We start from the raw sequence: 115,343 nt of genomic DNA, 5'->3' as shown, positions 1-115,343 counted from the left end.
GTACCATTGAAGGGAAAACGGTCGTAGCAATGAAAGGGCGCTTCCATTATTACGAAGGGTATCCGATGGAGAAAGTGACGTTTCCTGTACGTGTGATGAAAGAAATTGGTGTGGAATCGTTGATTGTAACCAACGCTGCTGGAGGGATGAATGAATCCTTTGAAGCAGGAGATTTGATGCTCATTACGGATCATATCAATAATATCGGAGACCATCCATTGATCGGGCCTAACGATGATGCGCTGGGTGTCCGTTTCCCAGATATGTCCGATGCATACTCTGAACATCTTCAAGGCATCGCGAAACATGTGGCTGAGAAATTGAACATATCCATTCAAGAGGGTGTCTACATCGCTAATTCCGGACCATCTTATGAAACTCCAGCTGAAGTTAGGATGCTTCGTATTATGGGTGGAGACGCCGTCGGCATGTCAACAGTGCCTGAGGTGATTGTAGCCCGACACGGCGGTATGGAAGTACTCGGGATCTCCTGCATATCAAATATGGCTGCAGGTATCCTTGATCAACCGCTTACTCATGATGAAGTGATCGAAACGACTGAAAAAGTCAAAGCAAACTTCATGGATCTTGTACAGCAGATTGTAAAGAAGATATAAGGGGAGATGAAGATGTCGGAGCTAGGGTCGAAAATACGGGAGGCCGTCAAGTATATTACAGATCAAACAGAACACAAACCATCGATCGGATTGATTTTAGGGTCCGGTCTTGGAGATTTTGCTGAAGAAATTGAAGAGGCGACAAAAATCAATTACAGTGAAATTCCACATTTCCCTGTTTCAACAGTAGAAGGCCACGCTGGAAAGCTTGTCATTGGAACAATGAGCGGAAAGACAGTCGTAGCGATGCAAGGCCGTTTCCATTTTTATGAGGGGTATTCGTTACAGCAGGTCACTTTTCCAGTCCGGGTCATGAAGGGACTTGGCGTTGGACAGATGATTGTCACGAATGCCTGTGGCGGAATGAATCCAGACTTTGAAGCCGGTGACTTGATGATCATTGAAGATCACTTGAATTTGACTGGAGCCAATCCACTTATCGGACCGAACGAGAATGAACTAGGACCACGATTCCCAGATATGAGCACAGCTTATACACCGGAAATGATCGAATTGGTGAAGTCAGTTGCAAATGAAGAGGGAATCACCCTCCAACAAGGCGTTTACGCTTCCATCAGCGGACCAGCCTATATGACTCGAGCAGAGTTGAAGATGTTACGGACTCTGGGTTCGGATACTGTTGGTATGTCTACAGTACCGGAAGTGATTGTTGCACGACACATGGATATGAAAACGTTAGGGATCTCTTGCATCACTGACATGGCGATTCCTGAGGAACTGGAACCCCTTTCACATGAACAGGTAGTGGAAGTAGCAAACCGCACGAAACCGAAATTCAAGCAATTACTGCGATCAGTAATTGAAAAAGTTTAAAACAAGGACTGATATAGCATGAGAATGGTAGATCTGATTGAAAAGAAACGGAACGGTCTTGAATTGGCGAAAGATGAAATTGAGTTCATCATTGAAGGTTATACAAATGGAAATATCCCAGACTATCAGATGTCTGCTTTAGCAATGGCAATCTATTTTAAAGATATGACGGAAGAAGAACGTGCGAATTTTACGATGGCAATGGTAGACTCTGGAGACAAAATCGATCTCTCAGCTATTGGAGGAATCAAGGTCGATAAACATTCGACCGGGGGTGTAGGTGATACGACGACTCTTGTGCTTGCACCTCTTGTAGCGGCCGTTGGGGTCCCAGTAGCGAAAATGTCTGGTCGCGGTCTTGGACATACAGGGGGAACGATCGATAAGCTCGAAGCAGTACCAGGCTTCCATGTTGAAATCGATAAGGATGAATTCATCGGACTCGTCAATAAAAATAAAATTGCAGTCATCGGTCAGAGTGGAAATTTGACACCCGCGGATAAAAAGCTTTATGGACTGCGTGATGTGACTGCTACAGTAAACTCGATTCCGTTGATTGCAAGCTCCATCATGAGCAAGAAAATAGCTGCAGGCGCTGATGCGATCGTATTGGATGTCAAAACAGGTGCGGGAGCATTTATGACAGAAGTGGAAAAGGCGGAAGAACTTGCTCGGGCGATGGTGAAGATCGGTAAGAATGTCGGCCGTAACACGATGGCGGTCATCTCAGATATGAGCCAGCCACTCGGGTTTGCCATCGGAAATGCACTCGAAGTGAAAGAAGCTGCCGACACGTTACGTGGTGAAGGTCCTGAAGACCTTGAAGAACTGTGCTTGACACTCGGTTCCTTCATGGTCATGCTTGCAAAGAAAGCCGATACGAAGGAAGAAGCTCGGCAATTGCTGCTTGATGTAATGAAGAATGGAAAGGCGATAGATACGTTCAAGACATTCTTGAAGGCGCAGGGTGGAGATGAAACGGTCATTGATGACCTGAGCAAATTACCGACAGCTAAACATGAAATTCCTTTTATTGCTGAGAAAGATGGATATGTATCTGAAATCAAGGCGAATGAAGTCGGGACTGCAGCCATGCTGTTAGGTGCTGGCCGTGCTACCAAAGAATCTGAAATCGATCTTGCAGTGGGCATCGTCCTTCATAAAAAAGTTGGCGATGAAGTGAAATCGGGTGAAACCATTGCAACCTTGCACAGCAACCAAGAAACAGTCGACGAAGTATTGAAGAAATTAGACAGTGCATATACGATTTCTTCTGTAAAAGTGGCAGCTCCCCCTCTTGTTTATAAAGAAATCATGTAAATTCACGAAAGCTGTTCGTAAACCGATTGAAGTTTACGGGCGGCTTTTTTTAGTTGTGATTCTCTAACGATTCTTTTGTTTTGCAAATTTACCATTCCGTTTTGCAAATCAAATTTTTTTCCCCACTTCACCAAATTCTTTCATAAAGTATAAACTGCCCAAAATTGGAAAATATAAGAATACTAAGAATGGAGGGATTATGTCTATGAAACGCTTTTTTTTATCTATGATAGCGGCAGTGATGGGGGTCTCAGTTCTAACACCGGCTGCATTTGCTAATGAAAATCATGTTCCAGTCAATTCTCTAGCAGATAAAGCCTCATCTGCAATTTTGATTGAAAGAGATACAGGAACCGTTTTATTTGATAAAAATGCTGATGAAAAGCTTCCGCCTGCAAGTATGACGAAGATCATGACCATGATTCTCGTAATGGAAGCTTTACATAAGGGCAAAATCAATCTGAAAGATAAAGTAAGAACAAGTGAATATGCAGCATCCATGGGTGGTTCACAGATTTTTCTTGAAGCAGGAGAAGTGATGACTGTCGAAGAGATGCTTAAAGGTGTTGCTTTGGCTTCTGGAAATGATGCCTCAGTGGCTCTTGGCGAATTCATCGCAGGGACGAATGAGGCTTTCGTCAAAATGATGAATGATAAAGCGAAGGAGCTTGGCCTGAAAAACACCAAATTCAAGAATGCGACAGGTCTCCCAGAGAAGGATCATTATAGTACAGCAAGAGATATGGCATTGATGGCAAAGGAACTATTGAAGTATGAGCAGATCACGAAATATACAGGGATGTATGAGGATTATCTACGCCAGAATACCGACAAAAAATTCTGGCTAGTCAATACCAACAAGCTGGTCAAATTCTATCCTGGTGTCGATGGACTCAAAACAGGTTATACGAATGAAGCGAAATATTGTCTGACAGCGACCGCTAAAAAAGACGATATGCGAGTCATTGCTGTCGTTATGGGTGCCCCGACGACAAAAGAACGGAATACCCAAGTGACACAAATGCTTGATTATGCATTTGCGAACTATGAAACTGAACGAATCTACGAAAGACACCAGATGATCGATAAGATCCCGGTCCAAAAAGGTGTATCCAAGACTGTACAAATGGCGACTTCAGAACCAATCTCCCTTTTAATGAAGAAAGGTGAGAAAAAGATGAAGCTGACAACAGAAATCAAAATCAATAAACAGGTGAAAATGCCGATTGAAAAAGGTGAACGTCTTGGAACGCTAGTTGTCAAAAACAACGGAAAAACGGTAACTGAATCTCCATTGGTTGCATCTGAAAATGTAGAAGCAGCAAATTGGTGGGGGCTGTTCAAGCGAACGGTAGGAAAGTTTTCACAAACTCCGTAAATTTTCGCATATTAACAGATTATAAATCGATTCAACACTAGTTTTGTCAGTGAGGAGGATTCCATCATCGCCATATAGAAATGACTCACTACCGAGATGAAGGAGGAGAGGTTAGTGAGTCTTAGCGTGAAACTCGAAGTCAAAGATCGTGTACTGTGTATTCGATTAGCCGGCGAATTGGACCATCATACAGCAGAACAGTTACGTACAGAGGTTGATCAAACGATCAAGGAAAATAATATCCACGATATCGTATTGAATTTGGAAGCTTTGTCATTTATGGATAGTTCGGGGTTAGGCGTAATCCTTGGACGTTATAAATTGATCAAAAGTCAAGATGGAGAAATGGTCGTATGTTCAATCTCCCCTTCTGTCAAAAGACTGTTTGAAATGTCAGGCATGTTCAAGATCATTCGTCTTGAAGATAGTGAACAAAAAGCTTTGCACACGCTGGGGGTGGCGTAATGAAAAATGTCATGAAGATGGAATTCTCTGCACGTAGTGAAAATGAATCATTTGCCAGGGTCACAGTTGCATCCTTCATCGCACAGCTTGATCCGACCGTAGATGAGTTGACTGAAATCAAAACCGTCGTTTCTGAAGCTGTTACGAATGCGATCATTCATGGATACGATAACAATGCAGACGGTATGGTTTACATTGAATGCATCCTTGATGAGGGCTTTGTCGAATTGACGATCCGCGATGAAGGGGTCGGAATCGATGACTTGGACGAAGCGCGACAACCCTTATTCACAACAAAGCCTGAATTAGAAAGATCCGGGATGGGCTTTACAATCATGGAAAATTTCATGGACCAAATTGAAATCGAAACAGAAAAATCCTTCGGCACCACGATTCGCTTGAAGAAGTATTTGACAAATCACAAAGCGCTTTGTAATTAAGGAGCTGAGCCATGGATTTGGACGTCAAACAAGACAAAAAGAATAGGTACCTCAATGACAAGGAAATGAAAGAGTTGATCCAACGTAGTCAAGAAGGCGATCAGACAGCCAGAGATACCATTGTCGAGAAAAATATGAGATTGGTCTGGTCTGTTGTACAACGCTTTTTGAACAGGGGGTACGAGCCGGATGACCTTTTTCAGATCGGCAGTATCGGTCTGCTTAAATCTGTAGATAAATTCGATCTTAGTTATGACGTAAAATTCTCCACCTATGCAGTTCCGATGATCATAGGGGAAATCCAACGGTTCATCCGTGATGATGGCACAGTTAAAGTCAGTCGCTCGCTGAAGGAACTCGGGAATAAAGTCCGTAAGGCCCGAGATGAACTTTCGAAAGACCTCGGTCGCACTCCAACCGTAAATGAAATCGCGACAAAGCTTGGAATCAGTGCTGAGGAAGTGGTGATGGCCCAAGAAGCTGTACGTGCCCCATCATCGATCCACGAAACCGTGTATGAAAATGATGGTGATCCAATTACATTGCTTGATCAAATATCGGATCAAGGTGATTCGAAGTGGTTCGACCAGATCGCATTGAAGGAAGCGATCCAAACTTTGAATGAACGGGAAAGGCTAATTGTCTATCTACGCTATTATAAAGATCAGACACAATCAGAAGTTGCAACCCGGCTCGGCATATCCCAAGTACAGGTTTCAAGGCTTGAAAAGAAAATCCTCCAAGATATGAAAACCCAGATGGACGAATGAATCGTCTATCTGGGTTTTTTATTGAAAGAAAGCCTCCTTGTGGCACTTCCAGTGACCTTCGTGGCTGATCAGGGCGTTTGCGCTTTTCTTGATAAGGTGTCGGGTTTTGCGGAATGTTGACTATAGTCCTCAACAAACTCTTCCTGATTTCTTCGATTTTCTCCTCAAAAATTTATAGTTCATTCAGGAAAGTCTGAAAAATCCTCCTATTTACTCCGTTTTTGTAATCCATTTAATTACGCTAACATCCAATACAAACGTACTAACAACGAGTATTTCACTATGAAGATTACTGGATGAAGGTTTTAAAAACCATTGGGTTGCATCGATTGAACAGGTAATTACTGGATAGATTGCGTTGACAGAATGAGAGAGGTTTGGAAGAAACATACTACACATAAACGAATTGGCATAAGGGAGGACTTTCTTTGGAAGTTGAAGCGGTTTATTTACGTATGCGGCATAGGCTTCTTTGTTCACCTGGACAGACGATACGGATCAAAGACTTAGCTCAACTCGTCGGCCCTGAAGATGTCATTCAAGAAATTGGCCATATGATTGTCCATAAAATAACGGTGCAAGATAAAACAATCGTCATCATAGATCTTATGGAAGTGTTGAAAACGATCAGAAAGAAAATTCCGTTATTGGATATTCAAACGGTCGGTACACCGCAAACAATCATTGAAGTCCAGTACAAGAGACCAAAAATTACTGGTGTTTATTTTGTGATTGTCTGGATCCTCTTATTCATCGGTGCTGCACTTGCGATCATGAATTTTCATGAAGATGTCAGTATGCAGCAGGTCCATCAAAAGATTTATTATTTGGTGACTGGACGAAGAAATGACTATCCGCTCCTTTTACAAGTACCTTATTCTATCGGGCTTGGGTTAGGGATGGTCCTTTTTTTCAACCACATTTTCAAGAAACGTTTCAACGAAGAACCAAGCCCGCTTGAAGTAGAAATGTTCAACTATCAACAAGATTTGGACCAATACGTCATCATGAATGAGAATAAAGAGAACGAGAAGAAAGCTCATGACGATTAAAATCATCACTGTCATGTTAATAGGCTTAGGCGCTGGACTTGCGGTGGGGGCAGGATTCGTTGCTATTTTAACGGTATTTGGCATCATTCCCCGTTTAATGCAGATTACGAAAACCAACTCAAAGATCAGAAGTTATGAAATAAGCATCATTACCGGCGTATTGTTTTCGAGTTGGTACGGATTGAGGGATTACACCATTTCCTCTAGCCAATGGCTGCTTATCCCAATCGGTCTGGCAAGCGGTACTTTCATTGGAATGCTGGCTGCTGCTTTGACAGAAGTACTGAATGTCCTGCCGGTTCTTATGAAGCGTGTTGGTTTCAAAGAACAAGTCCTCATCTTGTTGATGGCAATATTATTTGGAAAAGTGATAGGATCGCTGTTTCACTGGATTTTCTTCGTTCATCTGTAAATTTAGAGGTATAAAGGAGCTGTTACACATGGGTAAGAACGAATTTTCACCCGAACAACAAGCATATAAAGAAAAGATCAAACCACTACAACCGACACCACCTTATTTTGTGAATTGTCTAAAGGCTTTTTTGATCGGAGGATTGATATGTGCGATTGGACAAGGAATCACTAATTTTTACATCACCTTTTTCAATTTCACAGAGAAAACTGCCGGAAACCCAACAGTAGCAACCCTGATCCTTGTCGCCTCTTTGCTCACGGGAATCGGGGTCTACGACAAGCTTGGGCAATTTGCCGGAGCAGGCTCAATCGTCCCTGTAACCGGCTTCGCAAACGCTGTGACGAGTGCTGCGCTTGAACATAAAAGTGAAGGGCTCGTATTGGGAGTCGCAACAAACCTTTTCAAATTGGCAGGAGCAGTAATTGTATTCGGTGCTGTCGCTGCCTATATAATCGGTATGATCCGATATTTGTTCCAGATGGTATTATGACGCATTAGGAGGATCAACAACAATGAAGCTTACAGGTAAACAAACTTGGACATATACAAAACCCTTATACATCAATGCTACAGGAACCGCAGTCGGTCCTGAAGAAGCGGCAGGTCCGCTTGGTGAAACGTATGATATCACATTCGGGGATCTTCATTGTGGACAAGAGAATTGGGAACTCGCTGAACGCCATTTGATGGAGCAAGCAATCGATGCTTGCATGAAAAATGCTGGGAAAACCCCTGATGAGATGGATTTATTTTTATCCGGTGATCTCATCAATCAGACCGTCATTGCAAACTATACAGCACGTAAAAACCAGATTCCTTATTTAGGGATGTTTGGGGCTTGTTCAACATCGATGGAGACGCTGGCATTAGCTTCAGCGCTGGTTGATGGTGATTTTGCAAATACCGTTTTGACTGCTGTGAGCAGCCATAACGCTACAGCTGAAAGGCAATTCCGATACCCGACCGAATATGGGGGACAAAAACCTGACACAGCGACTTACACGGTTACAGGTGCAGGGGCTTCTATCATCAGTTCAAACCCGTCACCATACCAAATCAAAATGGCTACCATTGGCAGGGTGTTGGATCTAGGGATAACCGATCCTTTCGATATGGGTTCAGCGATGGCACCGGCAGCAGCTGACACGATTGCAACCCATTTTGAAGATACAGGCCGTTCGCCTGGTGATTATGATTTGATCGTTACTGGTGATTTGTCAGCTGTAGGTTCGCCGATCCTGCTTGAACTTTTGCGAGAAAAGAACTACGATTTGTCCTCCAATCATCAAGACTGTGGCTTATTAGTCTACCGACCTGATCAGCCAGTTTTTGCTGGAGGCAGCGGTTGTGCGTGTTCAGCCGTCGTTACGTATGGACACCTTTTAAAGGAAATGAAAGAAGGAAAACTGAAACGGATCTTTGTTGTTGCAACAGGAGCTTTGATGAATCCAATGATGGTCCAGCAAAAGGAAACAATCCCTACGATCGCTCATGGGGTCGTAATAGAAGCCGCTGATGGAGGTGGTGTTTGATGGTCGAGTATTTCATAGCGTTTGTAGTCGGAGGTCTCATCTGTGTAGTCGGTCAATTACTGATGGATATTTTTAAACTGACACCAGCCCATGTTACTTCAAGCTTCGTTGTGGCAGGAGCAGCACTGGATGGTTTTGGTTTATACGATAAATTGATCCAGTTTGCAGGAGCGGGTGCTACAGTTCCAATTACAAGCTTCGGACACTCTCTTCTTCATGGTGCGATGGCAGAAGCCGATGAACACGGATTTATCGGAATTGCGATGGGGATCTTCCAGCTGACCTCTGCTGGGATCTCCTCAGCCATACTTTTTGGTTTTATCGTGGCGGTCCTTTTTAAACCTAAAGGATGATTGAATATGAAAAAACGAGTCATCATGATCACTGACGGAGATTTATACGCATTGAAAGCAGTGGAGCAAATCGCAAAGGATATAGGCGGCCGTTGTATTTCCCAATCTTGAGGGAATCCAACCAGGATCACGGGTGATGAAATGGTGGCCATGATCCTATCCACACCCTATGATCCAGTCCTGGTCATGTTTGATGATTGCGGATATCGGGGTGAGGGTCCAGGAGAAAGGGCGATGCGGGTTGTTGCGAATCATCCGGACATCGACGTAATCGGGGCGATTGCCGTCGCATCGAAAACACACCTGGAAGAATGGACCCATGTGGATGTAAGCATCGACCGTTTTGGTGAATTATCCGCTTATGGTGTGGATAAAAGCGGACTTCCAGATATGGAGTTGGGCCGTTTGGATGGTGATACGGTTTATGTTCTAGATGAACTGGATATTCCATTTATCGTCGGTGTGGGGGATATCGGAAAAATGTCAGGCATCGATACTGCTGAAAGAGGAGCTCCGATTACAAGGCAAGCGGTCCAACTCATCTTAGAAAGGAGTGCCCGGAATGCATCCAAAGAAAGAGGAAACACCGATTCATAAAAAAATCGCCGAGAATGAAAAGTTCCTTAAAGATAAGATGGGAATTGGAAAAAGCTTCGATGTAGGTGTTCGCAAAATGAACATCTTAAATAAAGAAGTCCACATCTATTATTGTACAGGTCTATGTGACAGTGAGTTCATCATCATGCTCTTGAAAGAACTGCTTGAAGTAGACCACGAATATCGGACGAGCGCAAAAACGAAAGATGTCATTAAAAATCACCTTGCGCATCAACAAGTTTCTACAGCTAAGAATTTGGACGAAGTAATCGACCGAGTCCTTTCAGGGCTGATTGCCGTATTGATCGATGGCCAAAACGAAGGATTTATCGTTGATGTAAGAAGTTACCCGGGTCGTACCCCACAAGAGCCTGATGTCGAAAAAGTTGTCCGTGGATCCCGTGATGGATATACAGAAAACATCGTGGAAAACACAGCTCTGACACGAAGGCGTCTGAGGGATGGACGTTTACGAAACGAAATCATGCAAGTTGGAGACCGTTCAAAGACAGATGTCTGTATCTCTTTTTTAGAAGATGTAGCAGACCCTGGTTTAATTGAAACAATCCGAGGAGAGCTGAAAGCGATCCGTATCGATGGAATCCCGATGGCTGACAAGACTGTTGAAGAATTTTTAGTGAAGCAAGGTTGGAATCCGTTTCCACTCGTAAGGTATACTGAACGGCCTGACGTTGCTGCAACCCATCTGTTGGAAGGACATGTCCTTGTTTTCGTGGATACGTCCCCAAGTGTCATCATCACACCAACGACATTTTTCCATCACGTCCAGCATGCTGAAGAATATCGCCAGACCCCTATGATCGGTGCTTTTTTAAGGTGGATCCGGTTTGCGGGGATGTTGACGTCGATATTTTTACTGCCACTCTGGCTGCTGTTTGTCCTCCATGGTGAATTACTTCCAGAGAATATTGATTTTATCGGACCGAATAAAAAGTCTAATATCCCGATCTTTCTTCAAATCATTTTTGCTGAAATGGGTATTGATGTCCTAAGGATGGCTGCAATCCATACGCCATCCGCACTTTCGACAGCAATGGGACTGATCGCTGCAGTACTGATCGGGCAGATCGCGATCGATGTTGGATTATTCGTTTCCGAAGTCATTTTATATGTGGCTCTAGCGGCGATCGGCTCATTTTCAACTCCGAGTTATGAGATGAGTATCGCCAATAAGATCGTAAGGCTGATATTGATTACACTCGTATTCCTTTTCGGGGTCCCTGGATTCGTGATAGGTTGTACCGCCGTTTTGTTATACATGTGCAGTATCAAAAATTTGAATACACCATATCTATGGCCTTTCATTCCATTCAATCCACAAGCTATGCTACAAGTGTTGGTGAGGGTCGCTGTCCCTTTATCAAAGGTTAGGCCAAGTATTGTCCATCCACAGCAGCATAAAAAACAATCTGATGCATGAAATTTAGATGTTGATTCAATCGCACATTTATGCTACAGTAGTTCTTAATTTAATAATTGCCTCATTAAAACGTAATGGGGTAGAGGCGCAGAGAGAATGAGTAGTTGTTCGTAGCCAGGGGGGGCGATGAAGAACAATAAAAGGTCAATTTGCCGAAGCATGCTTAATCCCAATTAAGCCTGCTGGGCCGTTGCTGAATAAGTAACGGACTGTCACTACAAAACGTAGTGGAGAGCTATTCCGACTGATGAGGGTACGGGTGAAAAACCAGTTTAATGTACCGTGCATAGGCTGGTTTTTAGTATTTTTATCAGTTAATACGCTTTCTCCAAATAGAGAGGGGAGAATTTGATTAATGGCATTTTTAGGAACCGGAACAATGAACAAACTAGGACATTTAGAAATCGGCGGGGTAGATACGATCGAAATGGCGAAGGAATTCGGCACCCCTCTTTACGTTTATGATGTTGCAAAAATCAGAAAACAGGCGCAGGCATTCTGCACAACTTTCCAAGAGAGGAACGTTGAAGCAAAAGTTGCCTACGCAAGTAAAGCTTTTGCTAGTGTTGCGATGTTTCAATTAGTGGATGAGGAAGGACTTTGTCTTGATGTTGTATCAGGCGGAGAACTTTATACAGCGCTTCATGCAGGATTTCCAACTGAAAAGATTCACTTTCATGGGAATAATAAGAGTTATGAAGAACTTCAGATGGCTGTCCATGAAGGTGTAGGGTGCATTGTAGTCGACAACTTTCATGAGCTTGACCTCATCAAGCAGGTAGGTCAGCAATTGAACAAGGTCACCCCTGTACTTTTGAGGATTACACCTGGAATTGAAGCTCACACACATGATTACATCCTGACAGGTCAAGAAGACTCCAAGTTCGGATTTGATATCGTCAGTAAACAAGCGGATCAAGCGCTGCATGAAAGTTTGTCATCTGAACATATGGAAGTTCTCGGTGTCCATTGTCATATCGGCTCACAAATTTTTGAAGCGGATGGTTTCGTCATGGCTGTCCAGAAGGTTTTCAAGCAGCTGTCAGAATGGAAAAGTTCAAAAGGTTTTGAAGCGGAAGTTGTAAATCTTGGCGGAGGTTTTGGCATTGCACATACTTCTGAAGAAACCTCAATCTCGATTGAGAAGGTAATCAACGTCTTGATCGATGAAGTGGAAAAACAGGTTGATGACCATGATCTCAACATGCCGGAGATTTGGATCGAACCGGGACGATCACTGGTTGGCGAAGCTGGCACAACTCTCTACACGATCGGGTCCGAAAAAAGAATTCCAGGTGTCCGGAATTATGTCTCTGTAGATGGTGGGATGACGGATAATATCCGTCCTGCCCTTTATCAGGCGAAATATGAAGCTGTAATTGCAAACCGCCTGTTGCAAAAAAACATGCAAACAGTATCCATTGCCGGAAGATGCTGTGAATCCGGCGACATGTTGATCCATGACATTCAGCTTCCCAAAACCTCCCAGGGAGATATTTTAGCGATGTTCTGTACGGGAGCTTACGGTTACGCGATGGCGAACAATTATAATCGTCTGCCAAGACCAGCTGTCGTCTTTGTTGAAAATGAAGAGGCCCAATTGGTAGTCGAAAGAGAGTCCTATAAAGATCTGATCCATCTCGACAGACCATTGAAAAAAACACTTGTATCAACAAGTTATTAACCCCTGGAACCCAGGGGTTTTTCCCTTTACTTCACCTTTTAAAAGACATACAATAGAACTACTTGTTCGCAGAGGAGGATGTTAAATGAAAAAAGGAAGCATTGAATTTGAAAATGGCGAAAAAGTCTTGATCGACTTTTATCCTGAGGAAGCACCAAATACCGTAGCAAACTTTGAAAAACTTGCCAATGAAGGTTTTTATAATGGACTTACTTTCCATCGTGTCATCCCTGGATTCGTATCACAGGGTGGATGCCCATCTGGAACAGGGACTGGGGGGCCAGGATACACGATCGATTGTGAAACAGAAGGGAATCCGCATAAACATAAGCCTGGCACACTTTCAATGGCACACGCTGGGAAGAATACAGGCGGAAGCCAATTCTTCATTGTCCATGAAAGCCAGCCACATTTAGACGGTGTACATACCGTTTTCGGCCAGGTGACAGAAGGTCTAGACGCTGTCTTAAGAACGAGAAATGGCGATGTCATGAAAGAAGTCAAAGTCTGGGAAGAATAGAATGTAATCGATCGACTCTGATGAAGGGTCGATCTTTTTTAATGGCTATGAAAATGCAGAAATCTGTCTATGGAAGCATCATACACAATAGAGAGCCTAAAAAGGAATTTTGTGTCCACATAGTAATATATAAAAATGAGGAAAATGCTTCGTATCATTGAAATCTGACCTTTTCCTTGCTAAAGTGTCGAATTAAGAGTAACATGTAAGTACAATAAAAAACATTTCCTTCGGGGCAGGGTGAAATTCCCAACCGGCGGTGATAAAGCATAAGCTTTTCAGTCCGTGACCCGTTGCTTTCGTGACGGTGGATTCGGTGCAAATCCGAAGCCGACAGTATAGTCTGGATGGGAGAAGGAACTAATACATGAAGTAGATGAGATGCTTAAAGTAACCGTGAATGCTCGGCTGCCTGGGCCTGATTTGTTATGGCTTTTTTAAAAAGGCAATTTGTCGTCATACAGGTTTCTTGAACATGGTCGGTCTACTTTTATTCTCACTCGTCTTTTCTGAACAATCGTTCAGTCTTTTGAAGTCGAGGTTTATTTCCAATGCTCTCAAAACCCCGAACATGCTTAAATGCATCTTTGGGGTTTTTTATTTCACTTAAAGAAAGTATAAAATACTTTCTTCAGTATAAGTGCAACTATGACTCAGCTTACGCCTAAGGCTTGGCTTTACCAAGTTTTTCTTTATTGGCTTTATAGAAAATTTCAGCGAAAATCGCTTCACGTATGCAGGGAAAAAACAGGTCATGCGAGGCTTAACAGCTAGGAACGGTGGAGCGGACTTGGATGCTTGCGGATCCTACCTCTTACCGGGAGCTAATTTCGCGAAAATTACAAGTGTTTTTAACCTAGAGAAATATCTTATCGGCAATGGTGAAAAGAGGAGATACGATGGAACACGCTCGCTATATGAATTTAGCTATTGAAATGGCGAAACAGACCCCCGGCCAAACTGCCCCTAATCCTAAGGTTGGCGCTGTCGTCGTAAAGAACGGGGAAATTGTTGGTTTAGGTGCACATTTGAAAGCAGGCGAAGGCCATGCTGAAGTCCATGCGTTGCAAATGGCTGGTGACAACGCAAAAGGGGCAACGATGTATGTCACATTAGAGCCTTGCAGCCACCATGGAAAAACACCCCCATGCGCTGATCTTGTAATCGAACGAGGGATCCAGACCATCTATATTGCAACAACGGATCCGAATCCGTTGGTAGCTGGAAGGGGTATAAAGAGACTTAAACAGGCCGGTCTGGATGTGAATGTCGGATTAAATGAACAGAGCGCGGTTGCTCTGAATCCGATTTTCAATCATTTTATGAGGACGAACCTGCCATTCGTCACATTAAAATCGGCTTCGAGCATGGACGGTAAGATTGCGACGAAAACTGGTCATAGCAAATGGATTACCGGTCCTGAAGCGAGATTGGATGTCCATCGTTATCGACATGAACACGATGCGATTTTGGTCGGGATCGATACGATCATAAAGGATGATCCTTCACTAACAACGCGACTTCCATCAGGAGGGAAAAATCCGATTCGCCTCGTAATGGATACTCATTTACGAATTCCGAAACAATCGAAGGTATTGAATGATCGGGAATCACCCACCTGGATCATAACAGGTAATCAAGTTTCAGGAACAGAGATACAAGCCTTTCAGAATGATCATGTTCGAATTTTAAAGATGCCTGAAGAAAAAATAAGTATACATGCCTTGTTGGAGCGCCTCGCACAAGAAAGGATCACTTCCATCTTTATAGAAGGCGGTGGAACCATCCACGCAAGTTTTATAAAAGAAAAAGCCTTCCAACAAATCGTTACTTATCTCGCACCGATGTTGATCGGTGGGCAATCAAGCCCTTCACTCATAGGGGGAGAAGGGATTGAAAGGATATCAGATGCGATGGAGCTTGAAATGATTTCATATGAAAAAATCGGAAAAGACTTGAAAATCGTTTCAATACCGAAGGGGAGATCTTGATGTTTACAGGAATCATCGAAGAAATTGGAAAAATACAATCGGTTAAAGAATCTGCTGAAGGTTATGTCGTCCGGATCGAAGCTAGGAAAGTCCTTGAGGATGTGAATCTTGGTGATAGTATTTCCGTAAACGGAATTTGCTTGACTGTCACATCATTCGAATCTTCTTCTTTCAGTGTCGATGTAATGCCGGAAACACTACGTCACACCAACTTGAAATCGTTGAGAACAGGGGATGGCGTCAACTTAGAACGTGCGATGGCAGCTGGCGGAAGGTTTGGAGGACATTTCGTATCTGGCCATATTGATGGAGTTGGAGAAATTGTCCGGAAGACCAGGAAACAAAACGCCATCTACTATGAGATCAAAGCACCAAAGGAACTTCAACTTTACTTTATGAACAAAGGTTCTGTTGCAGTTGATGGGACAAGTCTTACAATCTTCGGAGTGACAGATTCTACATTTACCCTATCACTCATTCCTCATACTGTTGAAGAATCAGTCCTAGGTAGTAAAGATGAAGGGGATCATGTCAATATTGAATGTGACATGTTAGTCAAATATATGGATAACTTAATACAAAAAAGGACAAAGGAAACACAATCAAGTCGATTGACTGAAGAATTTCTATCGGAACATGGATTTTGATCAATAGAGGATGGTGATAGCAAATGTTCGATCCAATTGAAGAAGCAATATATGAATTAATGCAAGGAAAAATCGTCATCGTTTGTGATGATGAAGATCGTGAGAATGAAGGTGACTTCATTGCACTGGCAGATCGTGTCACGCCTGAGGTTGTGAATTTCATGGTTACCCATGGACGTGGTCTTGTTTGTACACCGATTACAGAAGAGCTCGCACAAAAACTGGACCTCAACCCGATGGTGAATCATAATACGGATCCTCACAGTACAGCTTTTACCGTAAGTATAGACCATAAGTCAGCTACTACAGGGATTTCAGCCCAAGAACGCGCCGTTACGATGAAAGCATTGTTAGACCCGAATGCTGTCCCAGCTGATTTTAAACGACCTGGGCATGTCTTTCCGTTGATCGCAAAGCAGGGTGGAGTACTAAGAAGGGCGGGACATACAGAAGCTGCCATTGATCTTGCCAGGCTTTCGGGAGCGAAACCAGCCGGTGTCATTTGTGAAATCATGAATGAAGATGGTACGATGGCACGTGTACCCCAGCTGCGTAAAATTGCAGATGAATATCATCTGAAAATGATAACGATCAAGGATCTGATCCAATATCGGAACCGTAAAGATAAATTGGTCAAAAAAGAGATCGAGATAAATTTGCCTACCGGTTTTGGTGAATTCAGAGCAATAGGATATTCGAACATTCTTGATCAAAAAGAACATGTCGCTTTAGTGAAAGGTGAAATCATTCCGGATGAGCCAACCTTGGTACGTGTCCATTCGGAATGTCTGACAGGAGATGTATTCGGTTCGTATCGATGTGACTGCGGTCCGCAACTCCATGCTGCATTGTCCCAAATCGAAGAAGAGGGCAATGGCGTCCTCCTTTACATGAGGCAAGAGGGACGTGGTATCGGCCTCCTAAATAAGATGAAAGCATATAAGCTTCAAGAAGAGGGATTGGATACCGTAGAGGCGAATGAAAAACTCGGCTTCGCCCCGGATCTTCGGGATTATGGTATTGGAGCTCAAATATTAAGAGATCTCGGAATTACAAAAATGAAACTTCTGACGAATAATCCTCGTAAAATCAAAGGACTGAGCGGGTATGGTCTTGAAGTTGTCGATCGCGTGCCGATTCAGATGCCGCATCGGGTTGAAAACGAAAAATATTTGAAAACAAAACATAGTAAGCTTGGGCATATGCTCCACTTTTAACAGTCAAACATTACATTGCTTGAATACAAACACTTTAATTTGGACAAATCAGGAGGCTCTAATTATGGGAACGATTTTTGAAGGGAACTTAATAGGAACAGGATTGAAAGTCGGAATTGTAGTTGGTCGATTCAATGAACTCATTACAGGGAAGCTATTGTCTGGTGCAGAGGATGCTTTGAAGCGGCATGGCATCAAGGAACAAGACATTGATGTGGCCTGGGTCCCGGGGGCATTTGAAATTCCATTGATCGCCAAAAAAATGGTGGAATCAGACAAATATGATGCTGTCATCACGTTGGGGACGGTCATAAGAGGCTCTACACCTCACTTTGACTATGTATGTAGCGAAGTGGCGAAAGGGGTCTCAAGCCTTTCATTGAATTCCGGAACACCTGTGATTTTCGGGGTTTTGACGACGGATTCAATCGAACAGGCAGTTGAACGCGCGGGTACGAAAGCTGGCAATAAAGGTTGGGAAGCAGCTGTATCAGCAATTGAAATGGGCAACCTGTGCCGTTCTTTCGATAAATAAAAAGTAAAACAAACTCCGAATCACCGAATTTATTATCATGACAAAGATAGAGGGATCATTCTAGGATAATGGGCAAAATTCGCAAAGTGGACTTTTATCGACTATAATAGATGTGACTTTGTACATCGCTCGACTTTTCTTTATAATTGGGTTTATCAGTTATAAGGTCTACGACGAGAAGAGGATGAGAAAGTTGACGAATCCAAAGAATAAAAAGCAAGAACAAATTCTTATTATTATATGTATCATCGTTGCTTTCCTCTTGATGTTGTCACTTGTTGGGAAGTTATTTCGATAATGAGGGAGAATTTATGCTAATTCGTTATAAACGAACTTATGAAAAAATTGCAATGGGTCTTCTGTCTTTCATGCCGAACCAGAAAGACGTCAAAAAACTGCAACAAACGGTAAAGCAATATGAAACCGAACCTGAGCATCAATTGTTCCTGTGGAAAGAAGGGGAGGATATCATCGGGATCATCGGTTTGAAGATGAAAGATGGGACAGCTGAACTTCAGCATGTAAGTGTCAATCCTTCACATCGTCATCAAGGTATCGGAAAAAAGATGGTCGATGCTCTGAAAAAAATCCTGAAGGATGACTATCAACTGACTGCAAACGAAGAAACAGGCTCCTTCCTAGGAAAATGCGAAGAGCAATACAAATTGGAAAACGATTAGTCGGAAAACGGGAAGGCTCATCCTTCCCGTTTCTTTTTTCTTAGATTTTTTTGTACTAATCGTTCATTGATGACTTCCTGACGATCTCGAAGGGTATGTTTATGGAGTAGGAAATCATTTGTCAAATCACTGGGAAGACCGTAACTACAACCGACTTTTTCACATTCTTGTTTACAAAGAATGATTAATAATTGATCTTTGATCGGCAGGTTGAAGCTTTCATATGGTTGTTTATTTTCGATTTCTTCGACCCTTTTTTGTAAAATGGCTTGCAGTAGTTTAGCATCTAATCCTAAAGCTTCGATTTCAGCCCGCTCTAATTCGATGATCCGTACAGCGCTCTGCATCATCCGCAAGGCTCCAGGATAATTCTTCCTTCTGTGATGGTAAAGGGATACGGCAATCTGAATGAGACCCACCCAGTGGTTCTTCGGTTCTTTTTTCGGAACCGATTTCCAATGTTCTTCTAGAATTTCATGGCACTCGAAGTAATCACGCAATCCATGAAAATGGACTAAAAAATCTACATAAGGCTTTGGGTACATGAATGATACCTCCATAGTCAGGTAGTTCCAGTTTATCATATAAACTGGGGTTCTTTCATTTAGCTTACGGAAAAAGACAAATTGTGGGGATGCCAGCTGTATGCTATAATATCGTCATATTTCATACTTGGAAACGATTTTGCTTTTAAGTATAATTCATTACCTATTAGATGTGAGAATGGTGAATTCAATGACCCAATATAACGTTCGACTGGATGCATTCGAAGGTCCACTGGATTTATTGCTTCATTTGATCAACAGATATGAAATTGATATTTATGATATTCCAGTTGCTAAGATTACGGAACAATACCTGGAATACATACATACGATGCAGGAATTGCAACTGGATGTCGCTAGTGAGTATCTTGTCATGGCGGCGACACTTATTGCAATCAAGAGCAAAACCTTGCTGCCAAAGCATGAAGATGAGGATTATGTTCATCAGCTTGAAATGGATATGGAGGAAGACCCTCGAGAAGAGCTTGTCCGTCGACTCATCGAGTATCGCAAGTATAAGGAAGCAGCCTCTTATTTAAGAGAACACGAGAGTAAGAGAAGCCTGACATTTTCAAAACCGCCGAGCGATCTTGAGCATATCGAATCGAAACAAGAACCAGTCAATCCAGTTTCGAATATCACAATATATGATATAGTCGGTGCTTTTCAATCCCTCTTTGATAAAAAAAGAACAAAGAAAACACCCCAAACCAAAATCGACCGCCAGGATATTCCGATTGACAAGCGCATGAGGGAAATTGTTTCGGAACTGCGATTCCGAAAGGGGAGACAGACGTTTCAAAACCTCTTTCCATATTCAAGTAAAGACCATATGGTAGTAACCTTTTTGGCGATCCTGGAATTGATGAAAACAAGGCAAATACGTTGTAAACAGAGTGAGAACTTCAATGAAATTGTAATTGATTTGATGGAGGAGGATATTAGTTGACGACAAGAATTGAGCAAAAAGCTGTGATCGAAGGTCTGCTTTTTGTCGTCGGGGATGAAGGATTGGAAGGTAAGCAAGCCGCTGATATTCTTCAAATCGAGACTTTAGAAGCTGAAGAACTTATTCAGGAAATGATGACTGATTACCAGGCTGAAGAGCGCGGGATTGAAATTGTTGAAATTGCAGGCGCTTATCAATTAACGACAAAAGCAAAACATATTTCATATTATGAAAGGTTCGTTGAATCACCTACAACAAGCTCACTGTCCCAAGCGGCTCTTGAAACTCTTGCAATCGTCGCTTATAAACAGCCGATCACAAGAGCTGAAATTGAAGACATCCGTGGAGTGAAGACGGAAAAACCTCTTCAAACATTGTCAGCGAAGCATCTAGTAAAAGAAGTGGGAAGAGCAGAAGGAACAGGGCGAGCAATCCTATATGGTACAACGAAAGAGTTTCTTGAATACTTTGGGTTGAAGTCAAAAGAAGACCTTCCAAAATTACCGGAACAATATGAGGATGACTCCATCGAAGACGAAGCAGATTTGTTTTTCGAGAATTTCGAATCCGTAATGGAACCGAACGACAAGGGGGAATAACCGTGATTATTACTTCAATAGCAGGAAAAGAACTGGAAAAGTCTAAATCGAACTCGCCTGAAGAGTTTTTCAATCGCTCTGAAGTGACCTTCCTGGATGGTAAAATCGAAAAAACCTTAACAGTATTATATGTAAGGTATTTTGATGAAAAGATATCCGAATTTTCGAGTTTTGAAACAGAAGAACTCTTTGAAGTAGAAGGACGGGTCATCCATTTACGCGAGGTTGTGGCGTTGCTAGCGCTCCGAGCTTATCCGGAATTTGCAAAACGTCATCGTGTCTACATAAATGATGAAGGACAGTTCGCATCTTTATTTAAAGTGAAAGAGACAGAAACAGTCAAGAAAATGGTTCAGAACATTATGGTAGAAGGTCGGCTGGAGTTGAATGGACAAAAGGGATAAAAAATCATGATGGTGTTCAGGGACCTCCCAATCCTTCTTTTAACTCAAAGAATGACCTTCTATGGTTACATACATATTAAAAGAGGCTGATCTATGCATCTCCATGCATGGCCCAGCCTCTTTCTTTCCGATGTATAGTTTAGCCGTGATATCCTGAGTAAACGGTAACTCCGATAATCACCAATAACACGAACAAAACAACAAGTAAGATGAATCCCTTACCAAATCCACCTGACATTCCGATGTCCCCCTATTCCTTTATAAGCCATTCACCCATATTATATGCATTCGTCTATTAGGCGGACTAGACGATTGTACCGGTTTCACATATTTTGTTAGGATAAGTACAAACTGATAAAAATAAGCGCTTAGGAAGTGGGGACAAATGCCATACATATTATCTGTTGGAACCTGTGATCCGGAACATACAATGGATCAAGAAGATACAGTCGAATTCGCCAGGGAGTTATTCAGCGATCATTTCACACATATTGACCGGTTATTGCGTGTGTTTGAAAATGGACAGATCGGCACGAGGAATTTTGTAAATGATGTACAGTGGTACAAGGCTACTCATTCCCTACAAGCAAAAAATGATATATATATTGAGAAGTCGGTAGAGTACAGCGTAAAAGCGATTGAAGATTGTCTTGCTAATAGGGAAAAACAATTTCCATACAATGAGATTGAAGCGATCTTTTTTGTTTCAACAACTGGTTTTTCGACTCCGAGCATTGAAGCGAGAATTATGAACGAACTTCCTTTTTCCCCACATACGAAACGGATCCCTATCTGGGGATTAGGCTGTGCTGGTGGAGCTTCAGGACTTGCACGGGCTCATGATTATTGTCTAGCCTATCCTAAAGCGAAGGTTCTGCTTATTTGTGCAGAGCTTTGTAGTTTGACATTCCAAAAGGAAGATTATTCAAAAAGTAATCTGGTCGGGACTTCCCTTTTTGCAGATGGTGTTGCAGTTGTATTGATGGTGGGGGATGAAGTGAAAGAGAAGGAATTGTCACTGGAGAACCCCTTGCCACGCACTTTAGCAAGCCAATCCACTTTAATGCCAGATTCAGAAGAGGTGATGGGATGGGATATCAAGGATGAGGGGCTTTATGTCATCTTTTCGAAAGATATTCCGCACATTGTTGATAGCTGGTTCTATCCGACGATTCATCAATTTTTGATCGATCAAAACCTCGAGTTGGAAGATATTAAACATATCATCGCACACCCTGGTGGAATAAAGGTTTTGAATGCATATATGGAATCGTTGGACCTTCCGCCTTCTATGCTCCAGGACTCTTTTGAAGTATTGAAACATTATGGGAATATGTCATCCGTTACGGTCCTCTATGTATTGAATCGTTTTTTAAAGAAAAAGATACCGGTTGGAGAAAAAGGACTGTTAATTGCATTAGGACCGGGCTTCAGTTCTGAGGTCGTCTTAGTAGAATGGGTAAAATAAATCGAGAGGGGATGAAAGATGATTTTCTTGCTCGTTTTTTCATTCATTATCGGTCAACGTCTTTTTGAGCTGAAGATTGCGAGGCGAAATGAAAAAGAAATGAAAGCTAAAGGAGCAAAGGAGTTCGCTGGGGATCATTACAAGTGGATCGTCCTTTTACATACCGCATTTTTTATTTCATTGGCATCCGAATCCTATGTAAGAGGCTTCGGAGTTTCGTTTTTCTTCCCGCTCTGGTTTGTATTGTTCATAGTCTTACAGTCATTCAGAGTCTGGACGATCCGTTCATTAGGTATGTTCTGGAACACAAAAATCATCATTCTTCCAGAAGCGAAAGTGGTGAAGAGAGGTCCTTTCCGTTATTTAAGACACCCTAACTACGTTGTCGTCACGATGGAAATACTAATCATCCCTCTTATGTTCAATGCTTATTGGACTGCTGTCATTTTTACGGTACTGAATGCATTACTTTTACGATTTGTCCGGATTCCGGCTGAAGAGAAGGCTCTTTCCTTACAATCAGACTACTCCGATCAATTTGCAGATACACCGCGATTTTTCCCCCAAGATGGAAAATATGATGATAACCCCCCTTCCAAGTAACCTATAACATTATTATGTAAACTTATTTTCTTTCATATCCCGCCATTTGCAGCATAAACTTGTACAAACTAGCCAAGGGACGGGATGTTATGATTGTTGCATCAGTTAGAGCTGGAATCCTAATTGGATTAGCCTTAACCATATTGATTAGTATACCGTTACAAAAGATCGTTGTGGCAGAAGGACCTGGTGTGAATGCACAAGGTGCCATATTGATGGAGCAGGACTCAGGACGAGTATTGTACGGAAAAAATGAACATCAGAAAATGAGGATTGCTAGCATTACGAAAATCATGACTGCCATCCTGGCAATCGAGTCTGGCAAAATGGAGGAAACTGTCACAGTGAGTGAGCGTCCTCTTCAAGCCGAAGGTTCGTCCATCTATTTGAGAAAAGGTGAAAAGATCGTTTTGGAAGATCTCGTTTATGGTCTGATGCTGAGGTCTGGAAATGATGCAGCTGTTGCAATAGCCGAACATGTCGGTGGCAGTTTAGAAGGATTCGTTTATATGATGAACGAAAAAGCCACTGAGATCGGGATGAGAAATACATATTTTTCGAACCCGCATGGTCTTGACGATCATGAAAATCATTATTCGACAGCCTATGATATGGCCCTGTTAACGAGATATGCAATGAAAAACGGGCAGTATAGGAAAATTACTGGAACGAAGACGCATAGGGCCCCGCAGGATGGAGAAAAGTGGGATCGGATTTTTAAGAACAAAAACAAAATGTTACAGATGTACGAATATTCCACCGGTGGAAAGACAGGTTATACGAAGCGTGCTAAGAGGACTCTCGTATCAACCGCTAAAAAAGATGACTTCGAATTGATTGCAGTCACCTTGAATGATGGCGACGATTGGAACGACCATATGAACCTTTTCAATTGGGCATTTGATACGTATGATCTAGTGGCCATTGTACAAAAAGGTACAATCGCCGGGTTAGAAAACGAAGCCTATAAGAATAAGGTGGAAGCTGCCAGGACGTTTTATTATCCGTTGACTGAAGAAGAACGTGAACTTGTCAAAAATGAGATATCATTAGTGAAGCCACCTGAAAACGGCGAATGGAAAAAACCTCCGAGTCCCGTCGGACAGCTGACGATTTTTTTAGACGATAAAGCCATTGGCCAACTCCCGTTATTTATTGAAGGAACATACAGGGAATTGGAAGAGGAAACGTTTTGGGGGACGATCAAGAACATCGTTACAAAGTTTTTCATGATAACGGTGCAGTATGGTTAATCTGATTTGGGTGTTCATGTTCGTCTTTGGCATCCTCTATGCTGCAATCAACGGGACGATGGAGGAAGTGAACAAAGTATTATTCAAAAGTGCACAGGAAGCTGTGACGATAAGTTTAGGCTTGATCAGTATCCTGGTCTTCTGGTTAGGGCTGATGAATATTGCAAAAAAAGCGGGGTTGTTGGAAAAACTTTCGGGTTTGTTCCGCCCGGTGGTCAAACGTCTTTTCCCGGAAATCCCGCCTGACCACCCTGCGATGGGATACATTTTGTCAAATATGGTTGCAAACCTATTCGGGCTCGGGAATGCTGCAACCCCTATGGGGATAAAAGCGATGGAACAAATGAAGAAATTGAATGCTGACCGGGATGATGCAAGCAGGTCGATGATTACGTTCCTTGCCATCAATACATCAAGTTTGACCATCATTCCGACGACGGTCATAGCTATACGAATGAATTATGGCTCCATGTCTCCAACTGATATCGTAGGAACAACGCTGGCTGCCACAGCATGTTCAACATTTGCAGCGATCATGATCGACCGCTATTTTTTTCATAGACGCCAAAGAAAGAGGCGATCATAAATGGGGCTTATCACAACAATATCCATTTGGATCCTTCCATGTCTTATCGGGTTTGTCCTTCTATATGCGACTTTCAAAAGAGTTTCCACTTATGAAGAATTTGTAGAGGGTGGTAAAGAAGGCTTTTCGATCGCGGTTTCCATCATCCCTTATTTGGTCGGAATGCTTGTTGCCATCACAGTTTTCCGGGCTTCAGGTGCTCTCGCTTTCATGATCGACACAATCAAACCATTCTTGATCGCGATCGGAGTTCCACCTGAAATCGTACCGTTAGCTTTGATCAGGCCAATTTCTGGGACAGGCGCTCTTGCCATGACAACAGATCTGATTTCCACATATGGGCCTGATTCTTTCATCGGGCGCCTGGCTTCTACCATGCAAGGAAGCACTGATACTACGCTTTATATCCTTACCGTCTACTTTGGCGCCGTAGGGATCAAAAGGATGGGGGATGCCCTGAAGGTCGGCTTATTGGCTGACCTTGTCGGGATCATTGTGGCGATCATCGTTGTTACTATCGTTTTCGGGAGTTCAATCTAACGACTTTGTCAGTTATGCGGTTAAAGTGTCTATATTCATATTTCCAGCCACCATAAAGGACTGAGTCGCAGTCCTTTTCTTATTGGATAAGAAAGTATTACTTTTCAGCGATGCACTGAGCCATAGTTGCACTTACACTTATTTTCGTAAACTTTTCTGCTAATTCGGTTAGCTCTCTTGCGGCAGTCGACACATTGATTAAGTTCGAAGTGTTTGCCCACGCAGAACCGAACTTTGTTTGGTTCAAAAGACCTTTATGGAGCACTTACGACGTGAAAAACTGATCTTAAAGTACTCAAAAGACCTTTATGGAGCACTTACGACGTGAAAAACCGATCTTAAAGTACTCATAAGACCTTTATGGAGCACTTACGACGGGAAAAACTGATCATAAGGTACTCATAAGGTACTAAAAAGACCTTTATAGAGCACTTACGACGTGAAAAACCGATTTTTAGAGCCTCCTCGTCGGATTTCTAGTGACCTTCGTGGCTGATCAGGGCGTTTTCGCTTTTCTTTAATGGAAACACATCCGGCTCTACGGAATCTAGTGTTTAAGGAATGCTGCACATGGAAAAACAGTGTACTACCATTCCGAAACTTGAGAATTCAATTTTCGAAGAGTATGATTGAGGATGAGGTGAAATCATGGAACGATTACAAAAAGTCATTGCGCAAGCCGGCATCACTTCCCGACGTAAAGCCGAGAAGCTGATTTTGGATGGGCAAGTGAAGGTTAACGGTAACATTATTATGGAATTAGGGACGAAAGTGTCTCCCTCTGACGAAATTGAAGTGAACGGGGTACCAATTGATAAAGAAGAACCTGTCTATTTTTTGTTTTATAAACCGACTGGTGTCATTTCTAGCGTAAAGGATGAGAAGGGGCGTAAAGTCGTTACAGATTACTTCCCTGATATCGAACAAAGGATATTCCCTGTAGGTCGCCTTGATTATGACACTTCTGGTTTGCTTGTACTGACGAATGATGGTGACTTTGCAAATGCGTTGATGCACCCGAAATACCATGTTGAAAAAAGATATGTAGCCAAAGTGAAAGGGATCCCTTCAAAACTTGAGCTGCGCAAACTGGCGAATGGGATTATGCTTGACGATGGCAAGACCGCACCTGCAAAAGTCAAAATGAAAAGCTTAGAAAAAAGGAAACAGACGGCAATCATTGAATTGACGATCCACGAAGGCAGGAACCGCCAGGTAAGAAGGATGTTCGAAACCCTTGGATATCCTGTCCAAAAACTGAAACGTGAAGGGTACGGCAACCTTGATCTCAGAGGTTTGAATCCAGGGGACTCCCGTACAATGACGCCTCATGAAGTGAAGCAATTACGGAATCTAGCTGTCACATAAACGTCAAATAAAACCCATGAATACTGGACAAATAAACGTTATAGTAGGAAGGGTAGAAGATTAGATTGGAGCGGTCGCCATTATGAAAAAACGACAACGGTTAATCATGCGTTCTGTCATATTGGTTGTCATTGCCCTAGCCCTCGGATATACACTCTATAACACCGTTTTCAATGATAAAAAGGAACCTGTCAAAGCCGGAGACACTGCTCCGAACTTTGCCCTCGAAGATTTGGAAGGTAATCAAGTAGAGCTTAAGGATTATAAAGGGAAGGGCGTTTTCTTGAATTTCTGGGGTACATATTGTCCACCATGTGAAAAAGAAATGCCTGCCATCCAACGGCAGTATGACAAATATAAAGACCAGGGTGTCGTCGTCCTGGCTGTAGATATCGCTGAGCCGAAGTTTACGGTAGAAAAATTCGTGAAACAAAAGAATCTGACTTTCCCTATCTTATTGGACCAACAACGTGAAGTAGTAGAGGAGTATGGTGTCGGGAACTTGCCAGCAACGTACTTGATCAGCCCGGAAGGCAAAGTGGTCGATAAAATCACGGGAGAGCTGAATGATACGCTAGTGCGTAACTATATGGAAAAAATCAAGCCATAATGGGGTGTTCAAATGGATAAGGTTAAGTGCGATTGCGGCCATCTGAATCCCTACGGTACGATCATTTGTGAAGCTTGTGGTAAGCCGATTCAAGAGGAATCACCGGAAAAGCTTTTGAACATGAGGTATGAAGGGACAGCACGACGTTCGCAAACCTATAATACGAATGTTGTCGACAAGATCTGGAACTTCTTCTCGAGTGTCAAAGTCGGGGTATGGCTTATCGTCATCACCCTGATTGCTTCTGCAATCGGAACGATATTTCCGCAACAGATGTATATACCGCCTACTGCCAATCCGGCAGCATATTATGAAAAAGAGTATGGTATGCTTGGTGAAATCTATTATATATTAGGTTTCCATAACCTTTATAGTTCTTGGTGGTTTGTACTTTTGCTAGGTTTGATCGGCGTTTCGATTACGGTTGCAAGTATCGACCGTGGTGTGCCGCTCTTTCGTTCCCTGCGAAACCAGCGGGTTGCAAAACATGATAACTTTTTAAAAAAGCAACGGATGTTCGCTGTCTCGAAACGACCTGAAGATGAAGAGCAATTCATGGAAGAAATCCTTTTTCGCCTGAAGGAAAAGCGCTATCGTGTCCGTAGAGAGGATAATAGTATCCTGGCAGAGAAAGGGCGTTTTTCCAGATGGGGTCCATATGTAAACCATGTTGGGTTAATCATCTTCTTACTGGGCTCCATGCTTAGAATAGTACCAGGTCTGTATTTGGATGAAGATATGTGGATCCGTGAGGGTGAAACAAAAGCGATCAAAGGCACGGATCAAGAGTATTATTTAAAGCATGATAAATTCACTTTCGAAGTCTACGATAAAAAGGAAGAAAGGTTCTCGGAAGCTTTGAATCGGGTACAGCAGCCGGTACCTAAAAACTATCAAAGTGATGTCACTCTATATAAAGCTGATGAGAAGTTGCCTGGTGCAAAGCCAGATCTTTCTGAAGTAAAAGATTATTCGATCCAGGTCAATAAACCGCTTGAATTTGATGGTTATTCCCTCTATCAAGTAGACTATCGACAGGAAATGAGATATATGCATTTCGAGTTGCAAAACGCTGAAACGGAAGAAGCGGTCGGGTCATTTTCTGTGGATCTATTGAACCCGAAAGATGATTTCGATCTCGGGGATGGCAACCGTGTGGAATTAGAAGGCTATTATCCGGATTTTTACTTTGATAAAGAAACGAAAAAGCCGGCTACGAAAACAAATATACCGAACAATCCGGCTTTCATATTCAAAATGTTCACCCCTGAAACACCGGAAGGAGAAGTTGCTTTCATCGGCATCCGACAAAATCTCGATCCTTCTGGTGATAACCAATACAAAGTCGCTTTCAATGGTATAGATACAGAGTTCATAACCGGGCTGACTGTGAAGAAGGATTACACATTGCCAATCATTTTGATCGGCGGTATCATCTTCATGATTGGAGTCGTTCAAGGGCTGTATTGGAATCATCGCCGTGTATGGGTGAAAGTGAAAGAAGAAGATGTATGGATGGCAGCCCACACGAATAAAAACTGGCACGGTATTCGACGTGAACTAGATGACATAACGGTAAAACTCAATATGAAGCAGCTTGTCGACCAACAGGAAGAGTCGAAAAAAGCTTAGAAGGGAGGAAGACCCATGGCTCAGTTAAGCAGTAGTCTATTATATATCGCATTTTTCATTTACTTTACCGCGACCATCCTTTTTGTCGTTTCCTTGACGGTTAAAGAAAAAGATGGCACGAAATCGAATAAATGGGGAAAATGGGGCTATATCCTATCCATCATCGGATTTATATGCCAGTTGGGATATTTCATCACTCGATGGATTGCGGCTGGTCATGCCCCTGTCAGCAACCTTTTTGAATTCACGACATTTTTCGGCATGATGATGGTATTCGGTTTTATTATCATCTATGCCATCTATCGGTTGAATGTACTGGGTGTATTCGCAATGCCAGTCGCACTTCTTGTGATTGCATATGCGAGTATGTTTCCTAGAGAGATAGAACCATTGATTCCTGCTCTCCAAAGTAATTGGTTGAAAATTCATGTGACGACAGCTGCTTTAGGGGAAGGGATTTTAGCGATAAGTTTCGTAGCCGGTTTGATCTATCTTGTAGCTACGATCGATCAAAGCAAAGGGTCGAAGAAGACAGGCTGGTTGGAATTCGTCCTATACACCTTGCTCAGTACGCTTGGCTTCATTCTCGTCTCCATAGGTTTTGGAACTGCAAATTATCAAGCGAGTTTTGAATGGGTGAACGAGAGTGGTAATCAAGCAGAACTTGTCTACCACATGCCAGCGATTGCTGGTCCGCATGATGGAGTGCAACTGACAGAAGGTACATTCGGGCCCTTGTTTGAAGCACCTGCATGGATGGAAGGTGTAGATGCACCGAAGAAGCTGAACACGTTCATCTGGGCATTATTTTCTGGACTCATTCTCTATCTATTATTAAGGCTTTCCTTAAGAAAGCGCTTAGGAGCAGCATTAAAACCTTTAATGAAAAATATCAATACACAATTGGTTGACGAGATCAGCTATCGCTCCATTGCGATCGGATTTCCGGTCTTTACATTGGGTGCATTGATTTTTGCGATGATATGGGCACAGGCAGCCTGGACAAGGTTCTGGGGATGGGATCCGAAAGAAGTATGGGCTTTGATTACATTTCTCTTTTATGCTGCTTATCTCCACCTGAGGCTTGCTAGGGACTGGCATGGTGAAAAATCAGCATGGTTATGTGTACTAGGCTTCGTCATCATCATGTTCAACTTGATAGCAGTCAATATTGTAATTGTAGGCTTGCATTCCTATGCATAACAGAAAACCTTCACGTTCAGTGGAGGTTTTCTTAAGAGTTGGAAAGAATATGTAGTATGGAAGAAGTAGGAGGTATGAAGACAATGGAAAAAGAACAAAGAGTATTAGTCGTCGATGACGAAGAACGAATTCGAAAATTGCTGAGGATGTATTTAGAGCGTGAAAATTTCGAGGTGGTCGAGGCTGAAGACGGAGAAACTGCTTTACAGGAAGCGAGTGAAGCTGAATTTGATATTATCCTCCTCGATCTGATGCTGCCTGAGATGGACGGAATCGAGGTTTGTGAAAAGCTAAGAAAAGAAAAAGCTACACCCATCATCATGCTGACGGCTAAAGGCGAAGAATCGAATCGTGTACAAGGTTTTGAAGCAGGGGCAGATGACTATGTGGTCAAGCCATTCAGCCCAAGAGAAGTGGTCTTGCGGGTGAAAGCGCTGTTACGGCGTTCTACCACAACGAAGTATCTACATACAGACACTGTCAGCAAAGACGTTATCGTATTTCCTCATTTGACGATCGATAATGATGCCCACCGTGTGACAGCTGATGGAAAAGAGATCAGTCTGACACCGAAAGAATATGAACTGCTCTTATATTTAGCGAAGACACCTGACAAAGTGTATTCCAGAGAGCAATTGTTGAAGGATGTTTGGAACTATGAGTTTTTCGGTGACCTTCGGACGGTTGATACACACGTAAAACGTCTCCGTGAAAAATTAAATAGAGTCTCTCCTGATGCAGCGTCGATGATTTCAACTGTTTGGGGTGTAGGTTATAAATTTGAGGTAGAAGAAAAAGAATGATTTGGAGAAGTGTAGTAGGAAAGCTTTGGGGCACCATCCTTCTGCTTGTTTCCGTGGTCCTCTTCATCTTGACCGTACTGTTGATGCAATTCTTTGAGAATTTTATTGTCGATAATGCGAAGAAACAACTTTCCCAATTGGAAGATTCACTAGTGGAAATCATCCAAAGTGATCAACGATTTGATGAGGCAAAGGACACGGTATCCAGCCTGGTCGATGCACATTCAAGTAACATTGTCATCCTCAGTGATCGTACTCAGTATTCCCATTCTTCTGAGCAAACAGATCTATCCCAACTCCCTTACTCGCTGTTCCGTGAAGACCCGGAGTTATCCAAAGTGCTTGAAAATGGTGAAACAGTGAGTGTCCAAGGGGATTTTCCGATTCAAAAAGAGGATCAGACAGAACACAATGAAATCCTGATTGTCGGTAAACCTGTTCAACTTTCCGATAATGAACGAGGTGCGGTGTTTATCTATCAATCATTGGAGTTAATCGAAGAGACAAATCAAAAAGCGAAGCAGATCATCTTCTTATCAGCTGGAATTGCAATCATACTTACTACGATTTTTGCCTTCTTTTTATCCACAAGAATCACCTCCCCTCTTAGGAGGATGAGGGAAGCAGCCTTAGAGGTAACACAAGGTAAGTTTGATACGAAGGTTCCGATCCTGACTCATGATGAGATTGGTGAACTGGCACTCTCATTCAATCGAATGGGGCGTAATTTGAAAAATAACATCAATGCGCTAAGTCAAGAGAAGGAGCAGTTGTCTAGTATCTTAAGCAGTATGGCAGATGGGGTCATCACATTCGATCGCAAAGGGAAGATTCTCGTTACTAATCCCCCTGCAGAACGGTTCATCCGAGCCTGGTATTATGAGCAGGGCATGGAAGAACGGGTAGGCGAGGAAGTTCCTGAACAGATCAATGACCTATTCCGAAATGTCGTAAGCCTTGAACGTGAACAAATGACTGAAATCGATCTTCAAGGGAGAAGCTGGGTCGTCTTGATGACGCCGCTTTACAATCAATCAAATGTCCGGGGAGCTGTCGCGGTATTTCGGGATATGACCGAAGAACGCCAACATGATAAGTTGCGGAAGGATTTCATAGCCAATGTTTCCCACGAACTGAGGACTCCTATTTCAATGCTGCAGGGTTATAGTGAAGCTATAATTGATGACATAGCCGGCACTGAGCAAGAAAAGAAGGATATCGCCCAGATCATTTATGATGAATCCCTTAGGATGGGACGCTTGGTCAATGAATTGCTCGATCTTGCCCGGATGGAAGCAGGGCATGTATCCCTCGAGTTGATTGAAATCGATGTCAGGGAATTTTTCACAAGGGTCGTCCATAAATTCCAAGGGCTGGCCAGGGAAAGAGAGATTGACATTAAATTGATTCTGCCAGAAACAGCAATTGGTGTTGAGGCCGACGCCGATCGATTAGAGCAAGTGATGACGAACCTGATAGACAATGCATTAAGACATACCCAAAAAGGCGGTACAGTAACGGTTGAGGTTACGAACCTTTTAAGTGGGCTAAACATTGATATCAAGGATACAGGATCAGGTATTCCTAAGGAGGATCTCCCATTCGTTTTTGAACGCTTTTATAAAGCGGATAAAGCAAGGACTAGAGGACGTTCCGGTACTGGTCTGGGACTTGCAATCGTCAAGAACATCATTGACGCCCACGGTGGAAAAATTTCTGTCCATAGTAAAATTGATGAAGGTACGACATTTTCATTCTTCATTCCACAAAAAAATAAGAACGAGAATGGAAAATGACGATAAATCTTGTTCCATGGGTAACAGACACACGTAAGATTGCACTGAACCGGCTTCTTGTGTAATATTTTCATCGGTCATGTTATAAAAAAATGCTTACCTCCATACGATATGATCGTGCCCTTGGCCTTTTCAGCACAGGATGATAACTTTGGAGGTTTGATATGAAGAAAGTCCTAATGTTGTTCCTGGTAATGTTTTATGTTTTGTCATATATGGTGAATTCTGATATTGTATCTGCTAAGAGTCCAACGAAGGTCAAACAGGAAATAAAATGGGACTGGCCGGTCGAAGGCGTGTTGACTGACCATTTCGGTACAAGAGAAGGAACTCATTTCGGTGTCGATATAGCTGCTGGAAAAGGAAAAGAGATACGCGTGGTGGAAAAAGGGATGATAACGAAATCCTATTATTCCGATTCTTATGGAAATGTCATTTTTGTCAAGCATCCGAATGGGGTGGAAACCGTGTATGCCCATATGAGCGAACGCCTTTCTGAAGCAGGAGAGAAGGTAGAGAAAGGTTCAATCATCGGTCTGATCGGTAACACTGGTGAATCCAGAGGCGACCATCTGCATTTTGAAGTGCATCTGGAAGAATGGAATATACATAAAACCAACGCAGTAGATCCTCTTTCTTTTCTCACTGATGAACAAAAGGCAGCCAATGTCAATGCACCGCATCTCGAAAAAAATGAAGAAGTCTCGATCACGATTACCGAAGGAGATACTTTATGGAGCATCTCGCAAAAGTATAATGTTTCAGTAAATGAACTGATGAGATTGAACAATCTCGATTCGAATTTGATCATCGCAGGACAAAACTTATCTATTTCGAAGGAGAAAACCTGATTATCGATACAATAGGGAGAGGGGAACAAAAGAAGATGCGAACAGATTATCACAACCATTTAGAAAAAGGGACATTGACTCTGGATTATCTTACGAAGTTCACAGATAAAGCGGCAGAGGAAGGGATCGATCATTTCGGTATCTCCGAACATGCTTATCATTTTTATCAAACTGCAGAAATCCTTTCTAACCCGTGGGTTGAAGCAAGGCGTTATTACGATATGGAAGACTATGTAGCTCTGTTCCAGCAAGCGTGGAATCGGGATATAGATGTGAAAATGTCGATCGAAATGGATTACACACCTGGTAAGCACGAAGAAATGAAGCGATTCATCGATCAATATGATTTTGATTATGTTATCGGTTCAATTCATTGGATCGATGATTTTGGTATCGACCTATCTGAATATAAAGAAGAATGGGATCGAAGGGATCTGTTCGATGTTTACCGTCGTTACTTTGATCAGGTTGTTACACTCGCCCAATCCAATATGTTCGATATTCTTGGCCACATCGACCTTGTGAAAATATTCAACTACGTACCAGAAGATAAAGATTTCCTCCTCGAGCAGTACGAGCGTGCAACTGATGCGTTGAAGGAATCAAAGACTTGTATTGAGATCAGTACGGCTGGTTTGCGTAAACCGGTTAAACAAATGTACCCTCACGAAGATCTGCTGAAAATGTGTCATCAAAAAGGAATTCCAATCGTCTTATCCTCAGACGCACATTATCCTGAACATGTCGGATTTGCATATGGACGTGCAGTCCAATTTGCCAAGGAAGCAGGATATACCCATTTGATGACATTTAATAAAGGAAAGCGGGAAGAAGTACTGTTGAAATAGTTGCTAGGTGTTAAATAGTGTGGTTTGGCCTTATTAACCACGATTTTGGCTGTAAAAAGGAACTTTTCAGGCAGTACAAAAAGGGTTGGCTCTCAATAAAGAGCCAACCCTTTTTGTTGTGGTGTGGTAATATGATGTCTGACTCTGTCACTTGGATCACTTCAGTCCTCCTGCGGCGGCGACAGCCTCCTCGCCGGACTTCCAGTGACCGTCGTGGCTGAACAGGGCGATTTCGCTTTTCTTTAGTCCAACGACATTGAAAGGAGCGCTGTTATACCAGTGTTTTCCTGTAAATCATTGATTGTCTCGTTGTTAAGGGGTTCGTCAAATGTCAGAACCATTGCAGCACCCCCGCTTACTTCTTTCCGTCCGACCTGCATCGTTGCAATATTCATCCCATGTCTTCCGAGTACTTCCCCGACTTTGCCGATCACTCCAGGCTTGTCATTATGGGTGATGAAGATGAGATGGCCTTTCGGAGTGAAATCGATATCAAAGCCATTCAGATTGACGACTCTGCCCCCAAGCCCAGGAAGCAATGTCCCCTGGATGGATACCATCTGGTTCTCGCCTTTCACTTTCACATCAACCAGACTAGAGTAGCCGAAAGTTTCCGAGGCCATTGTTTCACCGTATGTGATCCCCCGTTGTTTGGCAATCAGGTTGGCATTGACGATATTGACAGGTTGATCGACCCTGGAATTGAGGAAACCTGACAATAAGCTCCTCGTTACCGGAAGTGTCTCATGATCAGTGAGTTCTCCTGAATAGGTCAATTGAATTTCCTTAATCGGTGTTTTTATACAGTGTGACAAAAACGTCCCTAATCGATTTGCCAGTTCTATGAATGGATAAATGAAGTCATGTACATCACGTGAAATGGCAGGATAATTCAATGCATTTCGTGCTGGCCGTCCTTCGAGTACATTACATACATCCTCACTTACCTGTTGCGCAACATTGAATTGCGCTTCAGCCGTAGATGCGGCAATATGAGGGGTTGCAATTACATTCGGATGTAGAAGGAGTGATTCATTGGCACATGGCTCTTCTGAAAACACATCCAGTGCAGCTCCGGCAATATGTCCTTCTTCCAACGCCTCGACAAGAGCTTTCTCATCAATGATTCCACCGCGTGCACAATTAAGTATATAAGCCCCTCTTCTCATTGTTTTGATTGAGTCTTTGTTAATCAGATTCTTCGTATCATCATTCAATGGGGTATGGACTGTAACGATATCTGCTGATTGCAGTAACTGATCCAGAGAAACAAGTTCTACCTGCAGCTTTTTCGCTCGTTCTTTTGTGAGGAATGGGTCGAATACATGGATATCCATCCCGAAAGATAGAGCTCTCTTAGCAATTTCAGAACCGATTTTACCCATGCCGATGATACCAAGGGTCTTCCCGTTTATTTCATGTCCCGTAAAAGCAGAACGCTTCCACTCCAGGTTGCGTAAAGACCGGTTTGCTTGTGGGATATGACGCATCAAAGAAAGCATCATGGCAAAGGTATGTTCAGCAGTGGAGATCGTGTTCCCATTTGGGGCGTTTACGACGACAATTCCTTGTTCGGTTGCAGCATCCAAATCAATGTTGTCAATACCAACACCAGCACGGGCGATAATTTTAAGATTCGGCATTTCATCGATGAGTTCCCGTGTAATCTTGGTGCCACTACGTACTAGAATTGCGTCGATCTCCTTTTTGGAGGGTACTTCATGAATGTTTTTTTCAATAAGATTCATTCCAGCAGTATTCACAAGCGGTTCTAAGCCCGCTCTGCTTATTGGATCACTTATAACGATTTGAAACAAACTCTTCACCTCATCCTTCTATTATTAATTTCTGATTCTCCTACTGTTTACAAGGTATGTCAACTGAAAATTTGCACGATTGTGAAGTCTTTGAAAAACGATATGGCGTAGGTTGCGCATACATGAAATTTCAGGAAATTCAATGGACTCCTACGGGGATGACAGCCTCCTCGTCAGTTTTCCAGTGACCTTCGTGACTAAACGGGTCGCTTCCACTTTTCTTTTAGGAGTGGATTTTGCCTATATAACAAAGCCTTAGATAAAAAAGACCCACGGATATTATCGCAGGTCTTAAAATCTAAACATTTATTTTTGTTCCTGATAGCGTTTTAAACATTCTTCTACTAATTGAGCAGCTTTTTCAGGGCCTTCCCAGGAACCGATCTCTGTCTTCTTTCCTTGTAGGTCTTTATAGCGTTCGAAGAAATGAGAGATTTCTTTAAGTGTATGCTCTGGAACGTCTTCAAGCGTTTGTACATGATCAAAACGTGGGTCTTCAACTGGAACTGCTAAAAGCTTTGCATCCTCTTCTCCGCTGTCGATCATGTTCAGGAATCCGATGACTCGGGATTCGATTACGCAGCCAGGGAAAGTTGGATTTGTCACGAGTACGAGGATATCTAGCGGGTCCCCATCAAGGGCGAGTGTATTTTCAAGATAGCCGTATTCAGCAGGATAGAACATCGGAGAAAAAAGGACACGGTCAAGCTTGAATACACCTTTCTCTTTATCGTATTCGTATTTGTTCTGACTTCCAGTCGGAATTTCAATAAATGCGTCGACTACTTTTGCCATTTTATAGAACCTCCTTAGAATATGTACAACTTACAATACCCTATTATAGCAATTCAAGTTTCATTTGAAAACTGAGAGACACAAAAAGCAGTTGTTTCATCTCTCAAATGGGATCTTCATAGTAATTGACAATGGTTATCATTTGTATTAATATGTAAAAGGATTTAAGAAAGACGCCTTCCGGAAGGAAGACGTCTTTTTGAAAATTTTTTACTCGAATTTGAGTGCATCTCCATCGAAAGGCTCATCCGCGATTTTAATTGAATCAGTCGGGCAACCTTCGAAGGCGTCCTGCATATCTTCATGAAGAATATCTGGGATTTCCACGATTCCCTGATTATCATCTAATGTAACAAATGCGATACCTTCATCATCGTAATCATAGATGTCAGGTGCAGCAGCCCCACAAGCTCCGCAAGCAATACATGTTTCTTTGTCAACAATTGTGTACTTTGGCATATCGAAATTACCCTCCTAGAAATTTATGAATCTGTTCTTTCATTACCCATCTTATTATCATTTCAAAAAACAGTTCATATTCTCCAAATGAATCCATTTTTCTATCCTTGATACTATTGTAAAACTGTTAGATTGAGATTTCAACATTTAAATTTATTGAGAATCCTTATCAAACAAGGCTTTGAAAGTGTTTGACGACTACATAAGCCAATTTTCCCGAATTTGGCCCCAATTTAAACTCCCTTTGATACAATAGGGACAAAGGGACAGGAGGTGAACAGGGCATGAACTATTTGGATGCCATTTTACTGTTGGGTATTTCCCGGATGGACGGTGAGAGGACCACATCAGGGCTGTTTCATTTGTTCAACGGCAAAAAATCATCCCAGACCGTGCAAGATGGCAGGTTGTTTCATTTATCACATTTATTCGGAATATTAAAAGGATACAGATTCAATGATTTTCAGGAAAAGATAAACGAACTTCACCATGACGGCTTGATTGAGTTAAAGGATGGCACCTATCCTCGCTTGTCGGAATCAGGCAGGATAGAGCTCCAGGAACAAATGGAACGACGACCTTTACCGCCATCCTTGGATGGCTGGCGTTATGGAGACTTCAGTACCGTATTCTGGAGACGCTTGACGCTGTTTGTCCAGACACTTTCCTATACCTTGCATGAAGATCACCATTTCCATCCAATACAAAATAATCCTGACACATTGCAATGGGTCAAACACTTCTTTCCGAGAGATAAGCAGAGCCGTATAATGGCATCATCCTTGCTTTTCAATGAACTTATGATCCTGCTCCAAAAGATGGAAGACATAGATGCGGAAAATGTTGTTCTACGATTGACGAGATCGGGTAGAATCGGTCAAACCGCTTTACAAGTGGCTGAAAGATTACAATTGGATCCGATGGAATGCCATATCCGTTTTCAATCAGCTCTTCATTTTATGGTTGAAAAGATACTAGATGGCCAGAAGTCATATCCCGTTCTCTATATTTTCCTAAAAGATATGAAGCAGTCTTATGCTCTTACTGGATCTACCAGAAAAACGTATCAATTAATCAACAAAGGGCTCCAATTAGAAGAAGTGGCCGCCATCCGCAAATTGAAACCTAGTACGATTGAAGACCATCTTGTGGAACTCGCGATCCATGTTCCGGAGATGGATATCGACAGATACATACCTGAATCGGATCAGATACGTATATTAGAAGTTTCAAAAATTTTAGGTACGAAAAGACTGAAAGAAATAAAAAAGGCATTCGGCGAGGATTATGATTACTTTCAAATCCGGTTGACACTTGCTAAACATGAAGTCAGCCATCACATGGAAAAGGAGGGATAGTATTGTCGATCGATCTCATCTTATCTGAAAGATTCGGTTTTCGTTCCTTTCGTCAAGGACAAAGAGAAATAATCGAGGATGTTTTAGACGGAAACGATGTGTTTGCGATGCTTCCGACCGGTTCGGGGAAATCAATCTGTTACCAGTTACCGGCTTATCTATTGGAAGGTATTGTGGTCGTCGTATCACCGCTTATTTCTTTGATGGAAGATCAGGTAGAGCAGTTAAGGCGTCAGGGTGAGAAAAGGGTCTGTACGTTCCATAGCGGGATGCCGTACCATGTGCGGATGAAAATATTACGTGATCTCACACGGTACAAAATCCTCTATGTATCACCAGAAACCCTGCAGACAGATACGCTATCCGGCACTCTCTCAAGAATGAAAGTCGCTCTATTTGTAGTAGATGAAGCACATTGCATATCCCAATGGGGTCATGAATTCAGAACAGATTATCTAAAGCTGGGTGAAGTTTGTAATAGGATTGGCAGGCCGCCGATATTAGCATTGACCGCAACAGCAACTGTAAATGTAAGGAATGACATCATAAAGCTCTTGAATTTGGACAGACCGGAAATGCACATCTATTCTGTTGATCGTCCAAACATCGCCTTCCAAAGTGAAATTGCAGAGACGACTAACGAAAAAATGGATATCCTGATCCGCTATGTACAAACGTTGAAAGGCCCCGGCATCATTTACACTTCAAGTCGTATGGTCACAGAAACGATCACAGAGGCATTAAAGCGGAATGGAGTCGAGAAAACGGCTTATTATCATGGCGGAATGGAAAATGATGATCGGCTATTGACCCAGAAGCAATTCATTTATGATGAGCTGGATGTCATTTGTTGTACGAATGCATTTGGGATGGGGATCAATAAACCGGATATTCGATTCATTATACATTACCATTTTCCTTCGAATATAGAATCATATTTGCAGGAAATTGGACGTGCAGGAAGAGATGGAGAAGAAAGCCTCGCCTTGATGCTTTATCATGAGGATGATGATTTTATTCCAGAACGTCTCATCACTGCAGAATTACCTACAAAAAAAGATATAAATCATTTTAGTGTCATGGTTGATGTGGACAAGCCTGACCGGACGTTATTCGAACAATCCATAACCAGCTTGAATCTCTCCGAAACAGCTGAACGGTTCATGCACTTTCACGTTGAAAAGTTCTTTAGGGAGGAGGAGAGGGATTTTCAAACTTGGAAAAATCAATTAGTGGAATTCATTGAAAAGAGGATTAAAGAAAAGCGGGAACGAATCCGATATATGAAAAAATGGATTCTTTCGGAGGAATGCAAAAGAGAATCGATATTAGGGGCTTTTTCAGAAAAACTGGTCACACGTCCATTGAACTGTTGTCATGTTTGCGGATTATCCCTGGAACCTTACAAATCCTCTAAAGAGAAATCGCCACGACCAGTAATAAAATCATGGGAAGAAGAACTTGCTATCATTTTTCATCAGGTGAACGTTGATGTTTAACCGATTGAATCAGAAAGAACTCATCCAATCATTATCAAAGCGTGAGCTTTACCTTAATTTATACTTGACCCAGGGGATTTTTCTCTTATTGACTGTGATATTATCTTTATTCTTTCAACAAGACTTCGCAGATTGGATCGCACTATTGCAACCAGATTGGCTCAGGATCATCGTCTGGTCGACTCCTGTCATCCTACTTGTTGTATTGGTCGATCTAATTTTATGGAAAAAAGCTCCAAGGCATTTTATCGACGATGGCGGAATCAATGAGAGGATCTTTTCTGATATATCCCTTCCTCATCTAATTCTGGTCGCGGGAATCATCGGAATTTGTGAAGAGCTATTATTCCGGGGTCTCCTACAGACGAATATCGGATATGTTCCAGCTAGCTTGTTATTCGCTCTCATGCATATTCGCTATATTACAAAACCTGTATTATTATTGTTTGCCATACTGTTAAGTTTCTTGTTAGGCGCTATATTCATTATTACAGAAAATCTATTGATCCCCATCCTCATTCATATTGGAATTGATTTTCTTTTAGGATTGATTATCCGGTATAACTTTCTCTCTGTTCGCTCAATAAATGATAAAAGAATCGACGATGGTTATAGAAGGTGAGCAGGGTGAGAGAATGTATTGATAAGGAGGATATCAAGTTGGACCTGCAAGATCAAGCCTCGTCATTACGGGGAAAAGTGAATGATATCGCTGAACCGCCTTTACAAAGTCATGAGGTGGATATTATGAATCTGCCTCCAAGAAGCGTAAAACATTTAAGGTCAAGAGCACAGCAAAAAAAGACGATCAGCCAAGGTAAACTTCATTTATGGATTACACGTGGAATCGTCATTTCTTTTCTATGTATGATTTTCTTTATCGTTTATTATTTATCTTCTGATATGAACATGGATCAAGAAATGAAGAAAGGCACAGTCCGTCTAATCAATATCATCAAATGAAAAACATCAGGTGAACGGATGTATACCGCATTCCCTCCTAGCATAGTTTTGAATAGGAGGGAATCTAAATGAATGGTTTACAGTATTGGAAGTTTAAACAATATCTCATTTCAGAAGTGACGTTGGAAGTGGTCAAAAATTTGATTGAACGAAGAACAAAGGAAAAACGTTTTGAGCAGCTTTTATTGAAGTGGTCTTTATCGTTATTTGTAGTCCTTTTCTTCAGTATTGTATATACTTACTTCTACAAGCTTCCAGCACTGGAACGGATGTTTTTGACGAATCGGGATATAATGAGTGATCTTACAAAGGATAAGCTGTTATTCATTCTCTTGATTGCAGGTGTATTTTGTGTGATCCAGATGATCCATTACAAGAAAAAGCATACCAAGGCTGAAAACGAGTACGAAGAATTAAGGATAGCAACAATAGAACGCGGAGAAGAACTGTGGGAAAAACCAGTTCCATGGAAACATAGACATGAGGTATTCGATTGGCTGAAAAGTGAACATGATATCAACTTATATCACAAGTAATCCTACATGGGACAAGGACAGCCGAAGAATGCGTTTTCGCTTCGGCAAAATACCTGGTCATTTATCTGCACATGATTTTTTGTGATCAGTTGAATTCTGCCAAATGCAACTGTTTCATACTCTTTCATGCAAAACACTTCAACTGGGAGTCCGATCTTCTGGCTGTATTCCAAATCCTGATCTAGTACGAGAGATTTATTCGTAAACTTGGATATGGTCATGATGTGTCCTCTCCTAACTTTTAATTTTTTGAATTTTCTTATACTCAAATTCTTAATTTAATCTTAAAGGAAATTTACATAATTTTCAACCTCATTTGTTTTAATATTCTGATAAAAAAATAAATTTTAAACTATCTAGTAGGAATTACCTAAATGGGTGGCGAAAAGAGTAAGGTATCATCAATTTAGTCTGGGGGGATTAGATGTTTGTTAAAAGTATCATGATACCAAAAATAAAAACGTATGTTGTGCAAAGTACAGATAATCTGAAAGATGTCCTACATAAGTTGGATCAGTATCAGATCGATGGGATGCCTGTTGTCACAGGGAACAACAAATATGCAGGTATCATCACGTTAAACAGGATTTATAAGGCATTCTTTGAATCCGGTACAGAAAAGAAGGAATTCCTCAGTTCAACTGTGGCTGGTGACATCGCGGATTACAAGGATGATTTCATCAATGAAGAAGAAATTTTCGAGAAGATCCTTTTGTCAGTCCAGGATCGTCCACTTATAGCTGTTGTTGATGAATCTGGTGATCTGAAAGGTGTCATTACGCGATATGATACCCTTGAACAGTTCCAAAGTGCTTTCGGTATGAAGCGGAAGGGTGTCCGTATTTCGTTTTCCTCCTCTGAAGCAGAAGGACGGATTGCCAGGCTTGCAGAGATAGCCAAGCAATTTCATGAAAACATCATTTCGCTTGCAACCTTTGATGAAACGGATAAGTTCATAAGAAGAATTGTCATGAAAGTTGAAAAACAGCAGAACATTGATAAATTCATAAGAAAACTTGAAGCATCCGGTTTTCGAGTTCTTGATATAAAGGAAGATTAAAACATGAAATTCCTTCCCTTTTCATACGGTATAGGGGAGGGATTTTTGTGTTTAAACGAATCATCGCATTATTGATCGGTTATTTATCTTTGTTTACTGTCGTGAATGATATCCCTACTACATCGTATGATGAATTTATGCAGTGGGTTTCGAGTTTGGTCTTAAATCCATTTCGTTTTGTCATTTCAGCATTTTTAACACTGATCGGTGTTATAGCATATGGCATCATGATCAAAACGGTCATTACCGATTTCAAACACACAAGGGCCCAATCTTGGGTAGTGGGTATTCTTTATTGTGCAATCGTCCTGGTGAGTATGTTATCTCTCTACCATATGAACCAGTTGCTCATTTTTATATTGTTACCTTGTTCCGTTATTTATGGTATTATTTCGTTATCTCAACGTAATGTGATTGAACGGGGACAGGAAGGTGCAGAATGATTATTATTTTAGCGTTATTGGTGGCTTCAGGATTGATATTACTTGCTTATATGTGGCGTGAAGCACATCAGAACGTCGTGAGGATCCACGAGCTCTATCTAGATGAATTTCCTGAAAGTTTCAATGGCTTAAAGGTTTTTTTTATTTCAGATATCCATACTAGGGAAATCGAGAATAAATTACTGGAACAAATTAACGATTCGATTGACCTCGTCATCATTGGTGGGGATCTAATGGAAAAAGAGGTACCATTCGAGCGTGTGTCAAGAAATTTAGATCAACTTTCAAAGATTGCACCTAATTATTTTGTATGGGGGAATAATGATTATGAGGGGGATTATCGTAAGTTGGATGTACTTCTCAGAGAAAAGGGAGTCATTATTCTTGACAATACTTGTGCACGTTTCGAATCAGGAGGAGAGACTATTACGCTTATAGGCACAGATGATCCAACTATGGAACGGGATCAGTTGGAATTGGCTATTGCTGATGCCAATGAAAAGGAGACAAGCTATAAGATTCTCGCTAGTCACAATCCTTCAATTGTCGGAAAAATCCTCAAGGAACATGAAATCGGATTCGTAATGTGCGGCCATACTCATGGTGGCCAGATTCGTTTATTCAAATGGGGGATTGCAGAAAGAGGCGGCTTTAAAGACCATGGTCAGACTAAGGTATTCATAAGTAATGGTTACGGGTACACAAAGATTCCTTTAAGGCTCTGTGCTCCAGCTGAAACCCATGTACTTACTTTTTATCGGAAAAGTAAATAAGCTGTTTCTAGAATTCAAGGAATTCGTCCAAGCGGCAGATCAAGAACTTTACAGAACTACCTGACCACCAAGAACCTTCTGTATGCACCATCATATAGTGTAGAGAAAGGTGGAGTATTTGCTGTTGAGGAGGACCATATATGCGACTGGAGCGTTTAACATATAATAAAATAAAAGTGTTTTTAACTTTGGATGATCTTGACGATCGCGGCATTTCTAAAGAAGAAATGTGGCAGGACCTGCCTAAGGTCCACGAATTATTCAGGGATATGATGCTGGAAGCAGATGATGAACTAGGGTTTAAAGCAGATGGTCCAATCGCCGTTGAAGTGTTTTCTTTGCCTGCTCAAGGAATGGTGGTCATTGTAACGAAGGGGCAAGCAACTAGTGAGGACGAAGACTATGATGACGAGTACTTGGAACTACAAGTGACAATGGACATAAGTGATGATATCATATATGAGTTTAAAGGCTTCGATGATATAGTTGCACTTGCTTCAAGAGTCTACCAATTAGGGATCACCGGCGGAGAAATTACTTACTATAACGGCCATTATTATATATCGTTCGAAGAAGAAGAATATGAGTTACTTGACGTCGATATGTTCGTAGCACTTTTATCTGAATTCGGAAGTCCTTCTACGATCACCAAATGGCGTGTAAAAGAATATGGAAAATTGATCATGGAAGTAAATGCAATGGAACAAGTCAACAAATACTTTCTAAAAAAATAGTGTATAAAACGTAAGGGCTGGACGATATGAATTGTGCCAAGCCCTTTTTAAAAAGATAAGGAATTGGTTACGGTGTCCACCGCCAAACCACTTTTCTCACTTCGATCCTCCTGCGGCGGCGACAAATTGAAGTACTACTTAAAAAGTTACCCACGCAGAACCGAACTTTGTTTGGTTCGAGCCTCCTCGTCGGTCTTCCAGTGACCTTCGTGGCTGATCAGGGCGTTTTCGCTTTTCTTTATTTCAATAAATAGCTGCTTCAATACACCAGGATTGGAAATAAATAGATGCTGTATCGCTTATTTTTTCTAATTCAGGGTATTGTTAATAAAAAAGCAACAGACTATGAAGAAAGCGGTTTCAAAATATAACAGGAAAACTTGTAGATATTACTTCTCATTACGCTTAGTAGAGTGTATACTATGCATTGAGAAATTGAAATCATACTTTATATTGGTATTATCACGGGAGGTAAACCATGTCTGCCAACAATACTTCAAATAATGAACAAGAAAAAAATGGACAAGACAATGTTTTGGTATCAACACAAACTGTAATTAATGATGCATTAGATAAGCTGGGTTACCCAGAGGAGGTATACGAGCTTCTTAAAGAACCTATCCGCCTGATGACTGTAAGGATTCCAGTCAGAATGGATGACGGTTCTATAAAAATATTCACGGGCTATCGTGCCCAACACAATGATGCAGTTGGACCGACAAAGGGTGGAGTCCGATTCCATCCGCATGTTACCGAAACAGAAGTAAAAGCTCTTTCCATCTGGATGAGCCTGAAAGCAGGAATTGTAGACTTGCCTTATGGTGGAGGGAAAGGCGGAATCATATGTGATCCGCGCGATATGTCTTTCCGCGAATTGGAACGCTTGAGTCGCGGTTATGTACGTGCAATAAGTCAGATCGTTGGACCGACGAAGGATATTCCAGCACCTGACGTATTTACGAACTCACAGATCATGGCCTGGATGATGGATGAATACAGCCGCATCCGTGAATTTGACTCTCCAGGGTTCATAACAGGGAAACCATTGGTGCTCGGTGGGTCACACGGACGTGAATCAGCTACAGCTAAAGGGGTTACAATCTGTATCCGTGAAGCCGCTAAGAAAAAAGGAATCAACATTGAAGGCGCGAGAGTGGTCATCCAAGGGTTTGGTAATGCTGGGAGTTTCTTAGCGAAGTTCATGTATGATGCAGGTGCAAAAGTCATCGGTATTTCAGATGCTTATGGCGGATTGCATGATCCTGACGGATTAGATATTGATTATTTGCTGGACCGTCGTGATAGTTTTGGTACAGTGACAAAATTATTTAAAGATACGATCACAAACCAGGAACTCCTTGAATTGGATTGCGACATTCTCGTTCCTGCAGCAATTGAAAACCAAATAACCAAGCACAACGCTCACAACATCAAAGCCTCGATTGTCGTAGAAGCGGCGAATGGCCCCACAACGATTGAAGCTACCAATATACTTACTGAGCGTGATATTCTTCTTGTACCGGATGTACTTGCGAGTGCAGGCGGCGTCACAGTCTCCTATTTTGAATGGGTCCAAAACAACCAAGGATATTATTGGACTGAAGAAGAAGTGGAAGAAAAGCTTGAGCTAGTCATGGTCAAAGCCTTCAATAATATATTGACGACTGCAACGAACCGAAAAGTGAACATGAGACTGGCGGCCTATATGATCGGTGTCCGTAAAATGGCAGAAGCATCCCGTTTCCGTGGATGGATCTAATGCAATTCAGTTGAAACAAACGATAATATCCCCTATCATCAAAAGGTATGATAAGGGGATTTTTGTTTGTACATGATTTGAAAATTGATTTTTCAAGAGAAATCTTTTAAGTGAAATTTGTGGCACACCCGCGGAAAGGGAAGGAATTTCGCAAATAACAACAAAGAGTTAAGTCGTTTTGCTTAACAGCTTGAGGATGAAGAAATAATATAGAGTGAAGTTGTCATTAGGAGTGAAAGAAACCATGCAAGCTGACGCGATCATAGTCGGCGGTGGTCCCTGCGGCCTTTCTGCAGCGATTGCATTAGAGGAGATCGGCCTGAAACCAATCGTCATTGAAAAAGGGAATATTGTCAATTCGATCTATCGTTATCCTACTCACCAGCAGTTTTTCAGCTCGAGCGAAAAGCTGGAAATCGGAAACGTACCATTTGTCATCGAACAACGGAAACCTAAACGGAACCAGGCATTATCTTATTATCGGGAAGTCGTGAAAAGGAAAAAGCTCACGGTCCATGCATTTGAAGAAGTCATGAGTGTAGATAAACGGGAAGATGGATTATTTATCGTACGTTCTAAGAAACAGAATACAGATGAGCAGACTTATGAGACGCCTTTTGTCATCATTGCGACAGGATATTATGATCATCCGAATTACATGGGTGTTGCCGGTGAAGATCTTGATAAAGTATTTCATTACTTTAAAGAGGCACATCCATTTTTTGATCGTGATGTTGCTGTCATTGGCGGGAAAAATTCAGCTGTTGACGCTGCCCTTGAACTGGAAAAGGTTGGAGCTCGGGTAACTGTCTTGTATAGAGGTTCTGAGTATTCCGGTAGTATTAAACCGTGGATTCTTCCTGAATTCGAATCGTTGGTCAGGAACGGAAAAGTGAAGATGGAGTTCAATGCCAGGGTCATCGAAATTAAAGAAAAGTCCCTTGTATATGAGAACAATGGCAGGTTGAAAGAGATTCAGAATGATTTTGTCTTTGCCATGACAGGCTATCATCCTGATCATACGTTCTTGTCTAAAATGGGAGTGGGGATTGAGAAGGAAACCGGTAGACCGCTGTTCAATCCTGAAACGATGGAAACAAACGTAAACGGCATTTTCATTTCAGGTGTAATTGCTGCAGGCAATAATGCAAATGAGATTTTCATTGAAAATGGTCGATTCCACGGGGGGTTGATTGCAAAAGAGTTATTGAATAGGATCAAAAATAGGGACTGACCTGGAATGATCTAGTCCCTTTCTTGATGTCCAGCTCCAACGCCCAGCCACTTGGATCACTTCAGGCCTCCTGTGGCGGCGACAGCCTCCTCGTCGGTTTTCCAGTGACCTTCATGGCTGATCAGGGCGTTTTCGCTTTTCTTGATGTCCAGCTCCAACGCCCAGCCACTTGGATCACTTCAGACCTCCTGTGGCGGCGACAGCCTCCTCGTCGGTCTTCCAGTGACCTTCGTGGCTGATCAGGGCGTTTTCGCTTTTCGATCAATTCGATGAAAATGCTTCCCTCAATTGTTCCATATTATAGTTCATTTCTAATGTCACCAACAGTTTCAAGCGAGCTTTGGGGCCATTCAATCCGTTCGTCAATATCACACCGCGCTCTTTCAGCTTACGTCCCCCACCATCATAACTATAGATGTCTTGGACGATTCCATTGAAACAGCGGGATACCATCACAATTGGAATCTGATTATCAATGAAATGACCAATCTCCTCCATCAGGTCAGGGGGGAGATTCCCTTGTCCCAGTGCTTCGATGACCAGCCCATCAATTTCCGTGGTACGAACAGCCTGCAACAGCTCCTTTTGCATGCCCGCATAAGCCTTCAACAAGACGACATTCATTGAAACACTTGATGTGTCATAATGCTCACGGTGAACGAGGTTATGATGGAACAATACACCTCGTTTCGTAATGATGCCGATCGGACCTGATTGAGGACTCTGGAACGTTGCAATATTGCTCGTATGGGTTTTCGTCGCATACTTAGCAGCATGGATCTCATCATTGAATACAACCAATACCCCTTTACCTTTCGCATCATCACTCGCAGCCGCCCTTACCGATGTGATGAGATTATGGGGGCCATCTGAACCTAACTCATTACTGGACCGCATAGCACCTGTCATAATGATTGGAGTCTCGCCATCATGAAGCAGATCAAGGAGATAGGCTGTTTCTTCCAATGTATCCGTTCCGTGTGTGACCACGACACCGTCGAAGTTTTTTTGTTCGATTTTCATGTGTATATAGTTCGACAGCTTGATCATCTGCTCTGGCGTGATATGTGGAGACGGAAGATTTAAGAAATCATCCATCGTAACCTTTGCAATTTGGGAAAGGAGTGCATAGGTTTCGTGAAGGGGATTGACATCTCCAGGGATGACTTTCCCGGTTTCTTTATCCTCACTCATTGCGATCGTCCCGCCCGTATGAATTACAAGAATTTCTTTCATAAATCTCAACCTCGTTCCTAAATTTTTTGTTAAACACATTCGATTCTTGTAACCATCCGTCTAAGCATAGAGTTAACAGCGATTGTTCCAAGAACTATATTTAATATAACAAAATCATGGCTACTCGTGATACCATAGAAAAAAATGGATTGGAAACGGGACGATGTAAATGTTTACAATCATATCTGCAGGGATCGCCCCAGGTGTCGCCTTGCTATCATTTTTCTATTTGAAAGAAAAATATAAACCTGAGCCGATCCTGATGGTATTGCGAACATTCGTCATTGGTGTCCTTCTCGTTTTCCCAGTGATGGTCCTGCAGTTTGGCATTTATGAAGAAATGCAAGTAGCAGGTTGGATGGATGCATTTTTCGTTTCAGGTTTCTTGGAGGAATTTTTCAAATGGTTCCTTCTTTACTTTGCGGCATATCAACATATCGATTTCAATGATCCTTATGATGGTATTATTTATGGTGTCTCGATTTCCTTAGGGTTTGCCACCGCTGAAAATGTATTGTATTTGTTGACGAATGGAATAGAAACAGCAATGCTCAGAGCGTTATTGCCCGTTCCGAGCCATGCGTTATTCGGTGTGATCATGGGGTATTATCTTTCAAGGGGGAAATCATCGGAAAACGCATATTCCAAAAGGTTATTCTTAATATCTTCATTATTAGTCCCCATATTCTTTCATGGGTTTTATGACTATATCCTGTTATCTCTAGTGCAAAAATGGATGGTTTTCATGTTGCCTTTCATGATTTTCCTATGGTGGTTAGGTTTGAGGAAAATAAAGTATGCACAGGGTGTTTCACAAGAAAAATATGAACAACAAAATCATAGAGCAATAAATTAAACTTATGCCAGGTAAGCCTGTTCATCCACTTGATGATCAGGTTTTTTCTATTTGTCTTTCTCTTTGTATAAAATCACTTCAATGACAGAAACTACGAACATTGAAAAAGTTATACAGGATGCAACAGGAGGCTGTAATGATGAAAAGTGGAAATTTGTTCGTAAAAGTATGCTTATCATTGATACTATTGGTCATTCCGTTGTTAAGCGCTGTGCATGTCGAAAACACAGACGCGTTCACTGCTCAAGTGATCCAGCATGGTGCAACGGGTGAAGACGTAATCGAGCTCCAATCGAGATTGCAATATTTAGGGTTTTATAATGGGAAGATTGATGGGGTATTTGGTTGGGGTACATACTGGGCACTTCGAAACTTCCAGTATGAGTTCGGGTTGAAGGTGGATGGACTTGCCGGTGCCACGACAAAGTTGAAACTCGCCAATGCATCACAGTATCATGAAGGATTTGTAAAAAGGAATATCCAAAAAGGGAAGAAGTTCACACATTACGGTGGTACACCTTTAGAAAAACAAACACAGAAAGGGAAAGCCCCTGCTAAAAAACCAACAGGTCAAGACGGGAAAGCACAACCTAAACAGCCGAAACAAGGGAAAAACGTACCGAGCGGTTATTCAGAGAATGATATTCAGCTGATGGCGAATGCAGTCTATGGTGAGGCCCGTGGTGAACCGTATGTAGGACAGGTGGCTGTAGCTGCTGTTATTCTCAACCGTATTGAAAGCACTTCCTTTCCGAATACGATATCAGGCGTCATATTTGAACCTCGTGCATTTACCGCTGTAGCAGATGGCCAAATTTGGCTGACACCGAATGAGCAGGCCAAAAAAGCAGTTCTTGACGCAATCAATGGGTGGGATCCTTCAAATGGATGTATCTACTATTTCAACCCTGATACGGCAACATCCGGCTGGATATGGACGCGTTCACAAGTTACCCAAATCGGAAAGCATATCTTTGCGAAATAACGGAGGTGAAGAGACATGATCAGAACGATTCTTATAACTATACTGGCAATTGCCGTAATTGGTACTGGGTATTGGGGATATAAGGAACATCAAGAAAAGAACGCCATTCTTATAAACGCTGAAAATAACTACCAAAGAGCATTCCATGATTTGAATTTCCATATAGATGCTTTGGAGGAAAAAATCGGGACGACGCTGGCAATGAATTCCCGTCAGCAGATTTCTCCTTCGCTTGCAGAAGTATGGCGATTGACCTCCGAAGCACATAATGATGTCGGTCAATTACCGTTAGCACTGTTGCCATTCAACAAAACAGAAGAATTCCTTACGAAAATCGGTGAGTTCAGCTACCGGATCGCAATAAGGGATTTGGAGAAGGACCCACTTTCAAAAGATGAATATGCTACACTTGGACAACTGCACAAAAACGCAACCGAAATCAAGAACGAGCTGCGGAATGTGCAAGCTACTGTCATGAAGGAAAACCTAAGATGGATGGACGTCGAATTGGCACTTGCCACAGAAAATGACCCAATGGACAACACAGTCATCAATGGTCTCAAAACTGTCGACAAATCTGTCGAAGGTTACTCAGAAGTGAACTGGGGACCAGAAATGACGAAGATCAGCGAATTTGAAGATAATAAATATAAAGCTTTAAGCGGTAAGGAAATTACGAAACAAGAGGCTAAGAACCTAGCTATCAAGTTCCTCAAACTGAACAAGAACTCTAAAGTGATTGTAGAGGAAAATGGAAAAGGATCTCCTTATGAGGCCTACCGTATTTCGGTCAATGAACCAAAAAGCGATTCCAATATTTATTTGGAAATGACCAAAAAAGGCGGTCATCCAACCTGGATACTAGAAGATCGAAATGTTGAAGATGCTAAGATCAGCTTATATCAGGGAAGGGAAAAAGCGGAAGAGTTCTTGAAAAAGCATGCGATGGATAAGATGGAAATGTCCACAAGTGACCAATATGAAAACATTGGAATCTACACGTATGTGAAAAAGCAGGATGATGTACGAATCTATCCACAGACAGTTACGATCAAAGTTGCCCTTGATAACGGTGATATCATTGGCTATGAAGGGATGAACTATCTGATCGGTGAAAAAGATCGGCAAATCACTACTCCGGCTATTTCCCAAAAAGAAGCACAAGGGAAGCTGAATCCTAAGCTTAAAATCATGGAAACACACCAGGGAATCATCAGGAATGACCTTGGCGAAGAGGTTCAATGCTATGAGTTCCTAGCTACAATGGGTAATGAGACGTTCCGAATCTTCATCAACGCGAGCACAGGCATGGAAGAAAAGGTGAAAAAACTGGATGATCCTAATACACCGGTCAACAGTATGTAGGCAAAAAAACTTACCATTCGCGATATAAGTTCAGACGAAAGTCCGAGATGTAGCTGAGCTTATACTATTTTTCTGATCAGCTACTCCGGTCTTGCTGCCAAAATTGCTTATCTATAAGTAAACAAGAACGAGGAAAAGCAAATTTTGCTTTTCCTTTTCTTGTTAAAATGAGATAATCGACCTAAAGAATAAAAAGGTGAGGGGGGATATAACATGATTAAAATCGGTGATACCCTTTTTCTTGAAATCCGGAAACCTGGGCAGGAACCGCAAAAATTCCACTGTAAAATTGAGGATATCAGGGAGGATCATCTACTTGTAACTTATCCATCCAACACTCATACAAACAAATCGGAATTTTTCATGGTAGGAACAAAATTTTATGCCCATTTTACCACAAAAGATAAAATCACATACACGTTTCATACTGAGATGACCAATCGAAAAAAAGAACAAATACCGTTGCTCATCTTATCTTTTCCTGGGGAAACCAATTTGGAGAAGATCCAGAGACGGGAGTTCGTCCGAGTTGAAACGGCAATAGATGTGTCGATCCATCCGACAGAGTTCCAATTTCAGCCTTTCACTACCATTACTTCTGATGTGAGTGCAGGCGGATGTGCAGTCATTATGCCAGAGCGTCATCAATTGAAAGCCGGAATGGAAGTGGATTGCTGGATGGTGTTACCCTTAAAAGAACACCATAAATACATAAACCAGAAAGCAAAGGTCATCCGTATCATTAAAGGGGAAAATGGAAAAAGGGATAAAGCGCCTCTTCAGTTCCTCAGTATATCTGAGCAAGATAAACGAAATATGTTGCGTTTTTGTTTCGAAGAGCAATTAATGTTGAAGAAAAAAGGGTTATTATAACCAGGGAATCCATTCTTTCGTATAAGAGAAGCCTTATTTTGGAAACGATAGAGATAAGAACATACTGAGGATGCGATTAACCGATGAAGTTGATTGAACGTATAGTGATCAAGTTGATCATTTGTCAGATGATTTTTCTTATTGTTGCTCAATATCTTATATTCAATTGGGACTTTGGCACTTATTTCAATCGTTTATATGAATATGAAGGAATCACAAATGGAAGCAATGGAGAGACCGTTGAAACGATAGACCGCTCAAATTTCCTATGGTATGATGAAAGGGTTGAAAATTGACCTAAAGGGATATCGGAATTTTGAGGTATACTTGTCACCATCGAACTTGGCACCAGGAGCCTTATGGTTTCCTCAAAAGGGCCAAGTTTCTCTGTGAAATGGGCAGAAAAATGCCGATCTGTCTCGAATCATTTTAAAATTAGATTTGTCAAAGGTAGCAGGAGGAACTATGAGTAACTTGATGAGAATTGCCATTGATGGACCTGCAGGGGCAGGAAAAAGCACAGTCGCCAAAAAAGTGGCAGACATATTATCGTTTGTTTATATCGATACAGGTGCGATGTACCGTTCTATAACATTGAAAGCACTTCGCAATGATATTGACATCAGTGATGAGAGTGCACTGGAAGAAATCCTGAAGACGACAACGATCGATCTTCAAAAAAAATCGGATAAACAGTTCGTCGTCTTAGACGGAGAAGATGTGACGGAAGAAATCAGAACTTCAGAGGTTACGAAAAATGTCTCCGAAGTTTCAAAGCACCCGGCAGTCCGTATAGAAATGGTAAAACGCCAGCAAGAATTAAGCCGGGAACATTCTGTCGTCATGGATGGCCGTGATATAGGAACACATGTAATCCCTGATGCCCAAGTGAAAATCTTCCTGATTGCTTCAGTTGAGGAAAGAGCGAAGAGAAGGCATGACGAGAATGTGTCCAAAGGTATTCCTTCGGATCTTGAACAGATTAAACGCGAGATCGAACACAGGGATGAATTAGACTCTAAGCGTGAAGCTTCACCATTGATGAAAGCGGAAGATGCGGTTGAACTGGATACGACAACGATGTCGATTGATGACGTCGTAGAAGCGATCCTTCAGATCGTGCACGAAAACGAAAGGGTTTGATGACGGGTGAATCTATATAATTTAGGGCGCAATTTTTTCAATGGTGTATTCTTTGCAGGATATAAATTGAACGTGATCGGTCTTGAGAACGTACCTAAAGAGGATGGGGTCCTGATCTGTACAAATCATATCAGCTATCTGGACCCTCCTCTTGTCGGTTGTTCATCCGGACGCACAGTCCATTTCATGGCGAAAGCAGAACTCTTTGATGTCCCTGTATTGAAGAGCATTCTACCAAGTATCCACGCATTTCCTGTTCGAAGAGGGATGAGTGATAAACAAGCTTTAAGACGAGGTTTGGAATTATTGCGCAATGGAAAAGCTGTCGGGTTGTTTCCAGAAGGGACACGTAGTAAAACGGGTTCCATCGCAGATGGTCTTGCAGGTGCCGGATTCTTTGCATTGAAAACGGATGCGAAAGTCATTCCTTGTGCGATCATAGGCCCATACAAATTGTTCAAGGAAGTAAAAATCGTCTATGGGGCACCGATTGATTTTTCTGAATTGAAAGAACATAAGGCTTCCGCAAAGGTCGCAACAGAAAAAATCATGGAAGAAATACGGAAGTTATACGAAGCGAATAAGTGAGGAATATCGGAGTTTAGTTACTTGACAAAAAACGCTATTTATAAGAAGTTAGAGAAAAGGGAAATGAACCTTATACATACTCTTTCACAACGTGGAGGGTCTAATATATTTTTCTCTTCGTTTAGACACTTAAGGAGGTAAAGACAATGACTGATGAAATGAATCAAGAACTTTCAGAGATTAAACCTTTGGAACTTGGTGATATAGTAGAAGGTACGGTTACAAAGGTTGAAGAAAAACATGCATTGATCGATGCAGGGTATAAGTTGGATGGAATCCTGCCGATCAGTGAGCTTTCAAGCTTGCATGTCGAAAAAGTTAGTGATGTCTTATCTGATGGAGATACATTGACTCTTAAGGTGATCAAACTTACAGAAGAAGAGCTCGTTCTTTCCAAACGCGCGATCTCTGCTGAAAAAGCATGGTCTGAGTTGAAAGAAGCGAAGGAAGAAAATAAAACATTAGAGGTCGAGATTGCTGATGTCGTAAAAGGTGGTCTGGTGGTAGACCTTGGCGTCCGTGGTTTCATACCTGCTTCTCTAGTTGAAAAACACTTTGTAGAGGATTTCTCTTCTTATAAAGGTAAGACTTTAGAAGTGAAGATCGTAGAACTTGAGGAAGAAAATAATAAACTCATCTTGTCTCACCGAGCGGTTTTAGAAGAGCAGGAAGAATCGAAAAAACAAGATGTGCTCCAATCATTAGAAGCAGGTCAAGTATTGGAGGGAACAGTCCAACGACTAACTGACTTCGGTGCTTTCGTTGATATAGGTGGAATCGACGGGCTTGTCCATATTTCACAATTGGCGCATCATCGTGTGGAAACACCATCTGAGGTCGTCAAGGAAGGCGATACAGTCAAAGTGAAAGTACTTTCTGTAGATCGTGATAATGAGCGTATTTCACTTTCCATCAAAGAAACGCTCCCTGGACCTTGGGACAATGTAAGTGAAGTTCTTAAAAAAGGTCAGGTGGTGGATGGAACAGTCAAGCGTCTTGTCTCTTTCGGTGCGTTCGTCGAAGTGGCTCCTGGTGTAGAAGGGCTTGTTCATATTTCCGAAATTGCGAATAAGCATATTGGAACACCAAGTGAGGTTCTTGAACAAGGCGATAAAGTCAAGGTTAAAGTACTGGACATCAATCCTGATGAAAAACGTGTTTCCCTGAGCATCAGGGCGACATTAGAGGAAGAAAACCGTCCATCTAAAATCGATTCAGAGTATAACAAGGAAACAGATGGAAATACTGGTTTCTCCCTTGGAGATATGATTGGCGATCAACTTAAAAAGTACAAATAAAAATATAGAATGGGCTGATCCGACCCTTCGAGCAGAAGCGCCGGATCAGCCCTTTATTTTGTCTTTGAAATTCTTCATTTTAATATTTTTCCAGATACACTCTCTTTCCGCGAGCTAGAGAAAAGCGGAAACGACCCGGTTAGTCACGAAGGTCACTGTCGTGATTATCACTTAATGATTAAAGACAGTATTTTAAGAATGCATTATTCCATTCAGTCCTCCACTTTCGGAGGGTTAGAAAAGAGCTCTTTTTTCCATACTTTGAATAAAGACTGTAAGTAAGGTTGGGAGCTTTGTATGGAAGGAATATTATTTTACTGGTTTACATGGATGGGTTGGACGATAACCACTTTTCTGATTTCTAAAACACAACAAAGGTTTTTCTTATCAGCATTACTTCTAGCATTGATCTATTGCTCGGGTATTACTTTGAACATCGATGGTCAACTTGTAAACTCCACACTATTTATCATGATCTTTATCAGTTATGCATACCTGGGGATGAACAACTTAACAGATCTTGGGTATTCCATTTTTGTAAGTATCCTTATTTCTTTGTGTTATGTAGGAATGCACTTCATCGTCGTTTATGATCCAGTTTGGATTTTTGTAGATTTGAATTTTTTCATCGCGGTTCCTCTTTCTCTGGTCGTAATATTCATGACTAAAGGTCTCCGAAGCAGGTTGTCCGTACTCATTACAGGCTATGCCCATGGTGAAGTAGCCTATGTTTTATTATTTAATGACCTTGCCCCTGCCTATATCATCGGATCTTTTATCTTTCTTGATATATTAAGTTTGTCGTGTCTGATTGTCTTCCTGTGGACAATTTATGAGGATTTTGCATGCAGAATCAGATTAAGGATCGACAGACCTGTCAAACATGTGAAACAAAATGCTCAATAAGGACCAGGCTCTTTACATGAATTTTCTAATCTTGTGACAGGAACTGTTTTTTGCTAAAATAAATGAGTTCTGATTTTGTCGAATGCCAACCCTTTCCATAAAAAAGGGGCAATACATCAAATAGCTTAAATACATACAAAACCGGAATATACGTGCAGTTTGTTGCACTATAGAAAAGGAAGTGATTTTATGCGAAAACCGGTCGTAGCAGTCGTAGGAAGGCCGAACGTCGGGAAGTCTACGATATTCAACCGCATTATCGGAGATCGTTTAGCAATTGTAGAAGATAAACCTGGTGTGACACGAGATCGGATTTACAGCTCAGCGGAGTGGTTGAATACAGAATTCAATGTGATCGATACCGGGGGAATAGACCTTGGTGATGAACCCCTTTTGAAACAAATGCGGCAACAAGCTGAAATCGCTATAGACGAAGCTGATGTCATCATTTTCATGGTCAACGGACGCGAAGGGATTACTGCTGCTGATGAGGAAGTCGCTCAAATCTTGTTCCGCTCAAAAAAACCTGTCGTGTTAGCAGTAAACAAAATCGATAACCCTGAACGGATGAGCGAGGTATATGAATTCTATGGACTTGGTTTCGGTGAACCAGTCGCTATTTCTGGGGCACATGGTCTCGGGCTTGGTGACATGCTCGATGAAGTCATCAAGCATTTTCCGAAGGAAGATGTAGATGATTATGATGAATCTACAATCAAGTTTTCACTCATCGGACGGCCGAATGTCGGGAAATCTTCACTGGTGAATGCGATTGTCGGAAAGGAACGTGCAATCGTCAGTGACATTGCTGGGACGACAAGGGATGCCATTGATGCATCATTCACAAGAGATGGCCAGGAATATGTGATTATCGATACAGCTGGTATGCGTAAAAAAGGGAAAGTGTATGAGTCTACCGAAAAGTATAGTGTATTAAGAGCACTGAAAGCGATTGATCGTTCGGATGTGGTCCTAGTCGTATTAAATGCTGAAGAGGGGATCATCGAACAAGACAAGAAAATCGCTGGATACGCTCATGAAGCAGGGCGTGCCGTCGTTATTGTAGTGAACAAGTGGGATGCGATTGAAAAAGATGATAAAACACTGAGGGATTTCGAACAAAAAATCAGGGACCATTTCTTGTTTCTCGATTATGCACCAATCTTATTTGTGTCAGCACAGACGAAGCAACGCCTGCACACACTTTTGCCGATGATCGATACTGTTGCGGAGAACCATGCGATGCGTGTCAGGACGAACGTACTGAACGATGTAGTCATGGATGCGGTCATGATGAACCCTACTCCTACAGATAAAGGAAGACGCCTGAAAATCAACTACGTTACTCAGGTAGCGACAAGACCGCCGACATTTGTTTTATTTGTCAACGATCCAGAGCTGCTTCATTTCTCTTACAAAAGATTCATTGATAATCGTATCCGTGAAGCATTTGGATTTAAAGGAACTCCAATTCGTATCATAGCACGTCGAAAAAATGAATAGGAGGAACCTATGGAACTCGTTAGCATAATCGTGGTCAGTCTCATTGGTTATTTGATCGGATCAATAAGCTTCAGTTATCTGATTGCAAAAAAAATAAAACAGATAGACATCCGTACGCAAGGAAGCGGGAATGCAGGGGCGACCAACACTTTAAGGTTACTTGGATGGGGACCTGCCATCACGGTTCTCTTGCTTGATGCTTCAAAAGGGATCGTGGCCGTATTATTAAGTTATTTGGTTGGGGTTGAGGGATGGATCGCTTTTATCGCTGGATTCTTTGCCATCATTGGACATAACTGGCCGATCTATTATGGTTTCCGCGGTGGTAAGGGCGTTGCGACAACCATCGGTGTTTTTGCTATACTCGTTTTCATTCCAACCCTTATTTCTGGTATTGTTGCTATCCTTATCATCGCTATTACAAGATATGTTTCCTTAGGCTCACTTATTTTCATGTTTTTAACTCCGGTCCTTACCATGATATTTGGTACCTACAATACGAACTATATTATATTGGCTACCATGATCGGATTCCTATCTTTATGGCGCCATAGACAAAATATCCAACGTTTGATAAAAGGAACCGAAAGTAAACTTGGACAAAAGAAGGAAGTGACCAGTTGATGAAAAAAGTTGCTGTTATTGGAGCGGGGAGCTGGGGGACTGCCCTGGCATTAGTACTAGCTGATAATGAACATGATGTTCGTATTTGGGCACGAAGATCTGATCAGGTGGAAGAAATCAATATAAAACATACGAACAACAAATACCTGCCTAACATAGAACTCCCTGAAAACCTGGTGGCAACAAATGACTTGAGAGAAGCAGTCGAGGATACAGATACGATACTCCTTGTTACGCCTACAAAAGTGATTCGGGAAGTACTGGGACAGTTGAAAGGGATTATCAATGTGCCAGTTACACTCGTACATGCAAGCAAAGGTATTGAACCTGATACATTATTCAGAGTGTCAGAAATCATTGAAGACGAAATTCCAGAAGCGCTGCGTAAAGCAGTAGTTGTACTTTCTGGACCAAGTCATGCTGAAGAAGTGAGCTTAAGACAACCTACGACTGTCACTGTTTCTTCAAAAAACAAAAAGGTTGCTGAAGAGATTCAAGACTTGTTTATTAACCCGAATTTCCGTGTTTATACGAATCCTGATATTGTTGGTGTAGAACTCGGAGGTTCATTGAAAAACATCATTGCCCTTGGTGCAGGCCTTTCTGACGGGCTTGGCTATGGAGATAATGCTAAAGCGGCGTTATTGACTCGAGGTTTAGCGGAAATTGCAAGACTTGGGACCTGCCTGGGGGCTAAACCGTTGACGTTTGCGGGTCTTACCGGTATCGGGGACCTTGTCGTAACATGTACCAGTGTACACAGTCGTAACTGGCGTGCAGGAAATCTGCTTGGAAAGGGCAATTCCCTTGAAGAGGTCCTTGAAAACATGGGCATGGTCGTTGAAGGGGTCAGGACAACGAAAGCGGCTTATCAACTTGCCCAAAAGGAAGGCATTGAAATGCCGATTACAAATGAATTGTATCAAGTCCTTTTTGATTCCAAGACTCCGAAAGAAGCGGTTGATTCGTTGATGAGACGTAGCCGTACCCATGAATCAGAAGATTTAAGTTCTCTCGTTACTGAACGATATACCTTATACGAAAATTAATCCAGAATAAAGCTCACGAAGTTTTCCATCTCGCATAGGATATTGTGAATGTTACGTGTGAGGAGGACTTCGATGGACAGAAATTTCATGGATGACATTGAGAAAAAAACAGGTGTGAAAAAAGAAGATATTTTCAAATTAGCAGATTCAGTGCAAGGTGCTAATTTACATGATGAGAAAACAATCAGGCAATTGATTTCACAGGTATCTCGTATGGCTGGTGTCCCTGTTTCAAAAGAAAAAGAAGATCAAATTGTGAAAGCGATCATTAATAATAATATCCCTCTGGACATGACCTCGATCGCGAAAATGTTCACTAAAAGATAAATGTAAAAATTAGGCGATTGAGCGAAACAGTATCCATAAATCTTGCATAAACTAGCATGGAATGGCCAGTTTGAGCTGCAGTGGGAATAGTTATTTAGTCATGCTGAAGAAAGGGGCGCCTTTTCTTCAGCTTTTATATTTTGCTGCAGTATTCTTCATTTTTTCGAAATTCATTTCTTTCCGGGGACGATTTTTCCATAAGTCCAATCGCTGCGGTTAGAAATGAGTTTAAAAGTACTACATCAAGGAATGAACAGATTAATCATTGAAGTGAATAGATTAGTTGGAGAAGTGAACAGATTATCCTGAGAGATGGACAGATTAACAAAGAAAGTGAATAGGTTGACCGGATGTCCATTAACCTTTTTTTGCTTTTGCTCGGGGCGTCCTTAAGACCCGCTAGTTCCTCACTACGGAGTCTTACTTGGCTCGCAATATTACAGGAGTGACGTCAGTTCATGTATAATGCTGCGAACAGCGTCGGTTGTTTATCACTTATATATATGGACAAGAAAGAGAATGTGCTATAATTATAGCGGTATCAAGGAGGTATTCAGATGTCTGAAGGTTTATTGAAGATGTGGATAGCACTCGGAGCGATCGGGTTGATGTTCTTCGCTGTGATTTCGATTACGTTCAGTCGTATGAAATTGAACGGGATATTCAAATTGATCGTCACGTTATTCGCGTATGTTTGCATGATTACTGCCGGCATCCTCATCCTGTTTGTCGTTTTCAGTGGTCCGGTACCAGTATAAGAATGATGTTGAACAATGGCATACATACACAGCATAGTGAAAAATAGGTGATACAATGAAGCTTTTAGTCCGTTTGATGATGGTAGGCATACTGATCACACTTCTTACTGGATGTCTTTATCCTGAAGAGCGTTTGGGACAAAATCGTGTACCATATGAAGATCAACTGGAAAACGTCCAGAATGCGGTTATTGAATACCGGAAAGCAACAGGGGTCCTCCCGATAGAGAACCGAGATCAGAATACACCCATATATGTTAAATATCCTATCAACTTCGGAAAACTAGTACCTCGTTATTTGTCAGAGCCACCAGGCAATTCATATGAAAATGGTGGAGTCTATCAATATGTCCTTTGGGATGTGGAAAAAGATCCGAAAGTCAAGCTTGTCGATTTAGAAACTGTAGAACAGGTGAAAGATTTTAAGACGAAATTGAGACTCTATATCCAAAAACATAAGTATCCACCATATGATAAAGTTCTGGCAAACGAAAGGTATACTTTGAAGCATGAAGAGTTAGGTTATGAAAAACAACCTAATGTAAAAAGTCCATTCACAGGCAATCATCTTCCATTGATTGTCGATAACAAAAATAATGTATATATCGATTACTCGATGGATCTTTATCAGGCTCTTGAAGAAAAGGAGCACAACTATAAAAACGGAGACGACATCAGAGATATACTTGTTGAGGACTCTCCTTTTGTCCCAGCGTTTTCTGTACCATATACAGTCGAAGATGGTGAACCTGTTTTTTTACTAAAATAGGTATGTTCCCTCCTTTCTACCAATAAAGTGTAGAAAAGGAGGGATTTTTTTTTGAAAGATAAGAAAGTATAAAGATTTTGTTTCGATTGATTTTCTAGCTCCAACGCCCAACCACCTGGATCACTTCAGTCCTCCTATGGCGGCGACAGCCTCCTTGTCGGTCTTCCAGTGACCTTCATAGCTGACCAGGGCATTTACGCTTTTCTTGGTGTCAAAAGAAAGCGATTCAACAGGGAGTACCATTTACACCAGTAATAAAGAAAATCTTTAAATCGTACAATTTGTAAGAGATAAATATTGATCTTTTACAATGATATTTTTGAAATTAATGCAGAATCAGTCATATTCAGTGGACAACATCATAGACATATATTGTCTATAACTACCCAAACACTACTCTGGAATGGGGAGGGGAACTAATGGAAAAAGTAGATATCTTTAAAGATATCGCAGAACGGACTGGCGGCGATATTTATTTGGGTGTAGTGGGGGCTGTTCGAACCGGTAAATCGACTTTCATCAAGAAGTTCATGGAACTTGTCGTCCTGCCTAACATTGAAAGTGAAGCAGATAAGGCACGTGCCCAAGATGAGCTGCCACAAAGCGCTGCGGGCAAAACCATCATGACGACAGAGCCTAAATTCGTCCCGAACAATTCAGTAAAGATTGAAGTGGATGAGGGCTTGGAAGTGAACATACGTTTAGTTGATAGTGTCGGCTATGCAGTGCCCAGCGCAAAAGGGTATGAGGATGAAAATGGTCCTCGAATGATCCATACACCATGGTATGAAGAGCCGATTCCGTTCCACGAAGCAGCTGAGATCGGAACGAGGAAAGTAATACAGGAACACTCTACACTGGGTGTGGTTGTAACGACAGATGGCTCAATAGGCGAAATACCCCGTTATGATTATGTTGAATCCGAGCAAAGAATCGTCGACGAGCTTAAAGAAGTAGGGAAACCATTCATCATGGTAATCAATTCAGTACATCCACATCACCCGGAGACGGAGAAGCTAAGAAGACAACTAGCAGAAGATCATGATATCCCAGTACTGTCATTAAGTGTGGAAAGTATGACAGAGCATGATATCAACAATGTGTTGAGAGAAGTATTATATGAATTTCCGGTCCTTGAGGTCAATGTCAACCTGCCAAGCTGGGTAATGGTATTGAACAATGAACACTGGTTGAGGCACAGCTATGAAGAGTCTGTCCGTGAAACCGTTAAAGATATCAAGCGATTGCGTGATGTTGACCGTGTCGTAGGAAACTTCACCGATTTCGAATTCATCGATGAAGCAAGACTTGCCGGCATCGAGATGGGTCAGGGGATTGCCGAAATCGATCTATATGCTCCAGACGACTTGTATGACCAAATATTAAAAGATGTTGTCGGAGTTGAAATCAGAGGCAAGGATCACCTTTTGCAGCTGATGCAAGAATTCGCTCATGCGAAATCTGAGTATGATCAGATATCCGACGCACTTCGGATGGTAAAACAAACAGGTTATGGGATTGCTGCCCCAGCCCTTTCTGATATGAGTTTGGATGAACCAGAAATCATCCGCCAGGGTTCGAGGTTCGGTGTCAGATTAAAAGCTGTGGCACCATCGATCCACATGATCAAAGTAGATGTAGAATCTGAATTTGCGCCGATCATCGGAACAGAAAAACAAAGTGAAGAACTTGTCCGTTACTTAATGCAAGATTTTGAAGATGATCCATTATCGATCTGGAATTCCGATATATTCGGTCGATCGCTCAACTCGATCGTTAGAGAAGGAATTCAGGCTAAAATCTCGTTAATGCCTGAAAATGCGCGGTATAAACTAAAAGAAACATTAGAGAGAATCATCAATGAAGGATCCGGCGGACTGATCGCGATCATCCTTTAATCCTGAAGACTCCAATACGAGGAGTCTTTTTTATTTTGGTGTTGTCGAAGGTTAATGTTATTTCTAATGATAGCACTGAAGTGATGTCTAGCTCCACCGCTCAACCACTTGGATCACTTCTACTCTACCTTTTTACTGAATAAATGTAGAAAATCTTTGAACTCTTGAACAGAAGAATGTTATGATTTTAGAACACGTTGATAGGATGCGTTGTGGAGCGGTTTGACGTTATTTTATCAAGAAATCTGTAAAAATGTTTATAATTTACAGTCATTTATACAAATATATAGAAAAAACATTGAATTCCTCAAGATTTTCGTTTAATATAAGGCATGTCAACGTATTCACGCTGTTAGTTCTTTGAATAATTGGTTATAATGACTAAAAATCTCGATTATTTGAAACATAACCATTTGAGAGGAGGTGAGTCGTTGTGAACAAGACAGATCTTATCAATTCAGTATCTGAGCAAACCCAACTTTCTAAGAAAGACGTTTCTAAAACAGTTGATGCTGTATTTGGAGCGATTGAAGAATCGTTAAAAGATGGGGACAAAGTTCAACTCATCGGTTTCGGTAACTTCGAAGTTCGTGAGCGTGCTGCTCGTAAAGGTCGTAACCCACAAACAGGAGAAGAAATTGAAATCCCTGCTAGCAAGGTGCCTGCATTCAAACCAGGTAAAGCCCTTAAAGACGCTGTAAAGTAATATGTACATAGGGCGTTAAAGAAGAGTCGATACGATCGGCTCTTCTTTTTGCTTATTAAGAGGCTATTATGCTATTATCTGTTTGACAATGTATTGAATGAAGGAGAATAGAAATGGATCACGGGAAAATAGAAACAGCAGTAAAAATGATACTTGAAGCAATAGGGGAAGATCCTGAACGTGAGGGACTTCTCGATACACCAAAACGAGTTGCAAGAATGTACGAAGAGGTATTCCAAGGACTGACACAGGATCCTGCCGAACATTTCAAAACGGTTTTTGGCGAAGACCACGAAGAATTGGTCCTGGTAAAGGATATCCCATTTTACTCCATGTGTGAACACCATCTCGTACCTTTCTTCGGTAAAGCACATGTCGCCTATATCCCGAAAGGCGGGAAAGTTACAGGTCTCAGTAAATTGGCGAGAGCGGTAGAGGCAGTGACGAAACGTCCGCAACTCCAAGAACGGATCACATCAACGATTGCAGATTCTTTACTACATTCACTTCAACCACATGGAGTGATGGTCGTCATTGAAGCGGAACATATGTGCATGACCATGCGCGGCGTCAAAAAACCTGGTTCACAGACGATCACATCTGCTGTACGCGGGATATTTGAAAAAGATCAGGCTGCCCGTGCTGAAGTGATGGGCTTGATCAAGTCCTAAAGGAGGAGGGAGCATAATGGCGACGCCAGAAAACGAATTTTTTGTCATAAGAGCAAAAGAAAATGGTGTAAGCGTAATCGGTTTGACAAGAGGTTCTGATACCCGTTTCCACCATTCTGAAAAATTGGATAAGAATGAAGTGATGATAGCCCAATTCACTGAGCATACATCTGCCGTAAAAGTAAGGGGCAAAGCTGTCATCCAGACAAGACATGGTGAGATGAGTACGGATCAAGACTGAAAAAATAGGTAATAGAGGTACTCTGAGTGTCAGTGTAACCTTCGGATCAAACACCGGCACTCGATCCATCCTTTTATACATAGCGGTCTTACTGGCAAAAGAAAGACCTAAGTGATTGAAGCATGATCACTGACCCTTGAATCATCCCGAAAGACAATCGCATGATACAAGGGTTTTTATGGTATAATAATCAGTACGATATGGTCAGTAATACATACATATTAATTACGAGAGATTTCTTGAATCTGTTCTTTCTATATGATTCATGAATTGGTGGGGGCTTAAATCAATGAATAACAATGATATAGGTCGGAAAATTTCGGAACTGCTGCTTCAAATCAACCAAAAACTTCAGCATCCATATCTTATGCGTTTCATCGATGAACCTGTCATAGACGAGGACAAGCTCCTTTTAACGTATATCATGCTGAAGGATAAAGAGTTAAGTGAGATCGAGCTGGAGTATTACGCTGTATCTACCATGCTCGTCCAGGTTGCATTAGATACACATGAGAAGATTACCTCCCATGATTTGTCTGGTGAGTATGACAAGAAGAATCGTCAATTGACAGTTTTAGCGGGCGATTACTATAGTAGCCTATACTATTATCTATTATCTGAAATAAAAGATCTTTCAATGATCCGGACACTTGCACAGGCAATTCAAGAAATCAATGAAAACAAAATGCAATACTACAAGAACGAGAATCAATCGATTGAAAATTCAATGGAAAATATCCACCGTATCGAATCGTCGTTATTGCTTAAAACTGCTGAACACTTCCATCTTCCTCTTTGGAAGGGGATAGCGGACGAGTTCACCTTCATGAAACGGATGTTGATGGAAAGAAGGAGCATCCAAAACAATACGTATACACCTTTAGTGGCGAAAATCATGAATCAATTCAACCGTTCAAAAGGCGGTTGGCTCTCTTTGAAGAATCAAATTCTTGAAGTTGTCGATTCCTATATCCTGCATTCGAAAATTCGTTTAGAAAAATTGTGGGCGGAGGAGCCTGTTATGCATTTGATGTTAGAAAAGCGTATCGAACAATACATCGAACAGTCAGGTTTCAGAGTGAAGAAATATGCAGAAGAAGGGTGATCAAGTGCAACATGGAACAAAAGAACAGCGTGTGCACCATGTATTTGAATCGATATCCAGTCATTATGACAAAATGAATTCTATCATCAGCTTCCAACGTCATATCGCTTGGCGTCGTGATACGATGAAAAAAATGGATGTACAAAAGAATTCGACTACTTTGGATGTTTGCTGCGGAACAGGGGATTGGACAATTGCGATGGCTAAAGCGATTGGTCCAGGTGGCACAGCATATGGACTTGACTTCAGTAAAAATATGTTGTCAGTCGGTGAAAAGAAGGTCAAGAAGGAGGGCCTGTCCAATATCCAGTTGAAGCATGGGAATGCGATGGATCTGCCATACGAAAATAATACCTTCGATTATGTCACGATCGGTTTCGGGTTACGCAATGTTCCTGATCTAAACCAAGTGTTGAGGGAAATGTATCGTGTAGTAAAACCCGGCGGAAAAGTTGTCTGTCTAGAAACCTCTCAACCGACGATTCCAGTATTCCGACAACTCTATTATGGATATTTTAGATATGTGATGCCTGCATTGGGGCGTATTTTTGCAAAAAGATATCAAGAATATTCCTGGCTGCAAGAATCGGCAAAAGAATTCCCAGGCAGAAAGGAATTAGCGGCAAAATTCGAAACAGCTGGATTTGAAAAGGTTAAAATCATTTCGTACTCAGGGGGAGTAGCTGCAACCCATATTGGTTATAAACCCGAGGATTTACAAGAACATCAGGGCTAAGGTGAAGTTATGAAATTAACAACAATCTATTCTCATTTGCGGAACGACCTTTCGACAATTGAAAATGACCTTGAAAAGACCATCGAGGCACAACATTCGATTCTTCAAGATGCATCAATACAATTATTGAAAGCAGGGGGAAAGAGGATCCGCCCTGTTTTTGTGTTGTTGTCTGCTCAATTCGGCAAGTATGATGTCGACCGGGTCAAAAGGGCTGCTGTAGCGTTGGAACTCATCCATATGGCATCCCTTGTCCATGATGATGTCATTGATGATGCCTCACTGCGTCGCGGCAAGTCAACGATCAAAGCCCAGTGGGATAACCGTGTTGCAATGTATACGGGCGATTATATCTTCGCGCGGTCCTTGGAGTATATCACTCATTTGAACAAACTGGAGGCACATAAGGTGCTGTCAGAAGCGATCATGGAAATGTGCCTCGGGGAAATCGAGCAGATCAGGGAACAATATGATCTCGATCAGAATATCAGGGATTACTTCAGAAGGATCAAACGCAAGACAGCATTATTGATTTCTGTAAGCTGTGAATTAGGTGCACTTGCAGGGGATGCTGAATTACATGTCCAGCGTCAGCTTAAACAGTTCGGCTATAACGTAGGCATGGCTTTCCAGATTACAGATGACATCTTGGATTTCACTTCAACTGAAAAACAGCTGGGCAAACCAGCGGGAGGGGATCTTCAACAAGGGAATATCACGCTTCCGGTATTTTTTGCCATGAGGAACCCTGATTTCAAAGCACGACTAGAATCCGTTTTTGATAATCAACCGATTCCTCAGAATGTAATGGAAGAATTGATCCGTGACATTAAGGCGATGGGTGCGATCGAAAACTCGAAAGGAATCTCTGACCGTTATTTGAAAAAGGCTTTCAAAGCACTCCGCCAACTGCCAGATAACCGAGCCAAACGCTCTTTGAAACAAATCGCTGAATATATTGGCCGCAGAAATTATTAAAAGTTGTGAAACCGCTTGAAATTTGTTAAAATCATTTCGGACAACCAAGGACGTCCGAAAACTATACATAAGTTAGGGGTAAGTGATCATGGAAAAAACTTTTTTGATGGTAAAGCCTGATGGCGTTCAACGTAACCTTATTGGAGAAATCGTAAGCCGTTTCGAGAAAAAAGGATTCAAATTGGCAGGAGCGAAGCTGATCCAGATTTCTGAAGAATTGGCTCAGAACCATTATGGAGAACATAAAGAACGTCCTTTCTTTGGTGAACTTGTCGACTTCATCACTTCAGGCCCGGTTTTTGCAATGGTCTGGGAGGGTGAAAATGTAATCGCGACTGCTCGTAACATGATGGGTAAGACGAATCCTTCTGACGCGGCCCCTGGAACGATCCGTGGAGACTTTGCAGTTCAGGTTGGCCAAAATATCATTCATGGTTCAGACTCACCTGAAAGCGCTGAAAGAGAGATCAATTTGTTTTTCAACGAAGAAGAACTAGTAAGTTACGATAAGACAATTGCTAAATGGGTATAAGCGCAAGGAAAACCAGTTGAAACTGATCAGCTGGTTTTTTTTCGTTTAAAAGGACCTGATTCACCTATACATTGCTAGCTAAGAGGACACTAGGGCCCTATTTGTTTAAAATCGAATAAAAAAGAACTTCAAGAGCCAATTTCCAGTATCTCTCCTTCTTGCCCCAATAAAGGATCAGATGTCCTCTAATGACTATATCTACTTTTACTTTCCGACTTTTTACTTTTTGTCCGATTCTTTCATAAATATTCGAGCTTCTTACCGATATATATAGTAGAAAACACAAATGAGGAGAAATATGCATGGATCAAGATTATAGAATGTTTTCCACACAGATCAAACAAGAAACGGGTATTGATTTATCACTTTATAAAGAAGCTCAGATGAAGCGTCGCTTAATCGCCTTGAGAGATAAAAAAGGATTTGTCACATTCAAGGATTTTTATGATGCAATGAAAAAAAACAATATCTTGCTAGAGGAATTTCTTGACCGGATGACGATCAACGTTTCAGAGTTCTTCAGGAACCCATCAAGGTGGAAAGTGTTGCAAAACGAACTGATCCCAAAGTTGTTGAAAGGGAAAGATTCACTTTATACTTGGAGTGCAGCATGTTCTACTGGAGAAGAACCCTATACTCTTGCTATGATATTGAGAGAAGAGATTCCCTCACAGAAATTTTCGATCTTGGCAACAGACATCGACGAATTAGCTATTAAACGGGCAAAGCTCGGTTACTACTTGGAAAAAAGTTTGAAAGATGTACCAGAAAAGATGAAGAAGGATTATTTCGAAAAAGAAGGAATTGGTTATAAGATCAATGATTTACTGAAAGACAATATCCATTACGAAAAGCATAACATGCTTGCTGAATCATTCAAGACTGATTTCGATTTAATCATATGCAGGAACGTCATGATCTATTTTACTGAAGATGCGAAGCGTCAGCTTTATCAAAATTTCAGCAATGCTTTACGTCCTGGAGGAATTTTGTTTGTCGGAAGTACAGAACAGATCTTCAATCCGAATCAATATGGACTTGAATCTGTGGCGACATTTTTTTATGCTAAAAAATAAAGTCCTTGAACAACAATGTGACTTAGTCAGAGGAGTTTTAAATTGGAAACCATTGAAGTGAAAACAAAAAGCAAGCAATATCCAGTGCATATAGGGGAAGGTGCTATTTCAAAACTCGGTCATCTAATAGAGGAGTCTGTTCCCAGATGCAGCAGTATTTTGATCATAACAGACAGTAATGTCGCTCCTCTTTATTTGCAGCAAGTGAAGATGGAGCTTAAAGACTACCAAGTATATAAGTGGGTCATACCAGCAGGTGAATCAAGCAAATCTCTAAGGGAATATGAAAAGGGGATCACCTATGCACTGCGGTGCCAATTGGACCGGAATGCTCTTATCATTGCCCTCGGAGGAGGAGTGGTCGGAGACCTTGCTGGTTTCATAGCTTCTTCTTACTTGCGAGGTATCCGGTTCATCCAAATTCCGACGACTCTTTTGGCGCATGACAGCAGTGTTGGTGGCAAGGTAGGAATCAACCACTCATTAGGCAAGAATTTGATTGGGGCTTTCCATCAACCTGAAGCGGTCTTGTTCGATACCAATTTTCTTACTACCTTGCCGGCCAGGGAATGGCGTTCAGGCTTTGCTGAAATTGTAAAGCTGGGCCTCATTAGGGATGCGGAATTCTATGAATTTCTTTCCTCGAATATAGAATCGTTGCCAGTAAAGGAAGAACTGCTCGGTAAAGTCATCAAGCGCGCAATTGAATTAAAAGCGGAAATTGTAGGAATGGACGAGCGCGAAGCCGGGATTCGGGCTTATTTGAATCTTGGTCATACCCTTGGCCATGCAATCGAAGCAGAAAGCAGATATCAAAGCATTTCCCATGGAGAAGCGGTCATGATCGGAATGCTGTACGCGATCAAATTAAGTGAAGCAAGCATGAAACGTAAGATCGTGACTAAACGTTTTTATCAATGGATAGAACAGTTAGGCTATGCTTTTTGGCACCCTACCTTGAATAAATCCGGCTTATTACTTGAGAGAATGAAGCAAGACAAAAAAAACAGCAGGCAACAGATTCATATGGTGTTATTGAAGGAATGTGGAGAAGCAACTCTTGAAAAGGTTGAAGACCAATTCATTCTCGACCAATTGTCATCGTTCAAGGCGTGGGTAAGAGGGAACGTTACGAACTAGGATCGAACTTTCCAGAAGTCAAGACAGAATTTCAAAGCTACTGGCTAACAATGAAACAGGACAGGGGTGTTTTTTATGAAAGCAAAGGAACAAATCTTATCTCTGAAGGCTTATCAACCTGGAAAGCCGATTGAAGAAGTCAAAAGGGAACTTGGTCTTACTTCAGTGACCAAATTGGCATCGAACGAAAATCCTTTTGGTTGTGCATCTGCGGTTAAAGATGCCGTGATGGATGAGTTGAATAGCGTATCGATCTATCCAGACGGATACGCATCGGAAATACGTTCCAAGCTTGCAGATTATTTGAATGTGCAACCACAACAAATATTGTTCGGGAATGGCTCGGACGAAGTGGTTGAAATGTTTTGCCGGACATACTTGTCTCCAGAATCCAATACGGTGATGGCAGCCCCGACATTTCCTCAATATAAACATAATTCGGTCATCGAGGGTGCTGAAATCATTGAAGTTCCTCTTACAGAGGAAGGTAAACACGATTTAGATAAAATGTATGAAGCAATTGATAGGAATACGAAAATCGTCTGGATTTGCAGCCCGAATAATCCTACCGGTACAATCGTTAGGGAAAGGGAACTCGTATCCTTCTTAGAGAAAGTACCGTCTGATGTAATTGTAGCCTGTGATGAGGCCTATAAGGAATACGTTGTGGCAGATGACTATCCTGATACACTTGCCCTTCAACGTGAATTTCCCAATCTGATCGTCTTCCGGACTTTCTCCAAAGCATTCGGATTAGCGTCTTTACGGATCGGTTATGGAGTCGCCCATGAGGATCTCATCAAAATTGTAGATCCCGTCCGCGAACCATTTAATACATCGCGTGTTGCACAAAGGGCTGCTATCACTGCCCTGGATCATTTGGGCTTCATTGAGATGTGTCGTGAAAGGAACCGGGAAGGAATGGAGCAGTATGAGGCATTTTGTCAAAACTACGATTTAAGCTTCTATCCTTCACAAGGAAATTTCATCTTGATCGATTTCAAAAAGAAGCAAGGGGATGAAGTGTTCAATTATCTATTGAAGAATGGATACATCGTCCGTTCCGGGAATGCACTGGGGTTCCCGACAAGTGTACGGATAACTGTAGGTAGCAAAGAACAGAACGAAGGGATCATTCAATGTCTATCCCATTGGCTGGACAAGGAAACAGTTTCTTGATTTTATCTGAATTGATGTAATTATATAAATTTTCAAAAAATATATTGCTTTTTGAATAGAGCTTGTTATAATAATTGTAGTATGGTTTCTCTCCACTCCTATCCATATAAAATGGACATTGCGCCAGTTGCTTTGTAGATTTCTACAAGTAACTGGTCTCTTTTTTTCCCAAATGAATCACTGAATGTTCTGAATTCAAGACTCCTCTCATAGCCTGTCTATAAACACCGTTGTTCAAAATGAGGAGGGGACTGAAGGGATGGAATATATTTTAGAAAATGTCTGGACGACAGATAAAGTTCCTCGTCAGAAACATGTCCATATCAGAAATAATGTTATATGCTATGTATCTGAAAGACCTCTTAAAATGAAGTGTTATACTGTAAATTCTACTGGTTTGAATGTGGTGCCAGGCCATATCTTGAGAAATTTTTCTTTAAGTGGAATGGATGAAGAATCATTGCTCAATCACTGTGAAGAACTTGTCTCTAGAGGATGTACCACGGTAGTTTCAGCGTTTCCATTAAAATATACCAAAGAATTCGAGCACCGATTAGAATCACTCCGGAAACAGCTCTCCAATTTACCAATTGATTATGTTATAGGTGTACAGCTCCCGATGACCCGAATCTCCCCTTCACTTATCCGAAATTGTCAAAGGCATAAACTCCCTTTTATCAATACGATTGTTGAGCAGGAGGAAGATCTTGACACCGTCATCTGGGAATGGATCAGGAATGTAAATTTTCCTTATACGATACCTATCCTTGCCGATTGGTCACAACTCCCCGTCCATGAAAAAAGACTGCTTCAACTGAAAGAGAAGTGGAAGAGGCTCTGTAAAGAAAAATCAATTGCGACAATCGATGCCTTCCCCGAAGAAGGAGAACGATTGTCAAAGGATCAATTACAAGGACTCGGCATATATCCCAAAAAGGGATCATGGATATCCGGGAGTGATGTAGATTATCTGATATATGAAGGGAACATATCGGTTGATGGGGAAGAAATACTAAAGTATGATGGAGATAATAATCCAGCAATCGTCGTACAAAATGGAACAGTCATCAAAGTCGGAGAGGAATTCCGCCTTGAACCAGGAACCGGAAGAGAATTGAAAATCATCCGGCCGGGTATATTCCGAGCGATGTCCAACGACTTGTTATAGAAAGAAAGGATGTCCGATCATGCCGAATGTACAAGAAGCCATAGAGGCGATAGACCGTGGTGAAATTGAAAATGGGCTTAGCCTATTGAAAAAATCGAGAGAAAACGCTGATCATGAAACCCTCCTTGAAATCGCACAAATTTACAATGAGCTCGGGTTTATACAGGAAGCATCGGATGTAGCTGAAGAATTGATCGCGTTTTATCCAGAGGTTGACGATTTGAAATTGTTTGCCGCAGAATTATACATCGAAATGGAACAAGAAGAGGAGGCACTCCATTTACTTTCCTCCATTACATCTGAGAATGAGCGGTATCTTGAGGCTCTGGTACTTTCGGCTGATCTATATGAAAGACAAGGACTGTCTGAAGTTGCAGAACAGAAGTTGCTTACAGCAAAGCGGATAGCTCCAAATGAACCAGTTATAACTTTCGGCCTGGGCGAATTTTATTTACATCATGGGAACTTTAACAGAAGCAGGATCTATTATGAGGAATTGATCAAAGCTGGACATGAAGATTTTAATCAGACACCTATTCATTTACGAATGGCAGAGTCACTGACAGGATCCGGGCAATTTGAAGAGGCTTTGACCTATTATGAAAAAGGACTTCAAGAGGAGTCAAATCCAGATGATTGGTTCGGGTATGCATTGACTGCAAACCGGATCGGCGAACATCAGAAAACGATCCAAGCACTCAACCATTTGAAAGACCTGGATCCTCAATATACGACATTGTACCCTACTTTGGCCCAGGCTTATGAGGAGGAAGGTGCTTTGCAAGAGGCGATGGAAGCTTGTTTGGAAGGTATCCGGTGGGATGAATTCAACGATGAATTGTACTTACAAGCAGGAAAGCTCGCCTTTCGATTACATGACCAGGGCAAAGGTATCGAATTGTTGAAACACGCAATAAGCCTGAACCCTTCAAACACGAATGCGATTTCTGTCTTGATGGAACAATATCTTCAGGGCGGTATGTATGAAGCTGTTACAGACCTGGCTGGGGAAGTTGAACGTTATGGGGACCTTCCACCAGGCGCCATCTGGAAAACAGCTGTCGCCTATCGAGAATTAGAAGACGATGAACACGCATTAAAAAAGTACGTAGAGGCATATACTGAACTCAAAGACCAGCCAGAGTTCCTTGAAGATTACGGATGGTATTCCCTTGAGATCGGCGAACGTGCGAGGGCGAAAGAATTATTCAGCAAAACCATGGCAATCGATCCTGATCGGCTTCACCTCGAGGAAGAAATTAACCGGTTACAGGATCTATAAGATGTATGCATTAATCGGATGGATCATAAATTCAAAGGCGAGAACTTCCTAATACACAAAAATTTCATAAAAAAGAAGGAATTAATCCAATAAGGATAGAACATAGTAAATAATCATCAAATCAGTTATGTAAAAAACTGTTTGGCTGTAAGAAATTGTAAGATCTCGAATGACATGGGAATGATGGAGGGATTGCAATGGGCAGCACCGTTACCGTCTTAGAAAAAAAGGATTTTCTAAAATGGTTTTTAAACCACTATCAACTGAAAAAACGCGAATGCGTATGGCTGCTTAACTATTTAGTGAGCGATGAGGCGCTGATGGAAAACGTTCATTTTGTAGAAAATGCTGAGTACTGTCCTAAAGCGATCATCATGTCCACCAACTGTGTGGACGGTGTGCCTTTCCGATTCTATAAACAGAATATCCTGACAACGGACGCTGAAAAATCGTTTCATGATATCCGATTGAATCAGGATGAAGATGTGTATATCGAATTGAAGTTCAAAGCGGCTTACCGTACACCGCAGTATGTAGCTGTACTGGAAGAAAATCCTCATATTCCAGAAAATATGGTTCCAGACAAAAAATATGGATTATGGGCAGAGATGATACTTGATCAGTCATTCAGCCATTTCCGTAAGAAGTCGCTTCAATCACAAATCGATGAAGCGCTTGATCGTAAGGATTACGAATCTTTTGAACGGCTCACTAAAGAACTTAATAAGCTATGATAATCGGATTGAATCGATTACGTAGCTGCTCACCATAATTACAAACCCGCTCATTATGGAATTGCGGGTTTGTTTTTTATTTTGGCTTTGTTAACTAGTGATGTTATGCCTTTATTTTTGCAAGCACTTTCTTTATATGTAACAAATTGTTCAACGGTTAATCTTTTCCTTACCGTATCCATAATGGTAAACTGAGTAGGAATGCACTTAGAAGGATGTGACGAAAATGAAATGGTGCTCGAAGGATCTGGACATGTATTTGCAAGCTTCAGAATATGTGGACACTGCTATTGTGCCGTTGATCCCGATTACATGGGGATCTCAGAAGAAGAACGTCATTCTGAAAGGTGAATTTCCTTTAATCCTATCAGAAGAAATCGAGCGTCAGTTGAAAGGGCGAGTGTTCCTTTTCCCAGCGATTACATATTTGGTCAGTGAGCGGGATGAAGAAATACTGAAACGGATTTCAGCCCTCACAAGCGAACTTGAAAATGAAGGCATGCCTTATCCGGTTTTCATCACTTCGGATGCTAGATGGACAGGAGCTGAAGTGCTAGGAGACCGTCTTGTGAATATACCACCAGTCCCCTTAGAACATATGGATGAAGAATACCAACGGGAGATCGTTTCTGAACAAGTCAAGCATATTCTACAAATTGTCACAAAAAAGTGGCAAAACACATTTTAGTGCGAATAGATTGATTGAAATGGACAATGATATTATTGACGATGATGTGAAGTTACGCTATCATGTTAATGTCCTAGTAATATATGTGTAATATAATGAATTGTCCGGTTGGACTTAGTCTACTGCGTAAGGGGGGAAACCAATGGCCAACAAAGATGAGGTCTCCAGACGACAATTTTTGAACTATACCTTAACCGGTGTCGGTGGATTCATGGCTGCGGGCATGCTCTTACCGATGGTTCGGTTTGCGATCGACCCTATAATGAAACAAGGGGCAGGTCAAGATATGGTAGCTGTTGTCGAAGAGGGTAAGATTACAGAAGAACCGCAAAGATTTACATTTAAAGTTAATCAAAAAGATGGCTGGTATGAATCGGAAGTCACTCAAGCTGCCTGGGTGTTTAAAGACAAAAACGGTGACATCGTTGCATTATCACCAATTTGTAAACACCTTGGCTGTACAGTAGACTGGGGAACAGACCCTTCTCATCCAAACCAATTCTATTGTCCTTGTCACGGTGGACGTTATACGAAGGATGGGACGAATGTTAAGGGCACGCCGCCACTTGCACCGCTTGATGTATATAAGAAAGAGGTCAAGGACGGTAAACTTTATTTAGGTCAAGCAGAACCACAGTAGAAAGGGGCGTAATTGATGTTACAAAAAATGTATGACTGGGTAGATGAACGTCTTGATATTACGCCTATGTGGCGGGATATTGCAGACCATGAAGTGCCTGAGCATGTCAATCCTGCTCACCATTTCTCAGCGTTCGTTTACTGTTTCGGCGGATTAACGTTTTTCATCACGGTAATCCAAATTCTTTCTGGAATGTTTTTGACGATGTATTATGTTCCGGACATTATCAATGCCTATGAATCGGTTCATTATCTACAAAATGAAGTCGCATTTGGCGTAATTGTTCGTGGAATGCACCACTGGGGTGCTAGTCTAGTAATCGTAATGATGTTTTTACATACTTTACGTGTTTTCTTCCAGGGTGCGTACAAAAAACCTCGTGAATTGAACTGGGTAGTCGGAGTCTTGATATTCGGCGTCATGCTTGGACTCGGTTTCACAGGTTACCTTTTACCTTGGGACATGAAAGCGCTGTTTGCTACAAAGGTAGGACTTGAAATTGCGCAAACGGTTCCTGTCATAGGTCCTGCAATGAAAGCATTATTAGCAGGAGATGCACATATCATCGGTGCACAAACATTGACGCGATTCTTTGCAATCCATGTATTCTTCTTGCCTGGTGCCCTTCTTGGTCTTATGGGAGCGCACTTTATCATGATTCGAAAGCAAGGAATTTCTGGACCACTGTAAAAGATGCGATAGGATAAGGAGGGAGAAAGATGCATCGTGGCAAAGGTATGAAGTTTGTCGGGGATTCCCGTATTCCTGCAGAACGTAAGCCTAACATCCCGAAGGACTACTCCGAGTATCCTGGGAAGACAGAAGCGTTCTGGCCAAACTTCCTTTTAAAAGAATGGATGGTCGGATCCGTATTCTTGATTGGCTATCTCATCCTGACAGTCGTTCACGAATCACCGCTTGAGCGTAAAGCGGATCCAACGGATGCGAGTTACATTCCGTTACCAGACTGGTATTTCTTATTTTTATACCAATTATTGAAATATAAATATGCAGCAGGGGATTATACTCTGATCGGTACGGTCGTCATGCCTGGGTTGGCGTTTGGAGCCCTATTGCTGGCTCCATGGTTGGATCGCGGACCGGAGCGTCGTCCTAAGAAGCGCCCTGTAGCGACCAGCTTGATGCTGTTGGCCTTGATTTCAATCATTTTCTTGACATGGGAATCAGTTGTAAACCATGACTGGGAAAAGGCTGAAGAACAAGGTAAACCGGTTGAAGTGGAAATCGATAAGCAAGCTGAAGGCTATAAAGTTTATCAAGAACAGACCTGCATAGGCTGTCACGGTAACAACCTGCAGGGCGGAAGCGGACCATCTCTGATTGGTACTGGATTGGCACCTGAAGAGATCGCTAAGATCGCTAAAGAAGGTGTTGGAAGTATGCCAGCTGATCAGTTCAAAGGATCAGATGAACAACTGAAACAACTTTCAGAGTTCATCGCAAATCTCGAAAAAAAATAACGTTCAACGAAGCTGACTTGAAAAAGTCAGCTTTTTTCAAACATTCCAATGGGTAATTCATGAGGTTACAGATCATTTTAAGGAGATCGCCAATGTTCAACGTCTTAATGCTGTTACGTCACCGATCCGTTCTATGGATGCTGCTGATCATCAATATATTAGGTACGATATACGGCTATATCTGGTATGCTGATCAATTGAAAACGACTCCGTGGTACTTCTTACCGTTTGTCCCGGATAGTCCGACTGCAAGCCTTTTTTTCGTATTAGTGCTGATTGCGTTTTTATTAGGGAGGAACTGGCCATTACTAGAAGCTCTGGCGGCTATAACCCTGTTTAAATATGGCATTTGGGCGGTTGCGATGAATTTAGTTGGAGGGTATGTCAGTGGGTCTTTGACATGGGTGAATTTCATGTTGATTTTCTCACACCTCGGAATGGCGATTGAAGGGCTTTTGTATACACCCTTTTATAGGATCAAAAGGTGGCATATCTATAGTGCTGCTGTCTGGGTCATTCATAACGAAATGATAGATTATCTTTTTGATATGGAGCCGACATACTCCGTGCTTGATATGTATACCATCCAGATCGGTTACTATACTTTCTGGCTCAGTATCCTGTCTATCATCATCGTCTATCAATTGACGATCCGGTCTAGTTCTACTTCTCGTTTGAAAATAGAATAGCGTTCTACTCTTGTCCCATTCTTCATAAGATGAACTATGAAGACGAGTTGGTGTTTATCAGAACGCCATCTCCATTCGTACAAAGTATGAGGAGTTAGTTTCTTAAGAGGAGGGACAAGTTTTATGAGAGGGGTATTGGTTGCACTGCTCATCATGTTACTCATTCAATTACCTACAACGATATTTGCTGCTGAAGACAACGGAAATGATCATTGGAAAAAGCTGAGCGACTTGTCTTATAAAGCACTTCAATTGACTAAAGCTGAAAAGTACGCCGATGCCAAAGACGTTTTACGTTATTTTGAAGATGAATACCTCAGTTTATCGGATCAACAGAAGAAATTGTCGATGTATAATCTCAGGGTTTTTTCCACGAGCTATGATGAATCTGTCAAAGTTTTGACTAGTACTTCAGCGACGCATGAAGAGCGGGTAGATACATTGGTTCAATTACATCTGTTGGTGGATGCTGTCTATTCTACTCACCAGCCGCTTTGGAAATCGACAAAAAATGAATTGATGCGTCCTCTGGAACAAATGAAAGATGCAGCAGCCAATCAGGAGCTGCAAAGCTTTTACGCTTATTTCAATCAATTTTTATCAGAATATGAGAAGATACATGCGGCATTGAGCGTCGATTTACCGCAGGAGTTATTAAGCCGTATTGATTCATATATCACCTACCTGGATGAAAATAGATCTTTGATCGTAACGACCGATCATCAGATCCAGCAGATCCATGTCATTGAAGCAGGATTGATTGATGCTTTTGACACAACGAAGGAAGATAGTGCCGATCCTTCGATTCTTTGGCTCATCTTCGCGGTCGGCGGCGGAATTATTTCTACATTATTTTATGTGGGTTGGAGAAAATATTCAGGAGAAAAGAAAGAATACCAAACGTTTTCGAAGAAGAAGGAATACAACCGGTTCCGATAGGGTATATGACAAAAAAATGAATAGAGGTGAGTCCTGCCATGTTTTTAATATACTTTCTGCTATTGCTTGCGATTCCACTTTGGGCACAGTTCAGAGTGAAAAAGGTATACCGCAAGTATTCGCAGATGCCTTCTGCATATGGAATGTCAGGAGCGGAAGTAGCCCAGAAAATCCTCAATGACAACGGGCTTTTCGATGTCAAAGTTGAACCTGTAAGGGGAAAGCTCTCAGATCACTATGATCCCAGGACGAAAGTGGTCAGGCTTTCGGAAGATAATTATTATGGACACTCTATCGCTGGAACAGCAGTTGCAGCTCATGAGATCGGGCATGCTATCCAACATGCCGAACAATATGCGCCTTTAAGATTCCGACATGCGTTAGTTCCTGTTGCTTCGATTGGCTCAAATCTATCCTACTTTCTGATCATCATCGGGATTTTGATGAATGCCGCTAACTTAATCTTACCTGGTATCCTTTTAATGGCGGGGGCTGTATTATTTCAACTGGTCACCTTGCCTGTCGAGTTCAATGCTAGTAATAGGGCGATGAATCAAATCGTACATCTAGGTGTGATTCGAAATGATGAAGAACGGCAAGCGAAGAAAGTCTTGAATGCAGCTGCTTTGACATACGTTGCGTCAGCGCTGGTCGCTGTATTGGAGCTGGCAAGATTTGTACTCATTTTCCTAGGGATGAACCAATCTGACTAGAATGAACAAGTCCTATGAAGATCCGTTTGATAGTCATTATCTATCAGCGGTCTTTTTTGTTTTTCTTGACTCAATCTCTACATACCGATTTAAAAAAGGGGCTATCCAATAAGTAACGGACCTTCATCGGCTGACAACACTTTGAGCGTTGTTGAAAAGGTCAATTACTCGTTATTGGACTGCCCCATTTGCATGGACTAGAGGACTAATTCGCAAATTGTATAAAAAGCAATTGTTTTTCAATACTTTTCAGCAAATAAGGGTCTCTGGTGTCCACATCTGGTCAATCATGTAATGGGTTTTTGTTTTCGTCGAGTGTGAAGCCTTCTCCGAGGACGTCATGGACATCGTTGACAGCCACGAATGCATGTGGATCGATTTGCTGAATCAAGTTTCGTAAGCGGAAGATTTCATTGCGCGCGATCACACAATATAGAACTTCTTTCTGATGGCCGGTAAACGTTCCCCTTCCGTTCAATACTGTTGCCCCGCGGTCGAGCTCCTGAATGATACGGTTGGCGATTTCGGTATTCTTCTCCGAAATGATCATTGCAGCCTTGGCAGCATATACACCTTCCTGGATGAAATCGATCACCCTCGCTCCTACAAACACAGCCACCAAAGTATACATCGCTTCCGTATAATTTAAATAAGTGATCGTGGCGGACAATATGACGAAAGCATCGAAAAGGAACATTGTCTTTCCAAAGCTCCAGCCAATATATTTATTTGCGAGACGTGCGATAATATCCACACCGCCTGTCGTACCGCCATAACGGAAGATGATTCCGAGGCCGACCCCGATGAATACGCCGGCGAAGAGGGCGGCTAAAGTCAGATCTTCATGAAGCGGGAAAGACAAGCGGAAATGGTATTGGAAAAGCCAGAAGAAAAATGAAACTGCTACAGTCCCGATGATCGTATAGATGAATGAATTCCTTCCTAGAAGCCTCCAACCTACTAAGAACAAAGGAATGTTCAAGACAAGGTTGGAGATTGCAGGATCGATAGCAAAGAGATTATAGAGAATAAGGGTAATCCCTGTAAACCCGCCCTCTGCCAGATTGTTTTCTATATTAAAATGAATGATGCCAAAACCGAATATTGCTGAACCTAACAAAATGAACAATACGTTCTTTGCCTTGATCTTCAGCATGGGAAGCCTCCTTTCAATTGATCGGTGTTTTTCAGGTAAAAGCCTGAAATACTAGATCCATATCCTTTTTCTTTGAAAGAGAATCAATTCTACTCGTAATATCATTCCTTAATCAATCTATCCATGTCTTAAACATTTGTCAAACTGATTTGATTTAGCTAACATGAAGAGTAGGATGAAACGAGGTGTGGATATGGATGAACGAACGATGAAAGAAATGCAGGAAACGGTTGATGATTATATTGGACAGTTTAAGGAAGGTTACTTTAGTCCTTTAGCGATGCTTGCAAGAATGACGGAAGAACTAGGTGAACTTTCCCGTGAGGTGAATCATCGCTATGGTGAGAAACCGAAGAAATCCACAGAGCATGAACAATCCATTGAAGAAGAGTTGGGAGATCTTTTGTTCGTCATTATTTGTTTTGCAAACTCATTACATATTGATTTGGACAAAGCACTTCATATCGTGATGGAGAAATTCAATACAAGAGATAAAGATCGTTGGACTAGAATCGAGGAGGCAGAAGAATGAGTCAAGAGAATATACGTATTATCATTGCTGGACCAAGGGGGAAGATGGGAAAAGAAGCCGTGAAAATGGTGACCGATACTGAACACTTCACTTTACAGGCTGTCGTTGATACAAAAAATGCAGGGAAGAAACTTAGTGAGTTGGAGGATCAACCGAATTTGGATATCCCTGTGTATGATGATTTCATTACATGCATTAATGAAGTAGATGCAGATGTACTCATCGATTTGACCAAGCCTGAGTCTGGGAAAAAGCATTTGGAGGCTGCACTGGAGAATGGGGTTCGACCGGTCATAGGGACGACAGGTTTTACAGATGAAGAGATCCGAAATTACAGCAGCATTGCGGAAGAGAAAGAGATTGGTGCAGTAATCGCTCCAAACTTTGCCGTTGGTGCGATCCTGATGATGAAATTTGCTCAGATGGCTGCAAAATACATGCCGGACATCGAAATCATCGAAAAGCATCATGATCAAAAGCTGGATGCCCCGTCAGGAACGGCTGTAAAGACGGCGCAAATGATCAAGGAAGTAAGGCAATCGCAGACTCAGGGACACCCGGATGAAAAAGAAGAGATGAAGGGTGCTAGAGGAGCGGACGATGATGGATTACGAATCCATAGTGTTCGTCTACCCGGTCTTGTTGCACATCAGGAAGTCCTGCTGGGCACCACCGGTCAGACTTTATCCATCAAACATGACACAATTGATCGAAGTGCGTTCATGCCTGGTGTCAAAATGGCTGTAGAAACCGTCATGAAACTTGATATGCTCGTCTATGGACTGGAAAATCTGATGGAATAGAGGATATGTTATGAATATTGCCTTGATCGCTCATGATGAGAAAAAGCAAGATATGATCAATTTTACGATTGCCTATAAACCCGTACTAGAAAACCACAACCTGTTTGCAACCGGGACGACAGGGTTGAAAATCACAGAAGCAACAGGGCTTGGTGTCCATCGCTTTAAATCAGGACCTCTTGGCGGAGATCAACAGATCGGAGCCATGATTGCAGATAACACCATGGATCTCGTCATCTTTTTCAAAGATCCATTGACGGCCCAGCCCCATGAACCGGATATCGCAGCACTCATCCGTCTGTGTGATGTTTATCAAATCCCCTTGGCCTCGAATATGGCCAGTGCAGAGTTGTTCATTCATGCTCTGAGACGGGGTGATTTCAACTGGCGTAAAGTGATTCATGAACGGGGGGGAGGAAGAGCATGACTACCAACCTTGATATCCTTGCATTCGGAGCCCATCCAGATGATGTAGAGATTGGCATGGCAGGTACAATGATCCTCCAGGCAAGGAAAGGTTATAAGACAGGTATTTGTGATTTGACATTGGCGGAACTCTCCTCAAACGGGAATGTAGTACTCCGTCAGGAGGAGGCTGAGAAAGCAGCAAAAGTGATGGGGCTTCATGAACGGCTAAATCTCGAACTTCCAGACAGAGGTTTACGGTTAACCGAATCATATATCCAAAAAGTTGCCCGGACGATCCGGATTTACAAACCGAAAGCAGTTTTCCTGCCTTATCCGGTCGATCGGCACCCTGATCACGGAAATTGCAGCCGATTGGTTGAAGAAGCTGTTTTTTCAGCAGGAATTCGAAAGTATCAGGTGGAAGGGGAATTGTCGGCACATCGAGTCGACAAACTGTATTATTATTTCATCAACGGTTACAATCATCCCCATTTCAGTGTCGATGTAAGCGAGGTTTACGAAAAGAAAAGGGATTGCCTTAACGCTTATAAGAGTCAATTCATGACAAGCGGAGACGGAGTGCCGACTCCGTTAAACAACGGCTATCTTGACACAGTAGAAGCGCGTGATGCACTTTTCGGGAAAGAATCTGGTGTCACCCATGCAGAGGGATTCCGCTCCGGACGCCCTATCTTGATCAATGATCTGTTAGGAGATTGAATATGAAAAAACTGAAAATAGGCATCACTTGTTACCCTACAATAGGTGGTTCAGGAGTTGTCGCAACCGAACTCGGTAAGATGCTTGCCAAAGAGGGGCATGAAATCCACTTCATCACATCAAGCATCCCGTTCCGTCTGGAGAAATTCTATCATAATGTCCATTTCCATGAAGTAGAAGTCAATCAATACTCCGTATTCCGTTATCCTCCCTACGATTTGACCCTTGCTAGTAAAATGGCTGAAATCGCGGTACGTGAGAAACTTGATCTTCTGCATGTACATTATGCGGTACCGCATGCCATTTGTGCATACCTGGCGAAGCAGATGGTCGGAGAGGACTTGAAGATTGTGACGACTCTCCATGGAACTGACATTACCGTATTAGGTCATGATCCAAGCTTGAGCGAACTGATCAAATTCGGAATCGAAAAGTCCGATTCGGTAACGGCGGTATCAAGGAGTCTCATCGAACAGACGAAGGTCCTCTTGGGTACTGAAAAGGATATTGATTGTGTGTACAATTTCATTGACGAAGACGTTTATAAACGGAAGCATAATCTAGATCTACGAAAAGAGTATGGGATAAAGCCTGAAGATAAGGTCTTGATCCATGTTTCGAATTTCAGGTCGGTGAAACGTGTCCCGGATGTCGTCAAAACCTTCCATAAAGTCAGAGAACAGCTTCCTGCAAAACTTTTGCTGATCGGGGATGGACCAGAATTGACAGTTGCTTGCCGAATGTCCAAAGATCTTGGTCTTCAAGATGATGTTCTCATTCTTGGAAAACAGGAAAACATTGCAGAATTGTTCTCGATCAGTGACGTAAAACTCCTTTTATCAGAAAAAGAAAGTTTCGGTCTGGTATTGCTTGAAGCGATGGCTTGCGGAGTACCTGTCATTGGTACTAACATTGGTGGAATACCGGAAGTGATTGATGAAGGGGTAACTGGTTACATATGTGAAATAGGGAATATCGATCAGATCGCTTCGAAGACATTGCAGATCCTGCAAAATGACGAATTACAAACGAGAATGTCAAGGAATGCCGTCAAACACGTACATCAAAATTTCCATTCGAAAATGATATTGAATGATTATCTCGAAGTCTATGCAAAAACGCTCGGTCTGAAATCCGTCCGAGTCTAGGAGACGTTGCTCATGTCTTTTAAACTTGCTAATCAAGTGGTCGAGAAATTACAAAATCATGGCTTCAAAGCTTACATCGTCGGTGGTGTAGTCCGTGACCGTCTCTTAAGGCGTCCAACTGGCGATATTGATATCGCTACTTCCGCTAAGCCTGAAGAAGTTCAAAGGATTTTTCCGAAAACGATACCAGTGGGCATCGAACATGGAACAGTCATTGTACGTCATGGCAAGCAATCTTTTGAAGTGACGACATTCCGCTCAGAAGGTCGTTATATAGATCATAGGAGGCCCTCTGAAGTCGAATTTCATGAATCGATCGAAGCGGATTTATCGAGAAGGGATTTTACGATCAATTCACTTGCACTCGATCGTAATGGGGGCATCATCGACCCATTCGGTGGCAAAGAGGATCTCGAACAGGGCATTTTGAAAGCGGTAGGAACCCCCTCCGAAAGATTTCAGGAAGATCCCCTCAGAATGATGCGGGGAATCCGATTCGTCTCTATTCTTGGGTTCGGATTCGAAGAAACTACTTATTCAGCACTTGTAGAGAATGCTTTCCTGCTTAAAAAGATCTCTGTTGAACGGATCCGGGATGAATTTGAAAAGATGCTGGGGGGGCCCTATTGCGAAAAAGCTCTGACGTTGCTTAAAAAGACAAATGTGGACTGCCATCTGCCGAGAGGTCCATTTGAATTTCAGGTCCAGACTGAGAAGTTTCATTGGAGTGAACTCACGACGGTCGAAGAGCGATGGACAGGGTTCCTTGCACGGAACCAGATTGAAGATCCTGTTGAATGGCTTTCTGTTTGGAAGCTTCCAAATCAAAGAAAGGCGAAGGTGGATCGGATTGTAAAACTGGTTCGCAGTGATATCGATTTTACATGTGCTTATACGTTATATACGTATGGCCTTAGTGATTTGAAAGCAACCATCCGTGTGAAACGTTTCCTTGGTCTGCTAGTGGAAATAGAGGAATCCGAACTAGTTGCCCGATTCTCACAGCTTCCAATTAAAAGTCGTGCGGAACTGGCGATAAACGGGAATGAGTTGCAAAAATTTTTCAGACAAAAGCCTGGTCCGTGGATTACGGAATACCTTGAAAAAATAGAGCGGTGTGTCATCGAAGGGAAGGTCGAAAATACCCCCTCAGGAGTGAAGGAGTTGATTGAAAAATGGCAACAACCATACGAGAGAAATTGATCAGTCTCCTTTCTGATGCAGGAGGTTATAAGTCTGGTCAGAAGTTGAGTGAAATATTAGGATGCTCAAGAACGGCTGTCTGGAAGCATATCGAGGAACTGAGAAAAGAGGGATATGTAGTAGAAGCAGTACAGAAGAAGGGATATCGAATCATAACCCGGCCTAACAATCTTCTGCCAGGTGAGATCAAACATCAATTGAATACCGAAAAGCTTGGTCAGGAGATCCATTACGAAGAAAGTGTGTCTTCAACACAGGAGATCGCCCATCGGCATGCACTGAATAATGCTCCTGAAGGGACGATCGTCATAGCAGATGAACAGACATCCGGTAGAGGACGACTGGGCCGATCCTGGCATTCACCGAAAGGAAGCGGTGTCTGGATGAGTGTCATTTTACGTCCGAACATTCCCCCTCAAAAAGCACCTCAGCTTACATTGCTTGCTGCTGTCAGTGTAGTGCAAGGCGTTCAACAAGTAACTGGTGAAGATGCACAGATCAAATGGCCCAACGACATATTGATCGACGGAAAAAAAGTGGTGGGGATCCTGACAGAACTTCAGGCTGAGGCTGATCGGGTGAATTCGGTCATCATCGGGATCGGGATCAACGTAAATACAGCTGCTTTTCCCGATGAAATCTCCAATATCGCGACATCGCTTAAAATAGCGAGTGGAACGGAAATCGAAAGAGCACATCTGGTACGCTCTATTTTAGAAAAGATGGAAAAGCTGTATACCCTTTATCTGGAACACGGATTCTCGCCGATCAAATTATTATGGGAAGGCTCTGCTGCAAGTTTAGGCAAACGCATACGGGTCCGTACAATTGCGGGTGAATTGTATGGAAAGGCACAAGGAATCACAGAAGAGGGTGTCCTTTTGGTCGAAGACGATTTAGGAACCGTACACCGTGTTTACTCTGCAGATATCGAGCTCACTCAGAAATCCTAAAAAGGTTTATTTTTAGAACATGAAGAGAAAATATCTGCTATACTACACTTATAGGCGGTATCGTATCAACGAACTGCACTTTCCGAATGTGTAATATATGTGATTGATTATGATTATGGTTCTGCCTTGATCCGAACCTGGGACATGGACAGAGGGATGAAAGTTTGAAAGCGTTTTAACTCCCTTCTTTCTCTTTGTCTGAAAGAAGGTTTTTTTATGCCATGGCTTTGTTGTTAATGTTGATTTCTTCAGCAAATATCATCTGAAGGTTAACTGAGCCTATGCGAAAAGAGTTCACTTTCATCTTCCTCTGATTTAAAAGGAGGAGAAGTATGAAACGGATTAGTGATTTTAAGAAAATGAAGGAACAAGATGAAAAGATCGTGATGCTCACAAGTTATGATTATCCTTCAGCGCAAATCGCTGAGCAAGCGAATATCGACTTGATCCTTGTAGGGGATTCCCTTGGAATGGTCGTACTTGGCTATGAATCGACCATACCTGTGACGATGGAGGATATGATCCATCATACGAAAGCAGTCAAAAGAGGAGCTTCTGAAACATTTGTCGTTACGGATATGCCGTTTATGAGCTATCATACGTCGACCGCTGACGCCTTGAAAAATGCAGCCCGCCTGATGCAAGAAGCCTCCGCTGATGCCGTAAAAGTAGAAGGGGCAGGAGAGGTGATCGAGGTCATCAGTCGGCTTACTGGGGCAGGAGTCCCTGTGATGGGCCACTTAGGGTTGACCCCGCAATCGGTTGCCGTCCTTGGTGGTTACAAAGTCCAAGGTAAAGATGCCAAAGCAGCTGAAAAGTTGATCGGTGACGCGTTTGCAATTGAAGAGGCTGGCGCTTTTGCTTTGGTCCTCGAATGTGTACCAAGACAGCTGGCTGAGTTGGTAAGCAAACGTTTATCGATTCCAACGATCGGGATTGGAGCAGGAATTGGGACCGATGGGCAGGTGCTGGTGTATCATGATCTGATCGGTTACGGTTCACATCGGCCGCCGAAATTTGTAAAACAGTATACGAATGTATCCGGGCAAATCGGATTTTCTATAAAAAATTACGTTGAGGATGTAAAAGAACGGAAATTCCCTGAGGAGAAACACACTTTTACGATGAAAGAAGAGCAGCTGGTATCCTTATACGGAGGAAAAGTATGATCGTTTTTAAGACTATTGAAGAAATGCAAGCCTACACCAAAGAACAAAAACAAAATGGTTTCAAAGTCGGTTTTGTGCCGACAATGGGTTTTCTGCATGAAGGCCATGTCTCACTCATGCATCGGGCAAAACAAGAGTGCGACATCGTCGTGACCAGCATATTCGTCAATCCAACCCAGTTCGGACCTAACGAAGATTTTGAGCGTTATCCCCGTGATTTTGAAAGGGATAAAGAAATTGCAAAAAATAACGGTTCCGATGTGTTGTTCTATCCTTCCAGTTCAGTGATATATCCGAATGAAGCCGGTACGAAACTCATGGTAACGAAAAGGACAAATAGGCTTTGCGGTGAAAAGAGACCAGGTCACTTCGATGGTGTCGTGACCGTTTTGACGAAATTGTTCCATATCATCCAGCCTGACCGGGCGTACTTCGGTCAAAAAGATGCTCAACAGGTCGCGATCGTCGATGATTTGATCAATTCCTATTTTTTCCCGATACAGCTGGTTATTTGTCCGACGATACGAGAAGAAGATGGGCTTGCGAAAAGTTCCAGGAATGTGAACTTGAGGGATGATGAGCGGCGAATCGCTCCCCAATTGTATGAAGGGCTTAGAGGTGCAAAAGAAAAGGCCCAAAAGGGTGAAACGGTCAATGAAGTCCTACAGTGGTTGTACAAGATCTTGCAACGATTGGAATATGGAGAGGTCGATTATGTTGAAATCCTATCTTATCCTGAATTGCAACCTGTTGAAGGGTTCGATCAGAAGACGATCATCGCTTTGGCATATCAGTTTGAAGGGGCACGTTTGATCGATAACATCATCATGGAAGGTGTCCGATAGAGAAGGAAGGGGAAAAAAATTCAATGTTTCGCACAATGTTAAAAGGAAAAATCCATAGGGCAAGAGTAACAGAAGCGAACCTTAATTATGTAGGGAGCATCACAATCGATGAGGATATTTTGGATGCCGTCGACATGCTTCCAAATGAAAAGGTGCAAATTGTGAACAATAATAATGGTGCACGCTTTGAAACATATATCATTCCTGGAAAAAGGGGAAGCGGTACGATTTGCCTGAATGGCGCTGCCGCCCGATTAGTCCAGACGGGGGATGTGGTCATCATCCTGAATTATGTCATGGTGACGGAACAAGAAGCCCGTACTCATAAACCGACTGTTGCGATCATGGATGAGAACAATACAATCATCGAACGTATTTCCAATGAACCGGAAGCGACCATTTTATAAAAGCTCTCTGCAAGAGGGCTTTCTTGCTTTTCCATTGCCAGTCACTCCAATCCCTTAGGTATACCTTCCTAACATCAGTTTTCTTTCATTGCACGAATATGTATGAAGGCGTAAAATGTTATAAGAATGAGTTTTTTTGAAGCGGAGTGCTTATGAAGCATGAGCACCCGCTTTTTCTTTGACAAGAATGTATAACAATTTTGTTTAAATAGCCACCGCCCAACCACTTGGCTCACTTCAGTCCTCCTGCGGCGGTCGACACAGTGATTTGGTTAGAAGTGTTTGCACTCGCAGAACCGAACTTTGTTTGGTTCGAGCCTCCTCGTCGGACTTCCAGTGACCTTCGTGGTTAAACAGGGCGTTTGCGCTTTTCTTGATGTCTAGCTCCACCGCCCAACCACTTGGCTCACTTCAGTCCTCCTGCGGCGGCGACAGCCTCCTCGTCGGACTTCCAGTGACCTTCGTGGTTAAACAGGGCGTTTTCGCTTTTCTTTGGTAGCAGTAAGCTGATGCGCGGAACCATTCGTTTGGCATCTATCCTGAGGTGAAATCATGAACCAAAAATATGTTGTCCTGGATTTTGAAACGACAGGACACTCTCCTAAAAAGAAAGATAAGATCATACAGATCGGTCTTGTTGTTGTCCAAAATGGCACGATTATCGACCGTTATTCTTCATACTTGAATCCAGGGATCCCGATTCCTTCATTCATCTCTTCATTGACAGGCATCAAGCAATCCACAGTGGAAGACGCACCTACTTTTGAAGAAGTAGCGCCTGAACTATTGAAGCTTTTGGATGGAGCTTGTTTAGTAGCTCATAATATCCAGTTCGATCTGTCCTTTTTGAATGCTGAACTTGAAAATGCAGGGTATTTTGAATGGAGAGGGATGCTGATTGATACTGTAGAGCTATCCCGGATCCTTATGCCTAATTTGGATTCCTATAAACTTAGTCAGCTATCCGATTCTCTTGCCTTGGAACATTTACAACCACATAAGGCAGACTCGGATGCAGAAGCGACGGGATTATTGTTGATTGAATTGCTGAATCGACTTGAAACCCTTCCTTTATTGACATTGCAACGACTTCATCCTTTGCTCAAAGGACTGCACAGTGATGTAGCTGGTCTTGTCCAAGAATGTATAAACCGCAAATTAGGAAAGTTGGAAGAAGATATACCTGAATTGGATGTGTATCGTCAACTTATACTAAGGAAAATGAAAGAAAGAGGACTTGAGGAAGAATATGTAGATGAATCACTGACCCATCAAGATATACAAGAACGATTTGCCGATTCACTGCCCAATTATGAAAAAAGGTATGGGCAGCTTGAAATGATGGATGTGGTCGGTGAATCACTCACTGATGGTCGTCACGCTATGATTGAGGCGGGGACTGGGATAGGCAAATCCCTTGGATATTTGATTCCTGGTCTGCTTCATGCTAAAAAGACAGGGAGGCCGCTGGTCGTCAGTACCCATACGATACAGCTTCAAGAACAGCTTCTTGACCGGGATATCCCCTTATTGAAGCAGATGGTTCCTTTCGATTTCAATGCATCCGTCCTGAAGGGGCGGAACCATTATTTATGTTTACGCAAATTCGAGCAACAGCTGGATCAGATCTATGACAACAATTATGATGTTCTGCTTGCAAAAGCCCAGTTGTTAGTTTGGCTGACAACGACCGATGAAGGTGACATCGAGGAGTTGAACCTTCCTTCTGGCGGGCAGTTATTCTGGCATCAAGTCAAAAGTGACGCTAATTCTTGTCTGAACCATAAATGCCCTTGGTTCTCCAGGTGCTTCTATCATCGTTCGAAAAGGGAAGCCTATGATGCGGACATTATCATCACTAATCACGCATTGCTTTTTACAGATTTAGTGAATGACCATGCGCTTATTCCAGCTTATCAGGAAGTAGTGATTGATGAAGCGCATCACTTGGACGAGGTGGCGGGTGACCACTTCGGCCTCCAAACCGACTATTTCTCATTTCATCGAGTATTGGACAGACTCGGAACCTCAGAAGAAAAGACTGTAAACCTTTGGCTCAAGCTTGAAGAAATATTGAATTCTGTAGAGATCGATTACGATAAAAGCAAGGTAATCAATGGATTAAAAGATATGAAATTCGAAATCGATCATCTGTTCAGTATGATCAAAACGTATGTGGTTGCCAAAGGCCATAAAAAATCGGAAGTCGGTAAAATCTCCTTCCGTTTCACTACATCGGAGGCTGATCCTGACTGGTATGGTGAGATGAAGGAAGTTTTTGCAAGGGTTCAGCTTCACACCAATGATCTGCTTCGTGATTGCCGTGAAATTATTAAAAAAGTACAGAAACATGAAGAACATTTAAATGTCCTTCAAAAAGGAACACTTGTCGATTACACCGGGCTTCTCAATAAGCTGGATGAGGAAAGGAATATTCTTGCCCATATGCTTCTTACGTCAATTGAAGATGAGGTCTGTTGGATAGAGACCGATCCAGGTGGAGCAAGAAATGCTGTGTCAATCTATAATCAACCGATTGATATTTCGGACCGCCTTTCAAGAGAGTTTTTTGAAAGGAAAAAGAGCGTCATTTTGACTTCTGCGACATTGACGATCCGCAACCGTTTTGATTTTGTGAGGGGAAGACTGGGTATAGGAGAGGATGCTGCCACTGTTCAGCTGCAATCCCCGTTCGATTATAGTAACCAGGCGAAAATAATGGTTCCTACCGATTTACCGATGATTAAAGATGTGAGTACGGAAGCCTACGCAAGTACGATTGCAGCATATATTTACAGGATCGCCTATGTTACAGATGGAAGGATGCTTGTCCTGTTCACAAGCTACGATTTGTTGAAGAAGACCTATCATCGTTTTAAGGAACTAGCTGATCCGGAGGATTTCTCACTGATCGGCCAGGGCATCGACAGTGGAAGTCGTGCAAGGCTGACCAAGCATTTTAAGCAGTTGGATCGTGCTGTCCTATTCGGTACAAGCAGTTTTTGGGAAGGTGTTGATATTCCAGGAAACGATCTCTCGTGTTTGGTCATCGTTCGTCTACCGTTCAATCCACCTGATAACCCTGTGATTGAAGCCCGAAGTGAACAAATTCGCAGAATGGGAAAGAGCCCTTTCATGGAGCTATCATTGCCTCAAGCAATCATCCGGTTTAAACAAGGCTTCGGACGATTAGTACGTTCTTCCTCCGATCATGGGGCAGTATTTGTGTTCGACCGTCGCATCGTTACAGCAAAATATGGAAAAATGTTTCTAAGTTCACTTCCTGATGTACCAGTACTGGAAGGATCGATGGATGACCTGTTGGATGATCTAAAATACTTTATAGGTTAAGTTATATTGTCCAGCATACACTATAATCAAGACTACCGTATTTACGGAGGGATTATTTGTGTATATCCGGCCAATCATGATCTTCAGCTTGTTCTTGGTCCTTCTTCTGGTCACCAACAATCCGGTTAAAGATGAGCCGGTATTTTTTATGGATGGAGACACGAAAGGAAATGTAATAAAGAATCTTGATTTGAACCTAAAAAAAGACGAAATCGCGTTTTCTTTCCTTGAACTTGAAAGTGGGGAAGCAACTCTCATACAAGACAGTGAGGGTAAAAATATCCTGATCGATACGGGAAGTGAACAAAGCGATGCCCAATTTAAACAGCAGATGAAAATTTTTCAAGTCGATCAAATCGATACATTGATAGTAACGAATAAAGGGGAGCAATTTACTGGAAACCTGGAGTGGCTTACCAATGAATATAAGATTTCACAAGTATTCATAGCCCAAAATATTGTCAATGATCTAACAGAACGTTTCCAGCTTCAGGACGGGACGGTCAAACCGTTGGAATCAGGCGACCAATTCAAATTGTTAGATAAAATCTCTGTCACAGTAAAATATTTAGAAAAACATAAAGAAAATGAAATAGGCGGAATGGCGTTGGATCTTCAGTACGGTACCAACCATATCCTTTATATGGGCGTCGCAAATGATGTAGCTGAGAAAACAATCATCCGGGATGGAGTAATAAATGCCTCATTGATCAAAATAGGCGGCTTTGGTCATTATTTCGGCACAAGTGAGGAATTGTTGGATCATACCAGTCCTGAGGTTGCTGTCATTTTTAAGCGTTCAGGCTATAGAGCAAGTGATGAGGTGATGTTAAGGCTTGAAGACCGGTGGACTGAAATTTTCAAGCCGTATGAACAGGGGATCGTAATGGTTAAAACAAATCAAAAAGAGTATGAAATTACCCAAATACCGTTGTCCAAACCTAAAATAGCGTATAAATGACCTTAAAATGTTCGCCAAAGGTATTGAAAAAGGCAATGGAATCGTTAAAATAAACAAGAGACAAGAAAAAGTGGGCTGTCTCATAAGTGTCTGACTTGATGTCTGACACTATAGGACAGCCCCCAAAAGGTGCAGGGAAGGATATTATGTGATGCAGTCGTTTTAAGAACTGCTTTCTTGATACATTTATTTTGTCCCTAAACAGAAGAGTTATTAAGGATAAAACAGGAAGCAACCGTTACATGGCAAAATACTTGATAACTGGATGGGGTGTAATGAAGATGGAAAGTAAAATAGAAATACTTTCTACTGTGAAGGTTCAATCTTCAGCTGACCTTTACAAAATCGTAGATGCATTGAACAGAACCCTCAAGCATCAGGATTTGATGTTCGGTTTAGCGCTTGATAAAGAAGATCAAGAAAAGATGGTCTTTACCATCTATCGTACCTAGGTGGTTTTAGTATGAAAAAAACGTTCTACATATTGGGAGCCTTATTGTTTATTACAACAGCACTAGGCATATCTTATTATTATTATGTGTTTAATGATCACGGTAAAAGCCAAAAGAAAAGTGTTGCTTTGGCAAAGGAGCAGTTTAATATCACTGAAGTGAATGAAATCGAGCATTATAATGGATCACATGGTGCATTCGACGTGATCCGTGCTAAGATAGATAAGGAAGACAGCTATGTCTTCATACCGCTTTCTAAGGAAAATGAAGCTAAAGTCATCAAAGCTGAAGATGGTTGGAATGTTCAGAAAGTGAAGCAATATATACAGCAAGAACTGGACCTGGACAATTTGATATCGATTCGTTTAGGTTTGGAAAGATATCGTGAAACTTCACCGTTCACCCCAGTATGGGAAATTGTCTATAAAAAAGGTGCAACCAGATATACGTTCCATTACATACGATATTCGGATGGTACTTTTTTTAAGACGTACACGATGAACCAACGATTATAGTTTCAATTGTAAAATATTTTAAATATAACTTGTCACAAGTATTCTTTATGGAGGGTTTTGGAATGAAATTAGCAAAGCGAGTTAAAGCATTGACACCATCAAGTACACTAGCGATTACAGCGAAAGCGCATGCCCTGAGAGCAGAAGGCCATGATGTCATCGGCCTGGGAGCAGGAGAGCCCGATTTCAACACCCCTGAACATATCATAGAAAATGCCCAGAAAGCCATGAATGAAGGGTATACAAGGTATACACCTGCTGGAGGATTACCGAAGCTGAAAGAAAGCATCATCGAGAAATTACAACGGGATCAGGAATTGTCTTATGATCCTGGTGAAGTGATTGTGACGACTGGCGCGAAGCATGCCCTGTATACATTGTTCCAGGTATTGCTTGACGATGGTGATGAGGTAATCGTCCCAACACCATACTGGGTAAGCTACCCAGAACAAGTGAAGCTTGCTGGTGGCGTTCCGGTACATGTCGAAGGTAAAGAGGAGAACGGTTTTAAAATCACACCTGAACAATTGGATGATGCCATCAGTGAAAAGACAAAAGCGGTGATCGTAAATTCGCCATCGAATCCAACTGGAGCGATCTATTCATCAGAAGAATTGAAAGCGATCGGCGAAGTCTGCCTCAAACATGACATTCTTATCGTTTCAGATGAGATTTACGAAAAACTTACTTATTTTGGAGAGCATCATGTTTCGATTGCACAGCTTTCTACGGAGTTGAAAGAAAACACGATCATCATCAATGGAGTATCTAAATCACATGCGATGACAGGCTGGAGAATCGGCTATGCTGTTGGTAATCGGGATGTGATCCAAGCAATGACGAATCTTGCAAGCCATAGTACATCAAACCCGACTTCAATCGCACAGCATGCCGCCATCGCAGCATATGACGGCACTCAGGAACCAGTTGAAGAGATGAAGAAGGCATTTGAGGAACGTCTCGACAAAGTCTATAAGCAATTGATCCAGATCCCCGGATTCAAATGTGAAAAGCCGAAGGGAGCGTTCTACCTATTCCCGAATGTCACGGAGGCACTTGAGCTGACAGGATTTAAGGATGTGGATGACTGGGTTGAAGCGATCCTCGAGTACGAAAAAGTAGCACTTGTCCCTGGGAGCGGGTTCGGCGCGCCAGGCAATGTACGCCTTTCCTATGCGACATCCCTTTCCGTATTAGAGGATGCTTTAACCCGCATCAGGAACTTTATGGAAAAACATCAAAAATAAGGGCCGGTTGTTTATCGGCTCTTGTTTATGTAAAATAAGAAAAACAAATTAAAATTTACTACCCGAGTTTACGTAAGTGGAGGGAATAGAGTGAAAACCACAATTCAATTGTTAAGCGATCATATTGGCCAAGAAGTGACGATCGGAGCTTGGCTAGCCAATAAGCGATCAAGTGGAAAGATTGCATTTTTACAATTACGGGACGGCACAGGATTCATCCAAGGTGTCGTCGTAAAAAAAGAAGTAGATGAAGACGTATGGTTAAAAGCAAAATCCATTACACAGGAATCAAGCTTGTATGTGACTGGAACTGTTCAAAAAGATGACCGTTCCCCTACTGGTGTAGAGCTTGTCGTTTCTGGATTGGATGTGATCCACGAATCCATCGATTACCCGATCACACCGAAAGAACACGGAACAGAGTTCTTGATGGACAACCGTCATTTATGGTTACGTTCTAAAAAGCAGCATGGAATTATGCGGATCAGGAATGAAATCATCCGTGCTACATATGAATTTTTCAATAAGGAAGGGTTCGTAAAGATCGATTCACCTATTTTGACAGGCAGCTCAGCAGAAGGAACAACTACGTTATTCCACACGAAATACTTTGATGAAGATGCCTATTTATCTCAAAGTGGACAACTTTATATGGAAGCTGCAGCAATGGCATTCGGCCGTGTGTTCTCTTTCGGACCGACTTTCCGTGCTGAAAAATCTAAAACTCGCCGTCATTTAATCGAATTTTGGATGATCGAGCCGGAAATGGCGTTCGTCGAGCATGAAGAAAGCCTGGAAATTCAGGAGCAATACGTTTCATTCTTAGCAAAGTGTGTGCTTGAACATTGCAGAATCGAGCTGGAAACACTTGGTCGGAACATTGAAAATCTTGAAAAAATCAAAGCGCCTTTCCCGCGGATATCTTATGATGATGCAATCAAGCTTCTTAAAGAAAAAGGTTATGATGATATCGAATGGGGTGAAGATTTCGGAGCGCCTCATGAAACGGCGATTGCAGAAAGCTTCGATCAACCCGTATTCATTACGAATTATCCGAAAGACATCAAAGCGTTCTATATGAAACCTGACCCTGAACGTGATGATGTCGTCTTGTGTGCAGACTTGATTGCACCTGAAGGTTATGGTGAAATCATCGGAGGAAGTCAGCGTATCGATGATCTCGAATTGATGAAGAAACGTTATGAGGAACATGACCTGTCAGATGAGGCATATAAGTGGTATTTAGAGTTGCGCAAGTACGGAAGTGTACCTCACTCTGGGTTTGGCCTGGGGTTAGAGCGTACCGTCGCCTGGTTATCTGGCATCGAGCATATCCGGGAGTCCATTCCGTTCCCACGCTTGCTTAATCGATTATATCCTTGATCTTTTATGATTCTGTTTCCCAGAAAGCACTGAGTGTAATCAGTCTTGCTTGCGAGCATGACGACTTAAGATTCCACTAGTGCTTTCTTTCATTTTAAAAATGCTTCCTGGCGAAGGGAGTTGCGGATCACACTATTAGTTAAGTCGATTTTATTTGATATAATGAAGAGGAGGTGTGTTTGATGAAAAGAGAGAGTTTTTTAAATTGGATGGATATGGGCTCCGTCCCGATCCCAGGTGTCCTGTTACGGAATTACAACCGGATCGGTCTTGATGAAGAAGAAGTGATGGCATTGATACATATGCATTCGTTCCTCGAAACGGGAAATTCTTTTCCCACTCCTGAACAACTATCATCCAGGATGACAGTATCATCTCATAAATGTATGCAGATCCTACGGACCTGCATACAAAAAGGGATGTTGAAGATAGAAGAACAACAAGATCCCGTACAAAACATATATTCAGAAACGTATACACTACGCCCTCTGTGGGAGAAATTGATCAGAGTCTTGGATGAAGATGAAATCGATGAAGAATATGAAAAGCATAGGGAAGATGAGCAACAGATTTATACAATCATGGAAAAGGAGTTCGGCAGACCGTTATCGCCGATTGAGTGTGAGACATTGACAATGTGGCTTGACCAGGATAAGCATGACCCGTCGCTTATCATTGCAGCTTTGAAAGAATCAGTATTGTCAGGAAAGCTGAACTTCCGATATATTGATCGGATTTTATTCGAGTGGAAAAAGAACGGAATCCAGTCGGTAGATGAGGCAAAACAATACGGTGAGAAATTCCGCCAGCACAGGTATAGGAAAACCGGGAATACCTCTTCAGATACGGACAAGACGGATTTTCCATACTATAATTGGCTTGAACAATAGTAAAGGACGAGATCAAATCATGTTGACGAAAAAGCAAATCAGAGAAGTATTGGATCAAATAGGCAATATGTTCCCCGAAGCACATTGCGAGCTACAGCATAGGAACCCTTTTGAACTTACGATTGCGGTCCTGTTATCTGCACAATGTACGGATGCGCTCGTTAATAAGGTTACCCCAGGCTTATTTGAAAAATATCAAACTCCGGAAGATTACTTGGCAGTACCATTGGAAGAATTGCAGAACGATATACGTTCAATTGGTCTTTTCCGCAATAAAGCTAAGAACATCCGGAAACTTTCTGAAATTCTCATCCATGAGCATGGGGGAGAAGTACCTCGAGAACGTGATGAATTGATTAAGCTGCCAGGTGTCGGAAGGAAAACGGCGAATGTCATCGTCTCCGTGGCGTTTGGAGAACCTGCTATCGCAGTTGATACACACGTGGAACGGGTATCGAAACGGTTAGGAATCTGTCGATGGAAGGATAGCGTCCTTGAAGTGGAAAAAACGTTGATGCGAAAGGTCCCTAAGGAGGAATGGTCTGATACGCATCACCGACTTATTTTCTTCGGTCGATACCATTGTAAAGCACAGAATCCTCAATGTACCGTTTGTCCGCTTCTTTATTTATGTCGTGAAGGGCAAAAGAGAATGAAGAAAGTGAAACAGAATGTCTGATAAAACGATCCAGATCCCAACCTCCTTCTATCACCCCTTATGGTTCAGTTCAAGGAAGATTACCTATGAAGATACTTTGGGGGTACGTGAGCTGGCGGAAATCCCTTTCCTGCTTGATATTTTAAGTATAAAAAGGGATCCTCCCCTTTATGAATTCGATCGAGCAGGTTACATCCACCGTTTTTTTGAACGTTGGAAAGTGGAAAAAGAACATATAGCTAAAGCATTCTCTCAACGAAGCCGCCGGGCTGCAGGCCCGAAGATGATTTTAGGGATCGGATGGCTCATTACTTTGGTTTTTTGGGTAAATGGAAAGAAGGTTGAACGTCTGACTCATTTGAAGGATGACCTTTCACTTCTCCCAATCCAGCCTGTTAATATGAATGAGCGTCTTTCATTCATCACCGAAAATCCCGATCACTACCAATCATTCATCCAATTGGCCCAACTTTTTGGCGAACTTGAGAAGAAGTGGGTCATGGCTGTGTATAAAGAACAGCATATGGACAAGAAATGACAACATAGGATAATAGCATGATGATGTCGAGCAGGAGGGACTAGAATGCAGATCCATGTTGTGAGAAGAGGACAATCTCTTTGGGGAATCTCTCAACAGTACGGTATACCGTGGCAGCAAATCGTTGATTTGAATGGATTGGAAGCTCCCGATCAGCTAGCAATCGGGCAAACATTGCTCATTCCGACGCAGGACCGGTATACGGTGCAACCTGGTGATTCCTTTTTCAGTATTGCAAATAAAACAGGTGTTTCCGTAGATGAACTTAGAAGGGCCAATCCACAAATCGAAGGAAATATCTTATATCCTGGCCAGGTACTCCGAATTCCTCAAAGACCAAAAACACCAGCACTTGTCAATGCGTATGCAGAACCATTTGAAAAATCAGTTCAACATGCGAAAACGGCTGGAAATGCATTAAGCTGGTTATCGGTGTTCAGTTATCACGTTGACGAAAAAGGGAATATCCGACCACTGGAGAACGACGATGATTTGATTGAAGCGGCAAAAGCCAACAATGTCAAACCGATCATGTCTGTGACGAATATCAAAGAAGGAGCCGAGTTTGACACAGAACTGGCGACTGCAGTCCTTCAAGACGAAAAAATACGGGATACTCTTGTAGACAATATTGATCAAGTGATGAAAAACAAAGGATTTCAAGGAGTCAACATCGATTTCGAGTTCTTGGGGCGTCAAAACAGAGAACCCTATAATCAATTCTTACGGAGATTGACGAATAAACTAAAACTTCAAGGATATGTTGTTTCAACGGCATTAGCCCCTAAAACAAGCGCTGATCAGCCAGGAGTCCTTTATGAGGGACATGATTATAAAGCACATGGGGAAATCGTCGATTATGTCATCATCATGACATACGAATGGGGATGGAGCGGGGGTCCGCCTTTACCCGTTAGTCCATTGCCAGAAGTTGAAAAGGTATTGAGATATGCTTTGACAGAAATTCCGAAGGAGAAGCTTTTGATGGGTATAAATTTATATGGATACGACTGGACATTGCCGTATGTCGAGGGCGGTCCATTTGCTAAAGCATTGAGTGTCCCCCAGGCTACTAGGCTCGCTTATACAAGGAAGACGGAAATACAGTATGATGAAGAGGATCAGGCCCCTTACTATACGTATTATGATGAAAACGGCAAGGAACACATCGTCTGGTTTGAAGACCTGAGGAGTATGTCTGCCAAATTCGACTTGATCAAAAGGCTGGATATTGCCGGGATGTCTTTTTGGAATCTTGCTTTCCCGTATCCGCCATTATGGCCTCTTATAAAAGATCGCTTCAATATACAGAGATGAAGGAAAAGGCCTGGGTGGAAAAATTCCACTCAGGCCTTTTCGAGATCTATTATGAAGCTTGTCTGTCGGTAGATGTTGGAGGGAGGGTGCCGATACCGAATGGAAGACCAGAATCATCGCCGCCTCCATCTCCACCATCATCAGGATTATCGTCTGGTGGAGGAGGGGGGGCCTCATCATCTCCTGGAGGTGGTGTCTCTCCACTCCCATCTCCGTTTCCTCCATTGCCGTTCCCATTGCCATTCCCGTTTCCATTCCCTTCTCCATTGTCATCGCCAGAAGGAGGGGGGCCGGAATCATCATTACTGTCTTCTTGTGTTGTCTGGACTTGGACGGTTGCAGGCTCACTTTCTTTTTTCTTTTCTTCATCGACGGCTACCACGGTAAATGTATAATTTGCACCAGGAGACAAGTTCTGAACGACTAATTCCATTTCTTTCTGCTTGGTAAGCTCCTGGAATCCAGCACCATCGATCGAGTAAAGAACTTTGAAGGTGATCCCTTTATCAACGAATTTCTTAGGGTATTTCCATGTTAGTTTCGCTTCTTGTTTCTTTTCATCGTAATCGGCTTTCAGCCCTTGTGGAACTTCAAGCTTATCATACTCTTTTGAGATATCCGGCAGTTCTGTACCTTTTACAGCAAGCTCCCTGATGATTTTATCTTTCGGAGTGAATTCGCTTGCCCGTTTATTTGTCCCTTTTTCAATTGGGACCTCAATCACCGAGTCAGGACGGCTCCAATCAGAATTCTCCAAGTCCGCACTTGCTTTGGCCATAATGTCATTGAAGAGCAACTTTGCGTAATCATCTGTTTCATTAGTCAAATATTGTGGGTTTCCTTCATCATCCTTACTACTGTTATAACCGGTCCATATCGCAGCGGAAAGTTCAGAAGAATATCCGGCAAACCAGGCATCTCTCGTCTTGCCTTTGAATTCTTCTCCATATTCAGCAGGATAGTTCGTCGTACCGGTTTTTCCAGCAACAGGGAAATCCAAGTTCACATACCCTTTTGCAGTTCCTTTTGTGATGACATCTTTCAACATATTGGTGACCATATATGCTGTGTACTCTTCCATTGCTACTTTTGGATCAGCTTTATGCTCGATCACACGGCCATCAGGGAACTTGATTTTCGTTACAGTGAATGGCTTGTTATAGACCCCTTTATTCGAGAATGCAGCATACGCAGCTGCCATTTCCATCGGTGAAGGACTCTTATGGAATCCACCGATTGCATAAGCTGGGCTATAATGCTTATCATCCACTTCAATTCCTAGTTTTGCTGCAAATTCTTTCGTTTTGTCAGGGCCCACTTCCTGCCATGTACGGATCGCTGGAAGGTTATAAGAATCATACAATGCCCTGCGCATTGTCACATCGCCATGATGCTTCCTGTCCCAGTTGTGGAATTCGTGGCCGTTTACAACAAGTTTATCATCACTTAACTTTTTGTACGTCGGCCATTTCAGATGTTCGATCGCTGGACCGTAATCAAGAATCGGCTTTATTGCAGAGCCTGGTTGGCGTTGGTCCATCTGTGTCGCATAGAATGAGCTAGCTGTGTTTTTGCGCCCGCTTCCTATCGCTCTGACTGCTCCAGTTTTCGTATCCGTTAGGACAATTCCACCTTGAATGTTCACATCCTTGATGATTTTGTCGCTATAAAGGGCTTCCTCAACAGCGTTTTGTGCGTTCGGGTCAAGTGTTGTATAGATTTCCAGCCCCGATGTGTAGACTTCGCCTGGATCCTCGAAGCCAGCCATTTTTGCAGCTTCTTTAATGACTTGTGCTTTGAAGGTCTCATATGATTTTTGTTTTTCTTCCGGTTTAGATTCTTTTACATAATCTGTAACCGGAATGGATGAAGCCTCTTTTTTCTGTTTTTCGGTGATAAAACCATATTTCGCCATTTGAGATAAAACTACATTACGTCGCTTTTCTGCTTTTTCAGGATGATCAAATGGGCTATATGAGGATGGCGCTTTGGGCATTCCGGCTAATAGGGCAGCTTCATGTAGTTCTAAATCTTGTATCTCTTTATTGAAGTAGGTCTTAGCAGCTGTCCCAATTCCATAAGCACCTTCGCCAAAATAAATCTTGTTCAGATACATTTCCAGGATCTGATCTTTGGAATAGCGTTGTTCAAGCTTGACGGCAAGATATGCTTCTTTAATCTTACGTGTCATCTTCTTATCCTTGGTCAGTAATGCATTCTTAATGACCTGCTGTGTGATCGTACTCCCACCCTGGGAGCCGAAACCACCTGTAATGTTGGCGATCGCTGCCCCACCGATCCGGCGTATATCAATACCAAAATGATCATAGAAGCGGACGTCCTCAGTCGCAATGACTGCATCTTTCATGACCTGGGGTATATCATCGAGGGGAGCCTTGATCCGTTTTTCATTTTTAAACATCATACCGAATTCATTTCCGTCTTTATCAAAAAGCTTGGATGATGCTGGTGTATCAAGTGCCTTCGGATCAAGTTCAGGTGACTGGCTGATGACCGCAAACACTGCGATGGCACCTGCTGTTACTCCTATCAAACTAAATATGAGAAGAAGAGCCGTGATCTTTTTCAGCAAGCTTTTCTTCTGTCTATTGGGTGTTTTCTTTTCTTGTGAAGCAGCCCCTTGACGGCGTTGCTGCCTTGAGCTGTATTTATTGTCACTCATTGTTGTTCCTACCTTTCTAAACGTAACCTGACGTAATAATTATTCGTATCAAACCGTCTGTTTCTATCCCTTAGGAGGTAGAAAAGAACAAGTTATCGACAATTTTCAAATAATCAATACGTGGGTTGTAACCTAATTGAATCAAATGGGCTTTTTCTTCAAAATAGGTTTTTGGAATGGATTTTCTCCCTCCGTTGTCCTGCTGGTCCCAAAAATGAAATAAGTGCGCCACTTCCATCAAATAATCTTGTTGAGAAGCATTGAATCTTACCAGGATGAAACAGATTCCTTCCTGTTCAACAACTCTTTTCAGATGATCGATCTGATGCTGATGGAAATTCGTTAATGGAAATGAGGTTCTATTCCTTGTTTCTTTTGCCTCAAAATCGATATATCTACCTCGGTACACCCCATTGTAATCAGTCGTCGATGGTTGCTTGAAATAGGCTTCCTTGATGACTGCTGCGCTTCTTTTCGGATAATCCACTGAAACAATCTGAACAGGTGTAGGTTTCTTGTGGATCACCGATTTCCCGATGTGCAAATAATGGGCGTTGGTATGATTGATATCCTCTTCGAATGTCATCCCCCTGTTAGCATATGAGTCGTTCAATTTCAACTTTCCAGCAGATGGGCTGAGGGGTTGTTGGATGGGACGGCTTTTTCGATTTGGATAGTGAAAGTTCAATCAGTTCACCTTCCTTACTAGACCTTACAGAGTCGTCATCATTCTAGACGAAAGAATAAAGATTAAGTTTCAAAATAAATCCTCTGAGGTAGGGCATCATTAAGAATATACCATATTATTGGAGAATGTCGAGTGTAATGGCATGATTTTACGAACAGATGTTTGCAGGACGGGTGAACATATGGAACAGTCCAATAACAAGGAAGCGCTTGCAAAAAAAACGATAGAGACGAAGATAATCCAGAAGATCAAGAGGGAAACTGAAAGATTGAATGTCGATAACATATCACGGACAAAAGCGTATCAAAATTACTATTTTCGTAACAAAGATTTTTTCTGGCCATTCCTTGCAAGCATGGTTTCGAGGAATGCCGGATGGAATATGACAGATCTACAACAGAAAGAGTTCAGGGTGATCATGCCGCAAAAGGACCGTAGATGGCTATTTTATACATATGAACGAGCCAATTGGTTGATTTTCGAAGATGCGTATCCGCAACTTCTCTTGTATGAAGCATCCAAACAATTGAGAATGCCATTATTCCATTTACTGAAGGAATTCGGGGTATCCAGGTTCATGGTAGGAGAGTGGGAACTTTTTTGGGACCGTCATGATCCAAATAGGCTTGATATCGCTTTGATCATCAATGAGCAGCATGTGATTGAAGGACCTGTACTTGAACAGAATGCATATAAACGTAAAGTATTTGCCACTTTCCCATATTGGCTTCAGGATCGGTTCCATTTCAGCACAGTTTTGTTTCCTACTCTTGAAGGTGAACTATACGGTATCTCTGTCCATGGTTTCCGTAATGTGTCCAAACGGATTGATCATGGAAAGAGGCTTCTCAAGATCTTGTCAGATCCAAAAATGTCTGAACGCTTTATTCGTTTTGCGAGAATGACAGAGCCTTCTGGCGGCCGATATGACTATGAGCGATTATTCGACCAAAAGGCAAGGCAAGGGCATCATTTCCCTCTGCGTTTGCTTTTCCCTATTATCCATCATCATCGGAAGGAGTCCAAGGATTGGTCATTAAAAGAACGGAATCCGGTAAAATACTTTCGGGATGTCGGACTGCCGAGTCAGATCCAACTAAATGACTGGTATGAACATAAACGTATGGAGCTTCATGTTTTATCGAAATTGAAATCTTTCTTCAAACATTCTATTCAATAAAAAGGGCCGACTCGAAAAGGATTGAGTCAGCCCTGTTGTTCATGTCGATGGACGGTTCGGTCCCTCTATTTTTTTGTCTCCGTAACCGGTTTTTTTGTTCGGTTGTGCTGCATACTTGTCTTCCTTTGATGCTTCTCTTCTTTTACTCAAGTAAGTCACCTCCTGCTCTTAGTATGTTATATGGAACACCTCCTATACAAAAGGATCTAGTGCTGTCGAATCCTTGATTTGGAAAGGAAAATCCACTTTCTTTGCCGAAAGGGAACTAGTTTTGTCAAGCCTGGAGGGGAAGGGGAAAGGCCATCGAATTATACAGGTACAATATTCCCGGGAGGTCCGTAAATATGGAAAGCTTGGTGAAAACGAAAGCAGTATCGAAGAAGCTCAGTGTCAATCCGACGACAATTCAGCGATGGGTGAAGTATTTTGATATTCCATGCCCGAAAAATGATCACGGCCACTACTTATTCCGATCAGAGGACATCGAGCAGCTGGAAGAAATCCAAAAGCAATTGAATCAAGGTCTGCAGATGAGCGATATTAAATTGCAGAAGAAAAGCCCTGATGATAAGGTGCCATTGAAAAAAGCAAATGGGCTGAAAGAATTGGATGTTTATTTTCAACAGCTGCAGGATCAATTGAACATCTTGGAGTCTAAGGTTTCTCAAAAAGCAGATGAAGTCTTGTCCTACCAGGTCATGCAGCATCGGAAAGATATGGACCAGATGGCAACCCGTTTAACTGAGCTTGAAGAAAAAATGCTTGATCTCGAGGAGCAGCTCCTCCTGCAAGTCACCGCGACGAACGAGATACGAACCGAATACAGCCCGCCTAAACCCAAAAAGAGGAACTGGCTTGTGAGTCTGTTTTAAGATTTTGAATGATAGTGGAATCGCTGGTGATTACGGTATTCTCTTGATGGCATTTCTGTGCTTCCTCTGGTAGGATAAGTTCAGAAGAGGTGAAACAATGGTCACAGAAAAGCGACGTTTGAAGCAGTTGACGCAAAGGCTGCGTGAACTCAATGAACAGGCTTATCGCCAATTTGAGGAAAGAACTTGTAAAGATGGATATGAAGTCGACTTCTATGGGGAAGTGAAACCATTTGCTGATGAAGTGCAGATACTTGCCGACGAATGGAAGCCTTTGGCTGTGAAATGGGCAATCGAAGAAAAGCCTAAATATGTGTATCCGATCCAGATCAACGACACATACGAGAATATGACGATTGCTGCTGTACAGGCATTTCAGACAGATACGAAGCACAAACGGTTCACTTCGATGACAAAATCAATCGAATATATTCTCGAGTCCATTGAAATTCAATTATGAAGTTGGAGGAGGTTGGGCAAAGAGCTCAGCTTCTTTTTGTTTGATTTTTGATGTTCACTTAATTGTAAAACCCCGGCATGACATGTTGAAGTTGACATTTGTTATAATAGAAAGATCAGGAGAAAGGATGTTTGCCTTATGATGGAATTTTTGTATTTTCCAGAGGATAAAAGCGAATACATACCATCCGTTATCATGTTGCTTATTTTTATGTCGATGGCGATTGCAGCAACAATCTTTATCCGGAAACATTCTGCCAAAGAGCTTCATAAATGGGAAAACGAAGAACCAATTTTGAAAGAAACGAACAAACAGGGGAACGGAACAGGTTCAACTAAGAATTAGAGGATGGCTCAAAACATTTTTAAGGGTGTAAAGAGCCTTTTTTAAAGGATAAGAAAGCATAAAAATTGAAGTGATGTCTAGTTCCACCGCCCAACCACTTGGATCACTCCAGTCCTGCGGCGGCGACACATTGATTTAAGTCGAAGTGTTTACCCACGCAGAACCGAACTTTGTTTGGTTCGAGCCTCCTCTTCGGACTTTCAGTGACCTTCGTGGTTAACCAGGGCGATTGCGCTTTTCTTTGTGATTTACAAGTTAAAAATGACTGAATAGACCAAGAAAATAGAATCAAAGGGTCTAAAATATATGATGAACGGGATAAGGGGCTATGGTGCAAAGCATTATCCCGACAACTAAAGGGGAAAACCCTACAACTTTGAAATTATCCCGACAACTCGGAAATTATCCCAACAACTTTACATTTATCCTAACAACTCAAAAAACAAGGAGAAATGATGAATAATCAAGAGCCATTACAGGTCGAATACGGAAGTGCAGCTCACACGCGTGATAAACGTCGAAGTCAGTACATCCTGCACCGTCGCTGTACAATCAGGAGGCAGCTGCAATGCTGTTCTTTTTTGATTCAATTTCTATAAATTTCACGTACCGTACTGACGTTACGATTCAGACATGCAGCGGAGGGATATAATGAAAAGTCTTCGAAAGCATATGAAACCAAATCAAGAATGGAAAAGCCATCTATGGAAGAGATGAACAACGCTCTGAACGTACTCGGAGCGGTGAAGCCGATTCGATTGTGATGGTTGGAAAGACGATGTACGGCAGGGTTTGATAATTTGTTAAAATTAATTTGAGGGGGAATGATGATGAAAAAAGAATTTAAGAGTTTCAAGGAATTTTGGCCGTTCTACCTACAGCAGCATTCGAAACCTGCTACAAGAGCATGGCATTTTGTCGGGACGAGTTTTGTTTTTGTATGTATTTGTGTTTCGTTCCTTTTTATGAATTTCTGGTATATGTTAGCTGCACCGATCCTTGCTTATTCATTTGCATGGATCAGTCATTTCTTTATTGAAGGAAATAAACCTGCAACATTCAGGCACCCCTTTTGGTCTTTACGAGCTGACTTTAAAATGTTCGGATTTATATTGGTAGGGAGTCTTGAGCAGGAATTGATTAAGCATCAAATCAAAAGGACCGCATAGAAAATTCTCTATCGGTCCCCTTACATCTCTAATATTCCATGATATCACTATTGACAAGCTGCTGAATTTCTTCAACTAACTGTGGAGCTGGGATATCCAAATGTTCTGCTAAAACGAATATCGTTTTAAGTGTCGGCATCCGCCGACCTCTTTCGAGTAAGCTTATGAAAGAACGATCGTAGCCAGTTAATTCAGCAAGTTTGAATTGTGAAATCTTCTCAACAGTCCGATGCTTACGGATGACTAGCCCAACAGCTTGTTCAAGTTTCATGTGTAATCCCCCATTATAATCCATAAAATGACAGCGGACTATAGTCAACATATCTCTATTTTAGTATAGGAGTGTCGATTGAACAATAACATTATGATGAATAGCAGAACCAAATTTTCATTTGTGCAGTTATGGTCACTTTTTGGGGTTGGATTGGTGTAGGCCCTGCAGATTGCAACAATTGGGTTTTATATAAAGGCACAACTTCTCTTTCTTTTAGTTCGACGACTTTGATCGGTACCTGGTTTAACCGTACACCCATTTGTTGAGCGAGTGTTACTGCTTTTCGAATACCGTCCTGGTAGGCGATTGTTAAAGCCTTTAAATAAAAAGCCTTAGGATTTGAAACATCGAATGAGATGTCCCTAGCGAAATTTGCTCCGTTCCGGATCGCCGTATCATAAACGCTACCAGCTGATCGAACATCATTGATCATTACTCTGTACAAATGTTCCACTCTAAAGCCCTTGAAGATCGATTGGCCATTTTCATAAGCGTAGATCGGTTGGATCGTGTAAACCACTGTTTCAATTTGATTGGATGGTATTCCTAAATTCAATAATGCATTCAGAACTTGGTTGGACCTTCTGGCATTTTCAGCAGAGGCTGTTTTGACATCTGGATCTTCCGTGATGACTCCTATAGTAAGCGATATCTCATCAGCATCAATTGTCAATTCACCATCACCATAAACCTCCATTACTGGTTTTGAAGTTTCTATATTTTCATCCCTCTGCGGAAATGGATAGCTGCGGTTCATATGATCACCTCTACAATTTTCCTTTTGTAAAACTATATTCATTCCCTTTTTAAACATGTTCCTTGATGATGACTATACGTAAGGTAAAAATCCTTAACAGTAAAATGAGCATTTTATTGACATTCTCTAAAAAATGAATTATTATATGATTAACGCCGATAAAGTTGGTTATATAAATGGTGGATAGATTGAAGTCGTAGCTGCAATTGTGTGGACGAATTTAATTGTCTCACAGTCATGCGGGTGCGGTTTTTTTATACAGTCAGAATGATAAATATAACGGTAAACTTTTGGTGAATTTGTAAGATTTTCAGGAGGTACAGTATATGAATACTGGTACAGTAAAATGGTTTAACGCAGAAAAAGGTTTTGGTTTCATCGAAATTTCAGAAGGTAACGACGTATTCGTTCATTTTTCTGCAATTGAAGGTGACGGATTCAAAACTTTAGAAGAAGGTCAAAACGTTTCATTCGAAATCGTTGAAGGTAACCGTGGACCACAAGCTTCTAACGTACAAAAAGTCTAAGTATTAAAACTTGAGTCTTATTGGGTGGCATACGTTAGTACGCCACCCTTTTTGTATTTTCTGGGTCCTCAAAAAAGACCTTCCAAGAAAAATTGGTTTAAGCTTCCTTTATGAGAAGAATCATAAAGGGCATCATGTGCTCTACAAAGCGTGCACTAAAAAATGTTTAATCCACATTTTCAACCCCTCTTTTGATCTCCATTTAATCTATTTTTTCAGACAAGGAAACAATTTGAGTAGAAGGGAGTTAAAAGCACGTACGGTAACTGAATCACACTGGCGCGGCCGAGGAGTCGTAAGGACGGAAGAGAGGCAGGGCTTTCGTTGTTTGAGTTATTTTTCGCAATCAGTTGGGTTGTACAGTGGAACTCACAAAATATATTGCATATCACTATCCACCACTTTAGAGAGCACCGAACCTCGCTGGGTATAAAGTTATTGAATCTCACGGAATGACTTTACCAGCTCATACATATGAACAATATAGACGTAAGAACGAGACGACAATAAAGGCGTCTTTTTTTTATACGTTAAGAAGATATAACTTTTCAGCGATGTAGCTAACCGAAGTAGCAGAAAAGTTTACGAACGAAGTATAAGTGCAGCTAAGGATCAGTCTTCGCCAGGGCTTAGCAAAGCCCAAGTTTTCTTTATCTCTTATAATTAAGACTGATTAGCTATAAGTAAGATTTTCAGAAATGATTCGAAATCCACTTAAGGGCAGAACAAAGGATTGATTACAGCCCAGTGATTTTTTGTCATATCGATTATAAGGCTTTTGCCATAGAATAGCTTTTTAGCCCACTTTTACTTCTAAAATTTAAAGAAAAAGAACTCACTTGAAACGCGCGGAACTACTTTCGGAGGCAATCAGGTCGCTTGTTATGCTGCATTCGAAGTATTGAAAGGGAGTATAACTTTTAATCATGGTAGCAAGGAGTTCGAGGAAGTGATGTCCGCTGTAACGGAGTTAATGTTGGCTAAATGAATTCAGGAGGATCGAAATGGACAAAAAAACCCCAGTGTTTAAGATGGGTAATGTTGAAAAAGTTCTTAACCTGGGCATTAAAGACTAGTTTTGATTTTATTGTTGACAATTCCTACCGAAATACTGTAAAATTCAAAAAAATAAGTTGAATCACTTATCAAGAGTGGCGGAGGGACTGGCCCAATGACGCCCGGCAACCTGCAATTGCAAGGTGCTAATTCCAGCAAAATGGAATTCCATTTTGAGAGATAAGGTCCATAGCCACACGGTGTATATGAAACCAGGTCTCTCATTTGAGGGACTTTTTTATTTTTCGATGGAATTCCAACCTTGGTAATTCATGTGAAGAAAGGAGAGTTGGAAGTGTCAAAGGAGAGAGAGGAATTTAATAACGTTATGTCTAGGATAAATGAAATGTTGGAAACAATGAAATTTGGATCCGTTACATTGATTGTACAGGATGGTAAAGTCATCCAGATTGAAAAGAAAGAAAAAGTGAGGCTTAAATAAAATGTTTTACTGAATAGATAAAGTAGAGGCAGTCTTAAGCTCTTATTTCTCCGGAGGGCGTGAATGTTCAACCATTGGATTCTAATCGGTTTGCTGGCTGTTTCTACTTATGTAACACGAATCATTGGTGTGGTTGTAATGTCAGGACGAGAAATGAGCCCTGCTTTGCGTTTGTATTTTAATTATGTACCAGTCGGAATCATATCAGCACTAATCGTCAAACAAATCCTCATTCCGGTGGAGGGCCAACTCGTTCTTTCATTTCCGATTCTGATCGGCTGTCTATTTACAGCGATAGCCATGAAATTCATGAAATTGTTTCTTCCTGCTGCTGTACTTGGAGTCATAATCGGATTGTTAACACGTTATTTAAGTTAAGATCGGAGAAGTAAAAGAATTGGATTTAATCTTATTGAACAATCGGGGTTATTAACAGAAAAAGTAAACGAGAGGTAGCACGTGTTTTTCATCAAGAGCTGATTGACAGGTAGTAAAATCAGAAAAATAAACAAGAGTATGTATGCTGGTAAGACCTAAAAAAGGCCGATCTTTATATAAATGATCGGCCTTTAAAGATAAGTTATATGGCAATTAAAAATTGTGCTTAGTAACAGTCAGTTGTAAAACGATACCAAACGGATCCCGTACAATGGCATATCCAGGGCTAAATGAATTTTTCGCAAAAGGGGTTAAAATATCAACTTTTTCATGTTCAACAAGTTTTTGATAAATTGATTCAATAGCTGAGAAATCTCTTGATTGAATACATAATGATGAACTGTTACTTAATTGCCAAGGACGGGTTGGATCCATTTCTAGTTCTGCAATCATGATTTTGTTATTCCCGATTTGTAGAACAGAATGGGTAATATACTCACCCTGACCGTTTTCATAATTGAACTGCTGATCCATCTCTTTCATTTCTTTATAGGTTTTTTTAAATAACACCTTTGCCCCTAAATATTGTTCATAAAATGTAATTGCCTCAGCACCTTGACCATTTAAAGATAAAAACGGAATGACTTCTAATTCCATGTTATTTCCTCCTTTGTATGAATGACACTGTCAGTATACAATAATAAGGTGACAAGTAATGGCACCATAAGGAGGGTTTTATGAAAAAAGGTGAGCGTTTGAATATGATGCTGCGCTTTATTAATCAGAAGCAAATGTTTACATTGAAAGATTTAATGGGAAAATTTCAAATTTCTAAACGGACAGCGTTAAGAGATATTGAGTCTTTAGAGGAAATGGGCGTTCCTCTTTATGCAGAATATGGTCGATATGGCGGGTATCGTTTATTGAATTCGATGACATTACCACCCATCTCTTTTACAAGCCATGAAGTCTTTGCGTTATATTTTGCTATGCAAGCCTTGAAAAGTTTTGCCAGCAGTCCTTTTCAAGTATCCTTCAGTTCCATTAATGAGAAGTTTTTAAACCAGGTTACACCGAAGCAACGAGAACAGATTGAAAGCTTACATAAAAGGGTAGCTTTTTTTCATACAGAACAAACGCATAAATGCGACTATCTTGAAGAACTCCTGTTAGCTGCTGTGGAGAACATGGGTTTGGAAATACATTACTCGACACCGAGACGATCGACAATCCGTACTATTCAGCCAATATCCATTTATGCGATGAGAGGCTATTGGTACTGCCAGGCTTATGATTTAGATAAAAGGGCATATCGCGTCTTCCGATGTGATCGTATTCAATCATTAGATGTAGTAGATCAAGAACATAATGTGGATTTAAAAGATTTTACTATTCATAACGCACACCGTCTTTGGAGTCCAACAAAACATGCTATTCGATTTAAGTGCTCGATTACGGCAACAGGCGTAGAAAAATTCATGCAACAACAATTCCCTTCCATGGAACTGGTAGAAGAAGATGAAGAGAGGTTTTTATCAGGAACATATGAACCTGAGGAAATGGATTTTATCATTCCTTATTTGGCCAGCTTCGGGAAATCCATACGGATAGTGGAACCTGTTTCATTAAAAGATTGCTTGAAAAAATACTATATAGATTTAATGGATCATTTGTAAGATTAAGATGAGCGATTACTCAAAACAGAATTCATTACCTATTCAAAAGGTTTTCATTTTTTGATTTGAAAATAGCCCTTAGGAAATAGGGGAAGAAAAAGTGTCCATTGGGTTTGATTATGTGAAAATAGAGGAAAAACAGATAATAAACACCACAATGGAGGTCATGAAGAGGTGCAGAGAAATAAAGACTTGCATAGATTTCTACTTGATAAAGCGGAGCAGCTAACAGAGGATTGGTATAATACTTTGGATAAGAGTGATCCGATAGGCGTTTATTCTTCTACAGATCCTGAAATCATTCAAAATTTAAAACAGCAAAATTATGAATTTCACCTGAATCTGATCGAAATTTTTGATAAAGAAGAAGAGGAATTTTTCAATAATTTTGAAGAATGGGTGATCAAAACGGCGAGAGATAAGGAACATATCGAAACACCCACCCATTATGTCATGAGGGAATTCATACGTGTCCGCAAACAATATACCCAATTGATCAACGAGTTCGTGGAAATCCATCCAGGTAAATATGCCAATGAACAAATTGAGTTATGGAAAGAAATGATCATCAAGGAGTTCGATATTGCGATGGTTCGTTTTACGGAAGAAAAGAACAATTATCTTAATGATCAGTTAAGTGCTCAAAAAGCAATGATCAATGAGTTGAGTTCTCCAGTGATCGACTTATCCCATAATGTCGGTTTACTTCCAATCGTAGGAGACATAGATACTCATAGGGCTAAAACGGTCCTTGAAAGTACTTTGCAGCAATGTGCCGATCGCAATATTGAACATCTTTATATTGATCTTTCTGGCGTATTCATGGTCGATACGATGGTCGCCCATGAAATTTTCCAATTGCTTCATTCATTAAAATTATTAGGAATCGAAACAACTTTATCAGGTATCCGCCCTGAAATTGCGCAAACTGCCGTCCAATTGGGAATTGATTTTGACAACGTGAATATAACCTCAAGATTATCCATTGCTATGCCCACCTGAATCAAATAATAAGTGATAATGAAAGAGGAATTTAAAATTGCCTCTTTTTCATTATTTCCAGGAAGGGGAAACCATCAGTGTTTATATTCAAGGATGACTGGGAAAAGTCTGAAAAAGGAGGAGGAATCATGGCAATATCTCAAAAACAAATCGAGGATTTCAAAAACCAGTTACGGACAATGAAAGAAGAAGTTCTCCAACGAAACAAAAATAGAGAAGAAAACCTTGATACCGATCAAGTAAGGGGAAATGAAAATCATATGGGGAATGCCGGCACAGCTGAATACGAACATGCTAGGGAAATAACGCTTTCACAAAATGATGAA

Annotated in this window: 127 protein-coding genes, 1 pseudogene and 3 riboswitches (2 of these 131 cut by a window edge); of the genes and pseudogenes, 115 read left to right on the top strand and 13 right to left on the bottom strand. The window is 41.8% G+C overall.

What is annotated here, in order from left to right:
- The 21 genes and pseudogenes from L1611_RS00920 to L1611_RS00820 form a co-directional block, all read left to right on the top strand.
- Positions 1-617, top strand: partial view of a purine-nucleoside phosphorylase gene (locus L1611_RS00920; RefSeq protein ID WP_236311103.1) — the 3' portion only. Its footprint begins 202 nt before the window's first position; only the last 617 of its 819 coding nucleotides appear in the window; the start codon falls outside the window, past its left edge; it ends in the stop codon at positions 615-617.
- 12 nt (positions 618-629) lie between these two features.
- The gene (locus L1611_RS00915) at positions 630-1,451 is read left to right on the top strand and encodes a purine-nucleoside phosphorylase (protein ID WP_236311101.1); all 822 of its coding nucleotides are present in this window, start codon (positions 630-632) and stop codon (positions 1,449-1,451) included.
- Between the two features lie 18 nt (positions 1,452-1,469).
- Entirely contained in the window at positions 1,470-2,771 is a 1,302-nt protein-coding gene (locus tag L1611_RS00910; protein WP_236311099.1) for a pyrimidine-nucleoside phosphorylase, read from the top strand.
- 205 nt (positions 2,772-2,976) lie between these two features.
- Complete coding sequence (locus tag L1611_RS00905; protein WP_236311096.1) at positions 2,977-4,149, top strand: D-alanyl-D-alanine carboxypeptidase family protein; 1,173 nt, start codon at positions 2,977-2,979, stop codon at positions 4,147-4,149.
- 114 nt (positions 4,150-4,263) lie between these two features.
- A complete protein-coding gene (spoIIAA, locus tag L1611_RS00900) occupies positions 4,264-4,614 on the top strand; it encodes an anti-sigma F factor antagonist (RefSeq protein WP_225063811.1) in 351 nt (116 codons plus the stop codon).
- Positions 4,614-5,054, top strand: a complete 441-nt coding sequence (spoIIAB, locus tag L1611_RS00895) for an anti-sigma F factor (RefSeq protein WP_225063812.1) — start codon at positions 4,614-4,616, stop codon at positions 5,052-5,054. The genes spoIIAA and spoIIAB overlap by 1 nt, the downstream gene beginning before the upstream one ends.
- A gap of 11 nt (positions 5,055-5,065) precedes the next feature.
- On the top strand, positions 5,066-5,824 hold the full coding sequence (gene sigF, locus L1611_RS00890; protein ID WP_236311094.1) for an RNA polymerase sporulation sigma factor SigF: 759 nt from the start codon (positions 5,066-5,068) through the stop codon (positions 5,822-5,824).
- A gap of 428 nt (positions 5,825-6,252) precedes the next feature.
- Entirely contained in the window at positions 6,253-6,876 is a 624-nt protein-coding gene (locus L1611_RS00885) for a stage V sporulation protein AA (RefSeq protein WP_265738322.1), read from the top strand.
- On the top strand, positions 6,866-7,288 hold the full coding sequence (locus L1611_RS00880; protein WP_236311091.1) for a stage V sporulation protein AB: 423 nt from the start codon (positions 6,866-6,868) through the stop codon (positions 7,286-7,288). The genes L1611_RS00885 and L1611_RS00880 overlap by 11 nt, the downstream gene beginning before the upstream one ends.
- A gap of 28 nt (positions 7,289-7,316) precedes the next feature.
- Positions 7,317-7,781, top strand: a complete 465-nt coding sequence (gene spoVAC, locus L1611_RS00875) for a stage V sporulation protein AC (RefSeq protein WP_236311088.1) — start codon at positions 7,317-7,319, stop codon at positions 7,779-7,781.
- 22 nt (positions 7,782-7,803) lie between these two features.
- The gene (spoVAD, locus tag L1611_RS00870) at positions 7,804-8,823 is read left to right on the top strand and encodes a stage V sporulation protein AD (RefSeq protein WP_236311086.1); all 1,020 of its coding nucleotides are present in this window, start codon (positions 7,804-7,806) and stop codon (positions 8,821-8,823) included.
- Positions 8,823-9,176 (top strand): stage V sporulation protein AE, encoded by a 354-nt coding sequence (gene spoVAE / locus L1611_RS00865; protein ID WP_236311084.1) that lies wholly within the window; start codon positions 8,823-8,825, stop codon positions 9,174-9,176. Before spoVAD ends, spoVAE begins: the two co-directional genes overlap by 1 nt.
- Before the next feature lie 6 nt (positions 9,177-9,182).
- Positions 9,183-9,773, top strand: a pseudogene (gene spoVAEA / locus L1611_RS00860) (stage V sporulation protein SpoVABEA).
- Complete coding sequence (locus L1611_RS00855) at positions 9,739-11,214, top strand: spore germination protein (protein ID WP_236311082.1); 1,476 nt, start codon at positions 9,739-9,741, stop codon at positions 11,212-11,214. Before spoVAEA ends, L1611_RS00855 begins: the two are co-directional and overlap by 35 nt.
- Before the next feature lie 72 nt (positions 11,215-11,286).
- A riboswitch (Lysine riboswitch) is annotated at positions 11,287-11,460 on the top strand.
- Between the two features lie 109 nt (positions 11,461-11,569).
- Positions 11,570-12,898, top strand: coding sequence for a diaminopimelate decarboxylase (lysA, locus tag L1611_RS00850; protein ID WP_236311080.1), 1,329 nt, complete (start codon positions 11,570-11,572; stop codon positions 12,896-12,898).
- 85 nt (positions 12,899-12,983) lie between these two features.
- Positions 12,984-13,418, top strand: coding sequence for a peptidylprolyl isomerase (locus L1611_RS00845; protein ID WP_225063821.1), 435 nt, complete (start codon positions 12,984-12,986; stop codon positions 13,416-13,418).
- Positions 13,419-13,640: 222 nt separating this feature from the next.
- Positions 13,641-13,781: riboswitch (FMN riboswitch) on the top strand.
- 536 nt (positions 13,782-14,317) lie between these two features.
- The gene (gene ribD / locus L1611_RS00840; protein WP_236311076.1) at positions 14,318-15,409 is read left to right on the top strand and encodes a bifunctional diaminohydroxyphosphoribosylaminopyrimidine deaminase/5-amino-6-(5-phosphoribosylamino)uracil reductase RibD; all 1,092 of its coding nucleotides are present in this window, start codon (positions 14,318-14,320) and stop codon (positions 15,407-15,409) included.
- Complete coding sequence (gene ribE, locus L1611_RS00835; protein WP_236311074.1) at positions 15,409-16,056, top strand: riboflavin synthase; 648 nt, start codon at positions 15,409-15,411, stop codon at positions 16,054-16,056. Before ribD ends, ribE begins: the two co-directional genes overlap by 1 nt.
- 23 nt (positions 16,057-16,079) lie before the next feature.
- Complete coding sequence (locus L1611_RS00830) at positions 16,080-17,273, top strand: bifunctional 3,4-dihydroxy-2-butanone-4-phosphate synthase/GTP cyclohydrolase II (RefSeq protein ID WP_236311072.1); 1,194 nt, start codon at positions 16,080-16,082, stop codon at positions 17,271-17,273.
- 64 nt (positions 17,274-17,337) lie between these two features.
- Entirely contained in the window at positions 17,338-17,808 is a 471-nt protein-coding gene (gene ribH, locus L1611_RS00825) for a 6,7-dimethyl-8-ribityllumazine synthase (protein WP_236311070.1), read from the top strand.
- A 311-nt stretch (positions 17,809-18,119) separates the two neighbouring features.
- Positions 18,120-18,488, top strand: a complete 369-nt coding sequence (locus L1611_RS00820; protein ID WP_236311069.1) for a GNAT family N-acetyltransferase — start codon at positions 18,120-18,122, stop codon at positions 18,486-18,488.
- A gap of 17 nt (positions 18,489-18,505) precedes the next feature.
- On the opposite strand, the gene L1611_RS00815 is transcribed toward L1611_RS00820, so the two are convergent.
- On the bottom strand, positions 18,506-19,033 hold the full coding sequence (locus tag L1611_RS00815; protein ID WP_236311067.1) for a DUF309 domain-containing protein: 528 nt from the start codon (positions 19,031-19,033) through the stop codon (positions 18,506-18,508).
- A 190-nt stretch (positions 19,034-19,223) separates the two neighbouring features.
- On the opposite strand from L1611_RS00815, the gene L1611_RS00810 reads away from it, so the two are divergent.
- Genes L1611_RS00810 through L1611_RS00800 form a run of 3 tightly spaced genes read left to right on the top strand, consistent with a single transcriptional unit; the run spans position 19,224 to position 20,985 of the window.
- Positions 19,224-19,982 carry a segregation/condensation protein A gene (locus L1611_RS00810; protein ID WP_236311064.1) on the top strand — a complete coding sequence of 253 codons (759 nt, stop codon included), beginning with the start codon at positions 19,224-19,226 and terminating at the stop codon, positions 19,980-19,982.
- Positions 19,979-20,581: an SMC-Scp complex subunit ScpB gene (gene scpB, locus L1611_RS00805; protein ID WP_236311062.1), complete on the top strand. Its 603-nt coding sequence runs from the start codon at positions 19,979-19,981 to the stop codon at positions 20,579-20,581. The genes L1611_RS00810 and scpB overlap by 4 nt, the downstream gene beginning before the upstream one ends.
- 2 nt (positions 20,582-20,583) lie before the next feature.
- A complete protein-coding gene (locus L1611_RS00800; RefSeq protein ID WP_236311059.1) occupies positions 20,584-20,985 on the top strand; it encodes a hypothetical protein in 402 nt (133 codons plus the stop codon).
- 139 nt (positions 20,986-21,124) lie between these two features.
- On the opposite strand, the gene L1611_RS00795 is transcribed toward L1611_RS00800, so the two are convergent.
- Positions 21,125-21,223 carry a YjcZ family sporulation protein gene (locus L1611_RS00795; protein ID WP_236311057.1) on the bottom strand — a complete coding sequence of 33 codons (99 nt, stop codon included), beginning with the start codon at positions 21,221-21,223 and terminating at the stop codon, positions 21,125-21,127.
- A 147-nt stretch (positions 21,224-21,370) separates the two neighbouring features.
- On the opposite strand from L1611_RS00795, the gene L1611_RS00790 reads away from it, so the two are divergent.
- The 13 genes from L1611_RS00790 (at position 21,371) to L1611_RS00730 (ending at position 34,546) form a co-directional block, all read left to right on the top strand.
- On the top strand, positions 21,371-22,453 hold the full coding sequence (locus L1611_RS00790) for a type III polyketide synthase (RefSeq protein WP_236311055.1): 1,083 nt from the start codon (positions 21,371-21,373) through the stop codon (positions 22,451-22,453).
- Positions 22,454-22,471: 18 nt separating this feature from the next.
- Positions 22,472-23,056, top strand: coding sequence for an isoprenylcysteine carboxyl methyltransferase family protein (locus L1611_RS00785; RefSeq protein ID WP_236311054.1), 585 nt, complete (start codon positions 22,472-22,474; stop codon positions 23,054-23,056).
- Between the two features lie 89 nt (positions 23,057-23,145).
- The gene (locus L1611_RS00780; protein ID WP_236311053.1) at positions 23,146-24,309 is read left to right on the top strand and encodes a D-alanyl-D-alanine carboxypeptidase family protein; all 1,164 of its coding nucleotides are present in this window, start codon (positions 23,146-23,148) and stop codon (positions 24,307-24,309) included.
- Positions 24,302-24,895 carry a nucleoside recognition domain-containing protein gene (locus L1611_RS00775; RefSeq protein WP_236311050.1) on the top strand — a complete coding sequence of 198 codons (594 nt, stop codon included), beginning with the start codon at positions 24,302-24,304 and terminating at the stop codon, positions 24,893-24,895. Before L1611_RS00780 ends, L1611_RS00775 begins: the two co-directional genes overlap by 8 nt.
- Complete coding sequence (locus L1611_RS00770; protein ID WP_236311048.1) at positions 24,896-25,435, top strand: spore maturation protein; 540 nt, start codon at positions 24,896-24,898, stop codon at positions 25,433-25,435.
- A gap of 648 nt (positions 25,436-26,083) precedes the next feature.
- Positions 26,084-26,803 carry a pseudouridine synthase gene (locus tag L1611_RS00765; protein WP_236311046.1) on the top strand — a complete coding sequence of 240 codons (720 nt, stop codon included), beginning with the start codon at positions 26,084-26,086 and terminating at the stop codon, positions 26,801-26,803.
- 82 nt (positions 26,804-26,885) lie between these two features.
- Positions 26,886-27,413 carry a thiol-disulfide oxidoreductase ResA gene (gene resA / locus L1611_RS00760; protein WP_236311044.1) on the top strand — a complete coding sequence of 176 codons (528 nt, stop codon included), beginning with the start codon at positions 26,886-26,888 and terminating at the stop codon, positions 27,411-27,413.
- A gap of 12 nt (positions 27,414-27,425) precedes the next feature.
- A complete protein-coding gene (gene resB / locus L1611_RS00755) occupies positions 27,426-29,045 on the top strand; it encodes a cytochrome c biogenesis protein ResB (RefSeq protein WP_236311042.1) in 1,620 nt (539 codons plus the stop codon).
- Between the two features lie 15 nt (positions 29,046-29,060).
- Entirely contained in the window at positions 29,061-30,248 is a 1,188-nt protein-coding gene (ccsB, locus tag L1611_RS00750; protein ID WP_236311040.1) for a c-type cytochrome biogenesis protein CcsB, read from the top strand.
- 83 nt (positions 30,249-30,331) lie between these two features.
- Positions 30,332-31,051 carry a response regulator transcription factor gene (locus L1611_RS00745; RefSeq protein ID WP_236311038.1) on the top strand — a complete coding sequence of 240 codons (720 nt, stop codon included), beginning with the start codon at positions 30,332-30,334 and terminating at the stop codon, positions 31,049-31,051.
- Complete coding sequence (locus L1611_RS00740; protein ID WP_236311036.1) at positions 31,048-32,847, top strand: ATP-binding protein; 1,800 nt, start codon at positions 31,048-31,050, stop codon at positions 32,845-32,847. The genes L1611_RS00745 and L1611_RS00740 overlap by 4 nt, the downstream gene beginning before the upstream one ends.
- 164 nt (positions 32,848-33,011) lie before the next feature.
- On the top strand, positions 33,012-33,698 hold the full coding sequence (locus tag L1611_RS00735) for a peptidoglycan DD-metalloendopeptidase family protein (RefSeq protein WP_236311033.1): 687 nt from the start codon (positions 33,012-33,014) through the stop codon (positions 33,696-33,698).
- Between the two features lie 35 nt (positions 33,699-33,733).
- A complete protein-coding gene (locus L1611_RS00730; RefSeq protein ID WP_236311031.1) occupies positions 33,734-34,546 on the top strand; it encodes a histidinol-phosphatase in 813 nt (270 codons plus the stop codon).
- Positions 34,547-34,788: 242 nt separating this feature from the next.
- Here the strand turns inward: L1611_RS00730 and serA are convergent, their stop codons facing one another.
- The 3 genes from serA to L1611_RS00715 form a co-directional block, all read right to left on the bottom strand.
- Positions 34,789-36,363: a phosphoglycerate dehydrogenase gene (gene serA / locus L1611_RS00725; protein WP_265738321.1), complete on the bottom strand. Its 1,575-nt coding sequence runs from the start codon at positions 36,361-36,363 to the stop codon at positions 34,789-34,791.
- A gap of 306 nt (positions 36,364-36,669) precedes the next feature.
- Positions 36,670-37,158 carry an inorganic diphosphatase gene (locus L1611_RS00720; RefSeq protein ID WP_236311026.1) on the bottom strand — a complete coding sequence of 163 codons (489 nt, stop codon included), beginning with the start codon at positions 37,156-37,158 and terminating at the stop codon, positions 36,670-36,672.
- A gap of 210 nt (positions 37,159-37,368) precedes the next feature.
- Positions 37,369-37,617, bottom strand: a complete 249-nt coding sequence (locus L1611_RS00715) for a ferredoxin (RefSeq protein ID WP_225063847.1) — start codon at positions 37,615-37,617, stop codon at positions 37,369-37,371.
- A gap of 284 nt (positions 37,618-37,901) precedes the next feature.
- Between L1611_RS00715 and L1611_RS00710 the strand changes: the two genes are divergently transcribed.
- The 5 genes from L1611_RS00710 (at position 37,902) to L1611_RS00690 (ending at position 41,973) form a co-directional block, all read left to right on the top strand.
- Complete coding sequence (locus L1611_RS00710) at positions 37,902-38,975, top strand: YpbB family protein (protein ID WP_236311024.1); 1,074 nt, start codon at positions 37,902-37,904, stop codon at positions 38,973-38,975.
- 2 nt (positions 38,976-38,977) lie between these two features.
- The gene (locus L1611_RS00705) at positions 38,978-40,474 is read left to right on the top strand and encodes a RecQ family ATP-dependent DNA helicase (RefSeq protein WP_236311023.1); all 1,497 of its coding nucleotides are present in this window, start codon (positions 38,978-38,980) and stop codon (positions 40,472-40,474) included.
- Positions 40,467-41,096, top strand: coding sequence for a CPBP family intramembrane glutamic endopeptidase (locus tag L1611_RS00700; protein ID WP_236311021.1), 630 nt, complete (start codon positions 40,467-40,469; stop codon positions 41,094-41,096). The genes L1611_RS00705 and L1611_RS00700 overlap by 8 nt, the downstream gene beginning before the upstream one ends.
- 38 nt (positions 41,097-41,134) lie before the next feature.
- The gene (locus tag L1611_RS00695; RefSeq protein WP_236311019.1) at positions 41,135-41,437 is read left to right on the top strand and encodes a hypothetical protein; all 303 of its coding nucleotides are present in this window, start codon (positions 41,135-41,137) and stop codon (positions 41,435-41,437) included.
- Positions 41,438-41,505: 68 nt separating this feature from the next.
- Positions 41,506-41,973 (top strand): DUF2663 family protein, encoded by a 468-nt coding sequence (locus L1611_RS00690; RefSeq protein WP_236311017.1) that lies wholly within the window; start codon positions 41,506-41,508, stop codon positions 41,971-41,973.
- 2 nt (positions 41,974-41,975) lie between these two features.
- Here L1611_RS00690 and L1611_RS00685 read toward each other — a convergent pair whose 3' ends face one another.
- Entirely contained in the window at positions 41,976-42,194 is a 219-nt protein-coding gene (locus tag L1611_RS00685) for a hypothetical protein (RefSeq protein WP_236311015.1), read from the bottom strand.
- A gap of 203 nt (positions 42,195-42,397) precedes the next feature.
- Here L1611_RS00685 and L1611_RS00680 point away from each other — a divergent pair, with 203 nt between their 5' ends.
- From L1611_RS00680 to L1611_RS00655, 6 genes are all read left to right on the top strand, one after another.
- The gene (locus L1611_RS00680; protein WP_236311013.1) at positions 42,398-43,033 is read left to right on the top strand and encodes a CBS domain-containing protein; all 636 of its coding nucleotides are present in this window, start codon (positions 42,398-42,400) and stop codon (positions 43,031-43,033) included.
- 47 nt (positions 43,034-43,080) lie between these two features.
- Positions 43,081-43,476 carry a hypothetical protein gene (locus L1611_RS00675; protein WP_236311011.1) on the top strand — a complete coding sequence of 132 codons (396 nt, stop codon included), beginning with the start codon at positions 43,081-43,083 and terminating at the stop codon, positions 43,474-43,476.
- On the top strand, positions 43,473-44,249 hold the full coding sequence (locus L1611_RS00670) for a metallophosphoesterase (RefSeq protein WP_236311009.1): 777 nt from the start codon (positions 43,473-43,475) through the stop codon (positions 44,247-44,249). The genes L1611_RS00675 and L1611_RS00670 overlap by 4 nt, the downstream gene beginning before the upstream one ends.
- Before the next feature lie 140 nt (positions 44,250-44,389).
- Positions 44,390-44,983 carry a genetic competence negative regulator gene (locus L1611_RS00665; RefSeq protein ID WP_236311007.1) on the top strand — a complete coding sequence of 198 codons (594 nt, stop codon included), beginning with the start codon at positions 44,390-44,392 and terminating at the stop codon, positions 44,981-44,983.
- A 478-nt stretch (positions 44,984-45,461) separates the two neighbouring features.
- Entirely contained in the window at positions 45,462-46,742 is a 1,281-nt protein-coding gene (locus L1611_RS00660; RefSeq protein ID WP_236311005.1) for a Glu/Leu/Phe/Val family dehydrogenase, read from the top strand.
- 244 nt (positions 46,743-46,986) lie between these two features.
- Positions 46,987-47,976 (top strand): YpdA family putative bacillithiol disulfide reductase, encoded by a 990-nt coding sequence (locus L1611_RS00655; protein ID WP_236311003.1) that lies wholly within the window; start codon positions 46,987-46,989, stop codon positions 47,974-47,976.
- Between the two features lie 261 nt (positions 47,977-48,237).
- Here L1611_RS00655 and L1611_RS00650 read toward each other — a convergent pair whose 3' ends face one another.
- Positions 48,238-49,212: an asparaginase gene (locus L1611_RS00650; RefSeq protein WP_236311000.1), complete on the bottom strand. Its 975-nt coding sequence runs from the start codon at positions 49,210-49,212 to the stop codon at positions 48,238-48,240.
- Positions 49,213-49,381: 169 nt separating this feature from the next.
- On the opposite strand from L1611_RS00650, the gene prsW reads away from it, so the two are divergent.
- The 36 genes from prsW (at position 49,382) to L1611_RS00470 (ending at position 80,852) form a co-directional block, all read left to right on the top strand.
- The gene (gene prsW / locus L1611_RS00645; RefSeq protein ID WP_236310998.1) at positions 49,382-50,068 is read left to right on the top strand and encodes a glutamic-type intramembrane protease PrsW; all 687 of its coding nucleotides are present in this window, start codon (positions 49,382-49,384) and stop codon (positions 50,066-50,068) included.
- Between the two features lie 139 nt (positions 50,069-50,207).
- Positions 50,208-51,053, top strand: a complete 846-nt coding sequence (sleB, locus tag L1611_RS00640) for a spore cortex-lytic enzyme (protein WP_236310995.1) — start codon at positions 50,208-50,210, stop codon at positions 51,051-51,053.
- Positions 51,054-51,068: 15 nt separating this feature from the next.
- The gene (ypeB, locus tag L1611_RS00635; RefSeq protein ID WP_236310993.1) at positions 51,069-52,418 is read left to right on the top strand and encodes a germination protein YpeB; all 1,350 of its coding nucleotides are present in this window, start codon (positions 51,069-51,071) and stop codon (positions 52,416-52,418) included.
- Positions 52,419-52,631: 213 nt separating this feature from the next.
- A complete protein-coding gene (locus L1611_RS00630) occupies positions 52,632-53,291 on the top strand; it encodes a flagellar brake protein (protein ID WP_236310990.1) in 660 nt (219 codons plus the stop codon).
- A gap of 83 nt (positions 53,292-53,374) precedes the next feature.
- The gene (locus L1611_RS00625) at positions 53,375-53,587 is read left to right on the top strand and encodes a DUF5359 family protein (protein ID WP_236310987.1); all 213 of its coding nucleotides are present in this window, start codon (positions 53,375-53,377) and stop codon (positions 53,585-53,587) included.
- 169 nt (positions 53,588-53,756) lie between these two features.
- Entirely contained in the window at positions 53,757-54,434 is a 678-nt protein-coding gene (gene cmk, locus L1611_RS00620; RefSeq protein ID WP_236310985.1) for a (d)CMP kinase, read from the top strand.
- Positions 54,435-54,440: 6 nt separating this feature from the next.
- The gene (locus tag L1611_RS00615; RefSeq protein ID WP_236310983.1) at positions 54,441-55,022 is read left to right on the top strand and encodes a lysophospholipid acyltransferase family protein; all 582 of its coding nucleotides are present in this window, start codon (positions 54,441-54,443) and stop codon (positions 55,020-55,022) included.
- Positions 55,023-55,168: 146 nt separating this feature from the next.
- Positions 55,169-56,320 carry a 30S ribosomal protein S1 gene (gene rpsA / locus L1611_RS00610; protein ID WP_236310981.1) on the top strand — a complete coding sequence of 384 codons (1,152 nt, stop codon included), beginning with the start codon at positions 55,169-55,171 and terminating at the stop codon, positions 56,318-56,320.
- A 297-nt stretch (positions 56,321-56,617) separates the two neighbouring features.
- Positions 56,618-57,226, top strand: coding sequence for a YphA family membrane protein (locus L1611_RS00605; RefSeq protein ID WP_236310979.1), 609 nt, complete (start codon positions 56,618-56,620; stop codon positions 57,224-57,226).
- A 189-nt stretch (positions 57,227-57,415) separates the two neighbouring features.
- Positions 57,416-58,729 carry a ribosome biogenesis GTPase Der gene (der, locus tag L1611_RS00600; RefSeq protein WP_236310978.1) on the top strand — a complete coding sequence of 438 codons (1,314 nt, stop codon included), beginning with the start codon at positions 57,416-57,418 and terminating at the stop codon, positions 58,727-58,729.
- Between the two features lie 9 nt (positions 58,730-58,738).
- Positions 58,739-59,353 (top strand): glycerol-3-phosphate 1-O-acyltransferase PlsY, encoded by a 615-nt coding sequence (gene plsY, locus L1611_RS00595; RefSeq protein WP_236310976.1) that lies wholly within the window; start codon positions 58,739-58,741, stop codon positions 59,351-59,353.
- Complete coding sequence (locus tag L1611_RS00590) at positions 59,353-60,402, top strand: NAD(P)H-dependent glycerol-3-phosphate dehydrogenase (RefSeq protein ID WP_236310974.1); 1,050 nt, start codon at positions 59,353-59,355, stop codon at positions 60,400-60,402. Before plsY ends, L1611_RS00590 begins: the two co-directional genes overlap by 1 nt.
- A gap of 72 nt (positions 60,403-60,474) precedes the next feature.
- On the top strand, positions 60,475-60,729 hold the full coding sequence (locus L1611_RS00585; RefSeq protein ID WP_236310972.1) for a stage VI sporulation protein F: 255 nt from the start codon (positions 60,475-60,477) through the stop codon (positions 60,727-60,729).
- Between the two features lie 557 nt (positions 60,730-61,286).
- Positions 61,287-61,487: a DUF2768 domain-containing protein gene (locus tag L1611_RS00580; protein WP_225063871.1), complete on the top strand. Its 201-nt coding sequence runs from the start codon at positions 61,287-61,289 to the stop codon at positions 61,485-61,487.
- 55 nt (positions 61,488-61,542) lie between these two features.
- On the top strand, positions 61,543-62,256 hold the full coding sequence (locus L1611_RS00575; RefSeq protein WP_236310969.1) for a hypothetical protein: 714 nt from the start codon (positions 61,543-61,545) through the stop codon (positions 62,254-62,256).
- 419 nt (positions 62,257-62,675) lie between these two features.
- Complete coding sequence (gene spoIVA / locus L1611_RS00570) at positions 62,676-64,154, top strand: stage IV sporulation protein A (protein ID WP_236310966.1); 1,479 nt, start codon at positions 62,676-62,678, stop codon at positions 64,152-64,154.
- Positions 64,155-64,587: 433 nt separating this feature from the next.
- Positions 64,588-64,860, top strand: coding sequence for an HU family DNA-binding protein (locus L1611_RS00565; RefSeq protein WP_236310963.1), 273 nt, complete (start codon positions 64,588-64,590; stop codon positions 64,858-64,860).
- A gap of 113 nt (positions 64,861-64,973) precedes the next feature.
- Positions 64,974-65,531: a GTP cyclohydrolase I FolE gene (gene folE, locus L1611_RS00560; RefSeq protein WP_236310960.1), complete on the top strand. Its 558-nt coding sequence runs from the start codon at positions 64,974-64,976 to the stop codon at positions 65,529-65,531.
- Positions 65,532-65,547: 16 nt separating this feature from the next.
- Complete coding sequence (mtrB, locus tag L1611_RS00555; RefSeq protein WP_236310958.1) at positions 65,548-65,772, top strand: trp RNA-binding attenuation protein MtrB; 225 nt, start codon at positions 65,548-65,550, stop codon at positions 65,770-65,772.
- Between the two features lie 289 nt (positions 65,773-66,061).
- The gene (locus L1611_RS00550; protein ID WP_236310956.1) at positions 66,062-66,877 is read left to right on the top strand and encodes a heptaprenyl diphosphate synthase component 1; all 816 of its coding nucleotides are present in this window, start codon (positions 66,062-66,064) and stop codon (positions 66,875-66,877) included.
- Positions 66,861-67,613, top strand: a complete 753-nt coding sequence (locus L1611_RS00545; protein WP_407681683.1) for a demethylmenaquinone methyltransferase — start codon at positions 66,861-66,863, stop codon at positions 67,611-67,613. Before L1611_RS00550 ends, L1611_RS00545 begins: the two co-directional genes overlap by 17 nt.
- Positions 67,614-67,622: 9 nt before the next feature.
- Positions 67,623-68,591, top strand: coding sequence for a heptaprenyl diphosphate synthase component II (gene hepT / locus L1611_RS00540; protein WP_236310953.1), 969 nt, complete (start codon positions 67,623-67,625; stop codon positions 68,589-68,591).
- An 88-nt stretch (positions 68,592-68,679) separates the two neighbouring features.
- The gene (gene ndk / locus L1611_RS00535) at positions 68,680-69,123 is read left to right on the top strand and encodes a nucleoside-diphosphate kinase (protein ID WP_236310951.1); all 444 of its coding nucleotides are present in this window, start codon (positions 68,680-68,682) and stop codon (positions 69,121-69,123) included.
- Positions 69,124-69,425: 302 nt separating this feature from the next.
- Positions 69,426-70,199, top strand: coding sequence for a CheR family methyltransferase (locus L1611_RS00530; RefSeq protein ID WP_236310949.1), 774 nt, complete (start codon positions 69,426-69,428; stop codon positions 70,197-70,199).
- Positions 70,200-70,241: 42 nt separating this feature from the next.
- Complete coding sequence (gene aroB, locus L1611_RS00525; RefSeq protein ID WP_236310947.1) at positions 70,242-71,339, top strand: 3-dehydroquinate synthase; 1,098 nt, start codon at positions 70,242-70,244, stop codon at positions 71,337-71,339.
- A gap of 75 nt (positions 71,340-71,414) precedes the next feature.
- Complete coding sequence (gene hisC / locus L1611_RS00520; protein WP_236310944.1) at positions 71,415-72,518, top strand: histidinol-phosphate transaminase; 1,104 nt, start codon at positions 71,415-71,417, stop codon at positions 72,516-72,518.
- A 259-nt stretch (positions 72,519-72,777) separates the two neighbouring features.
- Positions 72,778-73,686, top strand: coding sequence for a hypothetical protein (locus L1611_RS00515; protein WP_236310942.1), 909 nt, complete (start codon positions 72,778-72,780; stop codon positions 73,684-73,686).
- Positions 73,687-73,705: 19 nt separating this feature from the next.
- The gene (locus tag L1611_RS00510) at positions 73,706-74,968 is read left to right on the top strand and encodes a tetratricopeptide repeat protein (protein ID WP_236310940.1); all 1,263 of its coding nucleotides are present in this window, start codon (positions 73,706-73,708) and stop codon (positions 74,966-74,968) included.
- Positions 74,969-75,165: 197 nt separating this feature from the next.
- Complete coding sequence (locus tag L1611_RS00505) at positions 75,166-75,702, top strand: ReoY family proteolytic degradation factor (protein ID WP_236310937.1); 537 nt, start codon at positions 75,166-75,168, stop codon at positions 75,700-75,702.
- 226 nt (positions 75,703-75,928) lie between these two features.
- The gene (locus L1611_RS00500) at positions 75,929-76,390 is read left to right on the top strand and encodes a YpiF family protein (RefSeq protein WP_236310935.1); all 462 of its coding nucleotides are present in this window, start codon (positions 75,929-75,931) and stop codon (positions 76,388-76,390) included.
- 142 nt (positions 76,391-76,532) lie between these two features.
- A complete protein-coding gene (locus L1611_RS00495; protein WP_236310933.1) occupies positions 76,533-77,030 on the top strand; it encodes a Rieske (2Fe-2S) protein in 498 nt (165 codons plus the stop codon).
- 15 nt (positions 77,031-77,045) lie between these two features.
- Positions 77,046-77,720, top strand: coding sequence for a menaquinol-cytochrome c reductase cytochrome b subunit (gene qcrB, locus L1611_RS00490; RefSeq protein ID WP_236310930.1), 675 nt, complete (start codon positions 77,046-77,048; stop codon positions 77,718-77,720).
- Between the two features lie 29 nt (positions 77,721-77,749).
- Positions 77,750-78,511, top strand: a complete 762-nt coding sequence (locus L1611_RS00485; protein ID WP_236310927.1) for a menaquinol-cytochrome c reductase cytochrome b/c subunit — start codon at positions 77,750-77,752, stop codon at positions 78,509-78,511.
- A 92-nt stretch (positions 78,512-78,603) separates the two neighbouring features.
- Positions 78,604-79,200: a lipoprotein heptaprenylglyceryl N-acetyltransferase LhaT gene (gene lhaT / locus L1611_RS00480; RefSeq protein WP_236310924.1), complete on the top strand. Its 597-nt coding sequence runs from the start codon at positions 78,604-78,606 to the stop codon at positions 79,198-79,200.
- A 123-nt stretch (positions 79,201-79,323) separates the two neighbouring features.
- The gene (gene ypjB, locus L1611_RS00475) at positions 79,324-80,139 is read left to right on the top strand and encodes a sporulation protein YpjB (RefSeq protein WP_236310922.1); all 816 of its coding nucleotides are present in this window, start codon (positions 79,324-79,326) and stop codon (positions 80,137-80,139) included.
- A 38-nt stretch (positions 80,140-80,177) separates the two neighbouring features.
- Entirely contained in the window at positions 80,178-80,852 is a 675-nt protein-coding gene (locus tag L1611_RS00470) for a zinc metallopeptidase (protein WP_236310920.1), read from the top strand.
- 283 nt (positions 80,853-81,135) lie between these two features.
- On the opposite strand, the gene L1611_RS00465 is transcribed toward L1611_RS00470, so the two are convergent.
- Positions 81,136-82,008, bottom strand: a complete 873-nt coding sequence (locus tag L1611_RS00465; RefSeq protein ID WP_236310918.1) for a YitT family protein — start codon at positions 82,006-82,008, stop codon at positions 81,136-81,138.
- 193 nt (positions 82,009-82,201) lie between these two features.
- Here L1611_RS00465 and L1611_RS00460 point away from each other — a divergent pair, with 193 nt between their 5' ends.
- From L1611_RS00460 to L1611_RS00365, 20 genes are all read left to right on the top strand, one after another.
- Positions 82,202-82,540: a nucleotide pyrophosphohydrolase gene (locus tag L1611_RS00460; protein WP_322972516.1), complete on the top strand. Its 339-nt coding sequence runs from the start codon at positions 82,202-82,204 to the stop codon at positions 82,538-82,540.
- The gene (gene dapB, locus L1611_RS00455) at positions 82,537-83,343 is read left to right on the top strand and encodes a 4-hydroxy-tetrahydrodipicolinate reductase (protein WP_236310914.1); all 807 of its coding nucleotides are present in this window, start codon (positions 82,537-82,539) and stop codon (positions 83,341-83,343) included. The genes L1611_RS00460 and dapB overlap by 4 nt, the downstream gene beginning before the upstream one ends.
- A 10-nt stretch (positions 83,344-83,353) precedes the next feature.
- Complete coding sequence (gene mgsA / locus L1611_RS00450; RefSeq protein ID WP_236310912.1) at positions 83,354-83,770, top strand: methylglyoxal synthase; 417 nt, start codon at positions 83,354-83,356, stop codon at positions 83,768-83,770.
- On the top strand, positions 83,767-84,471 hold the full coding sequence (gene bshB1, locus L1611_RS00445) for a bacillithiol biosynthesis deacetylase BshB1 (protein ID WP_236310910.1): 705 nt from the start codon (positions 83,767-83,769) through the stop codon (positions 84,469-84,471). Before mgsA ends, bshB1 begins: the two co-directional genes overlap by 4 nt.
- Positions 84,472-84,473: 2 nt before the next feature.
- Complete coding sequence (bshA, locus tag L1611_RS00440) at positions 84,474-85,619, top strand: N-acetyl-alpha-D-glucosaminyl L-malate synthase BshA (protein WP_236310908.1); 1,146 nt, start codon at positions 84,474-84,476, stop codon at positions 85,617-85,619.
- A 12-nt stretch (positions 85,620-85,631) separates the two neighbouring features.
- Positions 85,632-86,822, top strand: a complete 1,191-nt coding sequence (locus L1611_RS00435) for a CCA tRNA nucleotidyltransferase (RefSeq protein WP_236310906.1) — start codon at positions 85,632-85,634, stop codon at positions 86,820-86,822.
- Positions 86,795-87,775, top strand: a complete 981-nt coding sequence (locus L1611_RS00430) for a biotin--[acetyl-CoA-carboxylase] ligase (RefSeq protein ID WP_236310904.1) — start codon at positions 86,795-86,797, stop codon at positions 87,773-87,775. Before L1611_RS00435 ends, L1611_RS00430 begins: the two co-directional genes overlap by 28 nt.
- A 332-nt stretch (positions 87,776-88,107) precedes the next feature.
- On the top strand, positions 88,108-88,944 hold the full coding sequence (gene panB / locus L1611_RS00425; RefSeq protein ID WP_236310902.1) for a 3-methyl-2-oxobutanoate hydroxymethyltransferase: 837 nt from the start codon (positions 88,108-88,110) through the stop codon (positions 88,942-88,944).
- The gene (gene panC, locus L1611_RS00420) at positions 88,941-89,789 is read left to right on the top strand and encodes a pantoate--beta-alanine ligase (RefSeq protein WP_236310901.1); all 849 of its coding nucleotides are present in this window, start codon (positions 88,941-88,943) and stop codon (positions 89,787-89,789) included. The genes panB and panC overlap by 4 nt, the downstream gene beginning before the upstream one ends.
- Before the next feature lie 23 nt (positions 89,790-89,812).
- Entirely contained in the window at positions 89,813-90,196 is a 384-nt protein-coding gene (gene panD, locus L1611_RS00415) for an aspartate 1-decarboxylase (RefSeq protein WP_236310899.1), read from the top strand.
- A gap of 552 nt (positions 90,197-90,748) precedes the next feature.
- The gene (dinG, locus tag L1611_RS00410; protein WP_236310896.1) at positions 90,749-93,547 is read left to right on the top strand and encodes an ATP-dependent DNA helicase DinG; all 2,799 of its coding nucleotides are present in this window, start codon (positions 90,749-90,751) and stop codon (positions 93,545-93,547) included.
- Between the two features lie 58 nt (positions 93,548-93,605).
- On the top strand, positions 93,606-94,508 hold the full coding sequence (locus L1611_RS00405; RefSeq protein WP_236310894.1) for a ComEC/Rec2 family competence protein: 903 nt from the start codon (positions 93,606-93,608) through the stop codon (positions 94,506-94,508).
- A gap of 281 nt (positions 94,509-94,789) precedes the next feature.
- Positions 94,790-94,960 carry a YpmA family protein gene (locus L1611_RS00400; protein ID WP_236312003.1) on the top strand — a complete coding sequence of 57 codons (171 nt, stop codon included), beginning with the start codon at positions 94,790-94,792 and terminating at the stop codon, positions 94,958-94,960.
- A gap of 11 nt (positions 94,961-94,971) precedes the next feature.
- Entirely contained in the window at positions 94,972-95,475 is a 504-nt protein-coding gene (locus L1611_RS00395; RefSeq protein ID WP_236310891.1) for a hypothetical protein, read from the top strand.
- Positions 95,476-95,537: 62 nt separating this feature from the next.
- The gene (locus tag L1611_RS00390; protein ID WP_236310888.1) at positions 95,538-96,722 is read left to right on the top strand and encodes a pyridoxal phosphate-dependent aminotransferase; all 1,185 of its coding nucleotides are present in this window, start codon (positions 95,538-95,540) and stop codon (positions 96,720-96,722) included.
- Between the two features lie 90 nt (positions 96,723-96,812).
- The gene (gene asnS / locus L1611_RS00385; RefSeq protein ID WP_236310884.1) at positions 96,813-98,105 is read left to right on the top strand and encodes an asparagine--tRNA ligase; all 1,293 of its coding nucleotides are present in this window, start codon (positions 96,813-96,815) and stop codon (positions 98,103-98,105) included.
- 182 nt (positions 98,106-98,287) lie between these two features.
- Positions 98,288-98,995 carry a DnaD domain-containing protein gene (locus L1611_RS00380; protein WP_236310881.1) on the top strand — a complete coding sequence of 236 codons (708 nt, stop codon included), beginning with the start codon at positions 98,288-98,290 and terminating at the stop codon, positions 98,993-98,995.
- Between the two features lie 19 nt (positions 98,996-99,014).
- Positions 99,015-99,674: an endonuclease III gene (nth, locus tag L1611_RS00375; protein ID WP_236310879.1), complete on the top strand. Its 660-nt coding sequence runs from the start codon at positions 99,015-99,017 to the stop codon at positions 99,672-99,674.
- Positions 99,667-100,191 (top strand): YpoC family protein, encoded by a 525-nt coding sequence (locus L1611_RS00370; RefSeq protein WP_236310876.1) that lies wholly within the window; start codon positions 99,667-99,669, stop codon positions 100,189-100,191. Before nth ends, L1611_RS00370 begins: the two co-directional genes overlap by 8 nt.
- 45 nt (positions 100,192-100,236) lie before the next feature.
- On the top strand, positions 100,237-101,508 hold the full coding sequence (locus L1611_RS00365; RefSeq protein WP_236310874.1) for a glycoside hydrolase family 18 protein: 1,272 nt from the start codon (positions 100,237-100,239) through the stop codon (positions 101,506-101,508).
- A gap of 49 nt (positions 101,509-101,557) precedes the next feature.
- On the opposite strand, the gene L1611_RS00360 is transcribed toward L1611_RS00365, so the two are convergent.
- Together L1611_RS00360 and recU are read right to left on the bottom strand one after the other, a co-directional pair.
- Positions 101,558-104,191: a penicillin-binding protein 1A gene (locus tag L1611_RS00360; protein WP_236310872.1), complete on the bottom strand. Its 2,634-nt coding sequence runs from the start codon at positions 104,189-104,191 to the stop codon at positions 101,558-101,560.
- A 70-nt stretch (positions 104,192-104,261) separates the two neighbouring features.
- Positions 104,262-104,879, bottom strand: coding sequence for a Holliday junction resolvase RecU (gene recU, locus L1611_RS00355; protein ID WP_265738320.1), 618 nt, complete (start codon positions 104,877-104,879; stop codon positions 104,262-104,264).
- 181 nt (positions 104,880-105,060) lie between these two features.
- Between recU and L1611_RS00350 the strand changes: the two genes are divergently transcribed.
- The 5 genes from L1611_RS00350 (at position 105,061) to L1611_RS00330 (ending at position 108,905) form a co-directional block, all read left to right on the top strand.
- Positions 105,061-106,059, top strand: coding sequence for a DUF2515 family protein (locus L1611_RS00350; protein ID WP_236310871.1), 999 nt, complete (start codon positions 105,061-105,063; stop codon positions 106,057-106,059).
- A 344-nt stretch (positions 106,060-106,403) separates the two neighbouring features.
- Positions 106,404-106,931 (top strand): MerR family transcriptional regulator, encoded by a 528-nt coding sequence (locus tag L1611_RS00345; protein ID WP_236310869.1) that lies wholly within the window; start codon positions 106,404-106,406, stop codon positions 106,929-106,931.
- A gap of 97 nt (positions 106,932-107,028) precedes the next feature.
- Positions 107,029-107,391 carry a YppE family protein gene (locus L1611_RS00340; RefSeq protein ID WP_236310867.1) on the top strand — a complete coding sequence of 121 codons (363 nt, stop codon included), beginning with the start codon at positions 107,029-107,031 and terminating at the stop codon, positions 107,389-107,391.
- 138 nt (positions 107,392-107,529) lie between these two features.
- Positions 107,530-107,736 (top strand): hypothetical protein, encoded by a 207-nt coding sequence (locus L1611_RS00335; RefSeq protein ID WP_236310865.1) that lies wholly within the window; start codon positions 107,530-107,532, stop codon positions 107,734-107,736.
- An 830-nt stretch (positions 107,737-108,566) separates the two neighbouring features.
- The gene (locus L1611_RS00330; RefSeq protein ID WP_236310864.1) at positions 108,567-108,905 is read left to right on the top strand and encodes an Mpo1-like protein; all 339 of its coding nucleotides are present in this window, start codon (positions 108,567-108,569) and stop codon (positions 108,903-108,905) included.
- Between the two features lie 28 nt (positions 108,906-108,933).
- Here L1611_RS00330 and L1611_RS00325 read toward each other — a convergent pair whose 3' ends face one another.
- Positions 108,934-109,176, bottom strand: coding sequence for a helix-turn-helix domain-containing protein (locus L1611_RS00325; protein ID WP_236310862.1), 243 nt, complete (start codon positions 109,174-109,176; stop codon positions 108,934-108,936).
- A 91-nt stretch (positions 109,177-109,267) separates the two neighbouring features.
- Positions 109,268-109,936: an SIMPL domain-containing protein gene (locus tag L1611_RS00320; protein WP_236310860.1), complete on the bottom strand. Its 669-nt coding sequence runs from the start codon at positions 109,934-109,936 to the stop codon at positions 109,268-109,270.
- Between the two features lie 326 nt (positions 109,937-110,262).
- Here L1611_RS00320 and L1611_RS00315 point away from each other — a divergent pair, with 326 nt between their 5' ends.
- From L1611_RS00315 to L1611_RS00305, 3 genes are all read left to right on the top strand, one after another.
- Positions 110,263-110,463: a cold-shock protein gene (locus tag L1611_RS00315; RefSeq protein ID WP_221565133.1), complete on the top strand. Its 201-nt coding sequence runs from the start codon at positions 110,263-110,265 to the stop codon at positions 110,461-110,463.
- 1,139 nt (positions 110,464-111,602) lie between these two features.
- A riboswitch (SAM riboswitch) is annotated at positions 111,603-111,706 on the top strand.
- A 141-nt stretch (positions 111,707-111,847) separates the two neighbouring features.
- Positions 111,848-111,961, top strand: coding sequence for a YezD family protein (locus L1611_RS00310; RefSeq protein WP_225064011.1), 114 nt, complete (start codon positions 111,848-111,850; stop codon positions 111,959-111,961).
- Between the two features lie 63 nt (positions 111,962-112,024).
- Positions 112,025-112,339, top strand: a complete 315-nt coding sequence (locus L1611_RS00305; RefSeq protein WP_236310858.1) for an AzlD domain-containing protein — start codon at positions 112,025-112,027, stop codon at positions 112,337-112,339.
- A 213-nt stretch (positions 112,340-112,552) separates the two neighbouring features.
- Here the strand turns inward: L1611_RS00305 and L1611_RS00300 are convergent, their stop codons facing one another.
- Complete coding sequence (locus L1611_RS00300) at positions 112,553-112,996, bottom strand: VOC family protein (RefSeq protein ID WP_236310856.1); 444 nt, start codon at positions 112,994-112,996, stop codon at positions 112,553-112,555.
- 80 nt (positions 112,997-113,076) lie between these two features.
- Here L1611_RS00300 and L1611_RS00295 point away from each other — a divergent pair, with 80 nt between their 5' ends.
- The 3 genes from L1611_RS00295 to L1611_RS00285 form a co-directional block, all read left to right on the top strand.
- Entirely contained in the window at positions 113,077-114,015 is a 939-nt protein-coding gene (locus tag L1611_RS00295; RefSeq protein WP_236310854.1) for a helix-turn-helix transcriptional regulator, read from the top strand.
- Positions 114,016-114,189: 174 nt separating this feature from the next.
- Positions 114,190-115,017 (top strand): STAS domain-containing protein, encoded by an 828-nt coding sequence (locus L1611_RS00290; RefSeq protein ID WP_236310852.1) that lies wholly within the window; start codon positions 114,190-114,192, stop codon positions 115,015-115,017.
- 128 nt (positions 115,018-115,145) lie between these two features.
- On the top strand, positions 115,146-115,343 hold the start of the coding sequence (locus tag L1611_RS00285; protein ID WP_236310849.1) for a TraR/DksA family transcriptional regulator. 240 nt of this gene lie beyond the right edge of the window; 198 of the gene's 438 nt are visible here — the first part of the coding sequence; the start codon lies at positions 115,146-115,148; the stop codon falls past the right edge of the window.

Source organism: Pseudalkalibacillus salsuginis (assembly GCF_021646685.1).
Classification (GTDB): Bacteria; Bacillota; Bacilli; order Bacillales; family Fictibacillaceae; genus Pseudalkalibacillus; species Pseudalkalibacillus salsuginis.
Note: the sequence above shows the minus strand (reverse complement) of the source record. Positions and strands in the feature narration are given on the sequence as shown.

Coding starts and splice junctions, on each gene's coding strand:
- L1611_RS00915 (WP_236311101.1), top strand. CDS start 630: ATGTCGGAGCTAGGGTCGAAAATACGGGAGGCCGTCAAGTATATTACA.
- L1611_RS00910 (WP_236311099.1), top strand. CDS start 1,470: ATGAGAATGGTAGATCTGATTGAAAAGAAACGGAACGGTCTTGAATTG.
- L1611_RS00905 (WP_236311096.1), top strand. CDS start 2,977: ATGAAACGCTTTTTTTTATCTATGATAGCGGCAGTGATGGGGGTCTCA.
- spoIIAB (WP_225063812.1), top strand. CDS start 4,614: ATGAAAAATGTCATGAAGATGGAATTCTCTGCACGTAGTGAAAATGAA.
- sigF (WP_236311094.1), top strand. CDS start 5,066: ATGGATTTGGACGTCAAACAAGACAAAAAGAATAGGTACCTCAATGAC.
- L1611_RS00880 (WP_236311091.1), top strand. CDS start 6,866: ATGACGATTAAAATCATCACTGTCATGTTAATAGGCTTAGGCGCTGGA.
- spoVAC (WP_236311088.1), top strand. CDS start 7,317: ATGGGTAAGAACGAATTTTCACCCGAACAACAAGCATATAAAGAAAAG.
- spoVAD (WP_236311086.1), top strand. CDS start 7,804: ATGAAGCTTACAGGTAAACAAACTTGGACATATACAAAACCCTTATAC.
- spoVAE (WP_236311084.1), top strand. CDS start 8,823: ATGGTCGAGTATTTCATAGCGTTTGTAGTCGGAGGTCTCATCTGTGTA.
- L1611_RS00855 (WP_236311082.1), top strand. CDS start 9,739: ATGCATCCAAAGAAAGAGGAAACACCGATTCATAAAAAAATCGCCGAG.
- lysA (WP_236311080.1), top strand. CDS start 11,570: ATGGCATTTTTAGGAACCGGAACAATGAACAAACTAGGACATTTAGAA.
- L1611_RS00845 (WP_225063821.1), top strand. CDS start 12,984: ATGAAAAAAGGAAGCATTGAATTTGAAAATGGCGAAAAAGTCTTGATC.
- ribD (WP_236311076.1), top strand. CDS start 14,318: ATGGAACACGCTCGCTATATGAATTTAGCTATTGAAATGGCGAAACAG.
- ribE (WP_236311074.1), top strand. CDS start 15,409: ATGTTTACAGGAATCATCGAAGAAATTGGAAAAATACAATCGGTTAAA.
- L1611_RS00830 (WP_236311072.1), top strand. CDS start 16,080: ATGTTCGATCCAATTGAAGAAGCAATATATGAATTAATGCAAGGAAAA.
- ribH (WP_236311070.1), top strand. CDS start 17,338: ATGGGAACGATTTTTGAAGGGAACTTAATAGGAACAGGATTGAAAGTC.
- L1611_RS00820 (WP_236311069.1), top strand. CDS start 18,120: ATGCTAATTCGTTATAAACGAACTTATGAAAAAATTGCAATGGGTCTT.
- L1611_RS00815 (WP_236311067.1), bottom strand. CDS start 19,033: ATGTACCCAAAGCCTTATGTAGATTTTTTAGTCCATTTTCATGGATTG.
- L1611_RS00810 (WP_236311064.1), top strand. CDS start 19,224: ATGACCCAATATAACGTTCGACTGGATGCATTCGAAGGTCCACTGGAT.
- L1611_RS00795 (WP_236311057.1), bottom strand. CDS start 21,223: ATGTCAGGTGGATTTGGTAAGGGATTCATCTTACTTGTTGTTTTGTTC.
- L1611_RS00790 (WP_236311055.1), top strand. CDS start 21,371: ATGCCATACATATTATCTGTTGGAACCTGTGATCCGGAACATACAATG.
- L1611_RS00785 (WP_236311054.1), top strand. CDS start 22,472: ATGATTTTCTTGCTCGTTTTTTCATTCATTATCGGTCAACGTCTTTTT.
- L1611_RS00780 (WP_236311053.1), top strand. CDS start 23,146: ATGATTGTTGCATCAGTTAGAGCTGGAATCCTAATTGGATTAGCCTTA.
- L1611_RS00775 (WP_236311050.1), top strand. CDS start 24,302: ATGGTTAATCTGATTTGGGTGTTCATGTTCGTCTTTGGCATCCTCTAT.
- L1611_RS00770 (WP_236311048.1), top strand. CDS start 24,896: ATGGGGCTTATCACAACAATATCCATTTGGATCCTTCCATGTCTTATC.
- L1611_RS00765 (WP_236311046.1), top strand. CDS start 26,084: ATGGAACGATTACAAAAAGTCATTGCGCAAGCCGGCATCACTTCCCGA.
- resA (WP_236311044.1), top strand. CDS start 26,886: ATGAAAAAACGACAACGGTTAATCATGCGTTCTGTCATATTGGTTGTC.
- resB (WP_236311042.1), top strand. CDS start 27,426: ATGGATAAGGTTAAGTGCGATTGCGGCCATCTGAATCCCTACGGTACG.
- ccsB (WP_236311040.1), top strand. CDS start 29,061: ATGGCTCAGTTAAGCAGTAGTCTATTATATATCGCATTTTTCATTTAC.
- L1611_RS00745 (WP_236311038.1), top strand. CDS start 30,332: ATGGAAAAAGAACAAAGAGTATTAGTCGTCGATGACGAAGAACGAATT.
- L1611_RS00740 (WP_236311036.1), top strand. CDS start 31,048: ATGATTTGGAGAAGTGTAGTAGGAAAGCTTTGGGGCACCATCCTTCTG.
- L1611_RS00735 (WP_236311033.1), top strand. CDS start 33,012: ATGAAGAAAGTCCTAATGTTGTTCCTGGTAATGTTTTATGTTTTGTCA.
- L1611_RS00730 (WP_236311031.1), top strand. CDS start 33,734: ATGCGAACAGATTATCACAACCATTTAGAAAAAGGGACATTGACTCTG.
- L1611_RS00720 (WP_236311026.1), bottom strand. CDS start 37,158: ATGGCAAAAGTAGTCGACGCATTTATTGAAATTCCGACTGGAAGTCAG.
- L1611_RS00715 (WP_225063847.1), bottom strand. CDS start 37,617: ATGCCAAAGTACACAATTGTTGACAAAGAAACATGTATTGCTTGCGGA.
- L1611_RS00710 (WP_236311024.1), top strand. CDS start 37,902: ATGAACTATTTGGATGCCATTTTACTGTTGGGTATTTCCCGGATGGAC.
- L1611_RS00700 (WP_236311021.1), top strand. CDS start 40,467: ATGTTTAACCGATTGAATCAGAAAGAACTCATCCAATCATTATCAAAG.
- L1611_RS00690 (WP_236311017.1), top strand. CDS start 41,506: ATGAATGGTTTACAGTATTGGAAGTTTAAACAATATCTCATTTCAGAA.
- L1611_RS00685 (WP_236311015.1), bottom strand. CDS start 42,194: ATGACCATATCCAAGTTTACGAATAAATCTCTCGTACTAGATCAGGAT.
- L1611_RS00680 (WP_236311013.1), top strand. CDS start 42,398: ATGTTTGTTAAAAGTATCATGATACCAAAAATAAAAACGTATGTTGTG.
- L1611_RS00670 (WP_236311009.1), top strand. CDS start 43,473: ATGATTATTATTTTAGCGTTATTGGTGGCTTCAGGATTGATATTACTT.
- L1611_RS00665 (WP_236311007.1), top strand. CDS start 44,390: ATGCGACTGGAGCGTTTAACATATAATAAAATAAAAGTGTTTTTAACT.
- L1611_RS00660 (WP_236311005.1), top strand. CDS start 45,462: ATGTCTGCCAACAATACTTCAAATAATGAACAAGAAAAAAATGGACAA.
- L1611_RS00655 (WP_236311003.1), top strand. CDS start 46,987: ATGCAAGCTGACGCGATCATAGTCGGCGGTGGTCCCTGCGGCCTTTCT.
- L1611_RS00650 (WP_236311000.1), bottom strand. CDS start 49,212: ATGAAAGAAATTCTTGTAATTCATACGGGCGGGACGATCGCAATGAGT.
- prsW (WP_236310998.1), top strand. CDS start 49,382: ATGTTTACAATCATATCTGCAGGGATCGCCCCAGGTGTCGCCTTGCTA.
- sleB (WP_236310995.1), top strand. CDS start 50,208: ATGAAAAGTGGAAATTTGTTCGTAAAAGTATGCTTATCATTGATACTA.
- ypeB (WP_236310993.1), top strand. CDS start 51,069: ATGATCAGAACGATTCTTATAACTATACTGGCAATTGCCGTAATTGGT.
- L1611_RS00630 (WP_236310990.1), top strand. CDS start 52,632: ATGATTAAAATCGGTGATACCCTTTTTCTTGAAATCCGGAAACCTGGG.
- L1611_RS00625 (WP_236310987.1), top strand. CDS start 53,375: ATGAAGTTGATTGAACGTATAGTGATCAAGTTGATCATTTGTCAGATG.
- cmk (WP_236310985.1), top strand. CDS start 53,757: ATGAGTAACTTGATGAGAATTGCCATTGATGGACCTGCAGGGGCAGGA.
- rpsA (WP_236310981.1), top strand. CDS start 55,169: ATGACTGATGAAATGAATCAAGAACTTTCAGAGATTAAACCTTTGGAA.
- L1611_RS00605 (WP_236310979.1), top strand. CDS start 56,618: ATGGAAGGAATATTATTTTACTGGTTTACATGGATGGGTTGGACGATA.
- der (WP_236310978.1), top strand. CDS start 57,416: ATGCGAAAACCGGTCGTAGCAGTCGTAGGAAGGCCGAACGTCGGGAAG.
- plsY (WP_236310976.1), top strand. CDS start 58,739: ATGGAACTCGTTAGCATAATCGTGGTCAGTCTCATTGGTTATTTGATC.
- L1611_RS00590 (WP_236310974.1), top strand. CDS start 59,353: ATGAAAAAAGTTGCTGTTATTGGAGCGGGGAGCTGGGGGACTGCCCTG.
- L1611_RS00585 (WP_236310972.1), top strand. CDS start 60,475: ATGGACAGAAATTTCATGGATGACATTGAGAAAAAAACAGGTGTGAAA.
- L1611_RS00580 (WP_225063871.1), top strand. CDS start 61,287: ATGTCTGAAGGTTTATTGAAGATGTGGATAGCACTCGGAGCGATCGGG.
- L1611_RS00575 (WP_236310969.1), top strand. CDS start 61,543: ATGAAGCTTTTAGTCCGTTTGATGATGGTAGGCATACTGATCACACTT.
- spoIVA (WP_236310966.1), top strand. CDS start 62,676: ATGGAAAAAGTAGATATCTTTAAAGATATCGCAGAACGGACTGGCGGC.
- folE (WP_236310960.1), top strand. CDS start 64,974: ATGGATCACGGGAAAATAGAAACAGCAGTAAAAATGATACTTGAAGCA.
- mtrB (WP_236310958.1), top strand. CDS start 65,548: ATGGCGACGCCAGAAAACGAATTTTTTGTCATAAGAGCAAAAGAAAAT.
- L1611_RS00550 (WP_236310956.1), top strand. CDS start 66,062: ATGAATAACAATGATATAGGTCGGAAAATTTCGGAACTGCTGCTTCAA.
- L1611_RS00545 (WP_407681683.1), top strand. CDS start 66,861: ATGCAGAAGAAGGGTGATCAAGTGCAACATGGAACAAAAGAACAGCGT.
- hepT (WP_236310953.1), top strand. CDS start 67,623: ATGAAATTAACAACAATCTATTCTCATTTGCGGAACGACCTTTCGACA.
- ndk (WP_236310951.1), top strand. CDS start 68,680: ATGGAAAAAACTTTTTTGATGGTAAAGCCTGATGGCGTTCAACGTAAC.
- L1611_RS00530 (WP_236310949.1), top strand. CDS start 69,426: ATGGATCAAGATTATAGAATGTTTTCCACACAGATCAAACAAGAAACG.
- hisC (WP_236310944.1), top strand. CDS start 71,415: ATGAAAGCAAAGGAACAAATCTTATCTCTGAAGGCTTATCAACCTGGA.
- L1611_RS00515 (WP_236310942.1), top strand. CDS start 72,778: ATGGAATATATTTTAGAAAATGTCTGGACGACAGATAAAGTTCCTCGT.
- L1611_RS00510 (WP_236310940.1), top strand. CDS start 73,706: ATGCCGAATGTACAAGAAGCCATAGAGGCGATAGACCGTGGTGAAATT.
- L1611_RS00505 (WP_236310937.1), top strand. CDS start 75,166: ATGGGCAGCACCGTTACCGTCTTAGAAAAAAAGGATTTTCTAAAATGG.
- L1611_RS00500 (WP_236310935.1), top strand. CDS start 75,929: ATGAAATGGTGCTCGAAGGATCTGGACATGTATTTGCAAGCTTCAGAA.
- L1611_RS00495 (WP_236310933.1), top strand. CDS start 76,533: ATGGCCAACAAAGATGAGGTCTCCAGACGACAATTTTTGAACTATACC.
- qcrB (WP_236310930.1), top strand. CDS start 77,046: ATGTTACAAAAAATGTATGACTGGGTAGATGAACGTCTTGATATTACG.
- L1611_RS00485 (WP_236310927.1), top strand. CDS start 77,750: ATGCATCGTGGCAAAGGTATGAAGTTTGTCGGGGATTCCCGTATTCCT.
- lhaT (WP_236310924.1), top strand. CDS start 78,604: ATGTTCAACGTCTTAATGCTGTTACGTCACCGATCCGTTCTATGGATG.
- ypjB (WP_236310922.1), top strand. CDS start 79,324: ATGAGAGGGGTATTGGTTGCACTGCTCATCATGTTACTCATTCAATTA.
- L1611_RS00470 (WP_236310920.1), top strand. CDS start 80,178: ATGTTTTTAATATACTTTCTGCTATTGCTTGCGATTCCACTTTGGGCA.
- L1611_RS00465 (WP_236310918.1), bottom strand. CDS start 82,008: ATGCTGAAGATCAAGGCAAAGAACGTATTGTTCATTTTGTTAGGTTCA.
- L1611_RS00460 (WP_322972516.1), top strand. CDS start 82,202: ATGGATGAACGAACGATGAAAGAAATGCAGGAAACGGTTGATGATTAT.
- dapB (WP_236310914.1), top strand. CDS start 82,537: ATGAGTCAAGAGAATATACGTATTATCATTGCTGGACCAAGGGGGAAG.
- mgsA (WP_236310912.1), top strand. CDS start 83,354: ATGAATATTGCCTTGATCGCTCATGATGAGAAAAAGCAAGATATGATC.
- bshB1 (WP_236310910.1), top strand. CDS start 83,767: ATGACTACCAACCTTGATATCCTTGCATTCGGAGCCCATCCAGATGAT.
- bshA (WP_236310908.1), top strand. CDS start 84,474: ATGAAAAAACTGAAAATAGGCATCACTTGTTACCCTACAATAGGTGGT.
- L1611_RS00435 (WP_236310906.1), top strand. CDS start 85,632: ATGTCTTTTAAACTTGCTAATCAAGTGGTCGAGAAATTACAAAATCAT.
- L1611_RS00430 (WP_236310904.1), top strand. CDS start 86,795: ATGGCAACAACCATACGAGAGAAATTGATCAGTCTCCTTTCTGATGCA.
- panB (WP_236310902.1), top strand. CDS start 88,108: ATGAAACGGATTAGTGATTTTAAGAAAATGAAGGAACAAGATGAAAAG.
- panC (WP_236310901.1), top strand. CDS start 88,941: ATGATCGTTTTTAAGACTATTGAAGAAATGCAAGCCTACACCAAAGAA.
- panD (WP_236310899.1), top strand. CDS start 89,813: ATGTTTCGCACAATGTTAAAAGGAAAAATCCATAGGGCAAGAGTAACA.
- dinG (WP_236310896.1), top strand. CDS start 90,749: ATGAACCAAAAATATGTTGTCCTGGATTTTGAAACGACAGGACACTCT.
- L1611_RS00400 (WP_236312003.1), top strand. CDS start 94,790: ATGGAAAGTAAAATAGAAATACTTTCTACTGTGAAGGTTCAATCTTCA.
- L1611_RS00395 (WP_236310891.1), top strand. CDS start 94,972: ATGAAAAAAACGTTCTACATATTGGGAGCCTTATTGTTTATTACAACA.
- L1611_RS00390 (WP_236310888.1), top strand. CDS start 95,538: ATGAAATTAGCAAAGCGAGTTAAAGCATTGACACCATCAAGTACACTA.
- L1611_RS00380 (WP_236310881.1), top strand. CDS start 98,288: ATGAAAAGAGAGAGTTTTTTAAATTGGATGGATATGGGCTCCGTCCCG.
- nth (WP_236310879.1), top strand. CDS start 99,015: ATGTTGACGAAAAAGCAAATCAGAGAAGTATTGGATCAAATAGGCAAT.
- L1611_RS00370 (WP_236310876.1), top strand. CDS start 99,667: ATGTCTGATAAAACGATCCAGATCCCAACCTCCTTCTATCACCCCTTA.
- L1611_RS00365 (WP_236310874.1), top strand. CDS start 100,237: ATGCAGATCCATGTTGTGAGAAGAGGACAATCTCTTTGGGGAATCTCT.
- L1611_RS00360 (WP_236310872.1), bottom strand. CDS start 104,191: ATGAGTGACAATAAATACAGCTCAAGGCAGCAACGCCGTCAAGGGGCT.
- L1611_RS00350 (WP_236310871.1), top strand. CDS start 105,061: ATGGAACAGTCCAATAACAAGGAAGCGCTTGCAAAAAAAACGATAGAG.
- L1611_RS00345 (WP_236310869.1), top strand. CDS start 106,404: ATGGAAAGCTTGGTGAAAACGAAAGCAGTATCGAAGAAGCTCAGTGTC.
- L1611_RS00340 (WP_236310867.1), top strand. CDS start 107,029: ATGGTCACAGAAAAGCGACGTTTGAAGCAGTTGACGCAAAGGCTGCGT.
- L1611_RS00335 (WP_236310865.1), top strand. CDS start 107,530: ATGATGGAATTTTTGTATTTTCCAGAGGATAAAAGCGAATACATACCA.
- L1611_RS00330 (WP_236310864.1), top strand. CDS start 108,567: ATGAAAAAAGAATTTAAGAGTTTCAAGGAATTTTGGCCGTTCTACCTA.
- L1611_RS00325 (WP_236310862.1), bottom strand. CDS start 109,176: ATGAAACTTGAACAAGCTGTTGGGCTAGTCATCCGTAAGCATCGGACT.
- L1611_RS00320 (WP_236310860.1), bottom strand. CDS start 109,936: ATGAACCGCAGCTATCCATTTCCGCAGAGGGATGAAAATATAGAAACT.
- L1611_RS00315 (WP_221565133.1), top strand. CDS start 110,263: ATGAATACTGGTACAGTAAAATGGTTTAACGCAGAAAAAGGTTTTGGT.
- L1611_RS00310 (WP_225064011.1), top strand. CDS start 111,848: ATGTCTAGGATAAATGAAATGTTGGAAACAATGAAATTTGGATCCGTT.
- L1611_RS00305 (WP_236310858.1), top strand. CDS start 112,025: ATGTTCAACCATTGGATTCTAATCGGTTTGCTGGCTGTTTCTACTTAT.
- L1611_RS00300 (WP_236310856.1), bottom strand. CDS start 112,996: ATGGAATTAGAAGTCATTCCGTTTTTATCTTTAAATGGTCAAGGTGCT.
- L1611_RS00295 (WP_236310854.1), top strand. CDS start 113,077: ATGAAAAAAGGTGAGCGTTTGAATATGATGCTGCGCTTTATTAATCAG.